General features: G+C 62.3%; 103 protein-coding genes and 1 pseudogene (2 of these 104 only partly in view). 52 read left to right on the top strand and 52 right to left on the bottom strand.

The genetic code is table 11. From position 1 onward, the window contains the following. The 4 genes in view from ACZ9IU_RS13320 to atzF are tightly spaced (each overlapping or abutting the next) and all read left to right on the top strand, a layout consistent with a single transcriptional unit that may run on beyond the window. Nucleotides 1-795, top strand: partial view of an ABC transporter ATP-binding protein gene (locus ACZ9IU_RS13320; protein ID WP_038543658.1) — the 3' portion only. Its footprint begins 756 nt before the window's first position; only the last 795 of its 1,551 coding nucleotides appear in the window; its start codon lies off the left edge, out of view; it ends in the stop codon at nucleotides 793-795. Then, nucleotides 792-1,475 carry a cysteine hydrolase family protein gene (locus ACZ9IU_RS13325; RefSeq protein ID WP_038543660.1) on the top strand — a complete coding sequence of 228 codons (684 nt, stop codon included), beginning with the start codon at nucleotides 792-794 and terminating at the stop codon, nucleotides 1,473-1,475. Before ACZ9IU_RS13320 ends, ACZ9IU_RS13325 begins: the two co-directional genes overlap by 4 nt. Then, nucleotides 1,468-1,821 carry a cupin domain-containing protein gene (locus tag ACZ9IU_RS13330; RefSeq protein ID WP_037083300.1) on the top strand — a complete coding sequence of 118 codons (354 nt, stop codon included), beginning with the start codon at nucleotides 1,468-1,470 and terminating at the stop codon, nucleotides 1,819-1,821. The genes ACZ9IU_RS13325 and ACZ9IU_RS13330 overlap by 8 nt, the downstream gene beginning before the upstream one ends. Then, a complete protein-coding gene (gene atzF / locus ACZ9IU_RS13335) occupies nucleotides 1,818-3,656 on the top strand; it encodes an allophanate hydrolase (protein ID WP_157885142.1) in 1,839 nt (612 codons plus the stop codon). The genes ACZ9IU_RS13330 and atzF overlap by 4 nt, the downstream gene beginning before the upstream one ends. Before the next feature lie 46 nt (nucleotides 3,657-3,702). Here the strand turns inward: atzF and ACZ9IU_RS13340 are convergent, their stop codons facing one another. Beyond that, entirely contained in the window at nucleotides 3,703-4,602 is a 900-nt protein-coding gene (locus ACZ9IU_RS13340) for a LysR family transcriptional regulator (protein ID WP_162182334.1), read from the bottom strand. A gap of 138 nt (nucleotides 4,603-4,740) precedes the next feature. On the opposite strand from ACZ9IU_RS13340, the gene mdlC reads away from it, so the two are divergent. Continuing rightward, nucleotides 4,741-7,824 (top strand): benzoylformate decarboxylase, encoded by a 3,084-nt coding sequence (gene mdlC, locus ACZ9IU_RS13345; protein WP_197569346.1) that lies wholly within the window; start codon nucleotides 4,741-4,743, stop codon nucleotides 7,822-7,824. An 82-nt stretch (nucleotides 7,825-7,906) separates the two neighbouring features. Here mdlC and ACZ9IU_RS13350 read toward each other — a convergent pair whose 3' ends face one another. The 4 genes from ACZ9IU_RS13350 to ACZ9IU_RS13365 all read right to left on the bottom strand — a co-directional run bounded on the left by ACZ9IU_RS13350 (nucleotide 7,907) and on the right by ACZ9IU_RS13365 (nucleotide 11,276). Continuing rightward, nucleotides 7,907-8,365, bottom strand: a complete 459-nt coding sequence (locus ACZ9IU_RS13350; RefSeq protein WP_038543664.1) for a DUF3237 domain-containing protein — start codon at nucleotides 8,363-8,365, stop codon at nucleotides 7,907-7,909. 9 nt (nucleotides 8,366-8,374) lie between these two features. Further along, nucleotides 8,375-9,670, bottom strand: coding sequence for a TRAP transporter large permease (locus tag ACZ9IU_RS13355; protein ID WP_038543666.1), 1,296 nt, complete (start codon nucleotides 9,668-9,670; stop codon nucleotides 8,375-8,377). Further along, a complete protein-coding gene (locus tag ACZ9IU_RS13360; RefSeq protein ID WP_038543668.1) occupies nucleotides 9,667-10,167 on the bottom strand; it encodes a TRAP transporter small permease in 501 nt (166 codons plus the stop codon). Before ACZ9IU_RS13360 ends, ACZ9IU_RS13355 begins: the two co-directional genes overlap by 4 nt. A 74-nt stretch (nucleotides 10,168-10,241) precedes the next feature. Then, nucleotides 10,242-11,276, bottom strand: a complete 1,035-nt coding sequence (locus tag ACZ9IU_RS13365) for a TRAP transporter substrate-binding protein (RefSeq protein WP_038543671.1) — start codon at nucleotides 11,274-11,276, stop codon at nucleotides 10,242-10,244. A 725-nt stretch (nucleotides 11,277-12,001) separates the two neighbouring features. On the opposite strand from ACZ9IU_RS13365, the gene ACZ9IU_RS13370 reads away from it, so the two are divergent. Next, entirely contained in the window at nucleotides 12,002-13,390 is a 1,389-nt protein-coding gene (locus ACZ9IU_RS13370; protein ID WP_051899744.1) for an FAD-binding oxidoreductase, read from the top strand. A 248-nt stretch (nucleotides 13,391-13,638) separates the two neighbouring features. Here the strand turns inward: ACZ9IU_RS13370 and ligM are convergent, their stop codons facing one another. The 5 genes from ligM to ACZ9IU_RS13395 form a co-directional block, all read right to left on the bottom strand. Next, complete coding sequence (gene ligM / locus ACZ9IU_RS13375; protein ID WP_038543673.1) at nucleotides 13,639-15,045, bottom strand: vanillate/3-O-methylgallate O-demethylase; 1,407 nt, start codon at nucleotides 15,043-15,045, stop codon at nucleotides 13,639-13,641. Between the two features lie 415 nt (nucleotides 15,046-15,460). Further along, a complete protein-coding gene (locus ACZ9IU_RS13380; RefSeq protein WP_080719170.1) occupies nucleotides 15,461-16,276 on the bottom strand; it encodes a GntR family transcriptional regulator in 816 nt (271 codons plus the stop codon). Nucleotides 16,277-16,409: 133 nt separating this feature from the next. Further along, the gene (locus ACZ9IU_RS13385) at nucleotides 16,410-17,504 is read right to left on the bottom strand and encodes an ABC transporter ATP-binding protein (protein ID WP_038543675.1); all 1,095 of its coding nucleotides are present in this window, start codon (nucleotides 17,502-17,504) and stop codon (nucleotides 16,410-16,412) included. An 87-nt stretch (nucleotides 17,505-17,591) separates the two neighbouring features. Next, on the bottom strand, nucleotides 17,592-19,358 hold the full coding sequence (locus ACZ9IU_RS13390) for an ABC transporter permease (protein WP_244447503.1): 1,767 nt from the start codon (nucleotides 19,356-19,358) through the stop codon (nucleotides 17,592-17,594). Nucleotides 19,359-19,432: 74 nt separating this feature from the next. Continuing rightward, nucleotides 19,433-20,512, bottom strand: coding sequence for an ABC transporter substrate-binding protein (locus ACZ9IU_RS13395; RefSeq protein WP_157885143.1), 1,080 nt, complete (start codon nucleotides 20,510-20,512; stop codon nucleotides 19,433-19,435). A gap of 492 nt (nucleotides 20,513-21,004) precedes the next feature. On the opposite strand from ACZ9IU_RS13395, the gene ACZ9IU_RS13400 reads away from it, so the two are divergent. The 4 genes from ACZ9IU_RS13400 to ACZ9IU_RS13415 all read left to right on the top strand — a co-directional run bounded on the left by ACZ9IU_RS13400 (nucleotide 21,005) and on the right by ACZ9IU_RS13415 (nucleotide 24,810). Further along, on the top strand, nucleotides 21,005-21,910 hold the full coding sequence (locus ACZ9IU_RS13400) for a LysR family transcriptional regulator (RefSeq protein WP_038543676.1): 906 nt from the start codon (nucleotides 21,005-21,007) through the stop codon (nucleotides 21,908-21,910). Nucleotides 21,911-22,149: 239 nt separating this feature from the next. Next, a complete protein-coding gene (locus tag ACZ9IU_RS13405; RefSeq protein WP_080719171.1) occupies nucleotides 22,150-23,229 on the top strand; it encodes an amidohydrolase family protein in 1,080 nt (359 codons plus the stop codon). 3 nt (nucleotides 23,230-23,232) lie between these two features. Beyond that, the gene (locus ACZ9IU_RS13410; protein WP_038543678.1) at nucleotides 23,233-24,336 is read left to right on the top strand and encodes an amidohydrolase family protein; all 1,104 of its coding nucleotides are present in this window, start codon (nucleotides 23,233-23,235) and stop codon (nucleotides 24,334-24,336) included. A 60-nt stretch (nucleotides 24,337-24,396) separates the two neighbouring features. After that, complete coding sequence (locus ACZ9IU_RS13415; protein WP_038543680.1) at nucleotides 24,397-24,810, top strand: Rieske (2Fe-2S) protein; 414 nt, start codon at nucleotides 24,397-24,399, stop codon at nucleotides 24,808-24,810. A gap of 89 nt (nucleotides 24,811-24,899) precedes the next feature. Here the strand turns inward: ACZ9IU_RS13415 and ACZ9IU_RS13420 are convergent, their stop codons facing one another. Together ACZ9IU_RS13420 and fabF are read right to left on the bottom strand one after the other, a co-directional pair. Continuing rightward, entirely contained in the window at nucleotides 24,900-26,078 is a 1,179-nt protein-coding gene (locus ACZ9IU_RS13420) for a thiolase family protein (protein WP_038543681.1), read from the bottom strand. A gap of 11 nt (nucleotides 26,079-26,089) precedes the next feature. Next, a complete protein-coding gene (fabF, locus tag ACZ9IU_RS13425; protein WP_038543684.1) occupies nucleotides 26,090-27,379 on the bottom strand; it encodes a beta-ketoacyl-ACP synthase II in 1,290 nt (429 codons plus the stop codon). Nucleotides 27,380-27,468: 89 nt separating this feature from the next. On the opposite strand from fabF, the gene ACZ9IU_RS13430 reads away from it, so the two are divergent. From ACZ9IU_RS13430 to ACZ9IU_RS13460, 7 genes and pseudogenes are all read left to right on the top strand, one after another. Then, complete coding sequence (locus ACZ9IU_RS13430) at nucleotides 27,469-28,041, top strand: TetR/AcrR family transcriptional regulator (protein WP_038543687.1); 573 nt, start codon at nucleotides 27,469-27,471, stop codon at nucleotides 28,039-28,041. 147 nt (nucleotides 28,042-28,188) lie between these two features. Then, complete coding sequence (locus tag ACZ9IU_RS13435) at nucleotides 28,189-29,799, top strand: ABC transporter substrate-binding protein (protein WP_038543689.1); 1,611 nt, start codon at nucleotides 28,189-28,191, stop codon at nucleotides 29,797-29,799. A gap of 40 nt (nucleotides 29,800-29,839) precedes the next feature. Continuing rightward, nucleotides 29,840-30,829: an ABC transporter permease gene (locus tag ACZ9IU_RS13440; protein WP_038543690.1), complete on the top strand. Its 990-nt coding sequence runs from the start codon at nucleotides 29,840-29,842 to the stop codon at nucleotides 30,827-30,829. After that, nucleotides 30,826-31,657: pseudogene (locus tag ACZ9IU_RS13445) on the top strand (ABC transporter permease). Before ACZ9IU_RS13440 ends, ACZ9IU_RS13445 begins: the two are co-directional and overlap by 4 nt. Continuing rightward, nucleotides 31,654-32,436, top strand: coding sequence for an ABC transporter ATP-binding protein (locus ACZ9IU_RS13450; RefSeq protein WP_038543695.1), 783 nt, complete (start codon nucleotides 31,654-31,656; stop codon nucleotides 32,434-32,436). Before ACZ9IU_RS13445 ends, ACZ9IU_RS13450 begins: the two are co-directional and overlap by 4 nt. Next, nucleotides 32,433-33,230 carry an ABC transporter ATP-binding protein gene (locus tag ACZ9IU_RS13455; protein ID WP_038543697.1) on the top strand — a complete coding sequence of 266 codons (798 nt, stop codon included), beginning with the start codon at nucleotides 32,433-32,435 and terminating at the stop codon, nucleotides 33,228-33,230. Before ACZ9IU_RS13450 ends, ACZ9IU_RS13455 begins: the two co-directional genes overlap by 4 nt. After that, nucleotides 33,220-34,311 carry a pyridoxal-phosphate-dependent aminotransferase family protein gene (locus tag ACZ9IU_RS13460; RefSeq protein ID WP_038543699.1) on the top strand — a complete coding sequence of 364 codons (1,092 nt, stop codon included), beginning with the start codon at nucleotides 33,220-33,222 and terminating at the stop codon, nucleotides 34,309-34,311. The genes ACZ9IU_RS13455 and ACZ9IU_RS13460 overlap by 11 nt, the downstream gene beginning before the upstream one ends. Here the strand turns inward: ACZ9IU_RS13460 and ACZ9IU_RS13465 are convergent, their stop codons facing one another. Then, on the bottom strand, nucleotides 34,312-35,868 hold the full coding sequence (locus tag ACZ9IU_RS13465; RefSeq protein WP_038543701.1) for a VOC family protein: 1,557 nt from the start codon (nucleotides 35,866-35,868) through the stop codon (nucleotides 34,312-34,314). It abuts the gene before it with no gap. Between the two features lie 341 nt (nucleotides 35,869-36,209). Between ACZ9IU_RS13465 and ACZ9IU_RS13470 the strand changes: the two genes are divergently transcribed. Then, entirely contained in the window at nucleotides 36,210-38,063 is a 1,854-nt protein-coding gene (locus tag ACZ9IU_RS13470; RefSeq protein WP_173426749.1) for an ABC transporter ATP-binding protein, read from the top strand. A 10-nt stretch (nucleotides 38,064-38,073) separates the two neighbouring features. Continuing rightward, nucleotides 38,074-39,972: an ABC transporter ATP-binding protein gene (locus ACZ9IU_RS13475; RefSeq protein WP_038543706.1), complete on the top strand. Its 1,899-nt coding sequence runs from the start codon at nucleotides 38,074-38,076 to the stop codon at nucleotides 39,970-39,972. Nucleotides 39,973-40,106: 134 nt separating this feature from the next. Here the strand turns inward: ACZ9IU_RS13475 and mmsB are convergent, their stop codons facing one another. The 6 genes from mmsB to araD1 all read right to left on the bottom strand — a co-directional run bounded on the left by mmsB (nucleotide 40,107) and on the right by araD1 (nucleotide 47,837). Then, nucleotides 40,107-41,297, bottom strand: coding sequence for a multiple monosaccharide ABC transporter permease (mmsB, locus tag ACZ9IU_RS13480; RefSeq protein WP_038543709.1), 1,191 nt, complete (start codon nucleotides 41,295-41,297; stop codon nucleotides 40,107-40,109). Beyond that, nucleotides 41,294-42,856, bottom strand: coding sequence for a multiple monosaccharide ABC transporter ATP-binding protein (mmsA, locus tag ACZ9IU_RS13485; RefSeq protein ID WP_038543711.1), 1,563 nt, complete (start codon nucleotides 42,854-42,856; stop codon nucleotides 41,294-41,296). The genes mmsB and mmsA overlap by 4 nt, the downstream gene beginning before the upstream one ends. A 57-nt stretch (nucleotides 42,857-42,913) precedes the next feature. Further along, complete coding sequence (gene chvE, locus ACZ9IU_RS13490; protein WP_244446674.1) at nucleotides 42,914-43,945, bottom strand: multiple monosaccharide ABC transporter substrate-binding protein; 1,032 nt, start codon at nucleotides 43,943-43,945, stop codon at nucleotides 42,914-42,916. Between the two features lie 118 nt (nucleotides 43,946-44,063). Beyond that, on the bottom strand, nucleotides 44,064-45,908 hold the full coding sequence (locus tag ACZ9IU_RS13495) for an IlvD/Edd family dehydratase (protein ID WP_157885240.1): 1,845 nt from the start codon (nucleotides 45,906-45,908) through the stop codon (nucleotides 44,064-44,066). Nucleotides 45,909-45,910: 2 nt separating this feature from the next. Continuing rightward, nucleotides 45,911-46,837: a Gfo/Idh/MocA family protein gene (locus ACZ9IU_RS13500; RefSeq protein ID WP_038543715.1), complete on the bottom strand. Its 927-nt coding sequence runs from the start codon at nucleotides 46,835-46,837 to the stop codon at nucleotides 45,911-45,913. Between the two features lie 7 nt (nucleotides 46,838-46,844). Beyond that, a complete protein-coding gene (gene araD1 / locus ACZ9IU_RS13505; protein ID WP_038549344.1) occupies nucleotides 46,845-47,837 on the bottom strand; it encodes an AraD1 family protein in 993 nt (330 codons plus the stop codon). A 330-nt stretch (nucleotides 47,838-48,167) separates the two neighbouring features. Here araD1 and ytfQ point away from each other — a divergent pair, with 330 nt between their 5' ends. The 5 genes from ytfQ to ACZ9IU_RS13530 all read left to right on the top strand — a co-directional run bounded on the left by ytfQ (nucleotide 48,168) and on the right by ACZ9IU_RS13530 (nucleotide 53,534). Then, a complete protein-coding gene (gene ytfQ / locus ACZ9IU_RS13510; protein WP_038543717.1) occupies nucleotides 48,168-49,127 on the top strand; it encodes a galactofuranose ABC transporter, galactofuranose-binding protein YtfQ in 960 nt (319 codons plus the stop codon). Between the two features lie 107 nt (nucleotides 49,128-49,234). After that, nucleotides 49,235-50,761, top strand: coding sequence for a sugar ABC transporter ATP-binding protein (locus ACZ9IU_RS13515; protein ID WP_038543719.1), 1,527 nt, complete (start codon nucleotides 49,235-49,237; stop codon nucleotides 50,759-50,761). Continuing rightward, nucleotides 50,758-51,807 (top strand): ABC transporter permease, encoded by a 1,050-nt coding sequence (locus ACZ9IU_RS13520; RefSeq protein WP_038543722.1) that lies wholly within the window; start codon nucleotides 50,758-50,760, stop codon nucleotides 51,805-51,807. The genes ACZ9IU_RS13515 and ACZ9IU_RS13520 overlap by 4 nt, the downstream gene beginning before the upstream one ends. Continuing rightward, nucleotides 51,804-52,790, top strand: coding sequence for a galactofuranose ABC transporter, permease protein YjfF (gene yjfF, locus ACZ9IU_RS13525; RefSeq protein ID WP_080719173.1), 987 nt, complete (start codon nucleotides 51,804-51,806; stop codon nucleotides 52,788-52,790). The genes ACZ9IU_RS13520 and yjfF overlap by 4 nt, the downstream gene beginning before the upstream one ends. Next, nucleotides 52,791-53,534: a FadR/GntR family transcriptional regulator gene (locus tag ACZ9IU_RS13530; protein ID WP_038543725.1), complete on the top strand. Its 744-nt coding sequence runs from the start codon at nucleotides 52,791-52,793 to the stop codon at nucleotides 53,532-53,534. 6 nt (nucleotides 53,535-53,540) lie between these two features. Here ACZ9IU_RS13530 and ACZ9IU_RS13535 read toward each other — a convergent pair whose 3' ends face one another. The 5 genes from ACZ9IU_RS13535 to ACZ9IU_RS13555 form a co-directional block, all read right to left on the bottom strand. Further along, nucleotides 53,541-54,689: a M20 family metallopeptidase gene (locus tag ACZ9IU_RS13535; protein WP_038543727.1), complete on the bottom strand. Its 1,149-nt coding sequence runs from the start codon at nucleotides 54,687-54,689 to the stop codon at nucleotides 53,541-53,543. Between the two features lie 172 nt (nucleotides 54,690-54,861). Continuing rightward, on the bottom strand, nucleotides 54,862-55,722 hold the full coding sequence (locus ACZ9IU_RS13540) for a shikimate dehydrogenase (protein ID WP_038543729.1): 861 nt from the start codon (nucleotides 55,720-55,722) through the stop codon (nucleotides 54,862-54,864). A 61-nt stretch (nucleotides 55,723-55,783) separates the two neighbouring features. Then, nucleotides 55,784-56,797, bottom strand: a complete 1,014-nt coding sequence (locus tag ACZ9IU_RS13545) for a TRAP transporter substrate-binding protein (RefSeq protein WP_038543732.1) — start codon at nucleotides 56,795-56,797, stop codon at nucleotides 55,784-55,786. Nucleotides 56,798-56,867: 70 nt separating this feature from the next. After that, nucleotides 56,868-58,148, bottom strand: coding sequence for a TRAP transporter large permease (locus ACZ9IU_RS13550; RefSeq protein WP_038543734.1), 1,281 nt, complete (start codon nucleotides 58,146-58,148; stop codon nucleotides 56,868-56,870). Between the two features lie 10 nt (nucleotides 58,149-58,158). Then, nucleotides 58,159-58,722 carry a TRAP transporter small permease gene (locus tag ACZ9IU_RS13555; RefSeq protein WP_038543736.1) on the bottom strand — a complete coding sequence of 188 codons (564 nt, stop codon included), beginning with the start codon at nucleotides 58,720-58,722 and terminating at the stop codon, nucleotides 58,159-58,161. A 296-nt stretch (nucleotides 58,723-59,018) separates the two neighbouring features. On the opposite strand from ACZ9IU_RS13555, the gene ACZ9IU_RS13560 reads away from it, so the two are divergent. Then, nucleotides 59,019-59,657: a TetR/AcrR family transcriptional regulator gene (locus tag ACZ9IU_RS13560; protein ID WP_038543739.1), complete on the top strand. Its 639-nt coding sequence runs from the start codon at nucleotides 59,019-59,021 to the stop codon at nucleotides 59,655-59,657. On the opposite strand, the gene maiA is transcribed toward ACZ9IU_RS13560, so the two are convergent. The 3 genes from maiA to hmgA all read right to left on the bottom strand — a co-directional run bounded on the left by maiA (nucleotide 59,654) and on the right by hmgA (nucleotide 62,771). Further along, on the bottom strand, nucleotides 59,654-60,304 hold the full coding sequence (gene maiA / locus ACZ9IU_RS13565) for a maleylacetoacetate isomerase (RefSeq protein ID WP_038543741.1): 651 nt from the start codon (nucleotides 60,302-60,304) through the stop codon (nucleotides 59,654-59,656). The genes ACZ9IU_RS13560 and maiA overlap by 4 nt on opposite strands. Further along, nucleotides 60,301-61,320, bottom strand: a complete 1,020-nt coding sequence (locus tag ACZ9IU_RS13570; protein WP_038543743.1) for a fumarylacetoacetate hydrolase family protein — start codon at nucleotides 61,318-61,320, stop codon at nucleotides 60,301-60,303. Before ACZ9IU_RS13570 ends, maiA begins: the two co-directional genes overlap by 4 nt. A gap of 86 nt (nucleotides 61,321-61,406) precedes the next feature. Continuing rightward, nucleotides 61,407-62,771 carry a homogentisate 1,2-dioxygenase gene (gene hmgA / locus ACZ9IU_RS13575; RefSeq protein WP_038543744.1) on the bottom strand — a complete coding sequence of 455 codons (1,365 nt, stop codon included), beginning with the start codon at nucleotides 62,769-62,771 and terminating at the stop codon, nucleotides 61,407-61,409. A gap of 79 nt (nucleotides 62,772-62,850) precedes the next feature. Between hmgA and ACZ9IU_RS13580 the strand changes: the two genes are divergently transcribed. Then, nucleotides 62,851-63,327 carry a MarR family winged helix-turn-helix transcriptional regulator gene (locus tag ACZ9IU_RS13580; protein ID WP_038543747.1) on the top strand — a complete coding sequence of 159 codons (477 nt, stop codon included), beginning with the start codon at nucleotides 62,851-62,853 and terminating at the stop codon, nucleotides 63,325-63,327. Here the strand turns inward: ACZ9IU_RS13580 and ACZ9IU_RS13585 are convergent. Next, nucleotides 63,324-63,803, bottom strand: a complete 480-nt coding sequence (locus ACZ9IU_RS13585; RefSeq protein ID WP_038543748.1) for an Lrp/AsnC family transcriptional regulator — start codon at nucleotides 63,801-63,803, stop codon at nucleotides 63,324-63,326. The two genes, ACZ9IU_RS13580 and ACZ9IU_RS13585, sit on opposite strands and share 4 nt — an antisense overlap. 124 nt (nucleotides 63,804-63,927) lie before the next feature. Here ACZ9IU_RS13585 and hppD point away from each other — a divergent pair, with 124 nt between their 5' ends. Further along, nucleotides 63,928-65,043: a 4-hydroxyphenylpyruvate dioxygenase gene (hppD, locus tag ACZ9IU_RS13590; protein ID WP_038543750.1), complete on the top strand. Its 1,116-nt coding sequence runs from the start codon at nucleotides 63,928-63,930 to the stop codon at nucleotides 65,041-65,043. 74 nt (nucleotides 65,044-65,117) lie between these two features. Here hppD and ACZ9IU_RS13595 read toward each other — a convergent pair whose 3' ends face one another. The 3 genes from ACZ9IU_RS13595 to ACZ9IU_RS13605 form a co-directional block, all read right to left on the bottom strand. Continuing rightward, complete coding sequence (locus ACZ9IU_RS13595; RefSeq protein ID WP_038543752.1) at nucleotides 65,118-66,068, bottom strand: isoaspartyl peptidase/L-asparaginase family protein; 951 nt, start codon at nucleotides 66,066-66,068, stop codon at nucleotides 65,118-65,120. Between the two features lie 86 nt (nucleotides 66,069-66,154). Beyond that, nucleotides 66,155-67,747, bottom strand: a complete 1,593-nt coding sequence (locus ACZ9IU_RS13600) for an ABC transporter substrate-binding protein (RefSeq protein ID WP_038543754.1) — start codon at nucleotides 67,745-67,747, stop codon at nucleotides 66,155-66,157. Next, complete coding sequence (locus tag ACZ9IU_RS13605) at nucleotides 67,744-68,304, bottom strand: MarR family winged helix-turn-helix transcriptional regulator (protein ID WP_038543756.1); 561 nt, start codon at nucleotides 68,302-68,304, stop codon at nucleotides 67,744-67,746. The genes ACZ9IU_RS13600 and ACZ9IU_RS13605 overlap by 4 nt, the downstream gene beginning before the upstream one ends. Before the next feature lie 202 nt (nucleotides 68,305-68,506). On the opposite strand from ACZ9IU_RS13605, the gene ACZ9IU_RS13610 reads away from it, so the two are divergent. The 6 genes from ACZ9IU_RS13610 (at nucleotide 68,507) to ACZ9IU_RS13635 (ending at nucleotide 74,490) form a co-directional block, all read left to right on the top strand. Beyond that, nucleotides 68,507-69,208, top strand: a complete 702-nt coding sequence (locus tag ACZ9IU_RS13610; protein ID WP_038543758.1) for a creatininase family protein — start codon at nucleotides 68,507-68,509, stop codon at nucleotides 69,206-69,208. A gap of 72 nt (nucleotides 69,209-69,280) precedes the next feature. Further along, entirely contained in the window at nucleotides 69,281-70,252 is a 972-nt protein-coding gene (locus ACZ9IU_RS13615) for an ABC transporter permease (RefSeq protein WP_038543760.1), read from the top strand. Next, nucleotides 70,252-71,127 carry an ABC transporter permease gene (locus ACZ9IU_RS13620; RefSeq protein ID WP_038543763.1) on the top strand — a complete coding sequence of 292 codons (876 nt, stop codon included), beginning with the start codon at nucleotides 70,252-70,254 and terminating at the stop codon, nucleotides 71,125-71,127. The genes ACZ9IU_RS13615 and ACZ9IU_RS13620 overlap by 1 nt, the downstream gene beginning before the upstream one ends. After that, nucleotides 71,124-72,839 carry a dipeptide ABC transporter ATP-binding protein gene (locus ACZ9IU_RS13625; protein ID WP_038543764.1) on the top strand — a complete coding sequence of 572 codons (1,716 nt, stop codon included), beginning with the start codon at nucleotides 71,124-71,126 and terminating at the stop codon, nucleotides 72,837-72,839. Before ACZ9IU_RS13620 ends, ACZ9IU_RS13625 begins: the two co-directional genes overlap by 4 nt. An 18-nt stretch (nucleotides 72,840-72,857) precedes the next feature. Beyond that, a complete protein-coding gene (locus ACZ9IU_RS13630) occupies nucleotides 72,858-73,742 on the top strand; it encodes a polysaccharide deacetylase family protein (protein ID WP_038543766.1) in 885 nt (294 codons plus the stop codon). Continuing rightward, a complete protein-coding gene (locus ACZ9IU_RS13635) occupies nucleotides 73,735-74,490 on the top strand; it encodes an SDR family NAD(P)-dependent oxidoreductase (protein ID WP_244447504.1) in 756 nt (251 codons plus the stop codon). The genes ACZ9IU_RS13630 and ACZ9IU_RS13635 overlap by 8 nt, the downstream gene beginning before the upstream one ends. A gap of 4 nt (nucleotides 74,491-74,494) precedes the next feature. Here the strand turns inward: ACZ9IU_RS13635 and ACZ9IU_RS13640 are convergent, their stop codons facing one another. After that, entirely contained in the window at nucleotides 74,495-74,812 is a 318-nt protein-coding gene (locus tag ACZ9IU_RS13640) for a hypothetical protein (RefSeq protein ID WP_038543770.1), read from the bottom strand. A 65-nt stretch (nucleotides 74,813-74,877) separates the two neighbouring features. Continuing rightward, a complete protein-coding gene (locus tag ACZ9IU_RS13645; RefSeq protein ID WP_038543772.1) occupies nucleotides 74,878-75,807 on the bottom strand; it encodes a LysR family transcriptional regulator in 930 nt (309 codons plus the stop codon). Nucleotides 75,808-75,894: 87 nt separating this feature from the next. Between ACZ9IU_RS13645 and ACZ9IU_RS13650 the strand changes: the two genes are divergently transcribed. After that, nucleotides 75,895-76,800 (top strand): DMT family transporter, encoded by a 906-nt coding sequence (locus ACZ9IU_RS13650; RefSeq protein WP_038543774.1) that lies wholly within the window; start codon nucleotides 75,895-75,897, stop codon nucleotides 76,798-76,800. A gap of 65 nt (nucleotides 76,801-76,865) precedes the next feature. Here ACZ9IU_RS13650 and ACZ9IU_RS13655 read toward each other — a convergent pair whose 3' ends face one another. After that, nucleotides 76,866-77,477, bottom strand: a complete 612-nt coding sequence (locus tag ACZ9IU_RS13655; protein ID WP_038543777.1) for a DUF922 domain-containing Zn-dependent protease — start codon at nucleotides 77,475-77,477, stop codon at nucleotides 76,866-76,868. Nucleotides 77,478-77,663: 186 nt separating this feature from the next. On the opposite strand from ACZ9IU_RS13655, the gene ACZ9IU_RS13660 reads away from it, so the two are divergent. The 7 genes from ACZ9IU_RS13660 (at nucleotide 77,664) to ACZ9IU_RS13690 (ending at nucleotide 83,591) form a co-directional block, all read left to right on the top strand. Then, complete coding sequence (locus ACZ9IU_RS13660; RefSeq protein WP_038543779.1) at nucleotides 77,664-77,993, top strand: hypothetical protein; 330 nt, start codon at nucleotides 77,664-77,666, stop codon at nucleotides 77,991-77,993. Nucleotides 77,994-78,061: 68 nt separating this feature from the next. Further along, on the top strand, nucleotides 78,062-78,697 hold the full coding sequence (locus ACZ9IU_RS13665; protein WP_038543781.1) for a TetR family transcriptional regulator: 636 nt from the start codon (nucleotides 78,062-78,064) through the stop codon (nucleotides 78,695-78,697). 95 nt (nucleotides 78,698-78,792) lie between these two features. Next, nucleotides 78,793-79,635, top strand: coding sequence for a metallophosphoesterase family protein (locus ACZ9IU_RS13670; RefSeq protein WP_038543784.1), 843 nt, complete (start codon nucleotides 78,793-78,795; stop codon nucleotides 79,633-79,635). A gap of 22 nt (nucleotides 79,636-79,657) precedes the next feature. Beyond that, nucleotides 79,658-80,965: an ABC transporter substrate-binding protein gene (locus tag ACZ9IU_RS13675; RefSeq protein ID WP_038543786.1), complete on the top strand. Its 1,308-nt coding sequence runs from the start codon at nucleotides 79,658-79,660 to the stop codon at nucleotides 80,963-80,965. Between the two features lie 80 nt (nucleotides 80,966-81,045). Continuing rightward, nucleotides 81,046-81,996: a carbohydrate ABC transporter permease gene (locus ACZ9IU_RS13680; RefSeq protein WP_038543788.1), complete on the top strand. Its 951-nt coding sequence runs from the start codon at nucleotides 81,046-81,048 to the stop codon at nucleotides 81,994-81,996. Continuing rightward, nucleotides 81,986-82,849: a carbohydrate ABC transporter permease gene (locus ACZ9IU_RS13685; RefSeq protein WP_038543790.1), complete on the top strand. Its 864-nt coding sequence runs from the start codon at nucleotides 81,986-81,988 to the stop codon at nucleotides 82,847-82,849. The genes ACZ9IU_RS13680 and ACZ9IU_RS13685 overlap by 11 nt, the downstream gene beginning before the upstream one ends. 1 nt (nucleotide 82,850) lies before the next feature. Further along, nucleotides 82,851-83,591: a tyrosine-protein phosphatase gene (locus tag ACZ9IU_RS13690; protein ID WP_038543793.1), complete on the top strand. Its 741-nt coding sequence runs from the start codon at nucleotides 82,851-82,853 to the stop codon at nucleotides 83,589-83,591. 37 nt (nucleotides 83,592-83,628) lie between these two features. On the opposite strand, the gene ACZ9IU_RS13695 is transcribed toward ACZ9IU_RS13690, so the two are convergent. Then, nucleotides 83,629-84,600 (bottom strand): S1C family serine protease, encoded by a 972-nt coding sequence (locus tag ACZ9IU_RS13695; protein WP_038543795.1) that lies wholly within the window; start codon nucleotides 84,598-84,600, stop codon nucleotides 83,629-83,631. Nucleotides 84,601-84,700: 100 nt separating this feature from the next. After that, nucleotides 84,701-85,498 carry an NAD-dependent epimerase/dehydratase family protein gene (locus ACZ9IU_RS13700; RefSeq protein ID WP_038549346.1) on the bottom strand — a complete coding sequence of 266 codons (798 nt, stop codon included), beginning with the start codon at nucleotides 85,496-85,498 and terminating at the stop codon, nucleotides 84,701-84,703. Between the two features lie 198 nt (nucleotides 85,499-85,696). On the opposite strand from ACZ9IU_RS13700, the gene ACZ9IU_RS13705 reads away from it, so the two are divergent. From ACZ9IU_RS13705 to ACZ9IU_RS13740, 8 genes are all read left to right on the top strand, one after another. Continuing rightward, entirely contained in the window at nucleotides 85,697-86,449 is a 753-nt protein-coding gene (locus tag ACZ9IU_RS13705) for a FadR/GntR family transcriptional regulator (RefSeq protein WP_038543797.1), read from the top strand. A 75-nt stretch (nucleotides 86,450-86,524) separates the two neighbouring features. After that, complete coding sequence (kdgD, locus tag ACZ9IU_RS13710; protein WP_038549347.1) at nucleotides 86,525-87,430, top strand: 5-dehydro-4-deoxyglucarate dehydratase; 906 nt, start codon at nucleotides 86,525-86,527, stop codon at nucleotides 87,428-87,430. A gap of 4 nt (nucleotides 87,431-87,434) precedes the next feature. Beyond that, a complete protein-coding gene (locus ACZ9IU_RS13715) occupies nucleotides 87,435-88,571 on the top strand; it encodes a mandelate racemase/muconate lactonizing enzyme family protein (protein WP_038543799.1) in 1,137 nt (378 codons plus the stop codon). Beyond that, nucleotides 88,571-89,437: an amidohydrolase family protein gene (locus ACZ9IU_RS13720; RefSeq protein WP_038543801.1), complete on the top strand. Its 867-nt coding sequence runs from the start codon at nucleotides 88,571-88,573 to the stop codon at nucleotides 89,435-89,437. The genes ACZ9IU_RS13715 and ACZ9IU_RS13720 overlap by 1 nt, the downstream gene beginning before the upstream one ends. Nucleotides 89,438-89,515: 78 nt before the next feature. Further along, complete coding sequence (locus ACZ9IU_RS13725; RefSeq protein ID WP_038543802.1) at nucleotides 89,516-90,487, top strand: TRAP transporter substrate-binding protein; 972 nt, start codon at nucleotides 89,516-89,518, stop codon at nucleotides 90,485-90,487. 89 nt (nucleotides 90,488-90,576) lie between these two features. After that, a complete protein-coding gene (locus tag ACZ9IU_RS13730; RefSeq protein WP_038543805.1) occupies nucleotides 90,577-91,098 on the top strand; it encodes a TRAP transporter small permease in 522 nt (173 codons plus the stop codon). Further along, nucleotides 91,098-92,378: a TRAP transporter large permease gene (locus ACZ9IU_RS13735; protein ID WP_038543807.1), complete on the top strand. Its 1,281-nt coding sequence runs from the start codon at nucleotides 91,098-91,100 to the stop codon at nucleotides 92,376-92,378. The genes ACZ9IU_RS13730 and ACZ9IU_RS13735 overlap by 1 nt, the downstream gene beginning before the upstream one ends. Before the next feature lie 68 nt (nucleotides 92,379-92,446). Then, the gene (locus ACZ9IU_RS13740; RefSeq protein WP_038543809.1) at nucleotides 92,447-93,880 is read left to right on the top strand and encodes an aldehyde dehydrogenase family protein; all 1,434 of its coding nucleotides are present in this window, start codon (nucleotides 92,447-92,449) and stop codon (nucleotides 93,878-93,880) included. Between the two features lie 60 nt (nucleotides 93,881-93,940). Here ACZ9IU_RS13740 and msrA read toward each other — a convergent pair whose 3' ends face one another. The 8 genes from msrA to ACZ9IU_RS13780 form a co-directional block, all read right to left on the bottom strand. Beyond that, a complete protein-coding gene (gene msrA / locus ACZ9IU_RS13745) occupies nucleotides 93,941-94,462 on the bottom strand; it encodes a peptide-methionine (S)-S-oxide reductase MsrA (protein ID WP_038543811.1) in 522 nt (173 codons plus the stop codon). 74 nt (nucleotides 94,463-94,536) lie between these two features. Continuing rightward, nucleotides 94,537-95,229 carry a hypothetical protein gene (locus ACZ9IU_RS13750; protein ID WP_038543813.1) on the bottom strand — a complete coding sequence of 231 codons (693 nt, stop codon included), beginning with the start codon at nucleotides 95,227-95,229 and terminating at the stop codon, nucleotides 94,537-94,539. A gap of 8 nt (nucleotides 95,230-95,237) precedes the next feature. Further along, the gene (locus tag ACZ9IU_RS13755) at nucleotides 95,238-96,290 is read right to left on the bottom strand and encodes an ABC transporter ATP-binding protein (protein ID WP_038543815.1); all 1,053 of its coding nucleotides are present in this window, start codon (nucleotides 96,288-96,290) and stop codon (nucleotides 95,238-95,240) included. Nucleotides 96,291-96,339: 49 nt separating this feature from the next. Beyond that, the gene (locus tag ACZ9IU_RS13760; protein WP_038543818.1) at nucleotides 96,340-97,182 is read right to left on the bottom strand and encodes a carbohydrate ABC transporter permease; all 843 of its coding nucleotides are present in this window, start codon (nucleotides 97,180-97,182) and stop codon (nucleotides 96,340-96,342) included. After that, nucleotides 97,172-98,104: a carbohydrate ABC transporter permease gene (locus tag ACZ9IU_RS13765; RefSeq protein ID WP_038543820.1), complete on the bottom strand. Its 933-nt coding sequence runs from the start codon at nucleotides 98,102-98,104 to the stop codon at nucleotides 97,172-97,174. The genes ACZ9IU_RS13760 and ACZ9IU_RS13765 overlap by 11 nt, the downstream gene beginning before the upstream one ends. An 11-nt stretch (nucleotides 98,105-98,115) precedes the next feature. Beyond that, entirely contained in the window at nucleotides 98,116-99,387 is a 1,272-nt protein-coding gene (locus ACZ9IU_RS13770; protein WP_038543823.1) for an ABC transporter substrate-binding protein, read from the bottom strand. Between the two features lie 51 nt (nucleotides 99,388-99,438). Further along, nucleotides 99,439-101,040 carry an FAD-dependent oxidoreductase gene (locus tag ACZ9IU_RS13775; protein ID WP_038549348.1) on the bottom strand — a complete coding sequence of 534 codons (1,602 nt, stop codon included), beginning with the start codon at nucleotides 101,038-101,040 and terminating at the stop codon, nucleotides 99,439-99,441. 14 nt (nucleotides 101,041-101,054) lie between these two features. Continuing rightward, on the bottom strand, nucleotides 101,055-102,086 hold the full coding sequence (locus tag ACZ9IU_RS13780; RefSeq protein WP_038543825.1) for a LacI family DNA-binding transcriptional regulator: 1,032 nt from the start codon (nucleotides 102,084-102,086) through the stop codon (nucleotides 101,055-101,057). 107 nt (nucleotides 102,087-102,193) lie between these two features. Between ACZ9IU_RS13780 and ACZ9IU_RS13785 the strand changes: the two genes are divergently transcribed. Beyond that, complete coding sequence (locus tag ACZ9IU_RS13785) at nucleotides 102,194-102,853, top strand: SGNH/GDSL hydrolase family protein (RefSeq protein WP_038549350.1); 660 nt, start codon at nucleotides 102,194-102,196, stop codon at nucleotides 102,851-102,853. 66 nt (nucleotides 102,854-102,919) lie between these two features. Here the strand turns inward: ACZ9IU_RS13785 and ACZ9IU_RS13790 are convergent, their stop codons facing one another. From ACZ9IU_RS13790 to ACZ9IU_RS13825, 8 genes are all read right to left on the bottom strand, one after another. Next, nucleotides 102,920-104,101: a mandelate racemase/muconate lactonizing enzyme family protein gene (locus tag ACZ9IU_RS13790; RefSeq protein WP_038543827.1), complete on the bottom strand. Its 1,182-nt coding sequence runs from the start codon at nucleotides 104,099-104,101 to the stop codon at nucleotides 102,920-102,922. Nucleotides 104,102-104,111: 10 nt separating this feature from the next. Beyond that, nucleotides 104,112-105,023 carry a dihydrodipicolinate synthase family protein gene (locus tag ACZ9IU_RS13795; protein ID WP_038543828.1) on the bottom strand — a complete coding sequence of 304 codons (912 nt, stop codon included), beginning with the start codon at nucleotides 105,021-105,023 and terminating at the stop codon, nucleotides 104,112-104,114. After that, nucleotides 105,020-105,856 carry a carbohydrate ABC transporter permease gene (locus ACZ9IU_RS13800; protein ID WP_038543831.1) on the bottom strand — a complete coding sequence of 279 codons (837 nt, stop codon included), beginning with the start codon at nucleotides 105,854-105,856 and terminating at the stop codon, nucleotides 105,020-105,022. The genes ACZ9IU_RS13795 and ACZ9IU_RS13800 overlap by 4 nt, the downstream gene beginning before the upstream one ends. Before the next feature lies 1 nt (nucleotide 105,857). Then, nucleotides 105,858-106,790, bottom strand: coding sequence for a carbohydrate ABC transporter permease (locus tag ACZ9IU_RS13805; RefSeq protein ID WP_051899748.1), 933 nt, complete (start codon nucleotides 106,788-106,790; stop codon nucleotides 105,858-105,860). A gap of 190 nt (nucleotides 106,791-106,980) precedes the next feature. After that, on the bottom strand, nucleotides 106,981-108,252 hold the full coding sequence (locus ACZ9IU_RS13810) for an ABC transporter substrate-binding protein (RefSeq protein WP_038543833.1): 1,272 nt from the start codon (nucleotides 108,250-108,252) through the stop codon (nucleotides 106,981-106,983). Nucleotides 108,253-108,337: 85 nt separating this feature from the next. After that, the gene (locus ACZ9IU_RS13815) at nucleotides 108,338-109,144 is read right to left on the bottom strand and encodes an SDR family NAD(P)-dependent oxidoreductase (RefSeq protein WP_051899749.1); all 807 of its coding nucleotides are present in this window, start codon (nucleotides 109,142-109,144) and stop codon (nucleotides 108,338-108,340) included. Continuing rightward, a complete protein-coding gene (locus tag ACZ9IU_RS13820) occupies nucleotides 109,141-110,235 on the bottom strand; it encodes an ABC transporter ATP-binding protein (protein ID WP_038543834.1) in 1,095 nt (364 codons plus the stop codon). Before ACZ9IU_RS13820 ends, ACZ9IU_RS13815 begins: the two co-directional genes overlap by 4 nt. A gap of 17 nt (nucleotides 110,236-110,252) precedes the next feature. Continuing rightward, nucleotides 110,253-111,977, bottom strand: coding sequence for an SMP-30/gluconolactonase/LRE family protein (locus tag ACZ9IU_RS13825; RefSeq protein ID WP_051899750.1), 1,725 nt, complete (start codon nucleotides 111,975-111,977; stop codon nucleotides 110,253-110,255). Nucleotides 111,978-112,119: 142 nt separating this feature from the next. Here ACZ9IU_RS13825 and ACZ9IU_RS13830 point away from each other — a divergent pair, with 142 nt between their 5' ends. Next, on the top strand, nucleotides 112,120-113,271 hold the full coding sequence (locus tag ACZ9IU_RS13830; RefSeq protein WP_038543836.1) for a mandelate racemase/muconate lactonizing enzyme family protein: 1,152 nt from the start codon (nucleotides 112,120-112,122) through the stop codon (nucleotides 113,269-113,271). 12 nt (nucleotides 113,272-113,283) lie between these two features. Further along, on the top strand, nucleotides 113,284-114,001 hold the 5' portion of the coding sequence (locus tag ACZ9IU_RS13835) for a 2-dehydro-3-deoxygalactonokinase (protein ID WP_038543839.1). It continues 206 nt past the right edge of the window; the window shows 718 of its 924 coding nt (coding positions 1-718); its start codon is at nucleotides 113,284-113,286; its stop codon lies off the right edge, out of view.

Here is a 114,001-nt window from a genome sequence, read left to right on the forward strand (position 1 = left end):
GTCAAGCTCGCCGAACTCGACAGCCGCCTGCCGGTGCCGGACGCAGCGAAATCGGTGCTGAAGGTCGAGCAAGTCAAGGCGCCGGACCGCTCCGGCCTGAAGACCATCGAGATCGACAACCTGACCGTCCGTTCCGGCGAGATCGTCGGCATCGCGGGCATTTCCGGCAACGGCCAGAAGGAACTCACCGAAATTCTCGCCGGCCAGCGCCCGACCGACCGCGGCACAGTGACCGTCAACGGCGAGACCTATGGCGCGACCCGCCCCGAGACGCGGAAGAACAATGTCCGCTTCATCCCCGAAGAACCGCTGCAGAACGCCTGCGCGCCGAAAATGACCGTTAGTGAAAACCTGGCCTTCCGTACCTTCGATCTGAAGGGTGACGGCAAGGATGCGATCTGGCTGAACAAGGGCGAGATGAAGAAACGCGCTTCGTCGCTGATTTCCGATTTCAAGGTGAAGACCGCCTCGTCGTCCTCGCCGATATCAGCCCTTTCCGGCGGCAACGTCCAGCGCGCCGTGCTCGCCCGCGAACTGACCGGCGACGTCGATCTGCTGATCGTCTCCAATCCCTGTTTCGGCCTGGATTTCTCAGCCGTCGCGGAAATCCGCGCCCGCATCATGCGCGCCCGCAACTCAGGCACCGCTGTGCTGCTGCTTTCCGAAGATCTCGACGAGCTGCTGGAAATGTCGGACCGCATCATGGTGATCTCGGAAGGCAAGCTGGTCTACGAAACACCGATCCGCGCCGCCGATATCGGCGTCATCGGCGCCCATATGGCGGGGCATCACTGATGGAGATCAAGGCAGAACCCTTTGCCTTCCCGGCGAAACCCAAGGAACTGGCGCTCATCGTCATCGACATGCAGCGTGACTTCGCCGAACCCGGCGGTTTTGGCGCCAGCCTCGGCAACGATGTCGGCCGTATCACCAGGATCGTCCCGGACGTCAAACGCCTCATCCAAGGTTTTCGCGATGCCGGTCTGCCGGTCATCCACACGATGGAATGCCACAAGCCGGACCTTTCCGACCTGCCGCCCGCCAAGCGCGACCGCGGCAATCCGACGCTCAGGATTGGCGATGTCGGCCCTATGGGTCGTGTGCTGATTTCAGGCGAACCCGGCACGGCGATCATTTCCGAACTCGCGCCGATCGACGGCGAAGTGGTGATCGAAAAGCCCGGCAAGGGCGCCTTCTACGCCACTGACTTGGGGGACGTGCTGAAGGAGAAGGGCATCACTCAGCTCGTCTTCGCCGGCGTGACGACGGAAGTCTGCGTCCAGACGACGATGCGCGAGGCGAACGATCGCGGTTACGAATGCCTGCTCGCCGAAGAGGCGACAGAGAGCTATTTTCCGGAATTCAAGGCGGCGGCCATCGCCATGATCCGCGCTCAGGGCGCGATCGTCGGCTGGACCGCTCATGTCGACGACATTCTGGACGGGATCGCGCCAGAGGGGAAAAACAATGCCTGAATCAACTCGCGAGCTATTGACGTTAGGCGGCTGGAAAGACTTGCAATTCGAGCCCTTCCGCGACGAGGTCACCATCCATTGGATCCGCCCCTTCGAGGGCGACCAGCCGGGTGTGGCGCTGCTGAAATACGAGGCCGGCGCCGGCGTTCCCCGCCACCGCCATGAGGGCCTCGAAACCATCCTGGTGCTCGAGGGCGTGCAATCCGACGAGGCCGGCGATTACGGCCGCGGCAGCTATATCGTCAATGCGCCGGGCACCGAACACTCCGTCTGGAGCGATACCGGCTGCGTCGTGCTGATCCAGTGGGACCGGCCGGTGACAATACTGGAAGAGGAAATGGCATGAGCCTGCCGGGAAAGACACCAGCCTTCGATATCACCTCGCTTCACGCGTTCTACCAGAATGGCGGCAGTGTCGCGGAAGTCGTCGAAGCGGTTTTCGCACGCATCGCCGAGGTCAATGATCCCGGCATCTTCATCCATCTGGCCGACAGGGAGACGGTACTGGCGGAAGCCGCGAAACTCGGCGCCTTCGATCCCGAAAAACCGTTGTTCGGCATTCCCTTCGCGGTGAAGGACAATATCGACGTCGTCGGCATACCGACCACCGCCGCCTGCCCGGACTATGCCTACATGCCCGAGACGGACGCGACCGTGGTCGGCCTGCTCAAGGCAGCCGGTGCGATCGTCATCGGCAAGACCAATCTCGACCAGTTCGCGACCGGCCTCGTCGGGGTACGCTCGCCCTATCCGATCCCCAAAAACGCCATCGACGCGAGGCTCGTGCCGGGCGGCTCATCTTCCGGGTCGGCGGTCGCGACCGCGCAAGGCATCGTCAGCTTCGCTTTAGGCACCGATACCGCCGGTTCGGGGCGCATCCCGGCCGGCCTCAACAATATCGTCGGGCTCAAGCCGAGCGTTGGCGCGCTGTCGACCGCAGGCGTCATTCCCGCCTGCCGCACGCTCGACTGCGTCTCGATCTTCGCACTGACCGCGGACGACGCCTGGAAGGTCTTCTCCGTCGCCGCCAAATACGACGAGACGGACGCCTATTCGAAGGTTGCCCCAGTGACCGGATTCGGTTCGGCAGCGCCTGTGCTGACGATCGGCGTGCCCGCCAGGGCAGACCTGCAATTCTTCGGTGATACCGTGATGGAGGCCGCCTATGGCGACGCCGTATCGATGCTCGCAGGGCTCGGACATCGGATCGTCGAAGTGCCTTTCGGCGATTTCTACAAGGTCGCCAACCTTCTCTACGAAGGCGCCTGGGTGGCCGAGCGTTATGCGGCGGTAAAGTCGTTCTTCGACACCAGGGAAGAAAGCTTTCACCCGGTAACGCGAAAAATCTATGGCGGCGCCAAATCGCTCTCCGCAGCCGACGCCTTCAAGGGTCTTTATGCGTTGCAGGCCCTGAAGAAAACGCTGGCGCCGGTGATCACCTCCGTCGACCTCTTCTGCGTGCCGACCGCGCCGACCCACTACACCGTCGCCGATCTGGAAGCGGAGCCGATCCGGGAAAACTCGCGGCTCGGCACCTATACCAACTTCGTCAATCTGCTCGACATGTGCGGCATCGCCGTGCCGACCGGCACCCGTGCCGATGGCCTGCCGGCAAGCGTCACGCTGCTCGCCCCCTCCGGCCGCGACGGACTCACCGCGTCACTGGCCCGTGACCTCCACCAGGCGAGCGGGCTCACCCTCGGCGCCACTGGCTGGCCGCTTCCCGCGCCATCCGAAACGCCCGCAGTCGTCGCAAGCGACGACCTGATCGACGTCATCGTGGTCGGTGCGCACCTTTCCGGCATGCCGCTCAACCATCAGCTTACCGATCTCGACGGCACCTTTTCCCGGGTCGCGAAAACCTCCGCCGCCTACAGGCTTTACGCGCTTGCCGGAACAGTACCGCCGAAACCCGGCATGGTGCGCGTCGCCGAAGGCGAAGGTGGAGAAATTGAGGTCGAAGTTTGGAAACTGACGCCGGCAGCCTTCGGCCTGTTCGTCGCGGCGATCCCGCCGCCGCTTGGCATCGGCACGGTCACGCTCGCGGACGGCACCTCGGCCAAGGGGTTTCTGGCCGAACCGTTCGCGCTCCAGGGCGCGCTCGACATTACGGCCTTCGGCGGCTGGCGGGCCTATCTCAAGGAGTTCGCATCGCTGCCGCGGGTCGGCAAGACGGCTTGATCTGGGAACGCCTTCCCCAAGCAGAGATAGCCCCAGCCATTCTGCGCTACATCGTCCAGGTCTCGCTGATGCGGCGGATGCATTGCAGCAGGTTGACCGTCGGCGGCGTCATCAGGCCCTTCTTGCGGCGGTAGACGCGAAAGGTCCGTTGCCAGTCGAGTTCGGGCACGTTGACGCGTGCCATATTGCCCCGTTCCACCTCTTCCCGGACAAGAGGCAGTGGCATCCAGCAGCAGAGCGCTTCCGAAAGCACCGCGGCCTTCAGGACCGGCACCGAGCGGGAGATGATCGACGGCGCGTTCGGTTCCAGCGCGTTGTCGTGGAACCGCCTTTGCCATTCCCTGACCGTCGGCGTCCCGGGCGGCGGCATCGCCCAGTCGAACCCGGCCGCTTCCGCGAGCGTCACGTGCTCCCGTTTGATGATCGGATGATCGGACCTCGCAAAGACCGAGACCGTGTCGTGCATGATATCGGGCGTCGCCATGATGATATCGTCGTCGAGATAGGGCTCCGGTGAAATCGCGATGTCGATCGTGCCGCCCTTCAGCCCTTCCAGCACCCGGTCCTCCAGGTCCTCGATGACCTGGTACTGCACCTCGGGATGCTGTTTGCGCATCTCGCCGATGACGGCGATGATGAAACCGCCGACGACGCTCGCCACGCCGCCGATCCGCACCACGCCGCGGCTGGCGCCCCGCATCTGCTGGATGACGTCGGTCGCGTTGCCAATCTCGGACACCACCAGCTTTGCATAGGGGAGCAGCGCATCGCCAAACACGGTCGGCACCACGCCGCGCGTCGTGCGCTCGAACAGGGGAACGCCATAGCTGTCCTCCAGGCGCTTCAGCATGCGGGTGATCGCCGGCTGCGTCATGTTGAGCGCAGTCGCCGCCGCGCCGAGGCTGCCGCGCCGCGCGCATTCGAGAACGATTTGAGCCGACCGCACATCCAAAGTCATGCCCTGGTGTAATGGATTATTGGAAATTCTTCAATTCCAAGACAAGGCGCTATCTGCAACACTTCCTCCCGCTAACATACGCGCTCGGGGTAGGAACCCCGAAGGCCGGGAGGAGGCCTCGAAGCTATGAACAAGATGTCGCTGGATTTCCTATCCGGCAGCACCAAGCTGCGTGGACAGACGGTAAGCGGGGCGGTTTTCGAATTTCTGAGGCAGAAGGGCATCGACCGGATCTTCGGCAATCCGGGCTCGACCGAACTGCCGATGTTCGTCAACGTGCCGGAAGACTTTTCCTATGTGCTCGGCCTGCAGGAATCGATCGTCGTCGCGATGGCGGACGCCTATGCGCAAGTGAGCCGCAAGCCGGCATTCGTAAACCTGCATTCGGCCGCCGGCCTCGGCCATGCGCTCGGCAATATCTATACGGCCTACCGCAACCGCGCGCCTCTCATCATCACCACCGGCCAGCAGAGCCGCGAGCTGCTGCCGCACGACCCGTTCCTGTTCGCCGAAAGCCCGACCGAGTTTCCGAAACCCTATGTGAAATGGGCCTGCGAACCCGCCCGCGCCGAAGACGTGCCGGCCGCGATCGCCCGCGCCTACCACATGGCGATGCAGGCACCGCGCGGCCCGGTCATGGTGTCGGTGCCGCTCAGCGACTGGCAGGCGCAGGCAGCCCCGATCGCCATTCGCGATGTGGAAACGGTGATCAGCGCGCCCGCCTCCGCAATTGACGATCTCGCCCGCCGGCTGAACGAAGCCCGCGAGCCGGTGCTGGTCGTCGGGCCGGGCGTCGATATCGACAATGCCTGGGATGCCACCGTGCGGCTTGCGGAAATCCTGCAGGCGAAAGTCTGGGTGAGCCCGCTTTCGTCCCGCTGCAGCTTTCCCGAACGCCATCCGCTGTTTGCCGGTTTCCTGCCGGCCTTCCAGCCGAAGCTCGCCAATTGCCTCGGTGACGCCGACCTCGTGCTGGTGCTCGGCGCGCCGGCCTTCACCTATCATTTCGCGGGCTCCGGCCCGGACATCCCGCAAGGTGCCGAACTCTGGCTGATCACCGACGATCCGGCCCAGGCGGCAAGCGCCATCGTCGGCAACGCCATGGTCTCGAACCTGCGCGCCGCGACCGAAAGCCTTGTCTACCGCCTGCGCTGCCGTGCGCCACGTACCGGCGGCCCTGCCCGCACTATTCCGCGCCTGAAACAGCCAAAGGGCATCACCCAGGAATTTTTCTACCAGACACTGGCAGGCGTCCGTTCGCCTGAGAGCATCGTCTTCGAGGAAGCCCCAGGCGCTCGCGACGCGCTGCACGATTTCTTGCCCATCGAGCGGCCCGGCGGCTTTTTCGCGACGGCCAGCGGCGGCCTTGGTTATGCCCTGCCCGGCTCGGTCGGCGCTGCCCTCACCAAGCCGGAACAGCCGGTCATCGCCGTCATCGGCGACGGATCGAGCCTCTATTCCATCCAGTCGATCTGGTCTGCCGTCGAATACGATGCCGATCTGATGATCGTCATCCTCAACAATGGCGGCTACAAGGTCCTGAAGGCGATTGCCGAGCGGAGCGGCTCCGGCCGCATCGACGGCGTCGATATCCGCCACATGGATTTTGTGCAGATCGCCGAAGCGCAGGGCTGCAAGGCCGTTCGCTGCGAAAAAGGCGAGGAATTGTCGTCATGCCTGCGGGATCTTCTCAAGATGAAGGGGCCGCGGCTTTTGGAAATCATTCTATCAGAGGAGGAGACTGAAATGAATGTCGCTGTCAGAAACGAACAGGTCCTGAAAACCCCCGAAAAGTTCTTCATCGGCGGTGAATGGGTCGCGCCACTCGGCACCAACAAGCTCGACGTCATCTCGCCGGTGACCGAAGAAGTGCTGATGAGCTATCCGGAAGCCAGCAACGCCGATATCGACAGGGCCGTTGCCGCCGCCCGCGACGCCTTCGACAACGGCCCGTGGCCGCGCATGACCTTCAAGGAACGCGCCGGTTACATGCGCAAGGTCGCCGACCTCCTGACCGCCCGCCTCGACGAGATCGCCAATGCCTGGACGACCCAGGTCGGCGCGCCGATTTTCCTGACCAAGAAGCTGGTCGGCCAGAACCCGGGCCTCTACAACTATTATGCCGGCCTGATCGAGAACGACGAGTTCGTCGATCAGCGCAAGCGCGCCGATGGCGGCGAAGTCCGCGTGGTGCGCGAGCCAGTCGGCGTCTGCGCGGCGATCACCCCGTGGAACGCGCCGATGGTGCTCTTGAACTACAAGGTCTCGGCAGCGCTTGCCGCCGGCTGCACGATTGTCGCCAAGCCCTCGCCGGAAACCCCGCTGGACGCCTATCTGCTTGCCGAATGCATCGAGCAGGCTGGCATTCCGAAGGGCGTCTTCAACCTGGTGCCGGCCGGCCGTGAAGGCGGCGATTACCTCGTGCGCCACAAGGGCATCGACAAGGTGTCGTTCACCGGCTCGACCATTGCCGGCAAGACGATCGCCGCTGCCTGCGCCGATCGCCTGACCCGCGTCAGCCTCGAACTCGGCGGCAAGTCCGCAGCCGTGCTTCTCGACGATGCCGACTTCGCCAAGGCGCTGCCGGCGCTGATGGTCTATTCCATGCCGATCACCGGCCAGGTCTGTTTCTCGCTGACCCGCATCCTGGTACCGGAATCCCGCAAACAGGAATTCATCGACCTCTATGTCGGCGCGGTCAAGAACATCAAGGTCGGCGACCCGGCGGATCCGACCACCCAGATGGGGCCGCTCACCATGGCCCGCCAGCTTGCCCGCGTCGAAGGTTATATCGCTGCCGGCCGCGCAGGCGGTGCGACGGTTGCCTGCGGCGGCGGTCGCCCGGCCGGTCTCGACCGCGGTTATTTCATCGAGCCGACCGTCTTTACCGACGTGACGATGGACATGAAGATCGCCCAGGAGGAAATCTTCGGCCCGGTCGTGTCGATCATCAGCTACAAGGATGATGAGGAAGCGGTCAAAATCGCCAACGACAGCACCTACGGCCTGTCCGGCGCGGTCTTCAGCTCCGATCCGGAGCGTGGCTATGCGTTTGCCCGCCGCATGCGGACCGGCAGCGTCACCGTCAACGGCATGATCGTCGACATCCACCACCCGTTCGGCGGCTTCAAGCAGTCCGGCATCGGCCGCGAAGGCGGCCCGGAAGGTCTCGAAAACTATTTTGAGGTCAAGACGATCCATATGGCCTGAAGCCAGCCGGGCTTCACAAGCAACAAAAAGGCCGCCGGGTTCATGATCCGGCGGCCTTTCCATTTCTCGGTGGACTGGTGGATCAGAGCACTTCGAAAACGCTGATGCGCACGGCACTTGCCAGACGCTCGCCGGTGCCGATGAATATCGTATGGTTCAGCCAGGCATAGCGCGGATCGCCGGTCTGCAGGCGCGGCGTGGTGCGCATGTAATACAGCGCCGGATCGACCGTCTCGCCGGCCGCCAATCTCGCCAGAACCTCCGGGGACCCATGCCGGAAACCGAAATTGCGGATGTCGATCATCGCCCCGTCATGGGTTTCGATGACGTAACGGGTATCGAGCTCCGCATAACCGGCGTCATAGACGCTCTGCCAGTCCGCGCCGAGATTGAGGATGCGCCCGGAAAGGCGCTCCCCCTCGACCACGCCGCCGATGATCGGGATGATCCGCCAGCGGCCGCCTGGACCGCCTCCGTTTTCGATCGGTGCGCCGAGTTCGGCGCGGATTTCGCAAAGTCGTCTCAGACCCGGAGCCTGCATCCTATCCTCCTAGCGCATCGTCGTCGGCAGCCACAGCGCGATCGCCGGGAAGAGAACGAGCAGGATGAGCCGGATGATGTCCGTCAGGATGAACGGCATCACCCCTCCATAGATCGTGGTGATCTTCACGTCCTTGGCGATCGAGTTGATGACGAAGACGTTGATCCCAACCGGCGGGGTGATCATCCCGAGTTCGCAGGAGACCACGATGATGACGCCGAACCAGATCGGGTCGAAACCAAGATGGGTGATCACCGGGAAGACGATGGGCACCAGCAGGATGATCATCGCCATCTCGTCCATGAGAGCGCCGGCGATGAAAAAGATCACCAGGATCAGCGTCAGCGTGCCGTAGGGGCCGAGATCCATACCGACCAGGAAGGCCGTCAGCTTCTGCGGCGACTGGGTGATCGCCAGGAAATAGCCGAACAGGATGGCGCCGATCAGCACGCTGAACAGCGACACGGAGGTGCGCAGTGACTCGACGAGGCTCTGCATGATCAGCTTGAAGCCCAGCCGGCCACGCAGGATGCCGATGATCATCGTCAGCATCGCCCCGACCGCCGCCGCTTCCGTCGCCGTCGCGACGCCGAGATAGATGACGCCAATGACGGCGAGGAACAGGACCAGCACCGCCCAGACGTCCCGCAGCGAGGTGAGCGCTTCCCTCAGATCGAACTTCGTGCCGGGCGGCAGGCGCTTGCCATGGGCGATCAGCACGGTGGCCATATACATCAGCGTCGCGAGGATGCCGGGCACGACGCCGGCCATCAGCAGCTGCCCGACATCCGTCTCGGTCAGGAACGCGTAGACGACCATCATCACCGAGGGCGGGATGAGAATGCCGAGCGTGCCACCGGCGGCGATGACGCCGGTGGAGGTGGCGTCGGCATAACCGGCCTTGCGCATTTCCGGAAGAGCCACGCGGGTCATGGTGGCGGCGGTCGCAATCGAACTGCCGCAGATCGCCGCAAACCCGGCGCAGGCCGCGATCGTCGAGAGCGCCAGCCCGCCGCGGAACTGTCCGAGCCAGGCATTGCCGGTCCTGAACAGCTCCCGGGACATGCCGGAATTGGTGGCGAAGACGCCCATCAGGATGAAGAATGGCACCAGCGTCAGGTTGAAGTCGGTGATGACCCGGATCGGCGAGGTGGTCAGAAGATTGAGCGCCGGCGAGAGGCCGCGCATCGCCGCAAACCCGAAGACCCCGACAAGACCCATCGAGACGCCGAGCGGCACGCGCAGCCCCATCAAGACGAACATGGCGACAAAGCCGCCAATGGCAACGAGATCAGCGGTGTTCATACGCCATGCCCCTCGAGCGGATTGGGTTCCTCGGCCTTGCGGCGAAGGAAGGGCACAACGGCGGTGGTGATGACGGCCGAGGCGCAACCGAGCCAGATCAGGCCGATCAGCGGCCAGACCGGTATCCGCAGATCGAAGGTGGTTTCATTGCTGTTGTAGGCGCTCGTCAGGCGGAAAAACATCATATACGCGAGCATGGCCGTGAAGGCGAGCAGCGTGCTCCAGGCGATAAAATCGAGGACCCGGCGCCCCTTCGATCCGAGCGGCTCATAGAGCAGATCGACGGCGATATGGCCGCCGCGATAACCGATCGAGGCAAAACCCCACATCATGCAGGCGCCGATCAGGTAACGGGACAGGTCGAAACTGTCGGGGACCGCCCAGGAAAAGATATAGCGCCCGATCGTGGAGACGACGATCAGGATCGTGCACAGCCCCAAGAGGAGGCCGGCGATCATATCGACTGCTTCGGTGAAGCGTTCGAGATATCGGGTCATGTCTGAGCTCGAAATTCGGATGGCAGGAAGGGCGGACGCCGAAGCGCCCGCCCGGTTCGACGCTTAAGAAATCCTCACTTCACGTCGGCATTGTACTTCTTCAGCGTCTCGCCGAGGCTTGCCCAGGCAGCCTTTGCATCGACGCCCGCCTTGGTGGCAGAGGCTTCCCATTCGCCCTGCAGCGAGGCCGTCGCCTTCTTCCAGAGGCCGACCTCGTCAGGCGTCGGCTTGTACATGGTGTGGCCGCCGGCATCGATCATCTTCTGGCGGCCGGCGGCTTCCGCATCCGCCCATTTGGACGCCATCTTCTCCGCCCAATCCGGCGTGCAGTGGTCGTTGATCACCTTGCGATCGGCAGGCGACAGGCTGTCGATCTTGGCCTTGTTCATCACGAAAGCGAAGGTCGTCACATAGAAGGGTAGGTCGAGGTGATGCTTGGTGACGTCCTGCAGGCCGAATGTGTAGATCGAGTTCCACGGCGATGCCGTCATGTCGGCAGCGCCCTTGGAGATCAGTTCGCGCATGTCGCCGGCCGGCACCTGAACGGAGGCCGCGCCCAGCGAATTGACCAGCCGTGCCATGGTGGCATGCGCCGGGCGGATGTTCTTGCCCTTGAGATCGGCCGGAACCTCGATCGGCCCCTTGGTCCCATGCAGCGTGCCCGGATCATGAACGATCGCCATGCAGAACTGGACGTCCTTCATCTCCTTGGCGGCATATTGCATATACCACTCGTCCAGCGCCCGCGAGCCGCCCTTGGCGTTCGAGATCAGGAACGGGATTTCGCCCGCCGCGATGATCGGGAAACGGCCCGGCTGATAGCCCGGATTGATGAAGCCGATGTCGACGATGCCGTCTCGCGCCATGTCGTAATGGTCCGCAGCCGCTCCGAGCTGCGAGGCCGGATAGATGGTGATCTTGATGCGGCCGTTGGATGCGTCGCTGATCGATTTCGCCCAGATTTCCATGCCACCCGGCTGCAGCGCATGAGTGGCGGGCACCCAGTGCGACAGCGTCAATTCGACGTCAGCGGCCTGAGCAGCAGTGGTCGGCGCGGACGCGGCCAGTGCCGCGAGGCAGGCCGAAGCGAGCAATGCCTTCAGTTTCATGTATTTCTCCTCCCTTTGAGATCAGAGACCGGAGGGCTCCCTTCCCGTTCCGGCCGGCGAATATCGCTGTCAATCCGCGTGGAGACTTAGCTCGCTGGCGGACTGACGAGGTCGTCGGAAATTCCGTGAAGGGACGCAACTGCCGGATGCGGAAAGCCCGCCTGCCAGCGATGCGTCAAAGGACCTGCGGAGATCAGGCTGCGCCATCTCCGCGGCCGAAACCAAACCTGCCGTGTCCACGGCAGCCGCAACTGTGCTGAACAGTCGTGTATACACTGATTTTCTCCCACGCCCGGTCTCCCAAGGTGACGTCCTCCTCCTGACATCCCCTACCCGAGCATCCGAATTTCAACACATCCGGGCCGGAACGACAAGCATCCATTTCCTTTTGGGATACAAAAACTCAGGCTGCCTGAGATTTTTCCCGCAGGCTCTTTAACCCGGCTTCAAACCGTCTAGAATGTCGCGACGCGCCTGCCATGCATACATGGAGGATGGAATGCGGCGGCGGAGTGGAACCGGGAGATCGGGTCTACGGGAGAAAACGTTCGGCCGCGAGGATCCGTCGGCCGATCGATTGGGATGCGGCGTAGGCGTTCAAACCCGTGTAGCGGAACGCCGGCTCTTCTCGGAAGCTCGACCCGATCGCTCTTGGTCGGCACGCCCGGATTGAGCCGGGACACGGATATCCAAATCATCATCAGGACATTGGGGAGGAAAAACACATGGATGATCTCGTTACGCCGGTCAGCAAGGCGATTGCGCAACTCAAGGGCTTGCTTGGCGACAGGCTGGTAACATCGACCTCCGTTCGCGAACATCACAGCCACGATACGTCGCGGCTTGCCCCTCACCTGCCCGATGCTGTCGTATTTCCGCGCACCGAAGAAGAGGTCCGGGCGATCGTTTCTGCCTGTGCTGCGCATGGCGTACCGGTCGTGCCCTTCGGCGCGGGGTCCTCGATGGAAGGCCATACGATCCCGATCCGCGGCGGCATTTCACTCGATACCCGCGAGATGAACAGGATCCTCGAGATCCGGCCGGAAGACCTGCTGGCCGTCGTCCAGCCCGGCGTCACCCGCAAGCAGCTCAATGTCGACTTGCGCGAAACCGGTCTGATGTTCTCGGTCGATCCGGGCGCGGACGCCTCGATCGGCGGCATGGCGTCGACCCGCGGCAGTGGCACCACTTCGGTCCGCTACGGCACGATGCGCGAAAACGTGCTGGCTCTCCGGGTGGTGACACCCGACGGCGAAGCGATCCAGACCGGCTCGCGGGCCAGAAAATCCTCGTCGGGCTACGACCTGACGCATCTCTTCGTCGGCTCGGAAGGCACGCTCGGCGTCATCACCGAACTCACCGTCCGCCTGCATCCGATCCCGGAGGCCGTTTCGTCCGCCATCTGCGCCTTCCCGACGGTCGCCAATGCCGTCGAGGCGGTGATCGAGGCGGTGCAATACGGCATCCCGGTCGCCCGCGTCGAATTCCTGGACGAGGTGGCGATCGCCTCGACCAACAGTTATTCGAAGCTCGGCCTGCCGGTCGCCCCCACCCTGTTTTTCGAGTTCCACGGCACCGAGGCCTGGGTGAAGGAACAGGCGCAGCTGGTCGAGGAGATCACCAAGGGCCATGACGCGATCTCCTTCCGCTGGACCGCGGATGCCGACGAGCGCGCCAAACTCTGGCAGGCCCGCCACGATCTCTACTGGGCGACCAAGGCGATCATTCCGGGCTACGATCTTTATACCGGCGATATCTGCGTGCCGATCTCGCGGCTTGCCGAAAGCATCGTGGCCGCACGCGCCGACATCGACGCCTCGTCGCTCAAGGGCCAGATCATCGGCCATGTCGGCGACGGCAATTTCCACACCGCCTACCTGATCGATCCAAACAATCCGGAGCATCTCAAGGAGGCCGACGAGATGGCCGACCGCGTCGTCGAACGGGCGCTCGCCGTCGGCGGCACGGCGAGCGGCGAACACGGTATCGGCATTGCCAAGCTGAAATTCATGCGCAAGGAACACGGCAAGGCGGTGGATGTGATGAAGAAGATCAAGGCCGCGCTGGACCCGAAGGGGATCATGAATCCGGGGAAGATGGGGGATCAGGGGTGAGAGACGATGCCGTTGCTCTCCTCATCCCTGTGCTTGTCACAGGGATCCAGCGCGCTCAAGTCTTTGAGCGCAAAGGACTCTCTTCACCGCGCAGACGCGCGGTGGCTGGATTCCTGTGACAAGCACAGGAATGAGGGAGTTCTAAGTTCTCCCCGTCAGCATCACAGCGGCGGCGCATCCTAAGCGACCCCCAAAACGAAAAACGGCGCCCGGAGGCGCCGTTCTCATGTCATATCCTGGGAGGACGATCAGACCTTCTTGGTGCGCCAGCTTTCGGCATAGTTTTCGCGGGCTTCGGCCGCATAGGGGGTCGGCGAGACCCGGACGCGGATCTCGGCCTGCTTGTGGCCCTTTTCGATCGAGGTCTTGCCCGTGCCGCCGTTCGGCTCGCCCCAGATCAGTGTCAGCACATCGCCTTCCTGGACATCCGCATCAACGACGCCGAGCGACAGCATGCAGCGTTCGTTATAGCTGTAGCCGTTGAACATCGACATGCCGACGACCTTGTCGCCATGCATGATCCTGTCGGCGCTCGAAGATGCGTAGTTCGGCTGCGGCAGGTCGATCCACTTGTAGGCCTCACCGCCGGGGACGAAGTTCGAGGCGATGACCTTCATCACGTCTTCCGCGTTCCACTCGAAGGTGACCTTCTTGCGCTGCGGCTGACCCTTCATCTTTTCCAGCGCCTCGCGGCCGACGAAGTCGTGGTCGAACTTGATGTAGATGCCGTAACCGAGTTCGTACGGGTTGACGTAGTAGTCTTCTATGTTGTCGGAGACGAGGCTGCCGCCGATCGAGCCGGTCGCTTCATAGCTGTCTTCCGTCAACCAGTCGCGATAACCCTGCAGTTCGGCGCCGGTGTAGATGCCCGGCAGCGGCGACGGAATCCAGCCGGATTCCAGCGTGTTGGTAGAATAGGCGCGCGCCCCGACCAAGTAGAGGTCGACGCCCGCATCCTTGGCGGCCTTGACGATGATCTCGCGGACTTCGTCCTTTTCGGCATAGGGACCCCAGACTTCGAGGCCGGGAGCGCCGGCCATGCCGTGGCGCAGGGCCTGGACCTTCTTGGAGCCGATATTGATCCAGTCGACATGGAAGAACTTGATGTCGGGAATCGGGCCGCCATTCATCTTTTCAAAGATCTTCGGAGCGTCCGGACCCTGGATCTGGAAGCGGTAGTGAACGCGATTGACTTCCTTGCCGTCCGGGCGCGACGGCGAACGCGGGTCGTGGGTAAGCTTGACGTCGTGCTTGCCGAGCGAAGCGTTGTAGCGCAGCCAGTTGGCGGTCGGCGCACGACCGACGAGCACGAACTTGTCATCACGCTCGCGGAAGATGATCATGTCGCCGATGACGTGTCCGGCAGGCGTCACCGGAACGTAATGCTTGGCGCGATCGACGCCGAAATTGGCAAAGCTGTTGATCGCCAGGCTTTCCAGGAACCTGGACGCGTCCGGGCCTTCGACGATCAGTTCGTCCATGTGATGCGACTGGTCGAACAGGACCGCCGAATGGCGCCAGGCCATCTGCTCGGTGCGCCAGTTCGAAAATTCCGGTGCGACGACCGGATAGATATACATGCCGATGCGCGAATTGCGCAGCATCTCGACAGTATTGCCCTTTTCTTTCAGGATCTGGGTCAGATTCTTCGGCATTTTCTTAACCTTCCCTCGGTTGCTCTCCTGCACGCCGCCCCGCCGGCAAAGCCGGTTCGGGATACGATATGCATTGTCTCAAGATGTCTCATGCAATTGAGGGTCAGCGGTCTCCTCCCGCCATCTCCTCCCAACAGCCCGGTTCTCGAACCTCGCCTCGACGGCTTGGCGGAAATCGAGGCCTCCTCCCGGTCGAAGCAATTCATAGAGCAATCATTTTTGGGATACAATACCAGATTCCGGCCTCGTCGCCAAAAGTGCCGTGGCAGCCCATTAGAATTACGCTGTTTGCATAATATATGGTGATATTTGGTGCAGCGCAGAAAAACAAACTTGATCCGGATTGCCGCCATCCGCGAACAAAATCGGCATTTTGGGATCCCAAGCGGAATTATTTCGGCGCCCGCAAGCGTTCCTAGCCTTCGCTTTCGTCTTGGATCAGGCCGTTGATATGGCCCGCCGGACTGTCGAGGTCGAAGATCGGCAGGATGCGCGAACCGTCGATCGCAAAAAGCCCCTTGCTGATGCCGAGGCTGATTTTCACGCCTTCTCCATGCTCGCGAAAAAGGCTTTCGGCGCGGGCGCCGTCGCGGGCGATCAGCGCCGAGACCATGTGATGGTGCTGCCAGTGCGCGTAGTGAAGATGCTGCGCCCGCTCCTTGCGGGTGATGTTGTCGAAGCGGATCGAATCCGGTGCGCCGAACGGCACCCGGTCGAAAAGGCTGGTGAGTTGGTGCAGCAGGTTTCCGCCTCCGGCTTCGATGATCAGCGTGTGGAAACGCAGGTTCATCGCCGCATAACGTTCCTCGTTGACCGGATCGTCGATGCCGCCGTTCTCGAAGATGTCGTCACCTTCGCGCAGGCAATCCTTGAGCTCCGCCACCAGCGTCGGTGACGGGCCTTCGCTGGCGATCTTCTTGGCCGCATAACCCTCGATCATCGAGCGCAGTTCGATCGCCTCGACCACGTCGGCAACCTTGTAGGCCCGGACACGATAACCGCGGGCGCCGACGCGCTGCAGGACGCCCTCTTCGACGAGCACGGCCAGCGCATGCCGGATCGGGGTGCGCGACACGCCGAGCGCCTCGGCAAGCCCGGATTCGGACAGTTTCTTGCGCGGATCGATCGTGCCGTCGCTCGCCCAGGTCCTTAGCTTGTCGATCACGTGCTGCTGGCGGGTCTCCTGCTTCTCAGGCCCGGGAGGATTCTGAGTTCGGGTGCCTGTGGTCATGCTTGGGCCTCACCTGCGCCATATCGAAATGCGGATCGCGCCGGACGAGAAGGGGACGACCGGAACATCGCTTCAATATTGAATATCTGCGACAAAACGCAAGTTTTCCATATTTCGCCTGCCCCCGGAACGATCAGTTCCGCACCGCCCAGGCAGCCTCCACGGGTGCGGCGACCGTGACCGGGCGGCCGATATCGACATGGGAAAGCGACGAGGCCTCGACATGCAGGGTCTGCGCCGGGGTCTTGACCATGATCGAGCGGTGCGAGCCGCGGAAGATCGCCTGCGAAACCTCGCCGGACCACGAAAGATCGCCGTTCACCTGGCCCGCATCGCGGACATGCAGGTTTTCGGGGCGAACCATGACGGTGACATCCGCACCCTTCGGCATTTCTGTTGCCGCATGACAGTCGCCGGACCAGCCCTGGCCTTCGACCGAGAGCTTGTAATATTGCCCGCCATTCGGGCGGCAGTCCTTGACCGTCGCGTTCAGGAGATTGGGTGTTCCGAAGAAGGCGGCCACCTGGCGGTTTTCCGGCCGGCGGTAGATTTCCTCCGGCGCACCGACCTGCAGGATCTTGCCGCCATGCATGACGACGACCCGGTCGGACAGCGCCATGGCTTCCGCCTGGTCGTGGGTGACGTAAAGCGCGGTGATCTTCAGGCGCTGCTGGAGGGCGCGGAAATCGTCGCCCATCTGGGTGCGCAGGCGCGCATCAAGGTTGGAGAGCGGCTCATCGAGCAGCAGCACTTCCGGCTCGAACACCAGCGCACGGGCGATCGCGACGCGCTGCTGCTGGCCGCCGGATAGTGCCGGCGACGGACGTTCGGCATATTGCTCCATCTCGACGAGGCGCAGCGCGTTCATGACGCGATCCCGGACTTCCGTGTCGGGACGGCGGCGGATGCGCAGCGGATAGGCGACGTTGTCGAACACCGTCATATGCGGCCAGATCGCGTAGGACTGGAAGACCATGCCCAGGCGGCGGCGTTCGGAGGGTACGAAATAGCCCTTCTCCGAATCCGACACGACATTATCGCCGATCGCGATGCGGCCGCCGGTATTTTTCTCAAGGCCGGCCACCATGCGCAGCGTCGTCGTCTTGCCGCAGCCCGACGGCCCGAGCAGCGTGACGAATTCGCCGCTCTTGATCTTCAGGTTCACGTTGTCCACGGCAGTTATCGCGCCATACATGCGGCTCACGTTTTCGAGCGTCACCGAAGCCATATTTCTCTTCCTTTCGGAGCGGATGCCAGAATCCGCTTAAACGACAACCAAAAATTAGCCGGCGGCCGCAGCCGCCGGGCCTGGAGCCTAAAGCTTGCTGATGCGCGATTTGATAAAACTGAGCTGCACCCAGCGGAACACGATGACCAGGAGCATCATCATCAGGCCAATGACGCTTACCTGTTCGGCATTGCCGTTGGCCCACAGTTTCATCAGCACGACCGCCAGCGTTTCCGACCCCACCGAATAGAGAAGAATCGAGGCCGACAGTTCGCGCATGATGCCGAAGAAAGTCAGTACCCAGCCGACGGCGAAGGCTGGCCAGGCAAGCGCCACCATGATCCGCCACATGGTCTGGAACCAGCTCGCGCCGTGAACCCGCGAACATTCTTCCAGGTCGTAGGAAAGCTGGTGATAGGCGCCGGTCATCACCCGTACCGAAACCGGCGTGCCGAGCGCGATATAGGCCAGCAGCAGCGCCCAGATGGTGCCATAGATCGGGATCGGTCCCGGCAGCATCGCAAATGCCCAGAGGAACCCGACGCCGAGCACCATGCCCGGCATCATCCACGGAAGCCAGGCCATGCTGTCGATCAGGTTACGGCCGCGCCAGCGGGTGCGCACCGAGATGTAGGCGACGATCGCACCGAGCGCCATGGTCGCGGTGGCGCCGAGCAGGCCGAGCACCATCGTATTGCGGACCGCCCGCCAGAATTCGCTGTTGGCGAAAACGGCCCTGTAGTGCTCCAGCGTCAGCATGTCGTAGGTGTAGAAGCCGAAGAAGCGGAAGAACGAGCCGAGCATCAGCTGCCCGATCGGCAGCACCACCGTGATGAAGAAGAACAGCACACAGAAGGCGAAGGTGACCCAGCGCCAGGGGCCGAGTTCCATGACGCTCGGGCGAAACCCCTTGCCCGTGACGGTCTGGAAACTCTTGCCGTGCAGCATCCACCACTGCCAGATGACGAGCAGGAACATCAGCCCCATGATCGCGAAGGAAAGCGACGTCGCGTACTGGTAGTCGGGCGTCGCGCGGTGGTTGATCGACTCGTAGATGTCGGTGGTGATCACCTTGATGCCTGCGGGCAGACCGAAGAACAGCGCCGACTCGAAAGTCTCGATGCCCTTGATGAAGCTCAGCATGAAGGAGCTGGTCAGCACCGGCAGCATCAGGAGCAGCGTGATCTTGCGAAAAGTCGTCCAGCGCGAGGCGCCGCACATGCGGCTCGATTCCTCGAGCGACGGGTCCATTGCCCGGAAGGCATCGACCATGAACAGGAACAGGAACGGGATCGAATACTGGCACATGTGCCAGATGACGCCGCCATAGGAATAGATGTTGACGAGCGGATCGGTCGCCCCGGTTGCCCAGCGCCAGACCATGTTGATGACGCCCACCTGCGGGTTGGCCAGCATGCCCCAGGCCATCGCGGTCAGGATCGGCGGAATGAAGAACGGCAGCGTGATCAGCACTTCCAGCGTGCCGCGGAACGGCGTGTCGGTGCGCGCGACGATCCAGGCGAGAAACACGGCGATCGTCAGCGACGGTATGGTTTTCGCAAGCGAAATACCGATCGTGTTGGCCAGAACGATGAGGTTCTGGGTGGTCATGATCGAGCGGTAGCCGTTCAGATTGAACTCCCCGGCCATGCCGGGCGGGGTGGAATGCAGGCTGCCATAAAGCAGCATAGCGAGCGGATAGATCGTCAGGAAGCCAAGGATCAGGATCAGCACCAGCATGCCGATCAGACGCCACAGCGATCCGCCCGAAAAGGCGCGCGTGAAAGCATTGCCGGCAATCGTCGGCGCAGTTTCGGCGATGTCGTCTAGGGGGCGATTGTGGATAATCGTCATGGGATCCTCACGGCTCCGGGTATGAAAAACGGCACCGCCGGCCCGAACATCGGACCGGCAGCGGCCTGGGAGGCTTACTTGAAGATGTCCTTGGACTTGGCGAGCATCTCGTTCTGGCGGGTCGTGTCCGTCGTGCCGTAGAGCTTGGCTTCGGAAATCGCCTTGACGTCCGCCGGCAGGCCTTCGGTCATGCCGGGAAGGACAGGACCGTAGCCGAGGCTCGCGTAGATTTTCTGCACGACCGGGCCCTGCATGAAATCGAGATAGAGCTTGGCGGCGTTCGGGTGCGGAGCCTTCTTGAGCATGACGTTGCCGTAAAGAACGTAAGGAACGCCCTCCTCGGGAATGATGAACTTGACCGGCAGTCCCTTCAGATCCGAGAAGTCGGTCATGATGACCGGCATGTAGATCGAATATTCACCGCGTGCGGTGCGGCGCTGCGATTCGCGCTGGTCGCGGGTGAAGACGAGCTTCTGGTTCGCGACCTTCTTCACATAGTCTTCGCCGATCTTGTCATAGGTCGAGAAGAACCAGAGGTAACCGGCACCGATCGCGCGCGGATCGTCGGACAGGATCTTGCCCTGCCATTTGGGATCGGCAATGTCTTTCCAGCTCTTCGGCTCGTCGGCCGGCTTCACGAGGCCGGTATTGATCATGATCCCGTAGGGAATGGTCATGACCGAGGCCATCGGCACCTTGAGCTTGAACTTGTCGCCGATCTTCTGCGAATTCGGGGTCACCGGCAGCGGATCGACGGACTTGTCCTCCTTGTCGTAGAGCATGGTCTGCCCTTCGCTGGTGAACATCACGTCGGCGGCAAACCTCCCTGCGGCCTGCTCGACACGGACGCGTTCGCGGATCTCGGAGGCGCGGGCTTCAAGCACCTCGACGGAAATACCGTATTGCTTGGTGAAGGCCTCGGCGATCTGCTTGGTGCTCGGCTGGCCGACGAGCGCGGTATAGAGGACGAGCGAACCCTCCTTCTTGCCCGCGTCGATCACCTTCTGCCACTCGGCATCCTGTGCGAAGGCAGGCAGGCCGGCCGCTGCCGAGATGGCAAGGCTGCCCGCGGCCGCCATGAAAACCCGGCGCGACCATTTTTGAATGGCCGAAGCCTTCTGAATGATCGAAGTCATGGATGTGTTTGTCGTCACGTGTCTCTCCTCCCTGGAACCGACGATCGATCATCGCGCCCGGGACCCGATCCCGGCACTCGACGCTCAAAATTTCTGCGGCCACCGACCGCGATCTCCCTTTTCACCGCAAGCGGCGGCGCTTTCCCGAACAGCTGCTCAGTCCCGACCGCTCACCGGCGTTCCGGAAACGATCTGGCGCAGGCCCTGCAATTGACAAGGTCCCTGATAAGCACCGCATGATGCGGAGCATTCAGGCCTTCGGTTCGGACAGGATTGGCCTTGGCCAACTGCAAACTCCCTTTTCTGAATTCCAATCTGCGCCGGCTCTCCCTGCCGGTCGCGGCGATGCCACCCGGCACCGGAATTCCCTCTTCTGTTAGATTGACCTTTTCCCGTGCAGGGGAAAAGCACCATTTTTTTACATTCACTTTTCTCGAAAATAGAAAGATGAATTGTGCTACCGTTTACGCGGAGGGCCGCTCGGCAGAGCGGCATGGGAGACCTAAGACATTGGATACGCTTATCAATATCCGCACGTTTCTGGCGGTTGCCCGGTCCGGCAGCTTTTCGGCGGCGGGCCGTCATCTCGGCGTCGCACCCTCGGTCGTGACGAAACGCGTCAGCCGGCTGGAAGACCAGATGCGGGTGAAACTCTTCATCCGCTCGACCCGCCAGATTATCCTGACGGAGGTCGGCGAACGCTACCTCCCCCGCTACCAATCGCTGGTCAAGGAGATCGACGATGCCATCAGCGGAGCGGCCGCGGTCGCTCAGCGGATCGAGGGACATTTGAGGATAAAGGCGCCGACGACGGTGACGATCGCCTTCCTCGCCCGCATCCTCAGCGACTTCCAGCAGGAGAACCCGAACGTCACCATGGACCTTGCGCTGGTCGACCGTTCGGTCAATCCGGCGGAAGAGGGATACGATATCGCTCTCGGTGCCCTGCCCGCCTCCTATTCGAATGTCATCGACGAGCCGCTCTGTCCCTACCCGCGAAAACTCTGCGCGGCTCCCGACTATCTCGAAAACCGCGGCCTGCCGAAACATCCGCGCGACCTCGTCGATCATATCTGCCTTACCTTCCACGCGACCGGCTCGACCTGGTCGTTCCTGAGCCCCGGCGGCCCGATCGACGTCGAGGTGCGCTCCGCCTTCAGCGCCAACGACACCCAGATCCTGCACGACCTGGCGCTCCGGGGCCGTGGCGTCGCCATGGTGGCGAATTACGTGGCGGAGGAATCGATCCGGAGCGGCAAGCTGATCGAATTGCTGCCCGACTTTCCCGTGGCGGAGCTCTGGCTGAAGGCACTCATCCCCCAGACCCAGGCGCGCAAACCAACCGTGCGCGCGCTGATGGAATGGCTGCGTATCCATATGCACACGGCTCTGGTGATCGGCGACCGCGCCGCTTGAGCGCGCCACTTTTGCCTGGGAAGAAAAACTGGAAGGCCTTTGGCTTTCTCGAATCGAGAAAGCCGCTACGATGAAAAAGCATATTCTCTTGGCTCCCCGTGCCGCTTACCCTCCCAAATCGAGGAAACGCATCGCTGATGCGAGGTTGGCCGTCGCCTGTCGACGCGCCGCCCGGGAGTGAGGTTCAGGTCCGCCGCGAAACGAGCGGCCGGACCGACAGACAAGGGAGGTTTTGAGCGGTGGATACTGCTGTGACCCAGCAGCGCCCTGTGCTTTCGCAATTGGGCGCGATCGATTGTGACGTTCATCCGGACGCGCCGGGGCGCGAGGATCTTCTTCCCTATTTCGACGATTACTGGCGCGAGATCGTCACGACGCGCGATGTCGACCGTCTCGAGCTCACCAATTTCCCGACCCGCACCAAGCCGTTCTTCCGGGAGGACTGGAAGGCGACGGAGGGCAAGGGCGTCGAAAAGCTGCGGAAAAACCTGCTCGATCCCTACGGTCTCAAATACGCGATCCTCAACTGCGTCACTGCCGTGCACGCGATCTACGATCCCTATCTCGCGACCGCCGTCTGCCGCGCCACCAACGACTGGCTGAAGGCGGAATGGCTCGACCGCGACCCGCGCCTGCGCGCCTCGCTCGTCCTGCCGATGCAGAACCCGGAAGCTGCCGTCGAGGAAATCGAGCGCTTCGCCGATGACAAGCGTTTCGTGCAGGTGCTGACCCTCTGCATGGGCGAGATGCCGCTCGGCCGCCGCATCTACTGGCCGGTCTACGAGGCCGCACAGCGCCACGGTTTTGCGCTCGGCGTACATGCCGGCAGCGCCTATCGGCATGCGCCGAGCCAGAGCGGTTTCCTTTCCTATCTCGCCGAGGATTACGTCCATCAGGTCCAGGGTTTTGCAGCCCAGGTCGGCAGTTTCGTTTCCGAAGGCGTGCTCGGCAAGTTTCCCGACATGAAGATCGTGCTGATCGAATCCGGCGTCTCCTGGCTGCCCGGCCAGATGTGGCGGATGAGCAAGGACTGGCGCGGCGCCCGCATCGAGATCCCCTGGGTCAAGGAGCCACCGTCGGCCCTCGTTCGGCGCCAGATCCGCATGACGACGCAGCCCTTCGACGCGCCGCGCGACCCTGCCGAGCTGGAACGCATCATCGAACATCTCGATTGCGACGACATGCTGCTCTTCTCGACCGACTATCCGCATGCGCAATTCGAAGGCGATGCTGCGATCCCCGCCGGTTTCCCGGAACGCCTGATCGACCGGCTGGTTCGGGACAATGCGCTCGCCACCTATCCGCGACTGGAGGACTAAGCCATGGACCATGCCGTTCTGGACAAGGACACCAAAGCAGACGCCAAGCTCGGGATCGTCGATTGCGATATCCACCCGGCCTTCGGCTCGCCTGCGGAACTTGCGAAATTCCTGCCCGTCCGCTGGCGCGACCATCTGGCCGATTACGGCCAGCGCAGTGCCAACCCGGTGGTCGGCACCCTGCCTTACCCACGCATGACGCCCGGCAATGGCATGCGCCGCGACGCCTGGCCGCCGAACGGCGGACCGCCGGCCTCGGACCTTGCCTATCTGCAGGAGCAACTGCTCGACCCGCTCGGCATCGAATACGGCATCCTGCAACCCTTGGCGGCCGGCTCCTCGACGCTGAACCAGGAACTCGGCGCTGCCATGTGCGCCGCCGTCAACGACTGGCAGCTCGACAAATGGACAGGCCCGGACCCGCGCCTCAAAGCCTCGATCTCCGTCACCCAGGAAGACGTGCCGGCGGCGCTTGCGGAAATCGAGGCGCGCATCGGCGACCGGAGTTTTGCCCAGATCGCCATTCCGCCGCGCACCATCGAGCCGGCGGGACGTCGCCGCTACTGGCCGATCTACGAGGCTGCCGAACATTATGACATGCCGATCGGCATGCATTCCGCAGCCTATGGGCAGCACACCAATAGCGGCGCCGGCTGGCTGGACTTCTATATCGAGGAACACTACGCCTTCTCGCACAGCCTGCAGAGCGTCGTCACCAGCATGGTCTTCGAGGGCGTCTTCGAACGCTTCCCAAAGCTGAAACTGGTCGTCGTCGAAGGCGGCTTCGCCTGGGCGGCACCCCTCGCCTGGCGGCTCGACAAGCAGTGGGAACGGATGCGCTCCGAGGTACCGCATGTGAAGCGGCCGCCGTCCGAATATATCCGCGAGAATGTCTGGTTCACCACTCAGCCGATCGAGGAACCGGAAAACAACCGCCACCTGCTCGACACGCTGCGCTGGGTCGGCACCGACCGGCTGATGTTTTCGACCGATTATCCCCACTGGGATTTCGACGACCCTCGCTACGCCTTCAAAGTGCCGCTGTCGCCGACGGAGCGCGCGCAGATCTTTCGCGATAATGCCAAGCTCGTCTACCGCCTGCCCTGAATTGAAGACAAGATCAGCTCTTCCGGAAACGCAATCAGTATCGATGGATTGAAATAGAGAATGGCCCGTCATGTCATCGCCAAGGTCGAGGAACTCGAGATCGGCAAATCCAAGCTGGTGAAGGTCGCAGGCCGCGACATCGCCCTCTTCAACGTCAAGGGCGAGTTCTTCGCCATTGCCAACCGCTGCCCGCACGAAGGCGCCGACCTCTGCCGCGGCCAAGTCGTGGGGCTGGCCGAAGCGGACGAGCCCGGAAAGGTCCGCATGACGCGGCACGGAGAGCTCGTCCGTTGCCCCTGGCACGGCTGGGAATTCGACATCCGCACCGGCAAATCCTGGTGCGACCCGGCACGCACCCGCGTCAAGAGTTTCGACGTTTCCGTCGCCAAGGGCGGTGCGCTGACGGAAGGTCCTTATCAGGCCGAGACCTTTCCGGTCTCGATCGATGAGGACTACGTCGTCGTCGAGATCTGAATAAACCAAGCTCTATCCGAAAAGGTCCTCTCTGCCTGGATAGACGGAAAGCGCGGCAATCCCTCTTGCCGCGCTTTTTGCTGCTCCGATCAGATCATTTCCAGCGCCAGCGCAATGCCCTGGCCGCCGCCGATGCAGAGCGTCACCACACCGCGCTTCAGGCCGTCGCGCTGCATCGAATGCAGAAGCCGCGTCGTCAGGATGGCGCCGGTGGCGCCGATCGGATGACCGTGCGCCACCGCGCCGCCTTCGACATTGGCGATATCCTCCGGCAGGCCGAGCCCTTTCAGGACCGCAAGCGGTACCGCCGCATAGGCCTCGTTGATCTCGATCCGCTCGATATCGCCGATCGCCCAGCCGGCACGCTCCAGCGCCTGGTTGACGGCCGGGATCGGCCCAAGCGCGAACATGCCGGGTTCGACCGCGGCGACGCCATAGGATACCAGCCGCGCCATCGGGCGCAGGCCCTTGGCTTCGGCAAAGGCCCGATCCGCGACGATCATCGCCGCCGCACCGCTGTTGAGGCCGGGTGCATTGCCGGCGGTGATCGTGCCGTCGTCGCGGAAGGCCGGCTTCAGTTTGGCAAGCGCCTCTATCGTGGTATCCGGCCTTGGGGTTTCATCGACGGCAAAACGCTTCACGCTGCCCTTCACCGGAAGGTCGATGCCGACGATCTCGGCAGCGAACCTGCCCTCGGCCCGAGCGGCGCTGAAACGCTGCTGCGAACGTGCCGCCCAGCGATCCTGGTCCGCACGGCTGATCTGCTGCGAGGCGATCATGTCCTCGGTGTGCCAGCCGGAATGTCTGTCCGAAAACGCATCGTGCAGCCCGTCGAGCAGCATGCTGTCGAAGATTTCCGCATGGCCCATGCGATACCCCCAGCGGCCGCCACTCATCAGGTAGGGCGCGCGGTCCATGCTCTCCATGCCGCCGGCGATGGCCGCCTTGGCATGATCGAGCCAGATATCCTTGGCCGCACTGGCGATCGCCTCGACACCGGAACCGCAGACGCGGTTGACCGTGACGGCCGGCACCGAGACCGGCAGGCCGGCATGGATCGCCGCCTGTCGCGCCGGGTTCATCCTGTTGCCGGCCTGGACGACGTTACCCATGGTGACCGAGGCCACCTCGGCGGCGTCGAGGCCGGAGCGGGCGATCGTCTCGCGGATGACCGCAGCGCCGAGATCGACGGCCGGTATGCCGGCGAGCGAGCCGTTATATTTGCCGATCGCGGTGCGCAGCGGCTGGACGATGACGACTTCGGACATGGCGGTTCTCCCTAAATTGCGTTTTCATCGAAGCGGCGCAGGATGACGCTGGCATTGACGCCGCCGAAGCCGAAACCGTTGGACAGCGCGTATTCGACCTCTGCGTGACGGGCCTGCGGACCAATAAGGTCTAGCCCTTCGGCGAGCGGATCGGGATCTTCGAGATTGAGGGTCGGCGGCAATATGCCGTCGCGCAGCGCCAGTGCGGTGATAATCGCTTCTAAGCCGCCCGCTGCACCGAGCAGATGTCCGGTCGCAGACTTGGTCGAGGAGATCGCCGGGCCGTTATTGGTGCCGAAGACGGATTTGATCGCCGCAAGCTCGCCCGCGTCACCGACCGGTGTCGACGTGGCGTGCGCGTTGAGATAACCGATCGCCTCGGGTTGAAGGCCCGCCATCTGCAGTGCCCGCTGGACCGCCCTTTTCGCCCCGGAACCATCGGCCGGACCGGCGGTCAGGTGATAGGCATCGGCGCTGGTGCCGTAACCGACCACTTCGGCAAGCGGGGTCGCGCCGCGCGCCAGCGCGTGTTCAAGCGTCTCGATAACGACGATGCCGGCGCCCTCGCCCATGACGAAACCGTCGCGCGCGGCATCGAACGGCCGCGACGCCTTTTCAGGCGTATCGTTGAACGCGGTGGAGAGACCACGTGCCGCCGCAAATCCACCAAGTGCGACGCGGTTGATGCAGGCCTCGGTGCCGCCGCAGAGCGCCACGTCGACTTCGCCGCTCCGGATCATCCGCACGCCGTCGCCGATCGCCTGGACGCTTGCCGCGCAGGCCGTCACCGGCGCGCCGATCGGGCCTTTAAAGCCATAACGAATGGAGACATGGCCGGCCGCGAGATTGACGAGGAAGGACGGGACCGTGAAGGGTGAAAGCCGGCCGGCGCCGCGCGCGTCCACCGTGCGCACCGCCTCGGCGATCGAATGGAACCCGCCGATTCCGGAGGCGATGATCGTCGCGGTACGGTCCTGCCTGTCGTCGGTATCGGCGACCCAGCCGGATTGCTCCAGCGCCTGCCGCGAGGCTTCGAGCGCAAATGCGATGAAACGGTCCATCTTCTTGCGCTCCTTGTGCGGCACCGCAAGGTCGATATTGAAACCGAACTCGTCCTCATCAATGCCGGGCACGACGCCGCCGACCTTGGCGTCGATATCCGGCACCATCTCGTCGGACAGCCGGCGCAGGCCGGAGCGGCCCTCGATCAGGCGTTTCCAGGTGGCTTCCACGCCGCTGGCAAGTGGTGAGACCATGCCCATGCCGGTGATCACTATTCTGTCGCTCGGTCTTGCCGGCATGTTTCACCTCGATTTAAATTTTGATCATCATTTATCTCCTTTAAATGACAATCCAAATATAAGAGTCAAGGTATTCGAAGGAGAAGACGATGAAGGTGAGCCGCCAGGAAGCCGAGGAAAACCGCGCCCGCGTGGTGTTGAAAGCGGGCGAACTGTTCCGCGAATACGGTTTTGACGGCATCGGCATCGCCGACCTGATGAAGGCGGCGGGCCTGACGCATGGTGGATTTTACGGCCAGTTCAAATCCAAAGTGGACCTGGCGGCCGAGGCGACGCGCCAGGCGCTTGCGCTCAACGCCGCCGCGTGGCGGGAGACGATCGGCCATACCCGCGAAAAGGCGCTCAAGGCGATCACGGGCATGTATCTGTCCCGGCCGAACCTGATCTTCAAAGCCAAGGGCTGCACTCTCGCCTCTCTCTGCGCCGACGCCTCCCGGCAGGGTGAAGCGGTGCAATCGGTGTTCGCCGAAGGCATCGAAAACCACCTCCAGCTGCTGCAGGAGATCGTCGACGGCAATGGCGATGAGGATCGGCGTCGCAAGTCGATCGTCGTCCTGTCCCAGATGGTCGGAGGAATGACGCTCGCCCGCGCGGTCGGCGATACGCCGCTCGCGGAGGAGATCCTCGCCGCCCTTCGCGACAAGCTGGAGACCCGGCACTAAGCCTTTATGGCGCAATGGAAAATTCACCTTCCACCCGTCCGCGCCCAAGAATTTGTTCCCGAATGCCCCACAGAGGAATTTCCTGCCTGTGCGACCGTTCATTTCGCTGGCAATATGCTGAAAAATGGCTGGATGCAGGAGAGAGCAATGACGATCGCCACCCTATCCCGACGGACCCTTTTGCAGGCGGGCGGCACACTGCTCGCCTCGACAGCTTTGCCGACTTTCGCCCTTGCTCAAGGCACCGCCGCCGGCGGCCGGCTGGTCGTTGCAGCCGACTCGGAACCGAAAAACCTCAACCCGTCGATCGTCGCCTCCAACGGCGTGTTCTTTATCGCGAGCAAGGTGATCGAGCCGCTCGCCGAAGCCTCCTTCGACGGCAAGGACGGCTTGGCGCCGCGCCTCGCAACCTCCTGGGAAGGTTCGGCTGACGGCAAGTCGGTCACCTTCAAGCTGCGCGAGGGCGTGAAATGGCATGACGGCAAGCCGTTCACCTCGGCCGACGTCGCCTACTCGGCTCTCAACATCTGGAAGCCGCTGCAGAACCTCGGCCGCCTCGTCTTCGCCAATCTCGAAGCCGTCGAGACACCGGACGCGACAACCGCGGTCTTCAAGTTCTCCAAGCCGACACCGCTGCAGCTCATCCGCAACGCCCTGCCCGTGGTCAGCAGCGTCGTCCCGAAACATCTCTATGAAGGCACCGACATCGCCACCAACCCGGCCAATGTGAAGCTGGTCGGCACCGGACCGTTCAAGCTTACGGAATACAAGCCGGGCGAATATTACCGCCTGACCAAGAATGCCGGCTACTGGGGCAAGGGCGAGCCGAAGCTCGACGAGATCATCTTCCGCGTCCTGCCGGATCGCGCCGGCGCAGGTGCCGCACTGGAAGCGGAGGAAATCCAGCTTGCAGCCTTCTCGGCCGTGCCGCTCACCGATCTCGCCCGCATCTCCAAGGTGTCGGGCATCAAGGTGATCTCCAAGGGCTATGAGGCGCTGACCTATCAGCTCGTCGTCGAGATCAACCACCGCCGCAAGGAGCTCGCCGACGTCAAGGTCCGACAGGCGATCGCTCATGCGATCGACAAGAAGTTCGTCGTCGACACGATCTTCCTGGGTTACGCAGCCGCCTCGACCGGCCCTGTGCCGAAGAACGCCCCGGAATTCTATGACGCCAGCGTGCCGACCTACGCTTTCGACACCGCCAAGGCGAATGCGCTGCTCGACGAGGCCGGCTACAAGAAAGGCGCCAACGGCACCCGCTTCTCGCTGAAACTGCGCCCGGCGCCCTATTTCAACGAGACCAAGCAGTTCGGCGACTACCTGCGGCAGGCGCTCGCGGCAGTCGGCATCGATGCGCAACTGATCAACGCGGATTCGGCGGCCCACCAGAAGGCGGTCTACACGGATCACGATTTCGATCTCGCCATCGGCCCGCCGGTCTTCCGTGGCGACCCGGCGATCTCGACGACCATTCTCGTCCAGTCCGGCATTCCGGCCGGCGTGCCCTTCTCCAACCAGGGCGGCTACGAGAATAAGGATCTCGACGGCATCATCGCCAAGGCTGCGGAAACGGTCGATACCGCAGCCCGCACGGAACTCTACAAACAGTTCCAGAAGATCGTCGCCACGGACCTGCCGCTGATCAACGTCGCCGAATGGGGCTTCATTACCGTGGCGCGGGATACGGTTTCGAACGTCTCCAACAATCCGCGCTGGGCGGTGTCGAACTGGTCGGATACCGCGCTGAAATCGTGATAGGCTTGACGGACTATCCGATTCAGAGGCGCTTTTCGGCGTGAACCGAGCCATTCGATTGATCCGACGTCGCGCGATCAGCAGCATTCCGGTGCTGCTGATCGTCGTCGTCCTGACCTTCCTCCTGCTCGAATCCGCCTCCGGCGATGCGGTGGATGCCTATCTCCTGTCGATCGGCGGCGGCGACGCGACGGTCGCCCAGTCGTTGCGCCGGGCCTACGGCCTCGACCAGTCGATGCTCGCCCGGCTATGGCTCTATTTCTCCTCGCTTGTAAGGCTCGATCTCGGCTGGTCGGTCGCCTTCGGACGACCGGTTCTCGATCTCATTCTTGAGCGCCTCCCAAACACCCTGCTGCTGATGGGCAGCGCCACGGCGCTTTCCTTCGGGCTCGGTTCCGCGTTCGGCATCATCGCCGGCGCAAAGCCTGAAAGTGCAATGGACAGAGTGCTTTCTACCTTTTCCCTCATTCTTTACGCGATCCCGAGCTTCTGGCTCGGACTGGTGCTCAGCATCGTCTTTGCGGTGCAGCTCCGCTGGCTGCCGACCTCGGGCATCGAGACCATCGCCTCCGGCAAGGTGGGCCTTGCCCGCACTCTAGATATCGTCCGGCACCTCGTCCTGCCGGTCGGCGCGCTGGCGCTGATCTACATGGCGCTGTTCCTGCGGGTGATGCGCTCCGGCATGGCGGAGGCCTGGACCTTAGATTTCGTGCTGTTCGCCCGCTCCAAGGGTCTTTCCCGCAGCCGCATCGTGCTGCGCCATGTAGCGCGCAATGCGCTTCTGCCGCTCGTCACCATGCTCGGCCTGCAATCGGCCGCCGTGCTCGGCGGCAGCGTCGTCATCGAGAGCATTTTTGCCATTCCGGGCTTCGGCCGGCTGGCGCAGGAGGCCGTCAGCGGACGTGATGCGCCGCTGCTGATGGGCATCATCGTCGTCAGCGCCGTGCTGGTGATCTGCGTCAATCTCCTCGTCGATCTCGTTTATGCCGCCCTCGACCCCCGTGTCGGTGCCTCGGAGCCCAATCCATGAAGCTCCTTCGCAATCTCATCCGGACGCCGGAAGGCGCGATCGGGCTCGGCATCCTTGTGGCTCTGGTGCTCGTGGCATTGTTTGCGCCCGCATTGTCCCCCGGCGATCCGCTGCGCATCGCCGGCCGGGCGCTGCTGCCGCCCTTTACCGACCCCGCCTTCCCGCTCGGAACCGACCGGCTTGGCCGCGATGTGCTGGCCGGCATAATCCACGGAACCCGCACGTCGCTGGCGGTCGGCCTTGCAGCGGCGCTGGCGGCGATTGCCATCGGCCTCTGCGTCGGCCTGACCGCCGGTTTTGCCGGTGGGCTGATCGACGAGGGGCTGATGCGCGTCGTCGATGCCTTCCAGATCGTCCCAAGCTTCCTGCTGGCGCTCGCCTTCGTCAGCGTCATCGGCGCCTCGGTGCCGGTCGTGGTGCTGGCGATTGCGCTCGGCGCCTGGGCCGATCCGGCGCGGCTGACGCGGGGCGCAGGTGCTTTCCATCCGCGAGCGGGATTACGTGGCTTCCGCCCGGGTGATCGGTATGCATCCGGCTGAAATCGCCTTCCGGGAGATATTGCCGAACGCCCTGCCGCCGGTTCTGGCCCTGTCCGCCATCATCGTCGCGGCGGCGATCCTCACCGAAGCTGCGCTTTCCTTCCTAGGCCTCGGCGATCCGAACGTCGTCACCTGGGGTTCGATGATCGCCGAGGGCCGCAACATCCTGCGCTCCTCGCCGTCGCTGTCGATCTTCCCCGGCATCGCCCTGGTGGTCACGGTCGTCGGCGTCTACCTCTTCAGCGAAGGCCTCACCAAGGCACTTGGCGGCCGGAGGCTGGAGCCATGAGCACGCTGTGCCAGATCAGCAACCTGTCGGTCACCTATCGTGGCCAGACGCTGCCGGCGCTGGATCATCTCAACCTCGACATCGTCGCCGGCGAGCGGCTGGCGATCATCGGCGAAAGCGGTTCCGGTAAAAGCACGCTCGCGCGAGCCCTTGCCGGACTCTTGCCGCCGGGTGCGAAACTGGCGGGCGAGATGCGATGGTCTTCGGGCGGGTCGCCTTTGCCCGGCCGCGATCTCGGCTTCGTTTTCCAGGACCCATCCTCCAGCCTCAACCCGGTCCTGACGATCGGCGAACAGGTGGCCGAAGGCGCCCGCCGGCATCTCGGCCTGTCGTGGAAAGCCGCCGGCGCCCGGGCGCTCGACATGCTGGAGCGGGTGCGCTTGCCTCAGCCGGACAAGGCGATGAAAGCCTTCCCGCATCAGCTTTCCGGCGGCCAGCGTCAGCGTGTCGCGATTGCCGCCGCCCTTGCCGCGAGGCCCGGCATCCTGATCGCCGACGAGGCGACCAGCGCGCTCGACATGGTCGTGCAGGCAGAGATCGTCTCGCTGCTCGACGAACTGGTTCGTGAGGCCGGCATGACGCTGATCTTCATCACCCACGACATCGCGCTGGCTTCCGGTTTTGCGAACCGGGTGGCAATCTTCAAGGACGGCAGGCTGGTAGAATCGGGCCAGACCGGACATGTCCTTGCCTCCCCCAAAGAGACCTACACAAAGACGCTGATCGCCAGCCATCGCGACCTCGCGACGCCTCCGCTCATCCGGGAGGCCACGCCGTGACCCTGCTTACGATCGAAAACCTCTCGAAGCGATTTTCGTCCGGTGGCCGTGAAGTCGCGGCGGTCAGCGATGTTTCGTTGACGCTGGAACCCGGCGAGACGCTGGGCCTCGTCGGCGCCTCGGGCAGCGGAAAATCCACCCTCGCCCGCATCCTGATGCGACTGCTGCCGGCCGATGCCGGCGCCATCCGGTTTGAGGACGAGGACTGGCTCTCGCTGTCCGGCACCGACCTGCGCCGCCGCCGGGCCAGGATGCAGATGGTGTTTCAGGACGTGCTCGGCGCCTTCAATCCGCGCGCGACCGTCGCCTCCGTGATCGACGATCCGCTCCGCATCCACAACATCGCGCCGAAAGCCGAGCGAACGAGGGAGATAGCAGCACTTCTCGACCGCGTCGGCCTGCCGGCAAGTTATGGCGAACGATCGATCCGCGAGGTTTCCGGCGGCCAGCGACAGCGTATCGCCATTGCCCGTGCCATCGCCACAAAACCATCGCTGATCGTGCTCGACGAGGCGGTATCGGCGCTGGACGTCTCGATCCGCGGCAAGATCCTCGAACTGCTGGTCGAGCTACAAGAAGAGCGCGGCATCAGCTATCTTTTCGTCTCGCACGATCTCGCCGTCCTGCGCGCCGTCTCGCACCGGATCGCCGTCATGGAAACCGGGCGGCTCACCGAGATCGGGCCGATGCGGCAGGTGATCGAAAACCCGCAATCGCCTGCAGCCAAGGCGCTGATCAACGCTGTACCGCGACTTTTGACAGAACCAACGGAAGGACCCTCCCATGACGTTTGACCGCTGGAACCCGCTGAACGACGCGCCATCCTTTCCCGCTGTGCGTTACGCTGCGATCGCCGACCGGATCGCCAGAATCCTGAAGACCCGCAACGACGTCCTACTGATCCAGGCGGAGGCGGTCGTCGCGTTGGAAGCGGCCGCCCTCAGCCTCGCCCGCCCCGGCCTGAAGGCGATCAACATCGTCACCAGCATGTATGGCGGATGGTTCGGCACCTGGCTCCGGCGCGGCGGTGCGGAGGTTGTCGACCTCGCTGCAGAACCCGCCCGCCCGATCGGACTGGAAGCGGTCGAGGCGGCGCTGAATGCGCATCCGGACATCAAGGTCCTGGCCATCGTCCATGCGGAATCGGCAAGCGGCATCCGCAACCCGCTGGAGGAGATCGTAGCCCTCGCGCGTTCCCGCGGCATCGTCACGGTGGTGGACGCGGTCGCCTCGATCGGCGGCCATGCACTTGGCATCGACGAACTCGGCATCGACATCGCCGTTATCGGACCGCAGAAGGCGCTGGCGGGACCCGCCGGGGTTTCGGCGCTCTCCGTCAGCCCTGCCGCCTGGAAACTGATTTCTGAACAAGGGGCGCCAAGGGATTCGATTCTCTCGCTTCTCGACCAAAAAGCCTGGCTCGAAACTGGCCGCGGTGCGCTTTCCGGCACCACCGCCCCGCTCGAATTCTTTGCGCTCGAAGCCGCCCTCAATCGCGTCGAGGCGGAAGGCATCGATGCGATTGTCGCCCGGCATGTCCGCGCCGCTCGAGCGACCCGCGCGGCACTTGCCGCGATGGGCGGCGAACTCTGGATCGATGCCTTGCATGGTTCGAACCTGGTGACGGCGGCCAGGCTTCCGGCCGCAGCCGACCCAACCGCCGTTCTCTCCGTCGCCCCGCGCGGCATCGAGCTTTCGGCCGGCGTCGGCCCCGGCGCCGAACGGCTGATCCGGCTCAACCATACCGGCCAGCGCGCCCGTTTCGATATCGTGCTCGGCAACCTGACGGCCTATGGCATGGCGCTTCGAAGGCGTGGGTTCAAGGCAGACATATCCGCCGCGGTTGATGCCATCGCTCTGCATTACGGCGACTAGTTAGAAGCCATTTTCGATCAGCCAGTCACGGGCGACCATCTCGTCTTCGGTGCCGATCCCGTGGTTGGCATCAAGCGTCCTGGCAGTAAGTTCCGCTCCGTCAGCGAAAAGCCGCTCTTCGAGTTCCCGGGCCAGCGAACCGTAAAAATCGTCGGTCGCGCTGAGCGACAGGACATGCGTGCCGGAAAGATCGACTGCCGGCCGAGCTTCCAGGCAGTTCATCGACCGCAGCAGGACCGCTTTGCGGATCAGGTCCGGATGAAGCTGCATCACCGCGCCGATCATGTTGCCGCCGTTGGACCAGCCGGCAAAGGCCATCCGCGCCGGATCGACGCCATAGGCTGGACCGAGTTCCTCCACGAAGGCGACGAAGGCCTCCGCTTCCGAGACGATCTCCTTCTGATCGAACGTCGTCTCCGTGAAACGACGAAAATATCGCGGATGCCCCTCGTCCGTCGATCGCCCGCGCACCCCGATCAGCATGGCGTTCGGAGCCGCCTTGCGTCCGAAGGGCAGCATGGTCGTTTCATTGCCGCCGCTGCCGTGCAGCAGCACCAGCGTCGAACCGTCCCAACTCTCCGGCATGTGGATGCGGTGCACGAAAGGCAGGTCGCGATAGATGATGCGCTCCTCGCCCGGCAAGCCGAACTGCGGCAGCATCACCCGCAGGACGTCATGGTCTTCCTTGAAATGCGCCGGGATAAACAGCTCGGACCCGAGCGCTTCAACCGGCTCGTCGGCGGTGAAACCCGGCCCGTCCGTCGCCAGTTCGATCAGCGTGCCGGACGGCTCGCGGACGTAGAGCGAGTGGAAATAATGCCGGTCATGCATGTTCATCTCGCCGGCATCCTCCGCCAGCAATTTCGCATGCACCGCCTCGACCTCGGGCCGATCGACGGCGCGAAACGCGATATGGTCGATCGTGCCGGTGCCGGGTGCAGCAGTCCAGAAACCGCCGGCGTCGCGGACATCGACGATATCTCGCGCATCCGACACCAGCCGCTGGATATTGCCCTCTTTCGGCCCGAGCCCGAGGCCCATATGCCGCGTCAGAAACGCCGCCGTCTGCTCCGGCTTCTCGGCAAGGATCGTCGCGCCGTGGAGTTTTCGGATCGCATCCGCTTCGGTTATACCGCCGCCGCTCCACCAGACCCAGGGCGTCGTCTCCTCGACGCCGACGAGCTTGACGATGATGCCGTCGGGGTCGGTCAGTCGCAGCACCGGTTCTCCAAACTCCTGGGCCGGGCCGGAAAGCTTGACGTTGAACTGTAGCGCCCGCGTCAGCCAGAAACCGATTGCCTCGGGCGCAATTGCAAAACTGATCTCGCTCGGCGCACCATGCCCGACGCGTCCAAGCGAGCCATCCTCCCAGGCGAGGAAGGTCACCAGCGAACCGGGTGTCGCCGCACCATCCCCGTAGAACAGGTGAAGCTGGCGGGCGTCCTCGAAACCCGCCGTCCGCTTGACGAGCCGCAGGCCTAGAAAGCCCGTGTAGAAATCGACATTCGCCTGGATCTTGCGGGTGATGGCGGTGATGTGATGCAGGCCGCTGGTCATGCGAAAGCCAAACCTTTCTTGTCAGTTATGGCGCGACGATATCAGGCAGGAACTGACCTTGCGATATGCACGGAGACAAAAGAAAGCGCGGTCAACATCCTGATGGGCATTCTCCCTCCCGCATCCGCATGCTCAGGCATTGGAATACCGACAGGCTCGTTGCCGAAAATTCAGGCGACACACAGGTCAAAAAATCATCACAGGCGGCTCCGTTTTCGGTCCAAATCGGTTGACTGATCAGCGTCAGTATGCAGGCTAGATAAAGGTCCCGAATCTTCATCTCATAATGGCCGTCTTTCCGGATATTTTTCCGGCTCTGTAATTCATTTTGGAATAAAACCGTGAGCAGCGATGCAACAGTTCGCGCTGCGAAGCCGTCGGCTTCGTTGGCGCTGGTGAATGCGGCAGGTTGGGGCAAAGGCTTCTCGATACTGACCCGCATTACCGTCATGGCCTTCCGTCATCCGTGGCAATCGAGCTTCGCGATCGGCGCGACCCTGATCGCCTCCAGCTTTCAGCTGATGATCCCGCGGCTGCTCGGTCAGGCGGTGGACCACACGCAGGTGGCGCTGACCGGCGGCGATGCCGGCCAGGCGGCACAGGATGCGCTGTTGACGACAGCACTGCTCCTGCTCGGCGCCAGCGTGCTGCGCGGCATCTTCACCCTGTTCCAGAACTATTTCAGCGAGGCGGTCGGCCATCATATGGGCTACCGCCTCCGGCTGGCCTGTTACGAGAAGATCCAGCGGCTCTCCTTCAGCTTTCACGACAGCATGCATTCGGGCGACCTGATCACCGTCGGGCTTCTCGATCTCGAAGGCGTGCGCATGTATTTCTCGACCGCGCTGGTGCGCATGGTTCTCCTGACCGTGCTGATCGGTATCGGTGCCTATCTTCTGCTGTCGACCGACGTGGTGCTCGGCCTGCTGGCCTTGAGCTTCGTGCCGTTCGTCGGCTGGCGGTCGTCGGTGACGCAACTGCGGCTGCGCGCCACCTGGCTCGACCTCCAGGAACGGCTTTCGGTTCTGACCCGCGTGATGGAGGAAAACCTCGGCGGCATCCGCGTCGTGCGCGCCTTTGCCGCGCAGGATCACGAGCTCGACAAGTTCGAGGTGGCGTCGAAGAGCGCCGTATCCCTGGCACATCAGCGCGTCGGCATCCGGGTCGCAAATACCAGCGCCATGACACTGTCCTTCTTCGCCTCCATGGGCCTGGTTCTCTGGGTCGGCGGCACCAAGGTGATGGCCGGTGAGATGACCGTCGGCACGCTCACCTCCTTCCTCACCTTCATGACCATCCTGCAGATGCCGGTTCGCCAGCTCGGCCTGATGGTCAACGCCTTTGCCCGCGCCTCCACCTGCGGCGCGCGCCTGTTCGAACTGCTCGACCTCGATATTGCCATCAAGGACGAGAAGGGCGCCAAGGAGCTGAAGGTCACCGACGGCACGCTGCGGTTCGAAAATGTCGACTTCGCCTATCCCGGAGCAGAGAAACATCAGGTCCTGACCGGCGTTTCCTTCGAGGCCAAGCGCGGCGAAACGATCGGCATCGTTGGCCCGCCCGGCAGCGGCAAATCGACCATGGCCCACCTGATACCGCGTTTCTATGATGCGACGGGCGGCAGGATCACAATCGACGGCCAGGATATCCACAGCGCCACGCTGCAATCGCTGCGCCGGTCGGTGGCCGTGGTCCAGCAGGACAGTTTTCTGTTCACGACGACGATCGAAAACAACATCGCCTATGGCGACCCGTGGGCCAAGGAAGGCCGCATCGAGCGTGCCAGCGAAAGCGCCCAGCTGCATAACTACGTGCTCGGCCTGCCGACCGGTTACGGCACGGTCGTCGGCGAACGCGGCGTCTCGCTCTCCGGCGGCCAGCGGCAGCGCCTGTCGATCGCCCGCGCGCTGATGTTGCGCCCGGCAGTGATGGTGTTCGACGATTCGACCGCGGCGATCGATGCCGGCACCGAACAGCGCATTCGTACTGCCATGCGCAGATATGCAGCCGACCGGGTGACGATCATCGTCGCCCATCGCCTGAGCTCGCTGATGCATGCCGACCGGATCCTGTTCATGGAAGAGGGCCGCATCGTCGAAAGCGGCACGCATGACGAGCTGCTGGCGCTCGGCGGCCGCTACAAGGCGCTTTACGATCTGCAGGTACGTCCGGGCGACGACGCGCTCAGCGCCTGAGGGAGGATACATGGCCGAGGAACTGGAAACCGAACGCTCCGACGTTCGTGACGACGGCAGGCGCCCGCCCCGCGCGGTGGTCGGCTCGCATCGCATCGAAGAGGAAATCTTCGGTAAGGTCTTCGACAGCGACATCGTCAGGCGCATCTGGGGCTTCGTGCGGCCTTATCGCACCAAGATCTATTGGGCCGTGCTTGCGGTGCTGACCTTCACGGCCATGCAGCTCCTCATCCCGCTGATCATCCGCTACGCGATCGACCACGGCATGCAGGCGGGCAGCGACAGCCAGTCGATATTGATCTGGTCGATCGTTGCCTTTCTCGCGGCGATCCTCATCAATTTCGGGGCCAGCTATGCGCAGGAAACGCTGGTTGGCGGCGTGGCCGAAGACGTGCTCTTCGATATCCGCAGGGCGATGTTCACCCATCTGCAACGCGTCTCGCTCTCCTGGATGGACAAGACGGAGGTTGGCCGCCTAATGTCGCGCCTGCAGGGCGACGTCAATTCCATGCAGGAATTCCTCGAAACCTCAGTTCTCTCGGTCGGCGATATCACCCTTTTGTTCGGCATCGTGTTCGTCATGCTGACGCTCGATTTCAAGCTCGGCCTGCTGACGCTCTGCGCCCTGCCCGTCCTCTTCGTCGTCCGCCTGTTCTGGCTGCCGCGCGCTCGCAAATCATTCATGGCCGCGCATGAGACCAACTCGATCGCCAACGGGGCGCTTGCCGAAGCCATCCACGGCGTGCGCGCCGTCCAGAGCATGGACCGCCAGAGCGTCAACTTCACACTCTATGACGACAAGGCCCGCGCCAACCTCAACACTCATCTGAATGCGGCCAAATACGCCCAGGTCATGGTGCCGATCGTGGATTCGCTGACCGGCCTTGCGATGGCGCTGGTCGTCGTGGTCGGCGGCGCCCGCGTGCTCAACCAGGCGCTCGACGTCGGCGTCATGGTCGCCTTCCTGTTCTACATCCAGCGCTTCTTCGACCCGATCCGGTCGCTGACACTGCAATATTCGGTGATGCAGCGCGCCATGGCGTCCGGCCAGCGCCTGACCGAAGTGCTGGACGTGCCGGTCGATGTCCAGGATGCGCCGAACGCCAAGGTCCTCACGTCGGACATGGACGGCTCGGTCGAATTCAAGGATGTGGTGTTCGGCTACAATCCCAAGCACCCGGTCCTGAAACATGTGAGCTTCAAGGTGAACCCCGGCGAAACCGTCGCGCTGGTCGGCCCGACGGGCTCGGGCAAGTCGAGCTGCATGTCGCTGATCCACCGTTTCTATGACGTGCAGAAGGGCCAGGTTCTGGTCGGCGGTCACGACGTGCGTGACCTGACCCAGGAATCGCTCGGCCGGCAGATCGCCATGGTATTGCAGGAGCCGTTCCTGTTCACCGGAACGGTGTTCGAGAACATCCGCTACCACAAGACGGACGCGACCCGCGAACAGGTGGTCGAGGCTGCCAAAGCGGTCGGCGCCCACGAGTTCATCATGCGCATGCCGGATGGTTACGAAAGCATCCTTGGCCAGCGCGGCGGCAATCTCTCGCTCGGCCAGCGCCAGCTTCTGAGCTTTGCCCGCGCGCTTGTGGCGGATGCGAAAATCCTGGTGCTCGACGAGGCGACCGCCAATATCGACAGCTATACCGAAATGCTGATCCAGAAGGCGCTGGTCAAGCTGCTCGAAGGCCGCACCGGCCTCGTCATCGCCCATCGCCTGGCAACCATTCGCGAGGCCGACCGCATCATCGTGCTCCAGAACGGCGAGCTGATCGAGAGCGGCAATCACCGCGAGCTGATGAAGAACAAGAAGCTCTATTCGAAGCTCTACAACCTCAACTACTCGTCCTTCGATGATATCCCCGAGGATGTGATCGAAGAGGCGGTGACCGAGCAGGCGACCTGAAGCCGGTTTCGACCGTCCATCCGTCACCCCTGAAGCCGACGCGGTTAAACCGGGTCAACGCGAAAAAGCCCGGAGGCGTCTAACGCATCCGGGCTTTCAAGTTTCATCAGGCAATCTTGAAGGAAAGCGGCGCCTCAGCGGCGCTGGTTATAGACGTCGACGCAGACGGCGCCGAGTAGGACCAGGCCCTTGATCACCTGCTGGTAGTCGATGCCGATGCCGAGGATCGACATGCCGTTGTTCATCACGCCCATGATGAAGGCGCCGATGACGGCACCCGTCACCTTGCCGACGCCGCCATAGGCCGAGGCGCCGCCGATGAAGCAGGCGGCGATGACGTCGAGTTCGAAGCCGATGCCTGCCTTTGGTTGCGCCGTGTTGAGACGGGCTGCGACGATGAGACCGCCCAGCGCCGCCAGAACGCCCATGTTGACGAATGTCCAGAAGGTCAGCCGTGTCGTCTTGATGCCCGAAAGTTCGGCGGCGCGGATATTGCCGCCGACGGCATAGATCTGCCGGCCGATGATCGTGCGGTTGGTCAGAAAGCCGTAGGCCGCGATGAGCACCGCCATGATGATCAGCACGTTCGGCATGCCGCGATGCGAGGAGATCAGGAAGGCGACGTAGCCGACGCCGGCGAAGATCAGCAGGTTCTTGGCGATGAAGAAACCGAAGGGCTCCGTCTCGACGCCATGCGAAATGCGGCGCTTGCGGCTCGCGATATTCTGCACGATGAGGATCACCGCAAGAACGAGGCCGAGCAGGAGCGAGGTGATGTAGAGACCACCGGCCGAAGAGATGAGCTCGACGATATAGCCGGACGACAGCTTCTGGAAGATTGGCGGGAACGGCCCGATCGAGCGTCCGTCGAGCACCGAAATCATCAGGCCCTTGAACACGAGCATGCCCGCAAGCGTGACGATGAAGGACGGGATCTTGAAATACGCGACCCAATATCCCTGAACGGCTCCGATCAACCCTCCGAGTGCCAGGCACAGGATCGTCGCGACGATGAAGTTGACATCATACTGAACCATCAGCACCGCGGCGACTGCCCCGATGAAACCGGCCACCGAACCGACCGACAGGTCGATATGGCCGGTGACGATCACCATCAGCATGCCAAGCGCCATGATGACGATATAGCTGTTCTGCAGCACCACGTTGGTGATGTTGAGCGGCATCAGAAGAACGCCGCCAGTGGCGACCTGGAAGAAGATGACGATGACGACCAGCGAGATCAGCATGCCGAAATCGCGCAGGTTGTCCTTCAGAAAACCGGCCGCGCTCTGCGGCACCGCGATTGTTTCCTGGGGGGTGCTCATACTTCTCTCCCTTTGCGCCGCATGATGGCGCGCATGATATTTTCCTGCGTGGCCTCTTCGCCGGCGACTTCGCCGACGAACGCACCTTCGTGCATGACCACGATACGGTCGCAAATGCCGATCAGCTCAGGCATTTCCGACGAGATGACGATCACCGCCTTACCCGCATTGGCGAGCTCGTTGATGATCGTATAGATTTCGTATTTCGCGCCGACGTCGATGCCGCGCGTCGGTTCGTCGAGGATCAGCACGTCAGGCTCGGTGAACAGCCACTTCGACAATACCACTTTCTGCTGGTTGCCGCCCGAGAGCTTTCCGGTTTCCTGATAGACGTTATGGCTGCGGATGCGCATGCGGGTGCGGAATTCCTGAGCCACCTTCATCTCGGCGATGTCGTCGATCACCCCGCGCGAGGAAACCCCGCCGAGATGGGCGAGCGAGACGTTCTTGCGGATGTCCTCCGGCAGGATGAGGCCGAGCTGCTTGCGGTCTTCGGTGACATACGCAAGTTTGGCCTTGATCGCGCGATGCACGTTGGAAAGGTCCACTTCCTTGCCGTGCAGTTTTGCGGTGCCGGTGATGTCGCGACCCCAGGAGCGGCCAAAAACACTCATCGCGAACTCGGTGCGGCCTGCGCCCATCAGGCCCGAAATGCCGACGATCTCGCCAGCGCGGGCCTTCAGCGACACGTTCTTGACCACCTGACGATCCGAATGCAGCGGGTGGTAGACCGACCAGTTGTCGATCTCGAAAATCACCTCGCCTATCTTCGGCTCGCGCTTCGGATAGCGGCTTTCAAGGTCGCGATCGACCATGCGGCGGATGATCTCGTCTTCTTCGACGGGCCCGGCATGGCAATCGAGGGTGCCCACCGTACGGCCGTCGCGCAGCACCGTGATGCGGTCGGCGACGGCGGAGATTTCGTTGAGCTTGTGGGAAATCAGGATCGACGTGATGCCATGCGCACGAAACTCCTTCAGGAGTTCGAGGAGCGCGGCACTGTCCGTCTCGTTGAGCGACGCGGTCGGCTCGTCGAGAATGAGCAGCCGCACATCCTTCGAAAGCGCCTTGGCGATCTCGACGAGCTGCTGCTTGCCGACGCCGATATTGGTGATCAGCGTATCTGGCCGTTCGGTAAGGCCCACCTTGGCGAGCAGCGTCTTGGTGCGCTCGTGCCGCTCATGCCGCTCGATGACGCCGTAACGCGCCGGCGGATTGGTGAGGAAAATGTTCTCCGCGATCGACATCAGCGGAATGAGCGCCAGTTCCTGATGGATGATGATGATGCCGAGCTTCTCGGAACCGTTGATGTCGCGGAAGTGGCGTTCTTCACCCGCGAAAAGGATCGAGCCTTCATAGGAGCCGTGCGGATACACACCCGACAGGACCTTCATCAGCGTCGACTTGCCGGCACCGTTTTCGCCGACGAGCGCATGGATCTCACCTTCCTTGACGGTAAAGCTGACATCGGAAAGCGCCTTGATGGCGCCAAAGCTCTTCGAAATGCCCCGCATTTCTAGAATGGGCGGCTTTTCGGGAAGAGAGACAGGATCGAGCATAATGACTCCGGATAACAGGACCGCGCGGCGGGGTTGCCGCCGCGCGGGTGGAAAGACTTACTTGATCTGCGATTCCTTGTAGTAACCGCTGTCGACCAGAACCTGTTTCCAGTTGGACTTGTCAACCACGACTGGCTTCAGCAGGTAGGAAGGAACGACCTTCTTGCCGTTATCATAGGTCTTGGTATCGTTCACGGTCGGCTCCTTGCCGCTCATGGCCGCATCAACCATATCGACAGTCACCTTGGCAAGATCACGAGTATCCTTGAAGATGGTGGAATACTGTTCGCCGGCAAGGATCGACTTGACCGAAGGCACTTCGGCATCCTGGCCGCTCACGAGCGGCATCGCCATGTTGCCGCTTCCGTAGCCGACGCCCTTCAGGGACGAAAGGATACCGATCGAGATGCCGTCATAAGGCGACAGGACTGCATCCAGCTTCTTGTTGGAATAGGTGGAGGAGAGGATCGCGTCCATACGGGCCTGGGCGGTTGCGCCGTCCCAGCGAAGCGTTGCGACCTTGTCCATGCCGACCTGTCCGCTGCCGACCTTCAGCACGCCCTTGTCGATCAGCGGCTGCAGAACGCTCATCGCGCCGTTGTAGAAGAAGAAGGCGTTGTTGTCGTCCGGCGAGCCGCCGAAGAGCTCGATGTTGAACGGGCCCTTCTCGGTGTCTGCCTTGAGGCCCTTCACCAGCGAGGTAGCCTGCTGGACGCCGACCTGGAAGTTGTCGAACGTGGCGTAGTAGTCGACGTTGGCGCTGTTGCGGATCAGGCGGTCATAGGCGATGACCTTGATCTTCTTGTCGGCAGCCTGCTGCAGCACGTCGGTCAGCGTCGTGCCGTCGATCGAGGCAATCACCAGCACCTTGGCGCCCTTGGTGATCATGTTCTCGATCTGCGAGAGCTGGTTCGGGATATCGTCTTCAGCGTACTGAAGATCGGTCTTGTAACCGCGCTCTTTCAGAACCTTGACCATGTTGTCGCCGTCGGCGATCCAGCGGGCGGAAGACTTGGTCGGCATGGCGACGCCGACGAGGCCCTTTTCCTGGGCACTGGCCGGAGCCGCGACGACCAGACCGGCCAACATGGCCGCTGTCGCGAGATATTTGAACATTCGCATGGATTACTCCTCCTTTGGAGCGGCTCCCTTCGAGCCGCCAATCTTGTTGAAGGGCGGCCCCTCGCCGCCCTGAGAACCGAAACGGTCAGTGATTGTCGCGCGGAATGCCATTGGTCTGGGCAATCCGCTGGTATTTGACGGCCGGCTCCAGCACTGCGCCGGTTTCGAGCTGGCCGACATAGTGGCGCTGGATTTCCTGCCAGGGCGTCTGATGCTCCGGATAACGGTATCCCCCGTCGGCTTCCAAAGCCTTGCGGCGCTCGGCCATCTCCTCGTCGGAGATCAGAATGTCCGCGGTGCCGCGACCGACGTCGATGCGCACGCGATCGCCGGTCCGCAGGATCGCGAGACCACCACCGGCGGCGGCTTCCGGCGAGGCATTGAGGATCGACGGGCTGCCCGAGGTTCCCGACTGGCGGCCGTCGCCGATGCAGGCGAGCGACGAGATGCCCTGCTTCAGGAGATAATCCGGAGCGCGCATGTTGACGACTTCGGCCGCACCCGGATACCCGATCGGACCAGCGCCGCGCATGAACAGGACCGTATGCGCGTCGATTTTGAGCGACGGATCGTCGATCCGGTGATGATAATCCTCCGGCCCGTCGAACACGACCGCCCTGCCTTCGAAGGCTTCCGGATCGTTCGGGTTGGAGAGATAACGCTGACGGAATTCCGGCGAGATGACGCTGGTCTTCATGATCGCCGAAGAGAACAGATTGCCGCGCAGCACCCGGAAACCGGCATGGGGCTTCAAAGGCTCGTCATAGCGGCGGATGACCTTCTCGTCCTCGATGATCGCGCCACGGCAGTTCTCGCCGATCGTCTTGCCGTTGACCGTCATGGCATCCTCATGGATGAGGCCCTGGGTCATCAGCTGGTTGACAACCGCCGGGACGCCACCTGCATGATAATAGTCCTCGCCGAGATATTCGCCGGCCGGCTGCAGGTTGACGAGCAGCGGCACTTCCTCGCCATAGGTCTGCCAGTCGTCGACGGTGAGCTCCACGCCGATATGCCGGGCGAGCGCGTTCAGATGGATCGGCGCGTTGGTCGAGCCGCCGATCGCCGAATTGACGCGAATGGCGTTGATGAAGGCTTCCTTGGTCAGGATTTCGGAAGGCTTCAGGTCTTCCTTGACCATCTCGACGATGCGAAGCCCGGTCAGATAGGAGACCTCCTGCCGGTCGCGATAAGGCGCCGGGATCGCGGCAGAGCCCGGAAGCTGCATGCCGAGCGCTTCGGCGAGCGAATTCATCGTCGTCGCGGTGCCCATCGTGTTGCAATAGCCGGTGGACGGCGCCGAGGAGGCAACGAGCTTCACGAAGCCCGCATAATCGATCTCGCCCTTGGCCAGCAGTTCGCGTGCCTTCCAGACGATGGTACCGGAGCCCGTGCGCTCGCCGCGGAACCAGCCGTTCAGCATCGGGCCGACGGAGAGCGCGATCGCTGGAATGTTGACGGTTGCCGCCGCCATGAGACAGGCCGGGGTGGTCTTGTCGCAGCCGATCGTCAGCACGACGCCATCCAGCGGATAGCCGTAAAGCACTTCCACGAGGCCAAGATAGGCAAGGTTGCGGTCAAGGCCGGCGGTCGGGCGCTTGCCCGTTTCTTGGATGGGATGGACCGGGAATTCGATGGCAATCCCGCCTGCTTCGCGAATGCCCTCGCGCAGACGATGTGCCAGCTCCAGATGGTGCCGATTGCACGGCGAAAGGTCGGAACCCGTCTGGGCGATACCGATGATCGGTCGGTCGGACTGCAGTTCCGCCTGGCTGAGACCGAAATTCATGTAGCGCTCAAGATAGAGCGCCGTCATATCGACATTCGACGGGTTGTCGAACCACGCGCGAGAGCGGAGCTTTCTGGCCACCTGGCCACCCTTGCCGGTTTCGGCGATCTCGTTCGAAGTTACGTTTTCCGAATTGGTCATCATCAGTCCTCAAATACGTCTGTTTCAATGCGCCGGCCCAGCATAAAGGCATCGGCGACATGCACCAGCGGCGAGAAATCGGCATCGCTGCGGCTTTCGGCCACCAGCGCGACGAAATCACGATAGAGATTGCGGTATTCACGGTCTTCTTCGACGATCGCGCTTTTGCCATCGACGAAAAGACGACTGCCGCCATGGGTCAGAACGATCGGACCCTCGTCGGTCTCCGCACGGATGTCCCAGGTCTGCGGTCCGGTCTGGCGCCAGTCGAATTCAGCCGAAACCGGCACGCCGCCATCCGTTTCGAAAGACAGGCTTGCCGCAATCGGCGCCGCCCGGTTGGCCGGGAAGGTCAATTCGGAACGGGTGAGATGAAAGCTCTCCGGCAGGATGCGCGTGACGATCGACAGCGCGTTGATGCCGGGGTCGAAGACGCCGAGGCCGCCCGGCTCCCAGATCCAGGCCTGGCCCGGATGCCAGTGGCGGACATCTTCCTTCCATTCCACCGCAACGCTGCGAATCCTGCGTTTGGCAAGCAGCGCCCGTGCCGGCTCGACAGCTGCGGCCGCGCGCGAATGCCAGGTCGAGAACAGCGAAACACCCTTCGCCTTAGCGAGTTTTTCCAGCGCGTAGACCTCAGAAAGCGTCGCACCCGGCGGCTTTTCGAGCATCACATGCTTGCCGGCATCGAGTGCTGCCTTTGCCTGCTCGAAACGGCCCACGGGCGGCGTACAGAGAGAGACGGCATCGAACTCGACGTCCGAGGCGAGCAGGTCGCCGATTTCGTGGAAGCAGGCGATGTCATCGAGCTTGGCGTGACGGCTGGCGACGGCGACGAGCTCGATGCCGTCGGTCGCTTCGATCGCGCCGAGATGCTGATCCCTTGCGATCTTTCCAAGCCCGACAATGGCGACGCGGATGGGAGCCATGACCGCCTCAGAGCTTCTTGATCGTCACGGGCGCATCCACCGCGACGGTCAGCCGGTTGACGAGCGGCAGCTTGAAGGGAGCAGCGGAAATCTCGAAAACGTCGCCGGGCTCCGTCTTGATCCCTTCCGAGAACGACAGCGTCGCCGTGCCGAAGAAATGCACATGCAGATCGCCCGGCTGACGGAAGATGTCGTATTTGAAATTATGATGTTCGAGGTTGGCGATCGTGTGCGACATGTTCGCCTCGCCGGACAGGAACGGCTTTTCGAAGATCACCTCGTCGCCGCGCCTTACGCGCGATGTGCCTTCCACGTGATCCGGCAGATCGCCGACCAGAAGCTCCGCGCCGAGGGCAGCCTGGCGCAGCTTCGAATGGGCGAGCCAGAGATAGTTGCCCTTCTCCGTCACGTGGTCGGAAAATTCGTTGGCGAGACAGAAGCCCAGCCGAAAGGGCGTGCCGTCCGGGCCAATCAGATAGATGCCCGCCAGTTCCGGCTCCTCGCCGCCGTCGAGCGCAAAGGCCGGCGACACGAGATCGCTGCCGGTGGCGCGAAGCTGTGAGCCGTTGCCCTTATAGAACCATTCCGGCTGCACGCCGGCCTCGCCGGGTTTCGGCTTGCCGCCTTCGACGCCCATCAGGAACATGCGCATGGAATCGGTCGGCTTTTCCGACGCCTGCGCCGCCTTGTGCATCTTGTCACGACCATCGGCCGAGCCGAGATGGGTCAATCCGGTGCCGGCAACGATGAAATGCGCTGGGTCCGGATGGGTGATCGGCAGGCCAAGGCGACCTTCGCCCGCAGCCTTTTCAAGATCGACGACATCGCCGAGACCGACCGCGTCGATACGCTGAGCCAAGGTCTGGCCGGCGGCAATCGCCTGGGAGGCGAGGTCATAGGTTGACGAAACGCCGTTGACCGCACGGGCAGCACCTTCGCCATCCCATGCGACGACAATAGACGCACCAGCGCCATTCACGACCTGAAGAACCCGCAACATCGATTTCATCACCCAAATGCTTCCAATATCAACATGGCGTCTCCTGTCGCCATGCCACTCCTCCCATCAGAACCGTCTGGCCCGATGTAGTCATTAATACGACTATTGGATTGGCGGCGGGCTTGTCAAGGATAAGAAAAAGCGCGTTCGCCAATTCCGATATTTTTCAGAAACCCCATTTATCCTGCAGATTCAAACGATTGTTTCCCTCAAAGGTAGAGGGGACGTCGCTCTTTTCAAAATTCGTTCGAAAATAGCGCTTGAAAAAGTAATATTATATGCCAAACCTTGCAGCGTCAGTTCGCTTTCTCATCTCTGGGAGGATTTAAGATGAAAAGAGCTCTCGCGGCAGCTGCAGCCGCTCTCACCCTGTCTTTGGCATCCGGCGTTTCCGCCGCGTCTCTAACGATCGGTTTCTCGCAAATCGGTTCGGAGTCCGGCTGGCGTGCCGCCGAAACCACGGTCACCAAGCAGGAAGCCGAAAAACGCGGCGTCACCCTGAAATTCGCCGACGCCCAGCAGAAGCAGGAAAACCAGATCAAGGCGATCCGTGGCTTCATCGCCCAAAAGGTCGACGCGATTTTCATCGCACCGGTGGTCGCCACCGGCTGGGATGCGGTTCTCAAGGAAGCCAAGGAAGAGAAAATCCCGGTCATCCTGCTCGACCGCGACATCGAATCGCCGAAGGACCTCTATCTGACCGCCGTCACGTCCGACCAGGTGTTCGAAGGCAAGGTCGCCGGCGATTGGCTGGTCAAGGAAATCGGTTCCAAGAACTGCAAGGTCGTGGAACTTCAGGGCACGACCGGCTCTTCGCCCGCCATCAACCGCAAGAAGGGTTTTGAACAGGCGATCGCCGGACATTCCAACATCAAGATCGCCCGCTCGCAGACCGGCGACTTCACCCGCACCAAGGGCAAGGAAGTCATGGAAAGCTTCATCAAGGCCGAGGGCGGCGGCAAGGACATCTGCGCGGTCTATGCCCATAACGACGACATGGCGGTCGGCGCCATCCAGGCGATCAAGGAAGCCGGCTTGAAGCCCGGTTCCGACATCAAGGTCGTCTCGATCGACGCCGTGCCGGACATCTTCCAGGCGATGGCCAAGGGCGAAGCCAATGCGACGGTCGAGCTGACCCCGAACATGGCCGGCCCCGCCTTCGAAGCCCTCAATGCCTATCTCAAGGATAAGAAGGCTCCGCCGAAGTGGATTCAGACGGAATCGAAACTCTATACCGCCAAGGATGACCCGATGAAGGTCTACGAAGCCAAGAAGGGCCTCGGTTACTGACCTCCCGCCGCCCGGCTCTACCCTTACCCCTTAGAGCCGGGCGACTGCAGCAACCGGAGCGGTGCACCTCGCCGCTCCGGTTCTTCGATAGATGCGGGACTTTAGGCATGTCGGATACGAATTCACTTTTGGAAGCCCGGGGCATCGGCAAGGCCTTCCTCGGCATCACGGCGCTCGAGGGCGTGGATTTCACCCTCGAACGCGGCGAGATTCATGCTCTCCTCGGCGAAAACGGCGCCGGTAAATCAACGTTGATCAAGATTCTGACCGGGGTCTATAGCCGCGATCACGGCACCATGCGCCTCGATGGCGCCGAGGTGACCCCGTCGAGCGTCGCGGAAGCACAAGGCCTCGGTATCGGCACCGTTTATCAGGAAGTCAACCTCCTCGAAAACCTGACGGTCGCGGAGAACCTTTTCCTGGGCCGCCAGCCGCGCCGGTTCGGTCTGATCGACCGCCGCGAAATGCGCCGCCGGTCGAAGGCGCTTCTGGAGCGTTACGGCCTCGACATCGATGTCGACGCCCTGCTCTCGTCCTATTCCGTTGCCATCCGCCAGCTGGTCGCCATCGCCCGCGCCGTCGACCTGTCCGGCAAGGTTCTGGTGCTCGATGAGCCGACCGCCAGCCTCGATGGCCACGAAGTGGAGATGCTGTTTACCGTCCTTCGCCGGCTGCGCGAGGAAGGCCTCGGCATCATCATCATCACCCATTTTCTCAATCAGGTTTATGCAGTCGCCGACCGTGTCACGGTCTTGCGCAACGGCCGGCTCGTCGGCACCCGCAAGCTCCACGAATTGCCGCGGCTGGAGCTGATCTCGATGATGCTCGGCCGCGAGTTGCAGCACATCACCCGCGAACATCAGGCGCAGGAAGAAACCGTCGCCTCGACGGCCGAAGCGCCGATCCGCTTCTCGGGCTACGGCAAGCGCGGCAGCGTCGCACCTTTCGATCTGGACATCCGACCCGGCGAAGTGGTCGGCGTCGCGGGCCTGCTCGGCTCCGGCCGCACCGAGACCGCCTTCCTGCTTTTCGGCATCGACCGTGCCGACAGCGGCACCGCGACCGTCGACAACCAGCAGGTCGCCCTCTCCTCCCCGGAAGCGGCGATTGCCAGCGGCTTCGGCTTCTGCCCGGAAGAACGCAAGACCGACGGCATTATCGGCGATTTTTCGGTCGCCGATAACATCGCGCTCGCCGTCCAGGCCCGGCAGGGCTGGGCAAAGCCGATCTCCTCGCGGGAAAAGGCAGCGCTCGCGGAAAACTTCATCAAGTCGCTGGATATCCGGCCGGCCGACCCCAACAGGCAGATGAAATTCCTCTCCGGCGGCAATCAGCAGAAGGCGATTCTCGCCCGCTGGCTGGCGACCGAACCCCGTCTGCTGATATTAGACGAACCGACGCGCGGCATCGATATTGGCGCGCATGCGGAAATCCTGAAAATGATCGAAAAACTCTGCGCCGACGGCATGTCGCTGGTGGTCATCTCCTCGGAACTGGAGGAACTGACCGCCATCGCCCATCGCGTCATCGTGCTCTCCGACCGCAAACATATCGCCGAACTCAAGGGCGATCGGGTGACTGCCGACAACATCATGCAGGCGATCGCAGCGCCGGCCCACACGGAGGCCGCATGATGGACCGCTTCACCCGCCGGCTGAGACGGCTGGCACCCCAGATCGTCGCGCTTGCAGTCATCCTTGCCCTTATCACGGCAGTCGCGCCCGGCTTCCTCAACGTTTCGTTCCAGAACGGCCGGCTCTACGGCAGTTTGATCGATATCCTGGTGCGCGCCGCCCCCGTCGCGCTGCTGACGATCGGCATGACGCTGGTTATCGCCACTCGCGGCATCGATCTCTCGATCGGTGCGGTGATCGCCATCTGCGGTGCAGTCGCCGCGACGCTGATCGCACACGATTATCCGCTGCCGGTCGTGATCCTGATCTCGCTCGGCGTCGGCCTCGCCTGCGGCCTCTGGAACGGCGTGCTGGTCGCCCTCCTCGACATCCAGCCGATCATCGCCACGCTGATACTGATGGTCGCCGGCCGCGGCATCGCCCAGCTGATCACCGAAGGCGTCATCCTCACCTTCAACAATGACAGCTTTGCAGCGCTCGGTTCCGGTTCGCTGGGCGGCATTCCGATCCCGATCCTTATCTGGGTCTGCGCCGCTCTGATCATCGGCCTGCTGGTCCGCCGCTCGGCGCTCGGCTTCCTGATCGAGGCAACCGGCATCAACCGCCGCGCTGCGACCCTTGCCGGCGTGCGCGCCCGCTTCCTGCTGTTCTTCGTCTATGCGATCTCCGGCCTCTGCGCCGCCATCGCCGGCCTGATCGTCACCGCCGATATCCGCGGCGCAGATGCCAATAATGCCGGCCTCTGGCTTGAACTCGACGCCATCCTCGCTGTCGTCATCGGCGGCACCTCGCTGAACGGCGGACGTTTCTCGATCACCGCATCGCTGATCGGCGCGCTGATCATCCAGTCGATCAACACCGGCATCCTCGTTTCCGGCTTCCCGCCCGAATTCAACCTGATCATCAAGGCCGGCATCATCATGATCGTTCTGACCCTGCAGTCGCCGGCGATCATGGCGCTGCTCGGCTTCGTCAAGGCTCCTCGGCGCCAGGCCGAAACTGCATCCCGCGAGACATCCCACAAGGCGGAGGGAACGGTCCGATGATCCACACCCGCAACCTGCCCTTCGTCACCACGCTCGGCATCTTCGTCATCGCCTATGCCCTCTGCGTTCTGCAGTTCCCGAACATGCTGTCGACACGGGTGATCGGCAACCTTTTGACCGACAACGCCTTTCTCGGCATCGCCGCGGTCGGCATGACCTTCGTCATCCTGTCGGGTGGTATCGACCTGTCGATCGGCTCGGTGATCGCCTTTACCAGCGTCTTCGTCGCCGTCCTGGTCGGCTCGCTCGGTGTCCACCCGCTCGTCGCCTTCGCTGCAGTGCTGGTCGTCTCGACATTGTTCGGCAGTCTGATGGGCGCCATGATCCGCTATCTGGGCATACCGCCCTTCGTGGTGACGCTTGCCGGCATGTTCCTGGCCCGAGGCGCTGCCTATCTGATCTCGACGGAATCCGTGCCGATCAGCCACCAGATGATCGACACGATCCAGGGCTTCTATTTCCGCTTCCCGGGTGGCGGCAGGCTGACCGCGCTTGCCCTGCTGATGCTGCTGGTGTTCATCGTCGGAGCTTTCATCGCTGGCCGCACCCGCTTCGGCGCCAATGTCTATGCCATCGGCGGCAGCCAGCAATCCGCCGAGCTGATGGGGGTTCCGGTCGGCTCCACGACGGTCGGCATCTATGCGCTGTCCGGCTTCCTCTCGGGCCTCGCCGGCATTGCCTACACGCTCTACACCTCGTCCGGCTATTCGCTGGCGACGGTCGGCGTCGAGCTCGATGCGATCGCAGCCGTCGTCATCGGCGGCACGCTGCTCACCGGCGGCGTCGGCCTGGTCGCGGGAACGTTCATCGGCATTTTGATCCAGGGGCTGATCCAGACCTACATCGTCTTCGACGGCACGCTGTCGTCCTGGTGGACGAAAATCGTCATCGGCATCCTGCTCTTCGTCTTCATTGTATTGCAGCGCGGAATCATCTGGTATTCAAACCGGCGACTGGCCGAGAGCCGGCTGAAGGAGATCTGAGTGGGACTTCTGGAAACGACGATCAGTGGGCGAAAGCGCCGCAGCAACCACGCGCATGTGGTGGCGGAGCTCGGCCGGGGGATCGTTTCCGGCAAGATCCCGGAAGGTTCCCTGCTGCCCGGCGATACCGAGCTCTCCGCCCGTTTCGGCGTCTCCCGCACGGTGTTGCGCGAATCCATGAAGACGCTCTCGGCCAAGAGGCTGGTCGAAGCCAAGGCTAAGGTCGGCACCCGCGTGCTCGACAAGGCCAGCTGGAACTTCTTCGATTCGGACGTGCTCGGCTGGCGCTTCGAATCAGGGCTGGATTACGAATTCATCGAGCATCTGGCGGAAATGCGCATGGCGTTGGAACCGGCAGCAGCGGCAGCGGCCGCGTTACGCGCCTCCAGCGATGATATCGTTGCGCTCTACGCGATCGCCGCGAAATTCGACGACCTGTCCCACACGCCGGAAACCATCGCCAAGGTGGACCTGGAATTCCACCTTGCTATCGCCCGCATGTCGGGCAATCCGTTCATGCGCTCGGCAAGCGCGCTGATCGAGGCGGCGCTTGCCATCTCCTTCCAACTCTCCTCGCCCGCCGCCTCGCCGGAAAAGATCGATGAGGTCGCCACCAACCACCTGCGGATCGCCCATGCGGTCGCCTCGCGTGATCCTGACAGGGCGATCTCCGCCATGCGGCACGTCATCGAGGTCGGCAAGGTCCGCATCGCCAACTCGTTCGAAGTGACCTTGCCGGCCTGAGATAGGTTATCTCGCTTCGAGCGAGATCATCAGGTTGGCGAGCAGGGCGGTGCGCGGCGCAACGCTGCTGACGAAGATATGCTCGTTGAACGTATGGGCGCCGGCACCGTCTGCACCGAGCCCGTCGAGCGTCGGCACGCCGAGCGCTGCGGTGAAATTGCCGTCCGAGCCACCGCCCGTCGCCATTCCTTCGAGCTTGATGCCGAGGCCGTCGGCGATCTCAGCGGCAACATCGAAAAGGCGCTTGCCCTCGTCGGACTGCGCGAACGGCGGACGGTTCATCCGGCCATCGATTTCGAAAGTGATGTCCGGATCGACAGGTTTCATCGCCTCAATCTTGGCCGTGATCTCCCTGCCGATCACGTCGTCGGGAACACGAACGTCAACCTGCAGACGGCATTCCGCCGGCACCGTGTTGCGGCCGGTTCCACCCGCTATCGTCCCGACCGTGACGGTCACGCCGCGTTCGGTATCGTTGAGCGTCTCAAGCTCCAGAACCAGCCGGGCTGCGGCGCGAATGGCACTGCGGCCATCCTGCGGCCTCGTTCCGGCGTGCGAGGCATGCCCCCGCACGGTGACATCGTACATGGCGACCCCTTTGCGGGCGACGACGATCTTGCCGCCGTCGCGGGCGGGCTCGACCACCAGCGTGTAACCGGCGCTTTTCGCTGCCTCTTCCATGAACGCGCGCGACGACAGGCTGCCCATCTCCTCGTCCGGAACGAAGATCAGGTCGATCGGCATCTTGCTGCCGTGCCTGACGGCGAGCTTCATCGCCTCGAGCGCCATCAGCGCACCGGACTTCATGTCGTAGATGCCGGGGCCATAGAGTTTGTCCCCCTCCTGACGCAGCGGCAACTGATTGTCGATCACGCCGACCGCATGCACGGTGTCGAGATGCGCCAGTATCAAAACGGTCTTTTCGTTACTGCCGGCCGGGCGCGGCGAGCGGATCGCCAGGATATCGCCGAAACCGAGCGTGCCCGGCAGCCGTTCCGTCTTCAGACCAGCCGCCTTGCCGATTGCCTCGACCCGATCCGCCAATACATTGACCGCAACCGCATCGAGCGTCGGCGTCTCGATCTCGACCCACTGCTTCAGCTCGTCGATAAGAGCCTTGTCGTCGATGTCTTTGGCGGAAATGGCAAGCGTCATGAGAAATTACCTTGGGCGTTCTTCGGCAGGCGGGGGTGATGCCGCAGAAGGTGCGGCCCGGCCACTATAGTCGGCCAAGCCAGGATCGCCAGACCCAGCGCCGAGGCGAGCGGCAAAAATCGCAGGCGCCCAGATGGGCACTATGTGACGATCAGGGCCGGACGATTTTCCGTCAGACTGTCAGTGCCTTGAAATGCTGGAGCATGCGGGCCGCATCCGGTTCCCGGCCGGTGAACAGCTGAAAAGCGCCGACCGCCTGGAAGACGGCCATGCCGCCGCCGTTCAGCACCCGGCAGCCCCGCTCCCTGGCCACTTTCAAAAGCTCGGTATCGAGCGGGAAATAGACGATCTCCGCGACCCAGTGATGCGGCTGGAGAAGCTCCGGCGGCAGCGGCACACCTGGATATTTGGCCATTCCAGTCGGCGTCGCATGGATGATGCCCGAGACATCCCGCATCGCCGAAGCAATATCCGGTGACGCCGTTATGGATGCCTCCGGAAAAAGAACCGACATCGTTTGCACAAGCTGCTCCGCCCGATCGGGCTCGCGGTCGAACACCGTGAGCGCCGTGAGGCCAAGCGACAGGATCGCATAAGCCGTCGCAACGCCCGCGCCCCCGGCGCCGATCTGAACCGCCGCACTCAGATCGGCGCCCGGCAGGCCGCGCCGGAAACTTTCCGCAAATCCCCACCAGTCGGTATTGTGGCCAAACCGCTTGCCGTCCTTCAGCACCACCGTGTTGACGGCGCCGAGCGCCCGCGCCTCGTCGGAGAGTTCGTCGAGATAGGGAATGACCACCTGCTTGCAGGGATGGGTGATGTTCAGACCAATCAGCCCGCGCGCTTCCGCATCGTCCAGGAGATCAGGCAGGCTGCTGGGCGTCAGGCCGAGCAGATTGAGATCGATCAGCTCATACTCGTAGCGGAAGCCTTGAGCTGCACCTTCCTTCATATGCATGGCCGGCGTCAGCGAGGCCTGGATGCCGGCGCCGATCAGCCCGGCCTTCAAGGGTTTCAGCAATGTCTCGGCCATGGGTGTAGCGCCTCATTGGATGGAAAAGCCGGTCCGCCTGAAAGACGGACCGGCAGGCATGTTACTTCTTGCGGGCGGCGTCCAGTTCCTTGAAGAGCAGCGACACGGTATCGGCACCCACGTCGGCGCTGAACTTGTCGATCAGCGGCTTCACGGCATCGCGGATCTTCTGGGTTTCAGCGGCGTTGAGCTCGGTGACCTGCATGCCGGTCTTCTTGATCTCGTCGAGCGCTTTGGCATCCGCTTCGCGGGAAACCTTGCGCTGGAAATCGCGCGCTTCCGTCGCAGCCGACTGGAGAATGCCCTTCTCCTCATCGTTGAGGCCGTCCCAGAACTTCTTGCTGATCAGCACGATCTGCGGATTGTACTGATGACGGGTGACGGTCAGGTACTTCTGCACTTCGTAGAACTTGGCGTTGATGATGTTCGCGAACGGATTTTCCTGCCCATCGACCGTGCCGGTCTCAAGCGCGGTATAGAGTTCCGTATAGGGCAGCGGCACGGCATTGGCACCGAGGCTGTTGAACAGCTCGATCGGGATCGGCGACTGCAGCGTACGGATTTTCAAGCCCTTGATGTCTTCGAGCTTGGTGACCGGGCGGCGGTTGTTGGTGAGGTTGCGGAAGCCGAGTTCCCAATAGGCGAGACCGACGAGGCCCGTCGCCGGCAGCTTGTCGGAAAGGCTCTTGCCGAAGGCACCGTCCATCACCTTGTCGGCTTCCTCGCCGCTGTTGAACAGGAACGGCAGGTCGACCGCACCGAACGCCTTGACGTTGCTCGACAGGATGCCCGCGTTCAGCACCAGCATCTCGACCACGCCGCCCTGCAGGGCGGAAACGGTCTGCACGTCGCCGCCGAGCACGCCGCCGGGAAACAACTTGATCTCGATCTTGCCGCCGCTCTTCGCCTTGACTATCTCGGCGAATTTTTCCATGCCGGTGACCTGCGGATGGCCCTTATTGTTGGCCGCCGCGAATTTCAGCGTATGCGCACGGACTTCGGCGGATGCCGTGCCGGCAAACAGCATCACCGGCAGGGCGATCCCGAGCGCCAGTTTCATCATCGTGTTGAACATGTTTTCCTCCCACTGGATGGCCGGGTCCCCCGCGGCCGGTTGATATGCACTTGGCAGAAACTCCCCGGCCTCAATGCCCGAACCAGGCGACCGGCACGGTCACCAGTTGCGGGAAGAGGACGAGAAGGAAGAGAACGATCAGCTCGGCGATCATGAAGGGCATCACGCCCTTCATTAGGTCTTCCATCGACAGCTTGGAGACGCCGCAGATGACGTTGAGGACGGTGCCGACCGGCGGCGTGATCAGGCCGATCGAGTTGTTGATGATGAACAGCACGCCGAAATACACAGGATCGATGCCGGCCTGCTTGATGATCGGCATCAGCACCGGCGTCATCACCAGAATGGTCGGCGTCATGTCCATGGCGGTGCCGACGACGACGATCAGCACCATGATGGCAAGCAGCAGCAGCGTTTGGTTGTCCATCAGCGGTTCGATGAGCTTGACGAGATCGCCGGGCACGTCAGCAACCGTGATCAGCCAGGCGGAGACCGCCGCGCATGCGACCAAGAACATCACCACCGCGGTGATCTTCGCTGCCGCCACGAGGACGTTGAAGAGTTCGGATGGCGCCAGTTCGCGATAGACGACCATCGATACGAACAGCGAATAGACGGCAGCCACGACGCCCGCTTCGGTCGGCGTGAACACACCTAACTTCAGGCCGACGATGATGATGACAGGCAGCATCAGCGCCCAGATGCTGTCGACGAAGGCCTTCATTCGGAGTTCGCGACTCTGGCGCTTCGGCAGTTCGAACTGCTCCTTGCGGGCGACGATCAGCCAGGCGATGCAGAGTGCCACCGCGATCAGCAGCCCCGGAACGATACCGGCGAGGAAGAGCTTGGTGATCGAGACGCCGCCGACGACGCCGTAGAGGATGAAACCGATCGACGGCGGAATGATCGGCCCGATAACCGAAGCCGATGCCAGAAGACCGCCGGTCCGTGCCGGGTCATGGCCCGATTTGATCATCATCGGATAGAGAAGCGCGCCGAGCGCCGCAGCGTCGGCGACAGCCGAACCGGATAGGCTCGACAGGACGCAGGCGGCGAAGATCGCCACGAAGCCGAGACCGCCGCGCACATGGCCAACGAGCGCCATGGCGAGATTGACGATACGCTTCGACAGGCCGCCGGTATTCATCACCTCGCCGGCCAGCAGGAAGAAGGGAACCGCCATCAGCGGAAAGCTGTCGGCACCGTTCAGCACGTTCTGGGCGACGATCTGGGCGTCGAAAATGTCCATGTACATCATCAGCGCAACACCGCTGAGGATGAGCGCGAAGGCGATCGGCACGCCGAGCGCCATGGGGCCGAGAAGGGCGCCGAGGAAAATGGTGAGCGTCATCGGTCTCTCCTCAGGCCTTGGTGATGCCGGCGGCGACCGCGGCTTCCGGATGATTGTCGAGGGCCACTTCCTCCTCGCTGTCGCGCACCAGTTGGGCGGTTGCGATATCGATCCGGCCGGTGGCCACCTGGAAGGCATCCCAGAGAATGATGAGGAAGGTCGGAACCCCGAACGCGAGGCCGGCGCCGTAGAACCAGCCCATCGAAATGCCGGTCGCCGGCATGGTCGCTGGCAGGTTGATCAGCGTCTGCGTCCAGCTTCCGCTGATCATCAGCCAGGTGGCGACGAGCATCAGCCCCTGCCCCATCAGCACTGCAATCCTGGCACCTGTCGGCGGTAACCGCTTCAGAAGCGAATCGACGCCGAGATGGCCATGTTCGCGCATCGCGACAACCCCACCGAGGAAGGTAAGCCAGATGAAGAAGACCCGCGACAGCTCTTCTGAGATGGTGATGCCCTGGTTGAAGGCATAACGCAGCACGACATTGCCGAAGACCAGCACCACCATGCCTGCCAGAAGCAGGGCTATGACGACCTTCAGCACAAGGAATAAGAAATCGATGATCCGTGTCATTTCCAGTCCTCCCCAGGCTCCGTCATCGGATAGCGACGGTAGCGACTGCAAATACAGTCACCCGTCCAATCCGTTTGACAAGATAGCCTCCGCCGGGACCGCCTCCTCAGGGATCGATCGGCAGAACAATAAAATGTACGAACTAGTGAGTATGTCAAGCGCGATCTATTGAAAGCGACGCGCAAGCCCGTTATGACTTTGGAAAAAATGCGGAAATTCGATGTGAACGATCGAGCGTCCACAATGCCCGCTTCTCTAAGCACGGGCGGTACGCAACGGCAAAGGCGGCTTTGAGGATGGCGGCGAAACGCGAAAACGGCAGGAAAAACGATCCACAGCGCACCCAGGAAAACATCCTGGACGTCGCGACGGAGGAGTTTGCGACTCACGGGCTTGCCGGCGGCCGCGTCGATGCGATCGCGGAGAAGACCCGCACCTCGAAGCGGATGATCTATTATTATTTCGGCAGCAAAGAGGGGCTCTATCTCGCCGTTCTCGAGCGAGCCTACCGCAAGATCCGCACGCTGGAAGAGGACCTGCAGCTTTCCAACCTTCCGCCGGAACAGGCGCTGCGGGTGCTGATCTCGACAACCTTCGAACATGACGAGGCCAATCCGGAATTCGTCCGGCTGGTCAGCATCGAGAACATCCACCACGCCGCGCACATGCTGCGGTCCGAGGCGATCCGCGACCTGAACGTCTCGGTCATCGAGACCATTGCGGCGATCCTCGATCGCGGCGTCGCGGCCGGTGTATTTGCCCGGAAAGCCGACCCGATCGACATTCACATGCTGATCAGTGCCTTCTGCTTCTTCCGCGTCTCCAACCGTTATACGTTCGGCACGATCTTCCGCCGTGATCTTTCGGAACCGGCGACCATGGAGCGCCACAAGGGCATGATCGCCGACGCGGTGATCAGCTACCTGAAGACTTAGCGAACCGCTCTGTCGGGACGGGCATTGTCGGGATGGGCGTTGGCGAACGGTTTCAGTTCGGCGCAACGGTCGGCGATCTCGACAAGTTTCGGGCAGGCCGAAAGATCGACGCTCCAACGCCGCGCGTTGTAGACCTGCGGCACGAGACAGATATCCGCCATGCTCGGCCGGTCGCCATGACAGAACGCGCCGGTCGAGGGTGAGTCGAGCAACACTTCGAACGCCGCCAGCCCCTCGCCGATGAACTTCCGCATCCAGGCAACGCGCGCCTCTTCTCCGCCGCCGGTGATCGACATGACATGGGCGCCGACATGCGAATTGCAGACGGGGTGGATTTCCATGGCGATGACATAGGAAAGCGCCCTCACCCGCTGCCGGCCGACGGAATCGCCCGGCAGGAAGGCGCCGCCGCGTGTTTCGTCGAGATATTCGATGACCGCCAGCGACTGGGTGAATGTGTGCCCGTCGATCTCCAGCACCGGCACCAGCCCTTGCGGATTGCGGGCGAGATGCTCCTGCGACCTGTGTTCCCTGGCGAGAATATCGACTGGAACCGAACGGTATGTTTCGGTGACCATGTTGAGGGCGATCCTCAGCCGATAGCTCGCCGAGGACCGCCAGTAATCGTAGAGAACCGTATCGGTCATCCTGCCTTCTCGTATTTCGTCACGGTCTGCTCGATCGCACCGAAGATCGAATGACCCTTGTCGTCCTTCATCTCGATCCGCACCGTATCCCCGAAATGCAGGAACGGCGTCTTTGGAGCACCTAGATTGATCGTTTCGATCGTGCGGATTTCGGCGATGCAGGAATAACCGGCGCCGCCATCGGCGACCGGCTTACCGGGTCCTCCGTCGAGCTTGTTGGAGACGGTGCCCGAACCGATGATCGTGCCGGCGACCAACGGCCGTGTCTTGGCCGCATGGACGATAAGCTGCGGGAAATCGAACGTCATGTCGACGCCGGCATTGGCCCGGCCGAACGGCTTGCCATTCAGGTCGACCTTGAGCGGTAGCAAAAGCTTACCGCCATCCCAGGCGGAACCCAACTCGTCCGGAGAGACCGCGACCGGCGAGAAGGCTGAAGACGGTTTCGACTGGAAGAAGCCGAAACCCTTGGCGAGTTCGGATGGGATCAGCCCGCGCAAGGAAACGTCGTTGACGAGAAGCACGAGACGGATCGCCTCCCGCGCTTCATCCAAGGAAGCCCCCATCGGCACGTCGCCGACGATCACCGCGATCTCGCCTTCCATATCGGCGCCCCAGGCCTCGTCACCGAGCGGGATCGGATCGCGCGGCCCGAGAAAGCTGTCGGACCCGCCCTGGTAGATCAGCGGATCGGTCCAGAAGTTCTCCGGCATGTCGGCATTGCGCGCCCGGCGTACCAGCTCGACGTGATTGACGTAAGCCGATCCGTCCGCCCATTGATAGGCGCGCGGCAGCGGCGACGCCGCGTCATGTTCGTGGAAACGGATGGTCGGCTGCGCACCGGTCTCGATACCGTCCGCCACCCGTTCGAGCCGCGGACCGACATATGCCCAGTCGTCGAGCGCCGCCTGGAGTGTCCGGGCGATATGACCGACCTCCGAGCACTGGGTGAGGTCTTTCGAGACGACGACCAGACGGCCGTCGCGGGTGGAATCCTTCAGTGTCGCGAGCTTCATGAATGAGTGTTTCCCGTTTTATCGTTGGTATTGCTCCCAGAATGTGAGCAGATCGCGCAAGAAGGCAACCGTAATGTCGCGCCGCCTCACTTGATCCCCGGCGTACCGTCGAACTTTCGTTCAAGCCCGGACCAGCAATCCACGTAATCGTCCTGCAGCGTCTCCAGTTCGGCGGCGAATTTGGTGAGCTGCTGCGGGAAACGGGTCTCGAACATGAAGGCCATGGTGTTCTCAAGCTTGACGGGTTTCAGCTCGCCGTTAGAAGCCCTTTCGAAGCCGGTGAAATCCGGCCCGTGCGGCAGCATCATGTTGTGCAGGCTCATGCCGCCGGGTACGAAACCCTCCTCCTTGGCGTCGTAGCGGCCATAGATCAGGCCCATGAACTCGCTCATGATGTTGCGATGATACCAGGGGGGCCGGAACGTATGCTCGGCCACCAGCCAGCGCGGCGGGAAGATCACGAAATCGACATTGGCGGTTCCCTCCTCTCCCGAGGGAGCGGTGAGAACCGTGAAGATCGACGGATCGGGATGGTCGAAGAGAATCGCGCCGACCGGCGAAAAGGTGCGCAGGTCGTATTTGTAGGGTGCATAATTGCCGTGCCAGGCCACCACGTCGAGCGGCGAATGGCTGATCTCGGTGACATGGAAGGAGCCACACCATTTTACATGCACCCGGCAGGGCGTTTCCTTGTCCTCGTAGGCCGCCACCGGCGTCTTGAAATCGCGCGGATTGGCAAGGCAGTTGGCGCCGATCGGCCCGCGATCCGGCAGGGTGAACTTGGCGCCGTAATTCTCGCAGATATACCCGCGCCAGACCTTTTCCTCGCCGAGCCGGGTCACCTTGAACATGGTTCCGCGCGGGATGATGCAGATCTCCGAAGGCTCCAGATCCATCTTGCCGAGTTCGGTGAAGACGCGGATCGAGCCCGTCTCCGGCACGATCATCATTTCTCCGTCGGCATTGAAGAAATAATCGTCCACCATGTCTGTGTTGAAGACATAGACATGCGCCGCCATGCCTGACTGGGAGAGCGCATCGCCCGCCGTCGTCATCGTGCGGATGCCTTCGAGGAAATTCAGCTCCTCCGTCGGCGCCGGCACAGGGCTCCAGCGAAGCTGGCCGAGCGCCAGCGAATGTTCCGCGATGTGAGGTGCCGTCTTCCACAACGGATAGTCGATCTTCCTGAACCGGCCGGTATGGCGCACGCTCGGGCGGATGCGATAGAGCCAGGAACGCTCGTTGGTGCCGCGCGGCGCGGTGAAAGGCGAACCGGAGAGCTGTTCCGCGTAAAGCCCGTAATTGCATTTTTGCGGGCTGTTCTGCCCCTGCGGCAGGGCACCGGGCAGGCTCTCGGTTTCGAAATCGTTGCCGAAGCCGGGCATATAGGCGAGCGTTTCGACATTCGCCCCGGTGAATTGCGTGGCGTTCGGATCGATCTTGTCCAGCATGGCTTGTTTCCTCCCATGATGACGATATGGTTGCAAACGTAACCATTATTTTTGTAACCATCAACGCCCGATCAACGTCATGACGACTGATAGTTTCGCCCTCGAACAGTTTCTCCCCTACAGGCTCAACCGCGCCGCCGAATTCGTCGGCCTGCGTTTTGCCGCCCATTACAAAGCGAAATACGGCATGACTCGGCCGGAATGGCGCACGCTTGCAGCACTCGGCAGTTCGGGCCGCATGACCTCGAAAGCTGTCGGCAGTCATTCCTCCATGCACAAAACCAAGGTCAGCCGCGCCGTCTTCGCGCTCGAACAACGCCGCTGGCTGAAGCGCAGTCAGGACGATGCAGACCGGCGGGTCGAGCATCTGGAACTGACCGCCGCCGGGCAGCAAGCCTATCGGGAGCTGATCGAGCTCGCCCGCCGCTATCAGACCGAACTGGAGGCGGAATTCGGCGAGAGCGGCATCGAGGCTTTGTCGAACGGCCTTGCCGCAATCGAGCAGGTCATCCGCCGCTCGGGCAAGGGAAAGCCGTCGGAGCCGGACGATCTTTAAGACTTGGCGGGCTTTTGAATCGGAATCCCACCAAAATCCTTCAACACGCTGAGAACGATCGATGTTTTGACATGCTGCACGCTCTCGTGCGGCAACAATATGTCGTTGACGAAATGGGAGAGGCCCGCCAGATCGCGCGTCACCACCTTCAGGTGATAGTCCATCTCGCCGGTCAGCGAGAAACATTCGAGCACTTCCGGCAGGTCCTCGACAAGGCGCGCGAACCGCTTGGCATTGTCCCGGTTATGGGTGGCGAGCGTCACGGCGATCACGACCAGAAGGTCCAGGCCGAGTTTCTGGCGGTTTAGGTGTGCACGATAGGTCTGGATGAACCCCTCGCCCTCGAGCCGCGCCCGGCGGCGCGAACATTGCGACGGCGACAGCGCGACGAGTTCCGACAATTCGTTATTGGTCAGCCGCCCATCAGTCTGCAGATGGCTCAAGATCTTCAGGTCATATCCGTCCAGCGCGTCCATCGTGCATGCAACTCCTCAAATCCGCACACTTCATGCACAAATCGAGCAGAACATCGCCAAGATTGCAAGCACAATGCGTCCGTCCTGCATCATCATGATGATCGAATGACAGGAGGAGTTTGCCATGGGTCCTTTCCCGCACGACGCACCGGTTTCGCAGATTACCGCCGATAACCCGGCCGGCACCGACGGTTTCGAATTCGTCGAATTCGCCCATCCCGAACCGCAGAAGCTGGAAGAGCTGTTCACCCGCATGGGCTACAGGCCGGTGGCGAAACACAGGACGAAGAACATCACCGTCTGGCGCCAGGGCGACATCAATTACATCGTCAATGCCGAGCCGGGCAGCCACGCCATGCGCTTCGTCGATGAGCACGGCCCCTGCGCGCCGGCGATGGCCTGGCGCGTCGTCGATGCCAAGCACGCCTTCGACCACGCGGTCGCCAAGGGTGCCACGCCTTATGAGGGCAAGGACAAGACGCTCGACGTGCCGGCCATCGTCGGCATCGGCGGTTCCCTGCTCTATTTCATCGAAACCTATGGCGAGAAGGGGTCGGCCTATGAGGCCGAATTCGAGTGGCTGGGCGAACGCAATCCCAGGCCCGAAGGCGTCGGTTTCTATTATCTCGACCACCTGACCCACAACGTCTATCGCGGCAACATGGACAAGTGGTGGGATTTCTACCGCGAACTCTTCAATTTCAAGCAGATCCACTTCTTCAACATCGACGGCCGCATCACCGGCCTCGTCAGCCGGGCGATCACCTCGCCCTGCGGCAAGATCCGCATCCCGCTGAACGAGTCGAAGGACGAGACTAGCCAGATCGAGGAATTCCTGAAGAAATACAAGGGCGAAGGCATCCAGCACATCGCGGTCGGCACCGACGGCATCTACGAAGCGACCGACAAGCTCGCCGAAAACGGGCTCAAATTCATGCCCGGCCCGCCGGATACCTACTATGAAAAGTCCGGCGCCCGCGTGCACGGCCATGACGAACCCATCGACCGCATGAAGAAACACGGCATCCTGATCGATGGCGAAGGCGTGGTCGATGGCGGCATGACCAAGATCCTGCTGCAGATCTTCTCGAAAACGGTGATCGGCCCGATCTTCTTCGAATTCATCCAGCGCAAGGGCGACGAAGGGTTTGGCGAAGGCAATTTCCGCGCCCTCTTCGAATCCATCGAGGAAGACCAGATCCGCCGCGGCGTCCTGAAGCCGCAGCAAGCTGCCGAATAACAAGAGCAGTTCCAGAGGGTGCGAAAGCCCGGCGGTCATTCCGCCGGGCTTTTTATATCGAAAGCTCTGCCGGTTCAGGGCGTGACCGGGAAAACCTCGCCATGGGTGGCAACGTAGAATTCGCCTTCTGGCGTCACCCAGCCGCGGAACATGCCGTCCGTGTTGTAAGGCGCGGTGATCGAGCCGTCAGCGCCGACCGCCACGAGTCCGGCCCCGATATCGTGCTGCTTCAGGTCCTCCTGGATGACCTTTGCGGCGGCCTTCTCAAGGCTCTCGCCGAGATAGGAGACGCGGGCCGCCACTTCATGGCCGACGGCATAACGCATGAAATATTCGCCCTTGCCGGTGCCGGAAACGGCGCAGGCCCCGTCCCGTGCGTAAGTTCCGGCGCCGATGATCGGCGTGTCCCCAATGCGGCCTTCCGGCTTGTTGTTATAGCCGCCGGTCGAGGTCGCCGCCGCCAGATGCCCGGCCCCGTCGAGCGCCACGGCACCGACGGTGCCGTGCTTTTCAGACTCGCTGGCTTTCGCCGCCGTGCCCGCAGCGGCATGCACCTTCATCGCCGCCAGCGCCTTGACGCGGCGCTCGGTGGTGAAATAGTCCGGCTCGACCATATCGAGCCCCGCCTCGCGGGCGAAATCGTCGGCCGCTTCGCCGCCGAGCAGGATCGCATCGCCCTTTTCCATGATCTTGCGGGCCGCCTTGATCGGATTGCGGATGCGTCGCACCAGCGTCACCGCGCCGGCCTCGAGCGTGCGGCCATCCATGATCGAAGCGTCGAGTTCATGCTTGCCGTTGGTGTTGAGGGCCGCGCCATAACCGGCGTTGAAATGCGGCGAATCTTCCATGACAACCACAGCCGCCTGCACCGCGTCGAGCGCCGCGCCACCTGCGGTCAGGATTGCCCAGCCGGCTTTCAGCGCCCGTCCGAGATCGACGCGGGCCGCCGCCCATTCCTCGTCGCTCAGGTCGAGCTTCGCCATGACGCCGCAGCCGCCGTGGATCGCCAGCGCAATCTTTCCCATCAATCCTTCTCCCCGTCTGAACTTGAAGGCTTTCAGAAAAACGGCCGGGCGAGAGGCCCGGCCGGTAGCTCGCAGGTTGGGATGGCTTATTTCGCCGGGCGGATGTTCATTGCCAGCGTGTCCTCGTCGGAACGGGGAACGATGGTAATGCCCTTCTTCATGCCCCAGGCCGAGACGGTCGAGGCAATCGCCAGATAAGGCCGATCGGTCGATACCAGGGCATTGGCATCCATCAGGAACTTTTCACGCTTCTTTGGGTCCATCTCGACGGCGGCGTCCTCGATCAGCTTGTCCATCGTCTTGTTGGTGTAACCGCGCAGATTGAAGGCACCGAGCTTTGTATTCGGGTCGTTGCTATGGGCAAGCGACGACAGCGTGTAGTTCGATTCACCCGTCAGCGTGCCCCAGCCCGACATGGTCATCGAGTAGTCGCCGCGCGTGTTGGCCGGGAAGAACACGGCACCCGGCTGAGAGTTCGCTTCCACCTGGATGCCGACCGCGGTCAGCATCTGGGCGATCGTCGTGCCCACATCCTTGTCGCCCGGCAGGCGGTCGTTGGTGAAGGAGAAAGTCACCTTGAAGCCATTAGGATATCCCGCTTCGGCGAGCAGCTTCTTGGCCTTTGCCGGGTCGGCCTTGGTGGATTTGACGGCCGGGTTCCAGCCGAAAATGTTGGGCGTCACGAGCTGCGACTGAACGGTGCCCATGCCTTCCATGGCGATCTCGGTGATCGTTTCGCGGTCGATCGCCAGATCGAAGGCTTCGCGCACCTTGGGATCGAGGAAGGGGTTCTTCGGCAGCGGCGAGCCGTCCTTGGCGCTCACCTGCGGCGGCTTCTCACGGAAGTCGAAGGCGATATTGAAGAGGTAGACGCTGTTCTGGCGCACGACGGTGAGTTTGGTGTCCTTCTCCAGTGTCGGGACGTCGGAGGCAGGGATGCGCGAGATCAGATCGACCTGGCCGGCTTTCAGCTGCGCAACGCGGGCCGCATCGTTCGGGATCTCCTTGCGGGTGACCTTGTCCCAGGGTTCCTTCTCGCCCCAGTAGCCGTCGAACTTCTGCAGGACGAGCTGTTCTTTCGGCGTCCAGGAGACGAACTTGTAGGGGCCGGTCCCAATCGCCGCCTTGCCGGAATTGAAGCCTTCCGAAGCCTTGTCGGCGTTGGCGGAAAAGTCCTTGGCAGCCGTATGCGATACGATGAACAGGCGGATGAAATCGTTCGGCAAGTTCGGCGCGGGGCCGTCGGTCTTGATACGGATCGTCAGCGGATCGACGATCTCGATGCCCCGCACGCGGCGGACATAGATGGTGGTCGGGTTCGGGCCGGTGACGGCCGGAATACGCTCGATCGAGAACTTCACGTCCTCGGCCGTGAAGTCGGAGCCGTCATGGAATTTGACGCCCGGGCGAAGCTTGAATTCCCAGGTCGTGCTGTCGATGGCCGTCCAGCTGGTTGCAAGGCCCGGCTCGAGCTCGAGGTTGTTGCCGGATTTCACCAGCGAGTCGTAGATATGCTTGACCGCCTCGGCGTGGGTGCCGGCGGCAGTGAAATGCGGGTCGACTGACAATGGGCCGGCGCGAACACCGATCGTCAGGTCGGCGGCAAGTGCCGCACCCGAAACGCCGCCGAGCAATACGGCGGCGAGAGCCGCCGTGCGGAATGTCTTCAAAATCGTCATTGTTCGTTCTCCTCTATATTTATCATTGGGGGCCAGTTGGGTGAGTCCACGACGACTTTCGCCAGCAGTTCGGAGAGCATCAGCTTTTCGGCAGGCGTCAGCCCCGACAGCATGACCTTTTCGCGCTCCACCATCGGCTGCATGGTTTCGTCGACAATGCGCTTTCCTTCGTCGGTGATGTAAAGGACGAAGCTTCGAAGATCCGCCGCATCGACCTCGCGCCGGATGATGTTCTTGTCGACGAGCTTCTGGATCGCCCGGCTCATCGTATTCTTGGGGAAACCGGAGGAGCTGCTGATGGCGCTTGCCGTCAGTCCGTCGGAAAGGCCGAGCGAATAGAGAACAACGAATTCCGGCCGGGCGAGCCCGTACTCTTTTTCGATCCAGCGATAGATCGGCTCGTTGAACAGCAGCGCCAGGAAATTGATGCGAAAGGAAAGCCAGCAGGGGTTCTGCCATAGCTTCACGGACACCAGATCATCGACGCCGTGATTGCCGGCGGCCGCCTTGCCGCCCTGCTTGAGGAGCGCATCGAAGGATGAGATTTCCAATTGCAACGCCGTCAGCTCCCGCAGAAATCCTACCTGGATTTTGTTCCGTATGGAACTTGACGATAGCTTATTTGGCTGTCAATCTCTTTTTTTAGTTCCGTATGGAACTTTGCACTTGATCGGCGCAGCGCCTGTCAAGGCACATTTTTTGTGCGCAAGCGTGAGATCTTGGTCAAATTTTGCGCAGTAGGGATGCAGGTGGAAATTTATGAAGATCGCGGACATGAACTGGATGCAGGTGGAGGAACGGACGGTCGAGGATGACCGCTGCATACTTCCGATCGGCAGCGTCGAGCAGCACGCCTATCTCAGCCTCGCGACCGACATGATCCTTGCCGAAAAAATCTCGCTCGATGCGGCCGAGCCGCTCGGCATCCCGGTTTTCCCTGTCGTGCCCTATGGCCTCGCCTCGTCGTTTGCGACCTTTCCCGGCACGCTGACGCTGACGCTCTCCACTTATATCGGCGTGATCCGCGACCTGATGGACAGCATCCATCGCTCCGGCTTCCGCCGCATCCTGATCGTCAATGGCCATGGCGGCAATACCCCAGTGACAGCCGTCATCTCCGAATGGCTGAATGCGCATCCTGATGCCTCTGTGAAATTCCATGACTGGTGGCGGGCGCCCAAAACCTGGGCAAAGGTGCAGGAAACCGATCCCGCCGCCTCGCACGCCTCCTGGATGGAAAACTTCCCCTGGACGCGCACCACCGACCAGCGTCAGCCGACCAACGCCAAACCGAAGGTGGATTTCGCCGGCCTCGCCCGCGTCGACGCGGCCCGCAAGCGCGCACTCCTCGGCGACGGCAACTATCACGGCCTCTACCAGCGTCCCGACGAGGACATGCTGGCGATCTGGGACGTGGCCGTCGCGGAAACCCGCGAACTTCTCGAAAACGACTGGCACTGACGGCCAGGCCCTTCGGCGCTTGGCTCCACGAAACCCGCAGAAGACGGGACAGAGGGATAAGACGGGGAACATATGTTAGGTTTCATCTTGCAGCGCCTGTGGCAGGCGGCGATCGTGGTCATCGCGATGTCGGCGCTGGTCTTCTGCGGCGTCTATGCCGTCGGCAATCCCATCGACGTGCTGATCTCTCCGGATGCGACGCAGGATATTCGCGCCGCGGTGATCGCCCAATACGGACTGGACCAGCCACTCTGGCGTCAATATTTCGCCTTTCTCGGCAGGCTGATCGAAGGCGATTTCGGCCGCTCGCTCGTCTACAGCATGCCGGTCAGCCAGCTCATCCTCACCCGCCTGCCGGCGACGCTGGAACTGACGCTGGCAGCCGTTCTATTTGCCAGCCTCGTCGGCATCCCGATCGGCATGTATGCTGGCTACCGCCCGCATAGCCTGATTTCCCGCGCCATCATGGCGATCTCGATCCTCGGCTTCTCGGTACCGACCTTCTGGTTCGGCCTGATGCTGATCATGGTGTTTGCCGTTCAATGCGGCTGCATGCCGGCTGGCGGACGCGGCGAGACGGTCAGCCTCTTCGGCGTCGATTTCAGCTTCCTCACCGGCGACGGGCTTTCGCATCTCGTGCTGCCGGCGCTGAACCTGGCGCTCTTCAAGTTCTCCTTGATGATCCGGCTTGCCCGCGCCGGCACCCGTGAACTGATGCAGAGCGACACGGTGAAATTTGCCCGCGCCGCCGGCCTGTCCGAGTTCACGGTGCTGAGCCGGCATGTGCTGCGGCTGATCTCCATTCCGCTCGTCACCGTCTTCGGCCTGGAGCTCGGCTCGACGCTCGCCTTTGCGGTCGTCACCGAAACCATCTTTTCCTGGCCCGGCCTCGGCAAGCTGATCATCGACAGCATCACCTCGCTCGACCGGCCGGTCATGGTCGCCTACCTAATGCTCGTCGCCTTCCTATTCATCGTCATCAACCTGATCGTCGATTTGACCTACGCGCTGCTCGATCCGCGCCTGCGAAAGGGACGTGCCTGATGCGCGATACTCTGCTTGGCCGTTTCCTCGAGGAATTCTTCCGCAACAAAGTCGCGACGGGCGCCGCGATCGTCGTCCTGCTGATCGTCCTGACCGCGATCGTCGCGCCGCTGGTCACCCCGCAGGACCCCTATGACCTGACCAGCCTCGTGCTGCGCGATGCACGGCGTGCGCCGGGTTATGTCGGTACTGGCGGTTACACCCATTGGCTCGGCACGGACTCGCAAGGCCGCGACCTCCTGTCTGCGATCATCTATGGCCTGCGCATATCTTTGCAGATGGGCGTGATCGCTGGCGGTATCGCCTTCGTCATCGGCGCGGTGGTCGGCTGCTCGGCTGCCTATATCGGCGGACGTTTCGAAAGCCTCGCGATGCGCATCATCGACCTGCAGCTTTCCTTCCCGGCAATCCTGCTCGCCTTCGTGATCGCAGCCCTTCTCGGACAAGGGCGTTACCAGCTGATCATGGCACTGATCTTCGCGCAGTATGCCTATTTCGCCCGCACCGCTCATGGCGCGGCGTCAGCCGAACGGCAGAAGGATTATGTCGAGGCCGCGCTCTCCATACCGCTGTCGCCCTGGCGCGTCGTGGTCAAGCACATCCTGCCGAACTCGCTGCCACCGCTGATCGTCGTTGCAACGGTGCAGGTGGCGAGCGCCATCTCGCTCGAAGCCACCCTCTCCTTCTTAGGCGTCGGCCTGCCGCCGACCGAACCGTCGCTCGGCATGCTGATCGCCAACGGTTTCCGGTACCTGCTCTCCGGCCGTTATTGGATCTCGATCTATCCCGGCGTGGCGCTGATCCTGTTCATCGTCTCTCTCAACCTCGTTGGCGACCAGATCCGCGACCAGCTCAATCCGAGGCTCCGCCGATGACTGAAACGACGCGTGCTCCGCTTCTCGAAGTCGCCAACCTCAGGACCTGGTTCCCGAGCGGCCGCGGCGAGATCAAGGCAGTCGACGGCGTCTCGTTCTCGCTGGCGCCCGGCGAAGTCCTCGGGCTCGTGGGTGAATCCGGTTCCGGCAAGTCGATTACCGGCTTCTCGATCATCGGCCTGATCGACGAGCCCGGCCGCATCGTCGAGGGTTCGATCAAGCTCGAAGGCCGCGAACTCATCGGCCTGCCCGCCCATGAGCTGCGCGCCATCCGCGGCAAGACCATTTCGATGGTCTTCCAGGACCCGATGATGACCTTGAACCCGGTCTTGAGCATCGGCACCCAGATCAGGTTGGCGCTCGAAGCGCATGAAAACATCAGCGCATCGGATGCGCGGGAAAGAGCGATCAAGGCGCTCGCCCAGGTCCGGATCAGCGAACCGGAACGCAAGGTGGATTTCTTCCCGCATCAGTTTTCCGGCGGCATGCGCCAGCGCGTGGCGATCGCCATCGCGCTGCTGCACCGGCCGAAACTGATCATTTGCGACGAACCGACGACGGCGCTCGACGTGTCGATCCAGGCGGAAATCCTTGCCGAGATGAAGGAATTGGTGGCCGAACTCGGCACCGCGCTGATCTGGATCAGCCATGATCTCGCGATCGTCTCGTCGATCGCCGACCGCGTCGCGGTGATGAGGTTCGGTAATATCGTCGAAATCGGCCCGGCGCTCGGCGTGCTCACCCGCCCGCAGCACGACTACACCAAGGCGCTGCTTGACGCGCTGCCGTCGCGCGCCAAGCCCGGCCAGTTGCTGCTGCGCGGCAGCGGCATTGCGGATGCGGCCCCGCCGCCGCGCAAATCGGCGACATTGAACCTGCCGCCGCTCGGTAGCCCCTATCTTGTCATCGACAACGCGATGAAGCGCTTCGAAAAACCAACGGGCCTTTTTAGAAACCTGGCGATCAAGTCCGGCATTTCCCAGCCGGTGCCGGTCGTCCGGGCGGTCGACGGCGTGTCGATCACGCTGAAGCGTGGCGAAGTGCTCGGCCTTGTCGGAGAATCCGGCTCCGGAAAATCGACGCTCGGCCGCATGGCGGCAGGCATCACGGCCCCAACCTCCGGAACGATCCGTCTCAACGGCAAGCCGGTCATCAGCGACGGCCGCAATGCGCGAAAAATCACCACCCGCATCCAGACGATCTTTCAGGATCCGTTCGCCTCGCTCAACGGCCGCATGCGGATCGGCGATATCATCGCCGAAGGTCCGCTTGCCCATAAGCTGGTGACGCGAGCCGAAGCGTCGGTCTACGTCAAGGAATGGCTGGCAGCGGTCGGGCTCGATCCCACTTTCGCCAACCGTTTCCCGCACCAGTTCTCCGGCGGCCAGCGGCAGCGCATCGCGATTGCCCGCGCGCTCGCCATGCAGCCGGATGTGGTCGTCTGCGACGAACCCGTCGCCTCGCTCGACGTGTCGATCCAGGCGCAGATCATCAACCTGTTGATCCGCCTGCGCGCCGAGCTCGATCTCTCGCTGATCTTCATCAGCCACGACCTGTCCGTCGTCCGGCATCTCTGCGACCGCGTCGCGATCATGTATCGCGGCAAAATAGTCGAGGAAGGCGTGGTATCGACGATCTACGCCGATCCGCAGCATGATTATACCAGGCGGCTGCTCGCGGCCGTGCCGGTCCTGCCTGAGGCGGCAGAATAACAAAAGGGAGAACGGAACATGGAACCCTGGGAATGGGACGAAGCCACCTGGCGCGGCAAGGTCAACAAGGTGCGCGCCGGCCGCTCGCTGAAGCCGAAAGCCTGGAAGGATGGCGCGCGCTGCGCGGTCGCCCTTTCCTTCGACAGCGACCATGAGACCAACGAACTTCGCGACGGCGGTGAATCGATCGGCCGCATGTCCCAGGGGCAATACGGCAACCGCATGGGGGTGCCGCGCATCCTCGAAACGCTGAAGAACGCGGACGTCCCGGCGACCTTCTTCGTGCCGGCCGTCGCGGCCCTCCTCTATCCGGACGAACAGCGGCGTGTCATCGCCGAGGGCCACGAAATCGGCCTGCATGGCTGGATCCACGAGGTGAACACCAAGGTTCCCGCTGACAAAGAACGCGAACTGCATTTCCGCGCCGCCGATACGCTGGAAAAGATCACCGGCATCCGTCCGGTCGGCATGCGCACGCCCTCCTGGGATTTCTCCTATGAGACGCTGAAGATCGAGCGAGAGCTCGGGCTGATCTACGATTCCTCGCTGATGGCCGACGACGACCCTTACGAACTGGTCGAGGACGGCGAACCGACCGGTCTGGTCGAACTGCCGGTCGAATGGATCCGCGACGACGCGGTCTATTTCAACATGAACCGGTTTACGGCGCTCCGCCCTTATACCCCGCCGACCTCGGTGCTCGATATCTTCAAGCGGGAATTCGACCGCGCCTATATCGAGGGCGGGCTGTTCCTACTGACCATGCACCCGCACGTGTCCGGTTACCGCTCGCGCATCTTCGTGCTGGAGGAGCTGATCAAGCATATCCAAGGCCACGAGGGCGTGTGGTTTGGCACCCATGCCGACATCGCCCGTTTCGCCAAGGCGAATGGTGGTGCGTGATGTGTCCCGCAAGGTTGCTCTGATAACCGGCGGCGGACGCGGGATCGGACGGGGCTGCGCGCTTGATCTTGCCCGTCACGGCTTCGATATTGTCCTCGTCGACCTGATCGAAGAAGACCTCGCCCGCACGGCGCAGGAAATCCGCGACCTCTCCTGCGACGTCCTGACCTTCATCGCCGATGTCCGTGACCATAAGCGCGCGGCGGAAATCGTCCGCGAGGTGGATGAGAAATGGGGCCAGATCGACGTCCTGTTCAACAATGCCGGCCGGTCTATGGCGAAAGGTATCGAGGAGATTTCCGAGGAGGAATTCGACGCGACGATCGACATCAACCTCAAGGGCGCCTTCAACTATATCCAGCCGACGGTGCCCGTCATGCGCCGCAACGGCGGCGGACGGATCGTCAACATGTCATCGATGAACGCCCATACCGGCGGCGTCACCAGTGCGGTCAGCAAGTTTTCCTATACGGCAGCCAAGGCCGGCATTCTCGGCATGACAAAGGCACTCGCCAAGGAACTCGGCCCGGAGATCGTCGTCAACGCGATCTGCCCCGGCGTCATCAAGACCGAGCGCTCGAACGCGATGATCGAAGCCCGCGAGGCGCAACTCGCAGCCGGCATCACGCTGAAGCGAGTCGGAACGCCGCAGGACGTTGCAAGCGTCGTCACCTTCCTCGCGACATCCGAACCGAACTTCCTGACGGGTCAGGACATCCAGATCGACGGGTTCCAGTGGGTCCGCTGACCTCTCAGCTTCGATCGACGAGGATTTTCATGATCGCCACCCGCTCGGGCAGCTCGACGAGATAATGCGGATCGCGATCGAGATGATGCACCTTGTTCGGATCGCCGCCGGTAAAGGCTGCCATGGACTCGAAGTCGGGCCAGTAGGAGGTCGTCACGAACTCCGTTTCGTCGCCGAGGTCCTCCCGGAAAAGCTGGACCGCAAGCGCGGTCTTGACGAGCGGCGGAATGCCTGTCTCGAGTAGATAGGCCTCGTATTCGTCGGCAATTGTGGTGCGTGTACGCCCCCGCCAAATCCTCGCAATCGTCGCCTTTGTGCTCATGGGATGCTCCTCATATCCAATTTTCGGAGCAACTAGAGCCGGAGCAGCATTTGCCAATGGGGCCGCTAACCCCTTCCCCGCCCAGGCGCGATGAAGGCAGTGATAGCCGCCTCGTCTAGCCCGGCCTCCAGCAGGAAGCGCTGGGAAAACTCGGCAGCGGAAGCTTTCATCGCGTCGTTCGGACGGATCAGATGGAAGGCGACGTGGTGATCGATGGCTCTCTCGGATACGATGACGACCCGGCCGGAGGCAAGCGCCGCGTCCGCGAGCGGCGGCCGGGCGAGCGCGATGCCGAGGCCATGCGCGCAGGCGTCGATCACCAGGTTATAATCCTCGAACCGCCGGTCCTGCCCGCGCGGCACGTAATCGAGATTTTCGACGGCCAGCCAGCGCCGCCACGCCTCGACATTGGAATCGTGCAGGATCGGGAGTTCCAGCAGAGATTTCGCATCTGACCTCCCACGGAGACGTTCGGCGATGGCCGGAGCGGCGATCGGCACCAGTTTCTCCTGCCAGAGCGGCAGGCTGCGCACGCCGGCCCATGGCCCCTTGCCGCAACGGATTGCCAGGTCGATGCCCTCGCTGAAATCCGCCAGCCGATGTTCCAGGATCAGTTCCAGATGGATGTCGCTGGCCTCCAGCTTCGGCATCCGCGAAAACAGCCAGAGCGAGGCAACCGACGGCGTCACCGAAAGCCGCACGACCGCCTTGTTGCGGCGGGGCAGCCACCGCTCGTCCGTATCCCCGAGCAGAGCCAACGCTTCCTCCGCGCGGGCGAAAAACCGCGTGCCTTCCGGTGTCAGCGTCACACCCCGAGCCTCGCGGGAGAAAAGCCGTACGCCCATCCAGCGCTCCAGGCGGGATATCTGCCGGGAGACGGCACCGTGGGTGACCCCGCCCTCTTCCGCCGCGGCGGAAAACGATCCGAGACGCGCGGCGCGGGCGAAGGTCTCAAGCGTATCAAGTGGTGGCAAAGTCTGCGAGCTGTGAACCATAGGCACATATGATCATCGATTACGGTGCTTTTCAAGCACGGATGAGAGGCGCTAAATCCTGACTTCCAAGCTTCGAGGGAGAAAGAGATGAGCACGGTCGCCATGAATACGGGAACGGACGAAAGACAGGGATTTGATGTGATCGCCTTCCTGGCGATCCTGGTGACCATCGTTTTCTGGGCTTCGTCCTTCGCCGTCATCCGCATCGCGCTCGGGCCGCTGACGCCGATCGAGCTTGCGACGGCACGTTATGTCCCGGCCGCGTTGATCGCCGTAGTCTATCTTGTCGCTGCCCGACCAGCCCTTCCGGCCAGAAGCGATCTGCTTCGCCTTGGCGTCGCGGCCGTGCTCTTCATCGCCGCCTATGCCGTTCTCCTCAATATGGGTGAGCGAACCGTGGCGGCTGGCCCCGCGAGCTTCATCATCAACACCATGCCGGTCTTCACCGCCCTTATCGCCACCTTCGCGCTCGGCGAACGGTTCGGCCGCTGGGGCTGGTTCGGAACGGCGATCTCCTTTGCCGGCGTAGCGCTGATCGCTGCCTCCGGCGACGACGGGTTCGATCTCGATCCGAATGCGATCCTCATTCTCGGCGCCGCCCTCTGTTCGGCGATTGCAAGCGTGCTGCAGAAGCCGATCCTCGGCCGCATGCCCGCCTTGGCGGTCACCGCTTGGCTGATGCTGATCGGCTCCATTCCGCTGCTGCCGGCGGTACCGTCCACCTTGCAGGCGCTTGCCGCCGCCCCGGCAGAGGTGAACTGGGGCATCGTCTATCTGGTGCTCTTCCCGACTGCGATCGGTTATGTCACCTGGGCGATCGCCTTGAAGCGCCTATCCGCCGCCCGGGCCTCCAATTTCCTTTACGGCGTTCCCCCGACCGCAACCCTGATCGGTTTCCTCTGGCTCGGCGAGGTGCCGACCCTGATCGGCGCGATCGGCGGCATCATGGCGATCTTTGGCGTGCTCGTCGTCAACGTCATGCGCAAGAGATAGCTTCCGCAGAATTCATGGGAAAAACAGCGCCTTCCGGCCAATTACTGAATCAATCTTACAGCAGACTATTTACCGTTGCCGTTCACCAGCTGCAGGATGAGCTGGTGGACGTTGCCGCCCTCGCTCATTTCCATCCGGTCGTAGTCATTGCTGCGCTTCTGCTGCGCCTTCGAAATCTCGCCGAGCTTGGCGGTCAATTCCGTCCTGATTTTCATGCATTGCGGATCGTTGGCGACACTGAGACCCACGCTCACCCGCTCGATCTCCTTCACCATGTCGGTGATGATCACCCCGTGAACCAGTTCGTGCTTGTAGACGCCGGCGATGAAGACATCCCATTTCTTCTTCAGATCGGGAGCAAGCGCCGACGCCGGCTTTGGCAGCGTATAGGTAATGATCAGCTTTGGCCGCGCCGAAACCAGCGTGCAGGCGCCGTCAGGCTGCGGCCGGTAGTCACGGGTCCAGGTAAGCTTGAAATTGGTGTGCGCGATGGTGCGAACCTCCTTGCCGATCTTCGGCCCGCGCTGTCCGATGGAAGCGTAGAGATCGACGCCGGAATCGCCTGTGATGGGATAGGTCTGGACCTGCTCGACCGGCTGCCACTGGCTCTGCGCCGACGCCTCCACGGGCACCATCCCAAGGCAGAGGGCCGCGAGAATTCCTGCACCTATCTTCACTCTTTTCCTCCCAATCGCGTTGCTGCGGCGAACCTAGAGATGCCACAGCGCCGTTTCAATTCGTCAAACTTGTTTTCCGTGAACGCTGTCCATCACGACTTTTGTTCCAGGCCCTTGCCATATTTTCTTCAAAATGGATGATGACAGTTATGTGACTAAGTGTTTGACTTGGCATGGGGGAGTTGAATGGGAGAGAAACGAAAGGTCTATGAGGCCTTGGTCGACGGCGCGATGGATGGCCTCACCGACGACGCTCTGTTCAAGTTCGTTACCAGACGCTGCCCAAAGACATCGAGCAAGAAGATCGTCCGGGCAGCGCTGCTGGGACTGACCGACCCGCACCTTCGTGACAAGAACATCCTCGATACGATCTACGCCCTTGCCATCAAACACCGCATGGACGAGTTTCGGGATGGCGAGGATGCGGATGACGAAAGAGACAGCTGGCCCGCGCCCTTCGCCCGCGAGCCCGACAAAAAGACGGTCCGCCCCGACTTGGCCCCCGACTTGTCCTAGGCCCTCTTCGCACTGTCATCCACCATACACAAACGCGCCTTAGACTTGCGATCGTCGAGGGTGAGTTCATGCACGGCCGCGCCAATCTCACAGCCATGAGGCTCATGGATGCCTGCGAGCATCTGCTTTGCGAAGCCGAGGCTTTCGAGGATCTGACCGCGCGGCGGATCGCCGTCGAAGCGCATGCGACCCCTTCCGCTATCAGCTATCATTTCGGCTCGCAGGAAGAACTGGTGGCGGCGGTCGCAGAGCGTGTCTACCGGCGGCTGAATGCCGAGCGGTTGAGCCTGCTTCGCAAAGCCGTCGACCGGCGGGCGCCCGATCCGCCCGACCTTAATGAAGTCATCGCGGCTTTGGTTGGCCCGTCGATCCGCTGGAGCCTCGACCCGACCTCCAGTTATCCGGTCCTGTCGCATTTCACCTCGATGGCGAAGACCCACCGGGAACGCGCACCGCACTACCGCCGCATCATCGACGATGTCGAACATCATCGGGCCTTCGTCCCGCATCTCAAGCGGATCGCGCCCTGGCTGGACGAGGTCGACATCGGCTGGCGGCTCAATTGCGCGCTCGGCATCCGCTCGCAGGTCACCCGCTCCCGGTCGCGTACGCAAGTGCTGACCAATTACGGCATCGACCTCGACGATCCGGAGATCGTCATCGCCCGCATGGTCGAGGTGATCGCACCGATGTTCCGCCGCTGAAACGGTTTCGAACGGCATTCGAAATTCGTCACGAGCAGGAAACAAACCCCTTCTAACGGTCCTCCTGACGAAACCGTCATCCATGGAGGCATCCGGTGCGACGCGAAACGACATTCATCCATCTGACCGACCTGCACATCGGCACCGCCGACGACAGCCATCTGCACAGCGACACGACCGAGACGCTGCATCAGGTGCTCGATCTCGTCGCGACCGTGACGCCGAAGCCGCAATTCGTGATCGCCAGCGGCGACCTTACCAACCGCGGCGATGCGGAGAGCTTTCGCGGGTTGAAGGAGATCATCGACGCCAGGATCGACGTCCCGGTCATCTATGCGCTCGGCAATCACGACACCCGTCCCGGCTTCTATGAGGGCATGGGCATCGAGGCCGACGATCCGGATGCGCCCTACGACCACGACACGATCATCGACGGCATCCACATCATCACCATCGACTCGACGACGCCAGGCCTGATCGGCGGCACGATCGATCCGGAACAGTTCGACTGGCTCGCCTCGACGCTCGACAGCCATCCGGACCTGCCGAAGCTGATCGTCGTCCACCACCCGCCGGCGCTCGGCGAGGAAGCCGATGCCGCCCATTGGCGGACGATCCATTTCCCCCAGTCGGAACGTTTCCGCCAACTGCTGAAGGGCCGCAACATCATCGGCATTCTGAGCGGCCATATCCATCACGACCGCGTCTCGGTCTGGCATGGCATCCCGGTGGTGGTCGGCACCGGCCAGCACGCCGCCACCGACATCCTGCGCACGGACATCCTGCGCATGGTGCGCGGCGCCTCCTTCGGTATCGGCACCATCCGCCCGTCGGGCCTCACCATGGCCTTCGTGCCGCTGCCGTCCGACCGCGCCGAACTCAACACCTATCCGCTGGAACTTCTGATGGCTCGGGCAATGCCCGTCGCCGCTGAATAACCCTCACCCGGAGACACGCAAAATGCTGCGCAGAACCACGCTCAAGCTGATGGCGACGCTCACCGCCGCCTCGATGTTGCCTCTTGGCCTCCCGGTCGGCGCCCTCGCCGAAATGCCCGCCACGGTCGACAAGCCGGTGACGATCAGCTTTTACAATTACAACCTCGCCTCCGCGAGCGCCGGCGCCGATGCCACCAGGGAACTGATCGCCGGCTTCGAGAAGAAATTCCCCAACGTGAAGGTCGAGACGGTGGCCGTACCGTCGAACGAGATCATCAACCGCGTCCAGGCCGATATCGTCGCCGGCAAGCAGCCGGACGTCGCCCAACTCACCTTCCGCGACCTGATCTTCATCGCCAGCGACCTCGGCGGCAATGCGCTCGAAGACATGGTGAGCCCGGCGGAACTGAAAGAACACCTTTCCGGCATGATTCCGAAGGGCCTCGAACTCGGCAAGGTCGACGGCAAGACCTATGGTCTCGCCTACACATTCTCGACGCCTGTCCTCTATTACAACGGCGACCTCTTCAAGCAGGCCGGTCTCGACCCGAACAACCCGCCGAAAACCTGGGCCGACGTCAACATCGCCGGCAAGGCGATCAAGGAAAAGACCGGCAAGAACGGCTTCTTCCCGGGAGCCTACGGCCCGAGCGACGGTACCTTCGTCTACCAGGCGATCGTCATGTCGAACGGCGGCAAGGTGCGCGACGGCAACAAGCTTACATTCGCCGACAAGAATGCCGCTGAGGCCGTCAAGATGCTGCGCGACATGGTCGATAGCGGCGCCCATGCCAAGATCGATCCGGCCAGCGGTTCGGACACCTTTGCCGCCGGCAATCTCGGCATGTTCGTCTATACCACCGCGACGCTAGGCGCCTATAAGAAGGCAGCCCAGGGCAAGTTCGACCTGCGCATCGCCCCTATGCCGTCCTTCGGCGAAAAGCCGACCGCTCCGACCAATTCCGGCAGCGCCCTGTTCGTCTTCAGCAAGGATCCGGCCAAGCAGCGTGCGGCCTACGAACTCCTCAAGTACCTGACGAGCAAGGAAGCCTACACGATCATCACGAGCAAGATCGGCTATCTGCCGCTGCGCCTCGATATCGTCGACGACCCGAACTATCTCGGCCCCTGGGTCAAGGAAAACCCGATGTTCCGCGCCAACCTGGAACAGCTGAACCGCCTCACCGCCAACGTCGCCTTCCCCGGCCCGAACTACCGCCAGGTCGAGAAAATGATGATGGACTCGGTCCGCGAAGCCGTTTTCGGCAAGGGCGATCCGATCGCCACGCTGAAAGCCGCCCAGGATCAGGGCCAGGACCTGATGCCGTAACCGTTACGAGGAGATGCCGGGCGGGTCTCGCTTTCCGTCCGGCATCGTTGTCCCCTAGGGATCCTTTCGGGGAAAATTCCATGACCGATATCCAGGCCGATCTCGCAAGACCGCTCCCCCTTGCCCGAGCGCCAGCAGCGGCGCGCCAGCGCAGTACGTTCACCGTGCAGCCCTGGCTCTATCTCGCGCCGGCGCTTTGTCTCCTCATGATGTGGACCTATGTGCCGCTGGTCGAAGCCTTCCAGCTCTCCTTCTACCAGTGGAACATGCTGCCGACCGCGCCGCAGCGCTATGTGGGCCTGACCAACTACCAGCGCCTGTTCGCACTGCCCGAGATGCGCGCCGCCCTCTGGAACACGCTTTTCTACATTCTCGGCCTCTTCCCGATGTCGGTGATCATTCCGCTCTTCGTGGCGATCTGGACCCAGGATCTCGAAGGCCGCGCCCGGACCATCTATCGCGCGCTGATCTTCGTGCCGATGATCGTAGCCCCCGTGGTCGCTGCCATCCTCTGGCGCTGGCTACTCAACGAGGACCAGGGGCTGATCACGCTCGGCCTAGAGACGATCGACCTCGGCCGCATCGGCTTCCTGACCGACCCGAGATACGCACTTGCAACGCTAACCTGGATCACCGGCTGGAAGCTGATTGGCTTTTCCACCCTCTTATTTTCCGCAGCCAATGCCGGCATCAACCCCTCCTATATCGAGGCGGCGCGCATCGACGGCGCCAGCCGCTGGGGCATCATCCGCGATATAAGACTGCCGCTGCTTTCGCCGACCATCCTGCTTCTGTCGATGATGACGATCCTGTTCGGGGCGCAGTGGAGCTTTGCCTATATCAACGTGCTGACCAATGGCGGCCCGCTGAAATCGACCACCAACATCTTCTACCTGCTCTGGGAATACGGTTTCCAGACCATGTCCGCCGGCTGGAGCTCGGCGGCCGGCATGATCGCCTTTGCCGGTTTTGCAGTCATCGCGGCGGGATGCATGTGGCTGACCAAGAGGTTTGCGATCTATGACAACTGACGCCTCCCCTGACGGCATTGCGTTCGCCTCCCGCGGTCTCAAATCCGGTGGCATCCGCCGGCTTGCAGTGCATGCGGTGATGATCCTTCTGTCCTTGCTGTCGATCTTTCCGATCTACTGGATGATCGTCACCTCGCTTCGGCCGGAAAACGAGATCTTCTCCACGTCGCTCTGGCCCAGCAATCCGTCGCTCGAAAATTATGTCTTCGTGCTGACCCGCATTCCGATGATGGGCATGCTGGTCAACACCACGATCGTCTCCGCAGCGACCGCCCTTCTGCAGGTCGTGACCGGCCTATTCGCGGCCTATGCGCTGGTGCGCTGGCGCATGCGCCTTTCTGGCGTCATCCACGGGCTTATCGCGCTCTCCTGGCTGGTGCCGTTCCAGGTCACGATGATCCCGAACTACGTGCTTGCCTCGCGGCTCGGCCTCCTCGATACGCTGACCGGTCTGATTGTGCCGAATGCGGCGCATGCCTTCGCGATCCTGCTGCTCTACAATGCGATGCGCTCCTTCCCGACCGAAATCCTCGAAGCGGCGCGCATCGACGGCGCCAGAAGCTGGAAGATCCTCTGGCAGATCGTCGTGCCGAACATGGGCGCGCCGATCGCCTCCCTGTCGATCATCGCCTTCATCTCCGCCTGGAACGAGTATTTCTGGCCGCTGCTGCTGTCGCGCAAGCCGGAGAACTCCGTCGTCCAGATCGGCCTGCAGATGTTCATGACCCAGGAGGGCAATCTCTGGGGGCCGCTGATGGCGGCTGCGGCACTCGCCAGCCTGCCGATCCTGATCATCTACCTGGTCCTGCAGCGCCACGTCATCGAATCCTTCATGAAATCCGGAATCCGCTGATATGCTAAGCTACGAACGGCTGATCGCGCTGGAAGGCGCCCACAATGTCCGCGACCTCGGCGGCTATCAGACCGCACATGGCGGCCTGACCCGCTGGCGCTCGATCCTGCGCGGCGACGCATTGCACCGCCTCAGCGGGCCCGACATCGAAACCTTGCTGGAGAACGGACTGCGTACCGTCATCGACCTGCGCAACGCCCACGAGATCGCCGCCGAAGCCAACCCCTTCACCGGTCACACACGGGTGCGCTACCACAATACGCCGCTTTTTTCGGCTCTGGCGCCGGTCGAAATGATGGCCAATGCGGTGGCGAGCTTCGACATGGGCGACCGGTATTGCCAGGCGATCGACGACTGCCAGCCGGCGATTGCCGAAGTCCTGAAGACCATTGCCGACGCGCCGGACGGAGCGGTGCTCTTCCATTGCAGCGCCGGCAAGGACCGCACCGGTGTGATCTCGGCCCTGCTGCTTGCCAATGCCGGCGTCGATGAGACGACGATTGTCGATGATTACGCCCTGACGGCGACCATCTCCGGGCCGCTGATCGCGCGCCTCAGGGACCGAGCCCTCGGCCGCGGCACGGCGCCCGAGCTGGTGGACATCGTTCTTGCCTCTGAGCCGCGCAGCATGCGGCAAGCGCTGGACCATATCCGTTATCACCATGGCGGCGTCGAGGCCTACCTCTCTTCGCTCGGCCTCGATGAAACCGAGCGGGAAAGGCTTCGCAACCGCCTGGCCTAGGAGCTCGAGGCCGAGAACCTGAGAAGAAACGCAGTGCTCAGTTCTGCGGCCGTGCGGCCGGAACCAGCATGCGGTCGACGATCCGCGAGTCGAGGTCGTAGACGGAGATCGGCGTCTGCTTGCCGATCCGGGTCCCGTCCAGCAGACGGATCAGATCATCGGCGCCGCCGACGGGCTGGCCGTCGATCGCCAGGATGAAATCGCCCTCCTTCAAGCCCGCCCGATCGGCCGGGCTGCCCGGGTCGATGCGGCGGATGCGCACCGTCGTCTCCTGCAACATGCCGGCCTTCACCGCGACGCGGCGCGGCAGTGCGGTCGTATCGACGACGATGCCGATAAAGGCACGCCGCACATGGCCGAAACGCAGGATCTCAGAGACGACGAAATTGGCCGTATTGGAGGCGACCGCAAAGGCGATGCCCTGCGCGCCGCGGATCACTGCCGTGTTGACGCCGACCACCTCACCGGAGGCAGACAGCAGCGGTCCGCCGGAATTGCCCGGATTGAGTGCCGCATCGGTCTGTACGACGTCGTCGATCAGCCGGCCGGTGGACGACCGCATCGATCGGCCGAGCGCAGATACGACGCCCGATGTCACCGACCAGTCGAAACCGAGCGGATTGCCGATCGCGATCGCGATATGGCCGCGCCGCAATTTCTGGGAATCGCCAAGCCGTGCCCAGGCCTGGACGTCCATGTCGGCACGCACCAGCGCTATATCGGTATCGGCATCGCGGCCGAGAACAGCGCCCTGCCCGACTGCCCCGTTGGCGCTGCGGATACGGACGGTCTTGGCGTCGGAAACGACGTGGTGGTTGGTGATGATCAGGCCGTCGGGCGAAATCGCAAAGCCCGACCCGTGGCCTCCTTGGCCGGCAACGCCGCCCAGCCGCTCGATGCGGCTTACGGCAGGACCGACGCGGTCTACCGCGCCGGCAACCGTCTCCGAATAGGCGTCGAGAAGCACGCTATCTTCGGGGACGGGAGGATTGATATCGATAAATCCCATCACAAGAACTCCGGAAAACACCTTCTCGGAAAAGGGAAGGTTATAGAAGAAGCTGATGTGGTGGGCCTAAAAGGCAGAAACAAGAACCATCCGCGTGGGCTCAGTCCTCGGCGAAGATCGGGTCCTGGGTGAACATGCCGCCCTGGTAGACCGCAAGCGCCGAGGTCGGTTCCGGGCGCGGAATGCTGGCTTCCAGTTCCGCGCGATAACGTTCTGCATTGTCCTTCGGCTTCCAGCCGAGATAGGACGCATGTGAATTGTCCCACCACTTGCTGTCATTGTCGGAAATGCCCCAGATGATCGGGCAGCCGAGCATCGGCGTCCGGAACACGCAGTCGATCAGCGACACGAAGTCGTCATGCGACATCCAGCCGGACAGCATGCGGTGGTTGATCGGCTTTTCGAAGCAGCTGCCGATCCTGACCAGCGCCGTCTCCTGGCCGAATTTTTCGAAATACATGCGCGCCAGAGCCTCGCCGAAACATTTCGAAACGCCGTAGAGCCCGTCCGGCTTCATCGGAGCCTTGACGTCGATATGCTCGTCCTGCCGGTAAAACCCGACGACATGGTTGGAACTGGCGAACAGGATGCGCGGCTGGCCATGGGCCCGGGCAGCTTCGTAGAGATTGTAGAGGCCGAGCAGGTTGGCATTGAGGATCTTCGAAAACTTGTCCTCCACCGAAACCCCGCCGAGATGCAGGATACCGTCGCAGCCCTCGACCAGCTTCATGACCGCATCTGCATCCGCGAGATCGCAGACGACCAGCTCCTCATTTGGGCCGGCAGTGCCGAGATCGACGATATCGGACAGGCGAAGCGTTTCGGCGAACCCGGCAAGACGGCTACGCATGGCGCGTCCGAGGCCGCCGGCGGCACCGGTGATCAAAAGTCTTTTCAAGAAATCATCCTCCGAAAGCGGCCCGTCGGCCGCGGCAATCCAGTTCATTGGCCAACTTGTTCGTGACAAGCTTCAATACTTATCATACATGTTGAGAAAGCTCGGTCAACAAGTCGGAGCCGGCTTGGCGCGGTCGCTTAAGCTTGACACGCGGGTTGACGCGATATTGTGATGCGCCGCCGAGCAGGGAGGAATGAAATGAGCGTAGAAACCAGACTCGATACCGGCAGGGGATCGAGGACGCTAGTTTCTCGCCTCGGAGAAACGTTGCGCCAGGCGATTGCAGCGGGTCAGTTTCCGCCGGGCTCGCGCCTGCCGAGCGAAGCACAGCTGACCGAGGCGCACGGCGTCAGCCGCACCGTCGTCCGCGAGGCCATCGCATCGCTGCGCGCCGACCGCCTTGTGGAAGCCCGCCAGGGCGCCGGCGTCTTCGTGCTGGAGCCTTCGCGCAACGTGCAGCCGGTCATGCTCTCCCTCTCGAATATCGATCTCGCCCGCGTATCCTCGATGATCGAGCTCCTGGAGCTCAGAACCGCGGTGGAAGTCGAGGCTGCAGGGCTTGCGGCCCTTCGCCGCTCCCCTGCACAGGAAGAGGTCATTCTCGATCGCCATTATGCGGTCCGCGCCTGTCTCGAGGCCGCAAAACCGACCAGCGAGGCGGATTTCGCGCTGCATCTTGCCATTGCCGAAGCTACCAACAATCCCCGCTTCCGCGAATTCCTGACGATGATCGGCCGCAGCCTGATCCCGCGCGCAGCATTACGCCCGGACGATTCGGAGGCCGACCAGGCAGCCTATATCAAGCTGCTCGACGAGGAGCATAATGCCATTGTCGTGGCGATTTCCGACGGCGACGAAGACCGTGCCCGCGACGCCATGCGCCGGCATCTGCGGGGTGCGCAGCTGCGTTATCGCACCCTCCTCCGGGAGCTTCGGGAAGCTGTAAGATGACTTGTTGACACAAGTCGACGCAACCTGTACGACAATTTTTGTCTGGAGGAGACGCTTACAAAGGAAATCCGCATGATGACGCCTGAAGAAATCAAGGTCGCACTTGGTGCCGGCCTGCTGTCCTTTCCCGTCACCCATTTCGACAAGGAAGGCCAGTTCCAGCCGGAAAGCTATCGCCGCCATGTCGAATGGCTGTCGGGCTATGATGCACCGGTCCTGTTTGCCGCCGGCGGCACGGGCGAATTCTTCTCGCTGTCTCCCAATGAGGTCCCCACAATCGTTTCCGCCGCCAAGGAGGCCGCCGGCAAGACCGCAATCGTCTCCGGCTGCGGTTTCGGCACGCATGTGGGCGTCGAGATGGCCCGCGCGGTCGAAAAGGCCGGCGCCGACGGCATCCTGCTGCTGCCGCATTACATGATCGATGCACCGCAGGAAGGCCTCTACCAGCATGTGAAGCGCATCTGCCAGTCGGTTGGCATCGGCGTCATGGTTTACAATCGCGACAACTCGATCCTGTCGGTGGACACGCTGAAGCGCCTCTGCGACGAATGCCCGAACCTGATCGGCTTCAAGGACGGCAGCGGCGATATCGGACTTGTCCGGCAGATCACCGCCACCATGGGCGACCGGTTGATGTATCTCGGCGGCATGCCGACTGCCGAGCTCTTCGCCGAAGCCTATCTCGGCGCCGGCTTCACCACCTATTCCTCGGCTGTCTTCAATTTCGTGCCGGGCCTCGCCGTCGACTTCTACAAATCGCTGCGCGCCGGCAATCGTGCCCGCTGCGAGGAGATCCTCAAGGACTTCTTCTATCCCTTCATGGCGATCCGCAACCGCCGCAAGGGTTATGCCGTCTCGGCTATCAAGGCCGGCGTGCGCCTGCAGGGTTTCGATGCCGGCAAGGTGCGTCCGCCGCTCGACGACCTGACGGCGGAAGAAGAAGAGATGCTCCTGAAGCTCATCGGCCCCTGGAAGCGGTAAGCCCATGAAGATCGCTTCGGTTCGCACCCACCTCCTCGAACACAGGCTCGACGTCGCCTTCGAAAGCGCCTCGATGCGCTTCGATCGCCGCGCCCATGTGCTCGTCGAGATCGAGTGCGATGACGGCACGATCGGCTGGGGCGAATGCCTCGGCCCGGCCCGGCCGAATGCGGCCGTGGTCGCGACCTATGCGAACTGGCTGATCGGCGAAAATCCGCTCGAAACCGAAAAGATCTGGGCGCGGCTCTATAATGCGCTGCGCGATCAGGGTCAGCGCGGCCTTGCCGTCACGGCACTGTCCGGCATCGACATCGCGCTCTGGGATATCAAGGGCAAACATTTCGGCGTGCCGATCTCGATCCTGCTCGGTGGACGTTTCCGCGAGAGCGTCAGGGCCTACGCGACCGGCAGCTTCAAGCGCGACGGCGTCGACCGCGTGGAAGACAATGCCACCGACGTCGCCGGCTATTGGCAACAGGGTTTTCACGCCAGCAAGATCAAGATCGGCTTCGGCGTCGAGGAGGATCTGCGCGTCATCCGTGCCGTGCGCGACGCCGTCGATCCTGACATGCGCCTGATGGTCGACGCCAACCACGGTTACGACGCCATCGAGGCGATCAAATTCGGCCAGGCGGCTGCTGAACTCAATCTCGACTGGTTCGAGGAACCCGTGGTGCCGGAACAACTTGCCGCCTACCGCGAAGTCCGCGCCCGCCAGCCGATCCCGGTTGCCGGCGGCGAGACCTGGCACAGCCGCTGGGGCATGCGCGAGCCCGTGGAAACCCGTGCCGTCGATATCCTGCAGCCGGACCTTGCCGGCGTTGGCGGCTTTACCGAAGCCAAGCGCGTCGCCGATCTGGCAGCCCTTCACGGCATCCGCGTCGTGCCGCATGTCTGGGGCACCGCTGTCCATATCGCCGCCGCATTGCAGTTCATGGCGGCGATGATCCCGAGCCCGGTTCGTGTCAACCCGATCGAACCGATCCTCGAATTCGACCGTACCCATAACCCGTTCCGTCAGGCGGTGATCAAAACCCCGATCGAACACGAGCGCGGCGTGGTGCAGATCCCGAACGGCCCCGGCCTTGGGATCGAGATCAACCGCGATGCGCTCAAAGAATTCCGCATGGGAGACATCTGATGCTCGTCCGCACCCTTTCCGGCACGCCGCCCAAGACCAGACTGCCCAAGGGCGCGATCGACACTCAGATGCATGCTTATCTGCCGGGCTTTCCCTCTCTGCCCGGCGGTCCGGGCCTTCCTGCCGGAGACCTGCCGACACCGGCCCAGTATCTCCAGTTCATGCGCTGGATCGGCATCGATCGGGTCATCGTCACCCAGGGCAATGCCCAGCAGCGCGACAATTCCAATCTCAACGCCTGCCTTGCGGAGTTCGGCTCGATCGCACGCGGCGTCTGCGTCATCGATAGCACCACATCGGAAGCCGAACTCGATAGCCTCGCAGCAGCCGGCAATGTCGGCGCCCGCATCATGGATCTGCCGGGCGGGGCGGTGAACCTGTCGGAACTCGAAGCCGTCGACGCCAAAGCGGCGTCCCGCAACTGGATGGTCGCCGTCCAGTTCGACGGCAGCAACATCCTCGACCACGAAGAGCGCGTGAGGAACCTGAAGTCCCGCTGGGTCTTCGATCACCATGGCAAGTTCTTTTCAGGCGTGACACCGGACAGCCCGCAGATCGCAGCTGTCAAGCGGCTGATCGACGGTGGAAAATGCTGGTTCAAGTTTGCCGGCGTCTATGAATCTTCCAAGGCCGGCGGCCCGGACTATGCCGATGTCGCAGCCATCGCCCGCGAGATCGCCAGATATGCACCGGAACGTATCGTCTGGGGCACCAACTGGCCGCACAATCTCGCCCGCGAACAGGCAGATTATCCGGATGACGTGGCGCTGACCGACACTGTGCTCGGCTGGTTCCCGAACGATGCGGCACGCCAGCTCGCGCTCGTGAAAAACCCTGAAGAGCTTTACGGCCTGTCGGCCCAATAAGCGGCAAGGCAAGCCCTAGGACTGATAGTTCAAACGACCGGGGCACGGAGGCCCCGGCGATCAACGGAGGAGGACAACATGAAACTCACGAAACTGCTCGGCCTCGCATTCGGTCTCGCGCTCAGCGCGACCGCTGCCAATGCGCAGGTTACCCTGCGTTCCGCGGATATCCATCCGGATGGCTATCCGACCGTCGATGCCGTCAAATATATGGGCGAACTAATCTCCCAGCGCACCAACGGCCGCATCAAGATCCAGGTGATGAACAACTCGGTGCTGGGTGGTGAAAAGGACACGATCGAACAGACCCGTTTCGGCGTCATCGATTTGAACCGCGTCAACGCAGCGCCGTTCAACAACCTCGTGCCGCAAACCACCGTTCTCGGCCTGCCCTTCCTGTTCCGTTCGACCGAGCACATGCACAAGGTCGTCGACGGCCCGATCGGCGACGAAATCCTGAAAGCCTTCGAACCGCATGGCCTGATCGGTCTCGCTTACTACGATTCCGGCGCGCGCTCCTTCTACACGACCAAGAAGCCGATCACCAAGCTTGCCGACCTGAAGGGCATGAAGATCCGCGTCCAGCAGTCCGACCTCTGGATCGCCATGATGCAGGCCTTTGGCGCCAACCCGACCCCGATGCCGATGGGCGAAGTCTATTCCTCGCTCGAAACCGGTGTGGTCGACGGCGCAGAAAACAATTGGCCTTCCTATGAGTCCGCCCGCCACTACGAGATCGCCAAGAACTATACGCTGACCGAACATTCGCTGAACCCGGAGATCCTGGTCATGTCGAAGATCTCCTGGGACAAGCTGACGCCGGAAGACCAGAAGATCTTCCGCCAGGCAGCCAAGGACTCGGTCGTCAAGATGCGTGAGCTCTGGACTGCCCGCGAAAAGTCCTCGGAAGCCAAGGTTCGTGCTGCTGGCGCCAACATTATCAAGGTCAACAAAGACGAGTTCTCGGCAGCCATGAAGCCGGTCTATGACAAGTTCGTCACGGACGCGAAGCAAAAGGCTCTGCTGGAGCAGATCCAGGCCGTCAAGTAAGTTCGAAAAAGAAGCCGGCCCTCTGATCAGAGGGCCGGTTTTTCATTTCCGGCACCGGGGAACGTCGCCGGATCGTGGAGGACAGGTTCATGAGAAACTTCATGTTGGCCATCAAGCCAATTCTGGGCGGGCTCAGCCGCCTATCGCTTTATATTTCCGGCACCGGCATGATCGCCATGACCCTCATCGTCGGCTGGCAGGTCTTCGGCCGTTATATCCTGAACGACTCGCCGAGCTGGTCCGAGCCGCTGTCGCTCTACCTGATGTCGTGGTTCATCATGCTCGGAGCCGCCGTCGGTGTGCGTGAGAGCGTGCATCTCGGGCTCGATATCGTTCGTTACGTCATGCCACCGGCAATTCAGAAGGCCATGGACCTCCTGAGCCTCGGCCTGATCGTGCTGTTCGGGATAGGCATGGCCTATTATTCGACGCTGCTCGCCAAGGGCACGTGGTCGGCCACCATTCCCGTTCTCGGCTGGCCGGGCGGCACCGACTTCTTCCCGATGATCGTCGGAGGCGTCATGATCTCCCTTTTCGCTCTGGAGCGCTTCGTCGACGTCGCCATCGGCGAAGAAATTGCTGCTGACGTCCTCGTGCAGGAGGCTGCGTAATGGCCTACGCCATTCTTTTCGGTTCCTTTACCTTCCTCATGCTGATCGGCATGCCGATCGCCTTCTGCCTTGGAATCGCGTCCTTCGCCACGGTCCTCTACATGGGCCTGCCGCCGATCGTCGTCTTCCAGCAGCTGAATTCCGGCATGAACGTCTTCGCCATGATGGCGATCCCGTTCTTCATCTTCGCTGGCGACCTGATGGTGCGCGGCGGCATTGCGCACAGGCTGATCCGCTTTGCAGCCGGCCTTGTCGGCCACATGCGCGGTGGTCTCGGCCAGGTCAACGTCGTTGCGTCGACGCTGTTCGGCGGCATTTCCGGCTCGGCCGTGGCGGACGCATCGGCCGTCGGCGGATTGATGATCCCGCAAATGGCTACGCGCGGCTACGATAGGGATTATGCGGTGAACGTGACGGCCAATGCCGCCATCATCGCATTGATGATCCCGCCCTCGCACAACATGATCCTCTATTCGATCGCGGCGGGCGGCAACGTCTCCGTCGCCGACCTCTTCACTGCCGGCATCATTCCCGGCCTGCTGCTGGCCGGAGCGCTGATGATCACGGCCTGGTGGGTTGCCGTCAAACGCGGTTATCCGGCCGATCCGTTCCCGGGCTTTGCCCGCATCGGTTATTACTTTCTGGCTTCGCTGCCGGGCATCCTGCTGATCGCCATCATCTTCGGCGGCGTACGCTCCGGCGTGTTCACGGCGACGGAAAGCTCCTGCATTGCGGTCCTCTACGCGTTCCTTGTGGCCATGCTCGTTTATCGCGAGCTGAACTGGGACGGTTTTGTCGAGGCCGTCATGGGCGCGGTGCGCACCACCGCGATGGTACTGCTGGTCATCGGCACCGCGGCCGCGTTCGGCTGGCTGATGGCATTCCTGCAGGTCCAGACGCTGATCATCGCGGCGATCGGAGCGATCTCCGACAATCCGATTATCGTACTCCTGATGATCAACGTCATCCTGCTGGTGCTCGGCACGTTCATGGACATGGCGCCGATGGTCATCATCTCGACCCCGATTCTGCTGCCGGTCGTCAAAGCCTTCGGCATCGATCCTGTCCATTTTGGCGTCATCATGATCCTCAATGCCGGCATCGGCCTCAACACGCCGCCGGTCGGAACCGTGCTCTTCGTCAGTTGCGCGGTCGGCGGCATCACGATACGTGAAGCGATGCGCACGATCTGGCCTTTCTTCGGAGCCAGCATCGCAGTATTGCTGCTCGTGACTTATATCCCTGCCTTGTCGCTCTGGCTCCCAAACGTTTTCAAATGAGCGACTGAACAAGCTTTATCTGACGGTCCCGCCGCTTGGCGGGACCTTTCACATGAGAGGAGAGGTCCATGACCATCTACCAGAACCTGATCGCCGGCGAATGGGTCGGCTCGGACGCTTCCAAGAACATCAACCCGTCCGATACCAACGATGTCGTGGGCATGTATGCCCAGGGCAATGCCGAAGACGCCAAGCAGGCGATAGCAGCCGCCAAGGCCGCTTTCCCGGCCTGGTCACGTTCCGGCATCCTGGAGCGTCACGCTATTCTCCGGAAAGCTTCCGACGAAATCCTCGCCCGCAAGGAAGAACTCGGCGCGCTTCTCGCCCGCGAGGAAGGCAAGATCCTTCCCGAAGCGATCGGCGAAGTTACCCGCGCCGCCCAGATCTTCGATTTCTTCGCTGGAGAAGCGCTGCGCCTGACCGGCGAACTGGTGCCGTCCGCACGTCCGAACATCGGTGTCGAGATCACCCGCGAACCACTCGGCGTCATTGGCATCATCACGCCCTGGAATTTCCCGATCGCCATTCCGGCATGGAAGATCGCGCCGGCGCTCTGCTACGGCAATACCGTCGTCTTCAAGCCTGCCGATCTCGTACCTGGCTGTGGCTGGGCGATCGTCGACATCCTCCACCGCGCCGGCCTGCCGAAGGGCGTCCTCAACCTCGTCATGGGCCGCGGCTCGGTCGTCGGTCAGGCCATGCTCGACAGCCCGGATCTCGCCGGCATCACGTTTACCGGCTCCACCGGCACCGGCAAGCGCGTTGCGCTGGCCTCGATCGAGCATAACCGCAAGTTCCAGCTCGAAATGGGCGGCAAGAACCCGATGGTCGTCCTCGATGACGCGGACATCAACGTCGCCGTCGAAGCGGCCGCCAATTCGGGCTTCTTCTCGACCGGCCAGCGTTGCACCGCTTCGTCGCGCCTGATCGTGACGGAAGGCATCCACGACAAGTTCGTCGCAGCACTCACCGAGAAGCTGAAGACGCTCAACGTCGACAACGCCATGAAGGCCGGCAGCCATATCGGCCCGGTCGTCGACGACAAGCAGCTGAAGCAGGACACCGACTATATCGAGATCGGCAAGAACGAGGGCGCCAAGCTCGCCTTCGGCGGCGAACTCGTGAAGCGCGACACGCCCGGCTTCTATCTGCAGCCGACGCTGTTTACCGAAGCGACCAACCAGATGCGGATTTCGCGCGAGGAAATCTTCGGACCGGTCGTTTCCGTCATCCGGGTGAAAAACTACGAGGAAGCGCTGGCAACCGCCAACGACACGCCGTTCGGCCTGTCGGCGGGCATCGCCACTACCAGCCTCAAGCACGCGACGCATTTCAAGCGCAACTCGGAAGCCGGCATGGTGATGGTCAACCTGCCGACGGCAGGCGTCGATTTCCACGTGCCGTTCGGCGGCCGCAAGGCATCGTCCTTCGGCCCGCGCGAACAGGGCAAGTATGCTGCCGAGTTCTTCACCGTGGTGAAGACCGCCTATACGCTCGCGTAACAAAAAAAAGGCGCTGCCATCTCGAGATGGCAGCGCCTTCAATTCGTGAATTAAGACGGGTTATTCAGCAGCAACGCTGGCGCGCTTCGGCAGCTTCCAGTTCGGGCGCGGGAAATGGCATGTATAGCCATTCGGATAACGCTCCAGGTAATCCTGATGCTCCGGTTCGGCTTGCCAGAAATCACCGACCGGCTCCACTTCCGTCACCACCTTGCCCGGCCATAAGCCCGATGCGTTGACATCGGCGATCGTATCTTCGGCGACGCGCTTCTGTTCATCGCTCTCGTAGTAGATCGCCGAACGATAGCTCATGCCGATATCGTTGCCCTGGCGGTTCTTGGTCGACGGATCGTGGATCTGGAAGAAGAATTCCAGAATATCGCGATAGCTGGTCTTGGCCGGATCGAAAATGATCTCGATTGCTTCGGCATGGGTGCCATGATTGCGGTAGGTCGCATTCGGCACATCGCCGCCGCTATAACCGACGCGGGTCGATACCACACCGGGCAGACGCCGGATCAGGTCCTGCATGCCCCAGAAACAACCACCGGCCAGAACGGCCCGTTCGGTAGACGTCGTCATGCTTTCCTCCTTCGGTTTTGGATTTGCACCTAAAATGGCGATCCGACGGAAGAAATTCAATCCATCGCCGCCACTCAGCCAGTTGCCGCCTCGACGATCGGACGCACCGCCTCCTCCAGGCTCTTCGGCGTCGTGCCGGTGACGATGACACCGAGCAGCGGCGCCGCGATGCCGGCCGCCTTCAGCCTTGCCATATCGGCGGCCACGAAACGCTTCTGGCTCGGCGCGATGACCGGAATGCCGGCCTTCGTCGTGATTTCCCTGTAGCGGGCAAGATCGGTCTCGTCGAGCGGCCTGCCGTAATCGGCAAACGACGCAACAGACGCCTCCATCATCGCGCCGGGAATGGCGACGATGGTCTTCAAGTCCTCGTCAGTGCTATTCTCGCCGAGCGCCGGGATCGGGCGGAGCTTCGACTGCAGCAGATGCGGCTGAACATGGTCGAAATAGACATTGAACCCTTCAAAACCAAGATCCGCCAAGGCATCGAGCTCGTCGGGCGTCGGCACCGTCTCCTGGCCGGCCATCACCAGCAGCGGTACCCCGAGCGGCGCCAGCCCCTCGAAGAACGGTCGTTCCTCGGCAAAACTGCCGAATGTCGTGCCGGTCGCGCGATGATAGGCGTTGAGATGCACCTTGATCGCAAATGCCCCCGCCCCGATCGCCGCCTTGGCAAGATCGAGGTCGTGGCGGGCGAGCGAGACGATGACCGGAAATTCGCCGCCGCGCAGCGCCTTGGTGAGCTTGGTTTCGGGGTAATTCGGCATCACGGGCCTCAGTTCAGACGCTGGCCGCCATCGGCGGCGAAGAGATGGATATTGCCGAGTTCCGGCCGCACCCGGATCGTTGCCCCCGGCGACAACGATACCCGCTCGCGAAACACGCCGGTCACCAGCGTCTCGCCAAGCTTCATCGTCACCTGCGTCTCGGAGCCCATCGGCTCGACCAGCACGATTTCCGCCGGCACGCCGCTCTCGTCCAGGGCAAAATGTTCGGGACGAATGCCGTAGACCGCCTTTCGGTCCTTGTGCTCGTGCGCTACCTCAGGCAGCGGCAGCATGATGCCGGGCGCCGAGAACCCTTCGGTCGTGATCGTGCCAGTGAGGAAATTCATCGACGGTGAGCCGATGAAGCCCGCAACGAACTGATTGGCCGGCCGGTCGTAGAGGTCGAGTGGTGCCCCGATCTGCTCGACCCTACCGCCGTTCAGTACGACGATCTTGTCGGCCATGGTCATCGCCTCGACCTGGTCGTGGGTGACGTAGATGGTGGTCGTCTTCAGCCTCTGGTGCAGGCTTTTGATCTCGCCGCGCATGACGACGCGCAGTTTTGCGTCAAGGTTGGAAAGCGGCTCATCGAACAGGAACACCTTGGGATCGCGCACGATCGCCCGGCCCATCGCAACGCGCTGGCGCTGGCCACCGGAAAGCTGGCGCGGGTAGCGATCGAGCAAGGGCGCAAGGCCAAGGATGTCGGCGGCCCATTTGACGCGTTCGGCGATCTCCGCCTTGCCGCCGCCGCGATGCTCCAGCGAGAAGCCCATATTGGTGGCAACGGTCATATGAGGATAGAGCGCATAGTTCTGGAAGACCATGGCGATGTCTCGGTCCTTGGGGTCGAGGTCGTTGACCACCCGCCCGCCGATATTCACCTCGCCGCCGGTAATTGTCTCCAGCCCGGCAACCATCCTGAGCAGCGTGGACTTGCCGCAGCCGGACGGGCCGACCAGCACCACGAACTCGCCGTCGGTGATGCCGAGGTCGATGCCGTGGATGATGTCGACGGCGCCATAGCTCTTGCGGACATTGGAAAGGGTAACTTCAGCCATCAATCAGATTTCCGTTTCTTCAGCCTCAGTGTTTCAAAAGGTGAGTTTTTCAACCCTTAAGGCCGGTATGCGCGAGCCCTTCGACGAATTGCTTCTGCGCGATGATGAAGACGATGAGAACGGGCAGCGCTGTCAGGGTCGCGGCAGCAAGCTGGATGTTCCACATCGGCCCGCCATAGGCGTCGGTATATTGTGTCAGCGCCTGCGGCAGCGTGAATTTCTCGGCGCTCGACAGGAACACGATCGGTTCCAGATAGAGGTTCCAGGAATGCAGGAAGGTGAAGATCGCCACAGAGGCGAGCGCCGGCCTTGCCAGCGGCAAGGCGATCTTGCGAAAGATCTTGAAACGCCCGAGGCCATCAACCCGCGCCGCCTCTTCAAGTTCGACAGGCAGCGCAATGAAGAACTGCCGCATCACGAATGTCGCGAACACGCTCGGCGCGCCGAAGATCGGCACCAGGATCAGTGGCCAATGGGTGTTGACCATGCCGGCCTTCAGGAACATCTGGAAAAGCGGCACGATCGTCACTTCCGACGGGATCAAGAGCCCCAGCAGCACGACCATGAAGATCGTATTGGCGAAGGGGAATTTGATCCGCGCAAAGGCGTATCCGGCCATGGAGGAGACGATCATGGTTCCGATCGTCACCAGTGCGGCGATATAGGCCGAGTTCCAGTACTGCTTCACGAAGGGCTGCAGTTCGAAGACCTTGGCATAGGTCGTCCAGTCGTAGCTTTCCGGCATGAGCTGCGGCGGAAACGCAAAAATGTCGCTGATCGGCTTCACCGACGACGTCACCATCCACCAGGTCGGGAAAACGAAGGGGATGAGGAGAACGCAGAGCAGGCCGTAGAGAAACACTTGTCTGCGCGGGGAGAGCTCAGCTTTCATAAAAGACGATCCTCTTGCGCATCTGCCACTGGGCGAAGGTGAGCACGGCGACGATCACGAACAGCATGATCGACAGCGTCGAGCCGTAGCCGAAGAAATGGAACTGGAAGGCCTGCTGGTAGAGATAATAGACGAGCACCGTTGTCGTGAGGCCCGGCCCGCCTTGCGTCAGCACCGCGATCTGCGCGAACACCTGCAGCGAGCCGACGATTGTGATGATCGAGGTCAACAGGATGGTCGGGCTGATCAGCGGCAGGGTGATGCGGCGGAACTGCTTGAAACGCGGCGCACCGTCGATGCGGGCCGCCTCGTAGAGCTCGTTCGGCACGCCCTGGAGGGCGGCGAGGAACAGGATCATGTTGAGGCCGACATTCTTGAACACCTGCACCACGATGACCGAGATCATCGCCGTTACCGGTTCGCGCAGCCAGTTCGGCCCATCGATGCCGAAGACGAGCAGCACCCCGTTGATGCCGCCGTTCTTCTGCAGAAGGAATCCCCAAACGATCGTCCAGGCGACCAGCGACACGACGACCGGCGAGAAGAACAGCGTGCGGAAGATGGTAATGCCGGCGAGCTTCTGGTTGAGCAGCACGGCAAGCAGCAGTGCTAGGCTCAGGTTGAAGATTACCAGCCCGGCGGAAAAAATCGCCGTCGCCCCGAGCACCGAAGGCAGGCTCGTGTCTTCGAGAAGCATCTGGTAGTTCGCGAGGCCCGTATAGGTGAAGGTATTGGCGAGCACGTTCCACTCGTGCAGCGAATACCAGAAGACAAGGCAGAGCGGGATCAGCACGAAGAGCGTGATCCCGATCAGCTGCGGGGCGATGAAGAGAAAGCCGGCGAGGCTGTCGCGCCGCGCGACCGTCCAGAACGACGATGAGGAGCGGCCTTCCGGACGGGCGGTTTGCTGCACGACAGCCATCAGCTATTCCCTTAGCGCTTCAGAAGCGGGCCGATCTGGCCGCAGATCTGCTGGAGGGCTGCCGGGATATTCGCATCCGGACGCCAGACGGCATCGAGGCCCGAACGAACCACCTGCTGGATCTGCGCAAAGCCGGTGTGGCCCGGAATGACCTTGCCGGTGGCGATGCCGGAGATCACGACCTTGTCGATCTGCTCCTGGCTCAGCAGCGGATTGGTCTTCTTCAGGACTTCGGCATTCAGCAGCGACTTGCGAGCCGACGGGAAGAACTGGCTGAGCTTGGCCGAGTTTTCCGGGTTCGTCATATAGGCGACGAATTCGGCGGCCGTCTTGGCGTTTTTGCCCGACTGCATGACGCCGACGCCGGCCTGGCCGATCAGCGCATAGTTGCCTGCCGGCCCCTTCGGCAGCGGCACCAGATCCCAGGCGAACGGCTTGTCCTTTGGCAGGAGCGAGGCGCGGCTGATCTGGGTGATCGTCATTGCCGCATTGCCGGCGAAGAAGTCGACGCTTTCACCGGGACCCGGCATCGCCTTGTTCTTGAAGACGGCGTCATGAATGAAGGTCAGCGCGTCGACCATCGGCTTTTCGGTCATCGTGCAGGTCTTGCCGTCGGCACTCCATGGCGATGCGCCCCAGCCGTTCCAGACGGAGGCAAGGTTCTGCCAGATCTGATAGTTGAAGTCGCGGACGATCAGGCCACCCTTGCCGGTCTTGCCGACGGTGGATGCGGTGGCGATGGCGTTGTCCCATGTCCACTGGTTGGCTGCGATCATTTCCGCCGGGGTCTTGGCGCCGGAAGCCTTGATGAGGTCGTTGTTGACGAACATCGCAAACGGCGAGGTCGAGAACGGATAGGCAAACAGCTTGCCGTCCTTGGTCCAGCGCTCGGCGGCCGTGGCGCTCAGTTCTTCGGCGTTATAGCCCTTGGTGGACTTGAGCGTATCCGTCAGCGGATAGAGCGCGCCGGAATTGACGAAGTCATAGGCGGCCGTCTCGAAGATCCAGGCCATGTCGGGCGCATTACCGCCGGCGATCTGGGTCGTCAGTGCCGTCGTATAAGTATCGAAGGGCAGCGACTCATAGGTCACCGTCACGTTCGGATGGTCTTTTTTGAAGCCGGCGGCGATGTCGCTGAACAGCTTCAGATGCGCCTCGTTGGCGCTCCAGATGGTCATGCGCAGGTTGACCGCGTCCTGGGCGTTGGCGATGCCGCTCCAGCAGAGCGGCACGGCGACGGCCAATGCCGCGACCGCAGATTTCAAAGTCCGATAATAGTTCATTCCCGTTCCTCCTCCAAAGGTTGGTTTTGATAGACAGTCCATTGGCCGTCCTTAGTAGGCCGCGATATCCGGCCAGCGCATTTCGATGCCTTCACGGCCGAGCTCTCTCTGGAAATTCTGGAGCTTCTCGTCGCTTTCCTGGACCTGATGCGGCGTAAGATTTTTGTCGAGGCAATGGGCGGCGAGCATGCCGGCGACCTCGCCGATATTCCATTCGACCGGATGCAGCCGATAGCAGCCATTGGTGATGTGGGTGGTGCCGATATTCTTGCCGGCCGGGATGAGATTCTTCACCCGCTCAGGCAGAAGTGCACCAAGCGGGATCTCGAACGGGCAGGACGGCACGTCGATATAGTTGTCGCCGCCGGTCGAGGGATGCAGATCGATCCGGTACATGCCGATGCCGATGCTGTCGCGGTAGTTGACCGCGCCCTTCTCCCCGCGCACCGAATAGGACAGGTCCTGCTCGACGATGCGGGTCACCGGCTTGATGCGGCGGCTCTCGCGGATATAGGGAGCCATGGCAAGCCCGTGCTCGGTGCCGGTAATGTCGCCGCGCAGACGCAGCCCCGGAAAGCCCTGGCCGCCATCGACACGCGGCGCCTCTGTCTGCAGCCAGTAGAACAGCGAGTAGGAAAGATCGGCAGCCGATTTCAGCTGTTTCGCCTTGTCCTCTTCGGAAAGGTCGATGATCGTGCCTTCCATGTAATCGATCATCGGCCAGTTCACGAGGCAGATGTCGGAGGCGTAGGCGCCGGCCACGAAGTTGTTGCGCGCCGCGATGCGCCGGAAGATCCACAGATTCTCGTCGCCGCCGCCCTTGCGCTGGTCAGCATCGACGGCAAGCGGATCGTCATTCGGATTGGGCGTGAACGAGCGGGTGGTGAAATCGAGCGTGCGCGGATGCGGGGCGGTGAAGCCGAGCAAAGGTCCGCCCCAGAAATGCGGCTGGTACGCGCGCCAGTAGTCGTAATTTTCCGGCTTGTCGATCGTCTGGTCGCCATCGACGTGATCGATGGCAAAGCAGATCGACACGGCCTGGACGTTGTCCGGCTGCGCTTGCGGTGGCGCACTCGGCTCGCCGGTGTCGGACTGGGCCTCGAAGCCCTTCACATATTCGGTGCCGGTCATCGGCAAGAGATCGCCGAGTTCGGTGGCATCGAGGATATAGGCGGCGGAGATAGTGATCTCCCGACCGGTGTCGCGATGCCGAACGGTAACGGAGCGCACCGTATCCCCGTCAACATCGGCGGCGACCGGGCGATAGGGCTGCAGCACCTTCAGCTTGCCGGCGCCGCGATAGGGCGCAAGCATGGCTTCCATGACGGCAAGGCTGACGCGCGGTTCGGCGCAGATGCGGCTGACCCAGCCGGACCCGGGATTGAGGTCGCCCCAGGCGCGTGCGCCCTCGGTCAACGGATAGTGGTCGCGGTAGTATCGGCGGATGCCTTCCCGCAGCTTTCGGTAGGAGCGGGTAATGCCGAACTGCTCGACCCAGGTATGTTCGTCGGAGGGAACCGCCTGGCTGGTCAGCTGGCCGCCGATCCAGTCGAACTCCTCGGTCATGATCACGCTTCGGCCGGCCCGGCATGCACCAAGTGCTGCCGCAACACCGCCAAGACCGCCGCCTACCACCAGAATATCCGTATGCATCTCTGTCACGTTGATCATGTCCGTCTTTTTGCGGGTCCAAGGGTTTCCCCCTCGACCGGTTCACAGGTCAGAAGAATTTGTTGGCCGGCATCGCCGCTCTCGATGCGGCGCACCAGCATGGCTGTCGCCTGCCGGCCCATCTCCTCGCGGGGGATGTCGAAGGCGGTGAATTGCACATGGCTGCGTTCCGCGCGGATATGGCTACCGAGCACGACGGCCGAAAAATCACCGGGGATGGACAGGCCACGCGCGCGCGCAGCCGCCTCGACACGCACCGCATCGGCGAGCTCGACAAAGAAGGCGACAGTCGCACCGCTGCCGAAAAGAGCGTCCAGTATCTCGTCTGCCGCACGTCCCGCCGTTTCGATATGCAGGACAAGCTCAAGACCGTCGCCGAGAGCACCATCAAAGCCCGACCACCGATCGGCAGTCGATTCCGCCGGTCCCGGTGGGCCGATATAGGCGAGCTTCGAATGCCCGAGCGCTCCTGCCTTCTCGACGAGCGCCCGCGTGCCGTTCGCATAATCGCCGCCGACATAGGGAACCGGCCCGCCGGCGTCCTCGCGTCGGCCGATCGCCACGAACGGATAGTCGCCGGATACAAGTCGCGTCAGCTCCGCGCGGTCGAATTCACGGCCGAGCACAAGACAGCCATCGGCGATCCTCAGGCGGTTGCCGTCGGCAAAGATTTTTCGATCCTGCCCGACGCCGGCCCCTGTCAAAAGCAGAAGGTCGTAATTCTGGATCTGCGCCTCTTCCTCGATGCCGAGCAGGAAGGGCGTGAAGAAGTCTGCCTGGGCGCTTGGAAACGCCGGCTCGTAGGTGAACACGCCGAGAATGCGATTGAGCCCCTTCGCCATCCGACGCGCGATGGGATCGGCAACATAACCGGTGGTGCGGATGACCTGCTGGACGCGCTCGCGGGTCTCCTGCGGAATACGCGCCAGAGCTGTCGGTGCGCCGTTCAGCACAAGCGAAACGGTCGCCTGGCTGACGCCGGCCAATTTCGCAATATCGTGCTGGGTCAAACGCTTAGGCGCAGCCACGCAACATCCTCCCTGTCTCCTCTTGACTGCTAATGCGCATTAGCAGCTAATACGTATAAACAAGATTGCACCGGCTGCTGTCAAGCGGGAAAATGAAGGAAAAGCTGATGATATTTGCGGAGCATCTGAAATCGCTTTCAATTTCCGGCACCCGCGTATTCGGCGACAGCATCACCGCCGGCTTCAACGCCTCCCGCCCCGAACTCGCCTGGCCGGCTCTGTTTGCCGGTGCGGTCGATGGCTTCCCGATCCGCAATCACGCCATTCCGGGAACGGTGTTGCAGGGCTCGAGGCTCGCCGAGGGAAAGCCGAGGCCGAACAACGGAGTCGGAAGGTTTGTTGAATCACTTCTTGATCGACCGCACGAGGACGCGATCCTGATCCTCTATGGCTACAATGACGCCCGCTACACCGCGGGCCCCGAAACCATGAATGTTGCAGGCTTCGTGCGGGATTATAGCCGTATCCTGAAGGGGCTGCTCGCCGCCGGGCACGGGCAAAGGATCGCGATCGGTAGCCCACCCTATATTCCGGATGCCGGGTTCTCGGTTGGAAGCGCAGGGTTCACCGGCCAGACTCGCCAGGGCTTTGAGCGTTATGTGGAAGCGGTCCGCGAGCTTGCCCGGCAATTCCCGGTTTTCTATGCCCCGGTCTACGAAAGGATGATGGAGCACGGCGACGGACTTCTCGCCTCGCCCGACATCACCCACCCCAACGACGCCGGCCACCGGGTGATCTTCGAAGCGTTCCGCGATGCCGCACGGTGATGATCTCAGGCGCTGCGCCCAGTCGCCGTCCGGCGACAGCCCCTTCAACAGTCGACGTCGATCCTGTCACCGTCTGACGACAAACTCGAACACTTCCTCCTTCGGCTCGACGCCGAGACCGGCACCGGTCGGCACCACATAGGTGCCCTCGCCTGACGCCATGTCGCCCTTCGTATAGGTGAGGTTCCGGTCGAAGATCGAGTGCTGGTATTCGTGATAGGGCACGTTCTGCAGCGCCGACGACGCCTGCAGGCTCGCCGCCATGAAAATGCCGACGCTAATAGACGCGTGCGGCATGATGTTCATGTGAAAGGCCTGCGCCATCTGGCCGATGCGGATGAACTCGGTAATGCCCGTATGCCCCATTTCCGGCTGCACTATGCTCATCGCCCGCTTTTCGAACCGTGGCCTGTATTCGTAGGTGGTGCGCAATTCCTCGCCGAGCGCCAGCGGCACGCCGATGCCTGCCGCCACCCGCGCCTGCCCCTCGAGGTTCTCCGGCTGTACCGGCGCTTCGGCAAAATAGAGATTGTAGGGCTCCAGCCGCCGGATGATGCGGATCGCTTCGCCCGCCTCGAACTTCCAGTGCAGGTCGACCATCAGGTCGATGCTCGGACCGACCGCTTCGCGCAGAGCCGCCATTTCCTTGACGATATCCTCCTCGGAAACCACCGCCGCGAACTTGATGCCCTTGTAGCCCTTGCCGACCCAATGGACGGCCACATCGCAACGCTCCTTCAGCGTCGCTTTCGGCAGCCCGGAGACATAGGCGCGGATCGTATCGTGCCGCCGCCCGCCGAGCAGGGTGGAGACCGGCACCCCGAGGTTCTTACCGGTCAGGTCCCAGAGCGCAATGTCGACGCCCGCCAGCGCGTCGAGATAATAGCCGCCGAAGAAACCGCGCACCCGCATCAGGTCGTAGAGGTCCTCGTGGATGACCGCCGCATCGCCCGGATCGCGGCCGATGATGACCGGGCCGAGCACGTCGTCGATGATCGCCTTGGTCGCCTCCGGCGCGACGATCCCATAACACTCGCCCCAGCCGACCTTGCCGCTTTCGCCGGTGACCTTGATCAGCAGTGTCATGTCGGTTGAGGGATAGATGGTGCGGTTGCCCTTGCGGATCAGGTAACCGCGCTCGTTGATCGCCTCGCCCTCTTTCAGCGGCCCGAGATAGGGCACCTCGCGGGGAATGGAGATGATGAAGGTCTCGACCGAGACGATCGCATCGACGACGTTTTTTGGCATGGGTTCCGGCTCAATTGGGCTTGTGATTGGTATAGGGCAGATCGGCCTCCGCCAGAAGCAACGCCAGTTCCTTGGCATCGCCCTCGTCGAATTTCGGCCCCTTGCCGCGCACGAAGGTGTGCTTGATCACACCGCGGCGGCGCAGCACCTCCTTGGTCATGTGCATGCGGAAGATCGCCTGGAAATTCAGGAGCGGCAGCGAAACGTTGTAAAGTTTGCGGGTGGTCGCCACATCACCCTTCTGCCAGGCATGGATCATCAGCGCGTGGATGTCGGCAAGCTCGGCGGCGGGCATGGTGCCGGCGGCACCGCGCGCCAGTTCGTCGGTAACGTAACGTCCGCCCGCGCCGCCGAAGATCGCGTCAAGCGAACCGTTGGCCGCCGCCTTGATCCGGGTCAGATGCTGTCCGCAGGGCGCGGTCTCTTCCTTGACGTAGCGAATTTCCGGCACGGCATTGGCAACCGCCGCCACTTCTTCCGGCGTCAGCCCCGCGCCGATCGGCTTCGGCTGGTTCTGCAGCATGATCGGCACGCCGGCATTGGCAGCGACTTCCCTGAAATAGGCGGTCTGAGCGGCAATGTCGTTGCCGAGAGACAATGGCGCCATCACCATGGCCGCCCCTGCCCCGATCTCGGCCGCCTGCGCCACATGTTTCGCCGCAGCCTTCGCGTCCGGATCGCTGGCGCCGATGATGATCGGGATGCGCCCGCCGATCCGCTCCGCCAGCAGTTCCACCTGCCGCTTGCGCTCCTCCGGCGTCAGCGTGTCCACTTCGCTGGCGACACCAGGATACACGACGCCGTCCACATTACTCTCCAGCGCGAAATCGATGATCGACAGGAAGTCCGCCTCGTCGATCGATCCGTCGTCGCGAAAGGGTGTGGGAAGAACGGGGAAAGCCCCGGCAAGGATCTTGCTCATTTGACTGCTCCGGCGGTGACGCCCTGAATGAAATAACGTTGGAGGAACATGAAGGCCGCGACGATGGGTGCGGACGCGATCAGCGATGCCGCCATGGCGCCGCCCCAGTCGGAATTGACCTCGTTGAGATAGGTGAGAAGCAGGCCCGGCCCGATGGTGCGCTTCTCGTCCGAGACGATCAGCGTCATCGAGTAGAGAAGGTCGTTCCAGGACCACATGAAGGAATAAAGGAACACCGTGACGATCGGCGGGATCGAGATCGGGATGACAATCGTGTGGAAGATCCTGAGATCGCTCGCACCATCCGCCCGCGCCGCATCGATCAGTTCGTCCGGAACCTGGGAAAAGTAGCTGTAGAGCATGTAGGTCGAGACCGGCAGCGCAAAGACGATATAGCTGAGGATCAGCCCCGGCCGGGTGTCGAGCAGGTTCAACTCGCTCATCAGCGGATAGATGGAGATCAGCAGCAGGCCAAACGGGAACATCTGCGCAGAGAGCATGAACAACATCACCGGCTGGCGACCGAAATAACGGTACTTGGCGAAGCTGAAGCCGGCATAGAGCGCCAGCAGCGTCACCAGCGCGGCGCTGCAGGTCGAGGTGATCAGGCTGTTCGTCAGGTACATCGGCAGCTTGCCGGCAGTCAGCGCCCGGATGAAATGTTCAAGGCTCGGCATGGTCGGGAACGGCGTCGGCACGACCCGGTAGAGCTCGGCATTCGCCTTCAGCGACGAGATCACCAGCCAGTAGAGCGGGAAGAACAGGAAGAAGCCGATCACCGCAAGGGCGGCAAAAAAGACGATTTTTGCCTGACGGGAGGAAAGGTCGAACATCTCAGTTTCCTTTCACCAGCATGCGCAGATAGAGGAAGGCAGGCGGCAGGAGCGCCGCAACCCACAGCACGCCGACGGCGGAGGCAAAGCCGATATCCCACTGCTCGAAAGCGCGGCGATAGACCTCGACGGAGAGAACCGTCGTCGCCCGCACCGGTCCGCCGCCAGTCAGCGCATAAATCGTATCGAACTGCTGCAGATTGCCGATTACGCCGAGAACCACGACGATCATCAGGACCGGGCGCAGATGCGGCAGGATATGGTCGCGCAGCACGGCCCAGTTTCCGGCGCCGTCGACGCGGGCGGCATCGATCTGCTCATTGTCGAGGTTTTGCAGGCCGGCCAGGAAGAACGACATGAAGAGCGGGATGGAGAGCCAGATCTTGGTCAGCACCACGGCGAGCATCGCGCCTTCAGGCGTCGACAGCCAGGCCTGTGGGTAGTCGATCAGCCCCAGTTCCATCAGCAAGGCGTTGAGCACGCCGTAACGGGAATTGAAGATCCAGCCCCAGATGAAGGCGCTGACCGTCGAGGGCAGCACCCAGGGCAGCAGCGACAGCGATCGCAGCACCGCACGGCCGGCAAACTGCTGGTTCATGATCAGCGCCCAGCCGAGACCGGCGACCAGCGTGCCCGTTGTCGTCAACACCACGTAAATGGCCGTCGTCCAGAACGCCGCCCAGACATCCGGGTCCGACGCGATCTTATAAAAATTCTCGAAGCCGATGAAACGCGGCTCCATCATCTCGACGGTGTATTCGAACAGCGACAGGCCAAGCGCCGACAGAAACGGATAAAGGATGACCGCGGCAAAGGCGATCGCCGCCGGCAGCAGCAGAAGCAGCCCGATGCGGTTCTGCCCGGCTTTCAGGCCCCCGCGGTTCGCATGCGGCGAGACCGGATAGGCTCCGACATTGTTTTCGATCACGGCCATTGGGTCATTTCCTAAGTATGGTTCTTCCAAGGCTTCCATGCATGGAAGCCACCCCCTCATCCGACCCTTCGGGCCACCTTCTCCCCGCTGGGGAGAAGAAGGAGCCTGCCGTAGCGTCTCCGTTCCTCCTCTCCCCTGGGGGAGAGGGTGGCCGAGCGAAGCGGAGGCCGGGTGAGGGGGATCTCCTCAACTATTCCGACTTCTTCGCCTTCTCCATGCTGGTCGTCAGCCGAGCCTGCATGGACTTGATGGCATCGTCGGCAGACTTCTGGCCGAGCAGCGCGCCCTGCACTTCCTCGCCGATGATGTTGGTGAGATCGGCGGCATTGGACCAGATGCCGACTTCGTTGCGGCGGGCGTCTCCCGTCGCAGCCGACCAGTTCTTGAGATAGGCGTCGTCGGCAACCGCCGCGCGGGCAGACTTGGTGACCGGCAGCGCGCTCATCTTCAACGGAAGGTCCGTCTGCACCTTGTCCGAAATAATGTAGGTCAGGAACTTGTCGGCCGGATCATCCGCCTTGGCCTTGCCGGCGGCGGCGAATTGCACAAGCAGATGTCCCCACTGGACAGAAACAGACTTGTCACCAGCCTTCAGCACAGGTGTCGGCATCGGCAGCACGTTGGCATCGAAGGCCTGGCCTTTGCCGGAGAAATCGCGCAGGAAAGTCCGGGTCTGCGGCGCGTCGAGATAGAACGCTGAAGCGCCCTGCGCCAGCAGGCGGCGCGAGTCCGGGCGGTCTATTTCCGGAGCCGCCAGGCGGTCCTTCAGCAAGCCGACCATGAAGCCGAGCGCATCGCGGCTCTGCTGGCTGTCGACGACGACCTTGCCGGCGTCATCGATGATCCGGCCGCCATGTACCCAGTTCCAGACCATGAAGTCGATCAGGATCGAGCCGTTGTTCTTGGTCGCCATGGAGTACGGCACCGAGTTGGGCACCTTGTCGCGTACCGAGATCAGAGCTTTCTTGAAGTCGTCAACGGTCTTCGGCACGTCATTGATGCCGGCCTTCGCAAGCACTTCCTTATTGGCCACCATGCCGATCGAACCGGACAGAAGCGGCAGCGCAAGCTGCTTGCCGTTGATATTGCCCATGGCGAGCGCATCCGGCGCGAAAGCCGCCTGGAGCTTGTCCTTGCCGTAGACCGTGTTCAGGTCGACAAGATTGTCGAGGCTCGCGAAGGTCGGCAGCCAGCGTTCGGAAAGCTGGGCGATATCGGGCAGGGTCTTCGACCGGGCGCGCAGAAAGATATTCTTCTGCATGTCGCCCCAGGCGAAGCCGAGCGGCTCGACCGTCAGCTTCTCGGCCTTCTGAAAATTGTCCAGGACACCCTGGACGATCGCCTTGTTGGCCTCTTCCGCGTAAGTGAAGCTCATGAAGCTGAGATCGGCTGCCTTGGCGGCACCGGAGCCGAGCGCAAGCGCGACAGCGGCGGTGCCGATCAGTCTGGTAAAGGTGTTCATCAGATCCTCCCGAAACGATGATGATGGAACTCTGTTTCAACCCGAAAAAGGTCAAGCGGCGAGCGCCGTATCCGCCTTGCCTTTGTTAGACGACGCCTCCATCGACGATGAATGTCTGTGACGTGATGAGGCGGGAATCGTCTGCCGCCAGAAACAGCGCCATGCGGGCGATATCGGGCGGCAGCAGATGCTCCTTGAGGCACTGGACCTCAAGGTATTCGGAAAACTTGCCCTGATAGACACGCTTGGCGCGCTCCACCTGACGCTCGGTCAGCACCCAGCCGGGCGCGATCGAATTGACGCGGATATTGCGTGTCCCCAGTTCGCGGGCGAGTGATTTGGTCATGCCCATGACGGCGGATTTGGCGGTCGTATAAAAGATCAGCCCGGCAGCACCACGCATCCACGAGATCGAGCCCATGTTGATGATCGACCCGCCACCAGCCTCCGCCATTTCCGGCACGACCGCCTGAACAGCAAAGAACTGATGGCGCAGGTTGGTCTGGAACCGTTCGTCCCAATAGTCCGGCGTCACGTCTTCGAGCGGCATGCGATCGTCATTGCCGGCATTGTTGACGAGCACTCGGATAGGGCCGATCTCGGATCGGAGTGCCTCGATCCCTTCCTTCAGGGCGTCGATGTCACGCAGATCCGCCGCACGATAGAACGGGGTATTGCCGATCTTCCTGCCGACTGTTTCGGCCGTCTCGTCGGCCACATTGGCATTAAGGTCGAGAAAGCCGACCTTGCAGCCCTGGGCGCAGAAATGCTCGACAAGCGACGCGCCGATGCCCGATCCTCCGCCGGTGATCAGCACGCCCCTGCCCTTGAGGCTCGGATATGTCGCGGCCTCGACCTCAACCTTTGCAATGAGTTCGGGATGGATGGTCATGCGGCCTCCAGGGCAACGGGACGCGCGGAGGCGAGCGAAAGACCATCGGCGGAAAAGACATGGATCATCGCCGGGTCGACATGGACGCCAATCGGCTCGCTACGCTTGACGGCGCGATCGCCGGACAGGCGCACGACGACCATCTCATCGGAGCCTTCGAGCGCCACATAGGCATAGGTGTCGCTGCCGAGATGTTCGGTCATGGTGACGGTCCCAGCGAGCGAATCCGGGGCGCCACGGCTCACCAGCTCCACATGCTCCGGCCGGATGCCGATCTCTGCCGGCGCGGAGGACAGGTCGCGCGGCAGACGCACTTCTCCGCCCGGAACAGTAAAGACGCCTTCGCCCTTCCTCGCGCCGAGGCTCAGGAAATTCATCCGCGGCGACCCGATGAAGCCCGCGACGAAGCGGTTGACCGGCTTGTTGTAGAGGTCGAGCGGCGAACCGATCTGTTCGACGCGGCCGGAATTCAGCACGACGATCTTGTCGGCCAGCGTCATCGCCTCGATCTGGTCGTGGGTGACATAGACCATGGTGGTGCCGAGCGTATCCTTCATCCGGGCGATCTCGATGCGCATCTCGACGCGCAGAGAGGCGTCGAGGTTCGAAAGCGGCTCGTCGAACAGGAAGATGCGCGGTTCGCGCACGATGGCACGGCCGATCGCGACGCGCTGGCGCTGACCGCCGGAAAGCTGGCGGGGCTTGCGCTCCAGATAGGTGTCGATGCGGAGTTTCCTGGCCGCCTGGACGACGCGGACATCGATCTCCTGCTTCGGCGTGCCAGCGAGTCTCAGCGCATAACCCATGTTTTCGGCAACCGTCATATGCGGATAGAGCGCATAGGACTGGAAGACCATGGCAATGCCGCGCTTGGCCGGCGGCACGTCGTTCACCAGTTCCCCGTCGATCGCCATCTTGCCCGAGGTGATTTCGTCGAGACCACAGATGAGACGCAGCAGCGTTGATTTTCCGCAGCCCGACGGACCGACGAAAGCGACGAATTCGCCGTCTTCGACCGTCAGGTCGATTCCCTTGAGAACTTCGGCCGAACCGAAGGATTTGCGGATGTCTTTGAGTTCAAGCTTGGCCATGGGTATCTCTTGAGTTCTCAGCCCGCGAACATCTGGGCTGCCTGGCCCTTGATGCCGGTATCGATGGAAAACACACTGCCCGAGAGCGGCGCTTCGGAAAGCTGCGCTGCCGAAAGCCGGATGCGGGCGGATGTCACGAACAGGGTCTGCATGTCGGCACCGCCGAAGACGCAGCTCGTCGGGCGCGGGATCGGCAGGTTGATCACCCGCTCCACCTTGCCCTGCGGGTCGTAGCGGGTAACGCACCAGCCGTCCCAATGGGCAATCCAGACGAAACCTTCCGCATCGACCGTCATGCCGTCCGGCTTGCCCTCGGCCTCCGGTACCGTGATGAACACACGCCGGTTGGCGACTTCGCCGCTTTCGATATCGAAGTCATAGGCATAGACCGTCTGCCGATTGGTGTCGGTGAAGTAGAAGGTACGGTCGTCGGGGCTCCAGCCAAGCCCGTTCGAGACGTGGAAACCGCGATCCATCTCCCGCGAGCGACCGTCCGGGTCGATCCTCCAGAGCCGCCCCTGGTCCGGCGTCGTGTCGATCGCGAGCGTCCCGGCCCAAAGCCTGCCGCGACGGTCACATTTGCCGTCGTTGAAGCGATTGCCGGGACGATCGGCTTCAGGCCGCGAGATCGTCGTGATATCGCCGGTCGAAAGATCGATACCGCGGATCTCGCCATGCATGGCGGCGACGAAGCCGCCGCGCGAGCGAGGGATGACGAAGCCGATCAGTTCCGGCACCTGCATGGATGTATAGGTGCCCTTGGCGGGGTCGCCGGTATGGACAGCGGGCGCCAGGATATCGACGAAATAAAGCTTGTTGTGCTCGGGCGACCAGTGCGGACCCTCGCCGAGAAACGTGCTTGCCGGAATGACGCAGCGCACGTCGGCGCGATCGGGGCCGAGAGGACGCGGCTTGACCGCAAGCGACATGGGAAACTCTCCAAAATTACCGGATGTGCGGCGCGCCGCCTCGATGACGTCGCGGCCGAAAGCGTGCAGCCGGTCGACCGGCAGCCGGAAGGATGGGCCGATAATGCCGATCGCGCCGATCGGTTCGCCGCGATGGTTGAGGACGGGTGCGGCGACCGAGGAAATGCCGATATGCTGCTCATCGACCGAGACGGCGTAACCGCGGGCCTTGGTAAGATCGAGCTGGCGGCTCAGCTCCTCGGCATTGACGATCGTGTTCGGGGTCAGTCGCTCCAGTTCGATGCCGTCGAGCAGCGCGCGGCGTTTTTCGAGCGAAAGATGCGCCAGGATCGCCTTGCCGAGGCCGCTGGCATGCGGTGCTGCGCGCGAGCCGACGCCATTGTTGAGGCGCAGCGGTTGCGGCACTTCCCGCTGGTCGATGTAAAGAACGCTGCCGCCGTCGAGCACGCCGAGACGGATCGCCTCGCCGGTCAGGTCGCGAAGCCGCGCCAGTTCCGGTTCGGCAGCCCCGCGCAGATCGAAATTGTCCCACACCTTATGAGCCCATTGGAACAGCCGCGGCGCCAACCGGTAGACCTGGTCGCGGGTATCGAAGTGGAGCAGCCGCTCGTCGACCAGCGCCTGCAGCAGCCGGTGCAGCGTGCCCTTCGGCAATTGAGTCTGGTCGAGCAGCTCGGTGAAGCGCAGGCCGCGGGCTTCGGCCGCCACGGCATCGACAATCTGGATGCCGCGCGTCAGCGCCTGAACACCCGGAACGCCGCCCGTATCATTGGCGACATCCTTGTCGATCGCTTCCAATTGTACCTTGGCCATGCCCTCTCCCTGGACGACGATTTTTGATGCCGCTCCCACAGCACGCCGCCTCGCTCTTGCCAAGAGAGTTATCTTGGAACTAAGTTCCATGTCAACAGTGAAACTGAAGCGGCGAGGAAGTTGCCGTCCATGGGAGGATATCTTGCGCATCACCAAAGTGGACCATTGGCTGGTCCGTATGCCGTTCACCGAGGACATTCTCTGGGGTTCCGGGCGGCGAATCGGCACGACCCGGCTGATCTGCCGCATCGAGACGGATGCCGGGATCATCGGCTGGGGCGAGACAATCTCGCTGATCGCCAATGTGCCCGCAGTCTTCGCCGATGTCGTCGCACCACTGGCAATCGGATACCCGGTCGCGGATGCGGAACGTTTCCACCGCCATGTGCTCGGCGCCGGCTTCTATCACCATAAGCGCGCAGCGGTGATGGCTATCTGCGCCATGGAAATGGCGATGTGGGATGCGCTCGGCAAACAGGCGAACCTGCCGCTTTATGCCATGTGGGGCGGCCGCTGGCGCAAGGATGTCGAGGCCGCCGCCTATCTCTTCACCAACGACCCCAAAGGTCTCTCGGAGCGGCTGACGCGCTTCCTCGATCTCGGTTATACGACTTTCAAGGTGAAGATCGGCTTCGACGAAAGGAGCGACATCACGCTCGCCGAGACCTCGCGCAAGGTGATCGGCGACCACCCGCTGCGACTGGACGTCAACGGGGCCTGGAACCCGGCGACCGCAAAGCGCCAGCTCGAAAAACTGAAGGCTTTCGACCCTGCCTATGTGGAACAACCTCTGGAGCTCGACGATCTCGCCGGCCATGCGGCGCTCGTCGCCCGCTCCACGGTGCCGATCGCGCTCGACGAAAGCGCCTATACACTGTCCGATGTCGGCAACATCATCCGCGCCAATGCAGCCGATGTCGTGCTGCTCGATCCGCACGAGGCCGGCGGCCTGTGGCAGACGATCAAGGCGGCGGCGATCTGCGAATCGGTCGGCATTCCGGTGACGCTGCATTCGGGCGCCGAACTGGCCCTGTCGCAATCGGCCTATATTCATCTCGCAGCCTCGCTGCCGAACATGTCGATCGCCATCGATACCGAACGCGCCTATCTCGGCGGCGATATCTCGCCCAATCCGCCGGTCCTGAAGGACGGCCGTTTCCAGGTGCCGGAAGGCCCGGGTCTCGGCGTCGAAGTGGATGTCGAACTGCTCGAAAAATACAGCGTATCCGGCATTGCCGGCGCCTATCTCGATACCGAACGCAAGGACTGGTTCCCGGTCAAACCCGCCTATTAGGATGATTCCCCCATGTATATTGCAATCGAATGGACCTCCGCCGCCTTCCGTGCACTGCTTCTCGACGACACCACGGTGCATGGCGAAAAGAAGAGCGACCGCGGCACGACCAAGGTCACGGCCGGCGGTTTCGAAACCGCACTCCGCGAAGAACTCGGCGACTGGATCGACAAGGCGGAAAAAATCCTGTTCTCCGGCATGGTCACCAGCCGCAACGGCTGGGTCGAAAGCCCCTTCGCCCCAGTGCCGGCAGGCCCCGGAGACCTATTGGCGCAGGCCACTACGCATGAGGTCGAAGGCCTGCCGCCGCTGATGTTCCTGCCCGGCATCGCCCAAACCAAACCCTTGCCCGACGTGATGCGCGGCGAGGAAATGTCGCTCTTCGGCCTCACGGAAACCGACGGCATCTTCGTGCTGCCCGGTCCTCATGCCAAATGGGTGACGATGGAAGGCGGTCGCATCACCGCGATCACCACCTACATGTCGGGCGAAATCCTCAATCTGCTCAAGAAGGATTCGCTTGTCTCGCGCCTCATCCCGGCAGCCTACGAGGAGCGCCCGGACGCCTTTCGCCGCGGGGTCCAGACAGCGCTTGAACAAGAGACCCTACCCGGCCGCATCCTCGCCCGCGTCTTTTCAGCGCGCAGCCTGGTCCTGTTCGATCGTCTGGCGCCGGAAGAGATCACCGATTATCTGACCGGCCTGATGATCGGCGCGGAAATCTCGGAAG

Source organism: Mesorhizobium sp. USDA 4132, from assembly GCF_056279545.1.

Coding starts and splice junctions, on each gene's coding strand:
- ACZ9IU_RS13585 (WP_038543748.1), bottom strand. CDS start 63,803: ATGGACGCGCTGGACGGATATGACCTGAAGATCTTGAGCCATCTGCAG.
- atzF (WP_157885142.1), top strand. CDS start 1,818: ATGAGCCTGCCGGGAAAGACACCAGCCTTCGATATCACCTCGCTTCAC.
- ligM (WP_038543673.1), bottom strand. CDS start 15,045: ATGCCGAAGAATCTGACCCAGATCCTGAAAGAAAAGGGCAATACTGTC.
- yjfF (WP_080719173.1), top strand. CDS start 51,804: ATGATCCACACCCGCAACCTGCCCTTCGTCACCACGCTCGGCATCTTC.
- ACZ9IU_RS13690 (WP_038543793.1), top strand. CDS start 82,851: ATGCTAAGCTACGAACGGCTGATCGCGCTGGAAGGCGCCCACAATGTC.
- ACZ9IU_RS13520 (WP_038543722.1), top strand. CDS start 50,758: ATGATGGACCGCTTCACCCGCCGGCTGAGACGGCTGGCACCCCAGATC.
- ACZ9IU_RS13430 (WP_038543687.1), top strand. CDS start 27,469: ATGAAGGTGAGCCGCCAGGAAGCCGAGGAAAACCGCGCCCGCGTGGTG.
- ACZ9IU_RS13765 (WP_038543820.1), bottom strand. CDS start 98,104: ATGGCTGTCGTGCAGCAAACCGCCCGTCCGGAAGGCCGCTCCTCATCG.
- fabF (WP_038543684.1), bottom strand. CDS start 27,379: ATGCCGGCAAGACCGAGCGACAGAATAGTGATCACCGGCATGGGCATG.
- ACZ9IU_RS13360 (WP_038543668.1), bottom strand. CDS start 10,167: ATGACCCGATATCTCGAACGCTTCACCGAAGCAGTCGATATGATCGCC.
- ACZ9IU_RS13820 (WP_038543834.1), bottom strand. CDS start 110,235: ATGGCCAAGCTTGAACTCAAAGACATCCGCAAATCCTTCGGTTCGGCC.
- ACZ9IU_RS13600 (WP_038543754.1), bottom strand. CDS start 67,747: ATGACGATTTTGAAGACATTCCGCACGGCGGCTCTCGCCGCCGTATTG.
- ACZ9IU_RS13755 (WP_038543815.1), bottom strand. CDS start 96,290: ATGGCTGAAGTTACCCTTTCCAATGTCCGCAAGAGCTATGGCGCCGTC.
- ACZ9IU_RS13330 (WP_037083300.1), top strand. CDS start 1,468: ATGCCTGAATCAACTCGCGAGCTATTGACGTTAGGCGGCTGGAAAGAC.
- ACZ9IU_RS13775 (WP_038549348.1), bottom strand. CDS start 101,040: ATGCATACGGATATTCTGGTGGTAGGCGGCGGTCTTGGCGGTGTTGCG.
- ACZ9IU_RS13785 (WP_038549350.1), top strand. CDS start 102,194: ATGATATTTGCGGAGCATCTGAAATCGCTTTCAATTTCCGGCACCCGC.
- hppD (WP_038543750.1), top strand. CDS start 63,928: ATGGGTCCTTTCCCGCACGACGCACCGGTTTCGCAGATTACCGCCGAT.
- ACZ9IU_RS13630 (WP_038543766.1), top strand. CDS start 72,858: ATGGAACCCTGGGAATGGGACGAAGCCACCTGGCGCGGCAAGGTCAAC.
- ACZ9IU_RS13495 (WP_157885240.1), bottom strand. CDS start 45,908: ATGACCAATTCGGAAAACGTAACTTCGAACGAGATCGCCGAAACCGGC.
- ACZ9IU_RS13625 (WP_038543764.1), top strand. CDS start 71,124: ATGACTGAAACGACGCGTGCTCCGCTTCTCGAAGTCGCCAACCTCAGG.
- ACZ9IU_RS13465 (WP_038543701.1), bottom strand. CDS start 35,868: ATGACCAGCGGCCTGCATCACATCACCGCCATCACCCGCAAGATCCAG.
- araD1 (WP_038549344.1), bottom strand. CDS start 47,837: ATGTTGCGGGTTCTTCAGGTCGTGAATGGCGCTGGTGCGTCTATTGTC.
- ACZ9IU_RS13800 (WP_038543831.1), bottom strand. CDS start 105,856: ATGTTCGACCTTTCCTCCCGTCAGGCAAAAATCGTCTTTTTTGCCGCC.
- msrA (WP_038543811.1), bottom strand. CDS start 94,462: ATGACGACGTCTACCGAACGGGCCGTTCTGGCCGGTGGTTGTTTCTGG.
- ACZ9IU_RS13350 (WP_038543664.1), bottom strand. CDS start 8,365: ATGCAGGCTCCGGGTCTGAGACGACTTTGCGAAATCCGCGCCGAACTC.
- ACZ9IU_RS13770 (WP_038543823.1), bottom strand. CDS start 99,387: ATGAACTATTATCGGACTTTGAAATCTGCGGTCGCGGCATTGGCCGTC.
- ACZ9IU_RS13555 (WP_038543736.1), bottom strand. CDS start 58,722: ATGACACGGATCATCGATTTCTTATTCCTTGTGCTGAAGGTCGTCATA.
- ACZ9IU_RS13790 (WP_038543827.1), bottom strand. CDS start 104,101: ATGCCAAAAAACGTCGTCGATGCGATCGTCTCGGTCGAGACCTTCATC.
- ACZ9IU_RS13660 (WP_038543779.1), top strand. CDS start 77,664: ATGGGAGAGAAACGAAAGGTCTATGAGGCCTTGGTCGACGGCGCGATG.
- ACZ9IU_RS13695 (WP_038543795.1), bottom strand. CDS start 84,600: ATGGGATTTATCGATATCAATCCTCCCGTCCCCGAAGATAGCGTGCTT.
- ACZ9IU_RS13475 (WP_038543706.1), top strand. CDS start 38,074: ATGGCCGAGGAACTGGAAACCGAACGCTCCGACGTTCGTGACGACGGC.
- ACZ9IU_RS13420 (WP_038543681.1), bottom strand. CDS start 26,078: ATGTCCGAAGTCGTCATCGTCCAGCCGCTGCGCACCGCGATCGGCAAA.
- ACZ9IU_RS13685 (WP_038543790.1), top strand. CDS start 81,986: ATGACAACTGACGCCTCCCCTGACGGCATTGCGTTCGCCTCCCGCGGT.
- ACZ9IU_RS13815 (WP_051899749.1), bottom strand. CDS start 109,144: ATGACCATCCATCCCGAACTCATTGCAAAGGTTGAGGTCGAGGCCGCG.
- hmgA (WP_038543744.1), bottom strand. CDS start 62,771: ATGCTGGACAAGATCGATCCGAACGCCACGCAATTCACCGGGGCGAAT.
- ACZ9IU_RS13680 (WP_038543788.1), top strand. CDS start 81,046: ATGACCGATATCCAGGCCGATCTCGCAAGACCGCTCCCCCTTGCCCGA.
- chvE (WP_244446674.1), bottom strand. CDS start 43,945: ATGTTGGCCGGTCTGGTCGTCGCGGCTCCGGCCAGTGCCCAGGAAAAG.
- ACZ9IU_RS13535 (WP_038543727.1), bottom strand. CDS start 54,689: ATGACGCTTGCCATTTCCGCCAAAGACATCGACGACAAGGCTCTTATC.
- ACZ9IU_RS13460 (WP_038543699.1), top strand. CDS start 33,220: ATGACGTTTGACCGCTGGAACCCGCTGAACGACGCGCCATCCTTTCCC.
- ACZ9IU_RS13715 (WP_038543799.1), top strand. CDS start 87,435: ATGAAGATCGCTTCGGTTCGCACCCACCTCCTCGAACACAGGCTCGAC.
- ACZ9IU_RS13545 (WP_038543732.1), bottom strand. CDS start 56,797: ATGTTCAACACGATGATGAAACTGGCGCTCGGGATCGCCCTGCCGGTG.
- ACZ9IU_RS13515 (WP_038543719.1), top strand. CDS start 49,235: ATGTCGGATACGAATTCACTTTTGGAAGCCCGGGGCATCGGCAAGGCC.
- ACZ9IU_RS13720 (WP_038543801.1), top strand. CDS start 88,571: ATGCTCGTCCGCACCCTTTCCGGCACGCCGCCCAAGACCAGACTGCCC.
- ACZ9IU_RS13645 (WP_038543772.1), bottom strand. CDS start 75,807: ATGGTTCACAGCTCGCAGACTTTGCCACCACTTGATACGCTTGAGACC.
- ACZ9IU_RS13365 (WP_038543671.1), bottom strand. CDS start 11,276: ATGAAACTGAAGGCATTGCTCGCTTCGGCCTGCCTCGCGGCACTGGCC.
- ACZ9IU_RS13760 (WP_038543818.1), bottom strand. CDS start 97,182: ATGAAAGCTGAGCTCTCCCCGCGCAGACAAGTGTTTCTCTACGGCCTG.
- ACZ9IU_RS13620 (WP_038543763.1), top strand. CDS start 70,252: ATGCGCGATACTCTGCTTGGCCGTTTCCTCGAGGAATTCTTCCGCAAC.
- ACZ9IU_RS13675 (WP_038543786.1), top strand. CDS start 79,658: ATGCTGCGCAGAACCACGCTCAAGCTGATGGCGACGCTCACCGCCGCC.
- mmsB (WP_038543709.1), bottom strand. CDS start 41,297: ATGAGCACCCCCCAGGAAACAATCGCGGTGCCGCAGAGCGCGGCCGGT.
- mmsA (WP_038543711.1), bottom strand. CDS start 42,856: ATGCTCGATCCTGTCTCTCTTCCCGAAAAGCCGCCCATTCTAGAAATG.
- ACZ9IU_RS13540 (WP_038543729.1), bottom strand. CDS start 55,722: ATGGCCGAGACATTGCTGAAACCCTTGAAGGCCGGGCTGATCGGCGCC.
- ACZ9IU_RS13810 (WP_038543833.1), bottom strand. CDS start 108,252: ATGAACACCTTTACCAGACTGATCGGCACCGCCGCTGTCGCGCTTGCG.
- ytfQ (WP_038543717.1), top strand. CDS start 48,168: ATGAAAAGAGCTCTCGCGGCAGCTGCAGCCGCTCTCACCCTGTCTTTG.
- ACZ9IU_RS13650 (WP_038543774.1), top strand. CDS start 75,895: ATGAGCACGGTCGCCATGAATACGGGAACGGACGAAAGACAGGGATTT.
- ACZ9IU_RS13615 (WP_038543760.1), top strand. CDS start 69,281: ATGTTAGGTTTCATCTTGCAGCGCCTGTGGCAGGCGGCGATCGTGGTC.
- ACZ9IU_RS13450 (WP_038543695.1), top strand. CDS start 31,654: ATGAGCACGCTGTGCCAGATCAGCAACCTGTCGGTCACCTATCGTGGC.
- ACZ9IU_RS13825 (WP_051899750.1), bottom strand. CDS start 111,977: ATGGCCAAGGTACAATTGGAAGCGATCGACAAGGATGTCGCCAATGAT.
- ACZ9IU_RS13730 (WP_038543805.1), top strand. CDS start 90,577: ATGAGAAACTTCATGTTGGCCATCAAGCCAATTCTGGGCGGGCTCAGC.
- mdlC (WP_197569346.1), top strand. CDS start 4,741: ATGAACAAGATGTCGCTGGATTTCCTATCCGGCAGCACCAAGCTGCGT.
- ACZ9IU_RS13410 (WP_038543678.1), top strand. CDS start 23,233: ATGGACCATGCCGTTCTGGACAAGGACACCAAAGCAGACGCCAAGCTC.
- ACZ9IU_RS13640 (WP_038543770.1), bottom strand. CDS start 74,812: ATGAGCACAAAGGCGACGATTGCGAGGATTTGGCGGGGGCGTACACGC.
- ACZ9IU_RS13385 (WP_038543675.1), bottom strand. CDS start 17,504: ATGGCTTCGGTGACGCTCGAAAACGTGAGCCGCATGTATGGCGCGATA.
- ACZ9IU_RS13725 (WP_038543802.1), top strand. CDS start 89,516: ATGAAACTCACGAAACTGCTCGGCCTCGCATTCGGTCTCGCGCTCAGC.
- ACZ9IU_RS13380 (WP_080719170.1), bottom strand. CDS start 16,276: ATGACCACAGGCACCCGAACTCAGAATCCTCCCGGGCCTGAGAAGCAG.
- ACZ9IU_RS13500 (WP_038543715.1), bottom strand. CDS start 46,837: ATGGCTCCCATCCGCGTCGCCATTGTCGGGCTTGGAAAGATCGCAAGG.
- ACZ9IU_RS13570 (WP_038543743.1), bottom strand. CDS start 61,320: ATGAAGCTCGCGACACTGAAGGATTCCACCCGCGACGGCCGTCTGGTC.
- ACZ9IU_RS13610 (WP_038543758.1), top strand. CDS start 68,507: ATGAAGATCGCGGACATGAACTGGATGCAGGTGGAGGAACGGACGGTC.
- ACZ9IU_RS13665 (WP_038543781.1), top strand. CDS start 78,062: ATGCACGGCCGCGCCAATCTCACAGCCATGAGGCTCATGGATGCCTGC.
- ACZ9IU_RS13370 (WP_051899744.1), top strand. CDS start 12,002: ATGGATGATCTCGTTACGCCGGTCAGCAAGGCGATTGCGCAACTCAAG.
- ACZ9IU_RS13805 (WP_051899748.1), bottom strand. CDS start 106,790: ATGGCCGTGATCGAAAACAATGTCGGAGCCTATCCGGTCTCGCCGCAT.
- kdgD (WP_038549347.1), top strand. CDS start 86,525: ATGACGCCTGAAGAAATCAAGGTCGCACTTGGTGCCGGCCTGCTGTCC.
- ACZ9IU_RS13355 (WP_038543666.1), bottom strand. CDS start 9,670: ATGAACACCGCTGATCTCGTTGCCATTGGCGGCTTTGTCGCCATGTTC.
- ACZ9IU_RS13560 (WP_038543739.1), top strand. CDS start 59,019: ATGGCGGCGAAACGCGAAAACGGCAGGAAAAACGATCCACAGCGCACC.
- ACZ9IU_RS13735 (WP_038543807.1), top strand. CDS start 91,098: ATGGCCTACGCCATTCTTTTCGGTTCCTTTACCTTCCTCATGCTGATC.
- maiA (WP_038543741.1), bottom strand. CDS start 60,304: ATGACCGATACGGTTCTCTACGATTACTGGCGGTCCTCGGCGAGCTAT.
- ACZ9IU_RS13705 (WP_038543797.1), top strand. CDS start 85,697: ATGAGCGTAGAAACCAGACTCGATACCGGCAGGGGATCGAGGACGCTA.
- ACZ9IU_RS13795 (WP_038543828.1), bottom strand. CDS start 105,023: ATGAGCAAGATCCTTGCCGGGGCTTTCCCCGTTCTTCCCACACCCTTT.
- ACZ9IU_RS13390 (WP_244447503.1), bottom strand. CDS start 19,358: ATGACGATTATCCACAATCGCCCCCTAGACGACATCGCCGAAACTGCG.
- ACZ9IU_RS13580 (WP_038543747.1), top strand. CDS start 62,851: ATGACGACTGATAGTTTCGCCCTCGAACAGTTTCTCCCCTACAGGCTC.
- ACZ9IU_RS13750 (WP_038543813.1), bottom strand. CDS start 95,229: ATGCCGAATTACCCCGAAACCAAGCTCACCAAGGCGCTGCGCGGCGGC.
- ACZ9IU_RS13550 (WP_038543734.1), bottom strand. CDS start 58,148: ATGACGCTCACCATTTTCCTCGGCGCCCTTCTCGGCCCCATGGCGCTC.
- ACZ9IU_RS13415 (WP_038543680.1), top strand. CDS start 24,397: ATGGCCCGTCATGTCATCGCCAAGGTCGAGGAACTCGAGATCGGCAAA.
- ACZ9IU_RS13740 (WP_038543809.1), top strand. CDS start 92,447: ATGACCATCTACCAGAACCTGATCGCCGGCGAATGGGTCGGCTCGGAC.
- ACZ9IU_RS13435 (WP_038543689.1), top strand. CDS start 28,189: ATGACGATCGCCACCCTATCCCGACGGACCCTTTTGCAGGCGGGCGGC.
- ACZ9IU_RS13595 (WP_038543752.1), bottom strand. CDS start 66,068: ATGGGAAAGATTGCGCTGGCGATCCACGGCGGCTGCGGCGTCATGGCG.